Source organism: Microbacterium ginsengisoli (genome assembly GCF_000956535.1).
In the GTDB taxonomy this organism is placed as follows: Bacteria; Actinomycetota; Actinomycetes; order Actinomycetales; family Microbacteriaceae; genus Microbacterium; species Microbacterium ginsengisoli.
The window spans coordinates 1-115,343 of record NZ_JYIY01000074.1; the positions used below are offsets into that span (position 1 = coordinate 1).

Consider the following 115,343-nt stretch of genomic DNA (forward strand, 5'->3'; position numbering starts at 1 on the left):
CCCGGACCCCGCCCCGCTCGAACCCGACCCAGACCCGCCGCTCGGTGCCGTCTGCGGCGGTTGCGCCGCGACCTGCTGCGCGAGCAGGTACTGCTGCTCGAGTGCGGCCGACGTGTTCTTCAGCGAGGCGAGCTGGGCGATGAGCGTCGCCTGGCGTGCGAGGGTGCGGCTGACGGATGCCGCATCCGCCGCCGCCGCGGCCTGCGCGGCCCGCGCGGTGGCCGTCGCCGCATCGGCCGCCTGCGCGCGAGCTGCCTGCGCGGCATCCGCCTGCGTGCGCAGCGTCGATGCAAGGCCGGCCGTGCGGGTCGCCTCGCCGAGCACGACCTGCCAGGTCGCGCCGAGGCGATCGAGCAGAGAGAGTCGGGAGAGCAGGTCGGTCGGGTCGGCGCTCGTGAGTAGCCGCGCGAGCACCGGGCCGTCGGTCTGCGTGCGGTAGAGGGTGGCTGCGAGTGTCGCGGCCGCAGTGGTGGCGCGGCGGGCCGCGGCATCTGCTGTCGCGCTCTGCGCCGCCAGGTCGTCGGCGCGCGCGGTCGCAGTCGCGAGCTCGGCGGCGGCCGCGTCGGCGGCTGCCGTGGCGGTCATCGCCGCGGTCGAGGTCGCCGCCGCCTCCTCCTGCGCGCTCGCGAGGATCTGCTGGATCGTGGCGATCTCGGCCTGCGTCGCGGCCACCGATGACTTGGCCGCCTGCACCTGCGCCCACGTGGGATCGTTCTCCGCGCCGTCGGCCGCGGTCGGTGCGGAGATCCCCACCACGAGCCCGAGCACCGCGGCCACCGCGACCGCGCCGGCGCGGTGAGCGATGTGCCCGATCGATCCCAGCATGTGACCGACGCTAACCGGCTCGACGGGACCCCGCCACCTCGTGCGCCTCACCGCACCCAGCGGTACTCCGACTCGGGACGACCCGGGCTGCCATACCGGGCGGCGCGCTCGATGCGCCCTTCCCCGGCCAGGTGCTCGAGGTAGCGGCGCGCCGACACCCGCGACATCCCGAGCAGTTCGCCGGCCTCGGCGGCCGAGAGCGGCCCGTGTTCGCGCACCGCATCGATGACCCGCCGCAGCGAGGTCTCGGCGAGCCCCTTCGGAAGGGATGCCGCGACCCGCGGCCGCGACGCGCCGAGCACGCCGTCGATCTCGCTCTGGGTGGCCGCACCCGTCGCCGACGCGACCCGCTCGCGATAGTCGCGGAACGGCTCAACCCGTTCGCGGAACGCCGCGAAGGTGAACGGCTTCACCAGGTACTGCACCGCACCGAGAGCGACCATCTGCCGCACGACCTCGGCGTCGCGCACGCTCGTGACCGCAACGACGTCCACGTCGACGCCGGCGGCGCGAGCCTGGCGCAGGACGTCCACGCCCGTGCCGTCGGGCATGGTGACGTCCAGCAGGACCAGGTCGATGCCGCCCGGCGGCGGCTGCTCCACCAGCGCTCGGTGGGCCGCGCGCGCTGACGTGCACTCGGCGACGACCTCGAAACCGGGCAGTCGTTCGACGTACGACCGGTGCAGCTCGAGGGTGAGCGCCTCGTCGTCGACGATCATCACGCGGATCACGCGGCGCCTCCGCCCGGCAGCGTCACGGTGAACCGGCTCGGCGTCGTGCCGATCTCGACCGTGCCGCCCGCGTCGCGCACGAGCGCGCCGACAAGCGCCAGGCCGACCCCGCGTCCGCCCGCGCTCGCGGCCTTCGTCGAGAACCCGCGCTGGAAGATGCGCTCGCGCAGCTCCGCCGGCACCCCGGCCCCGCTGTCGGCGACCTCGATGATGAGCCCCGTACCCGATACGTCGGGGCTCAGCCGCGTCGACACCCATCGGGGTGTGAGGCCCGCAGCCGCGGCATCCAGCGCATTGTCGACGAGGTTGCCGACCAGCGACACCATCTCCATCGGCGGCAGGAGGCCGCCGGGAGCCTCCGCATCGATGTGGGTCTCCCAGCGGATGCCCCGCTCCGCCGCCTGGGACGCCTTGCCCAGCAGCAGCGCTCCCACCGCCGGGTCGCCGGACGTGCCTGCGGCGACGTCGACGAGCGCCTGCGACTGCCGCGACGCCTCGGTCAGGAGCGCGATCGCCTCGTCGATGCGGCCGAGCTCCACCAGGGAGGCGGCGGTGTGCATGCGGTTGCCGTGCTCGTGGGTCTGCGCACGCAGGGCCTCGCCGAGCGTGCGCATCGACTCGTACGAGGAGAGGGTCTCGCGCACGCCCCGGGCCGACAGGTCGCCGGTCACGCGTCGAGTCACCCGGCGCACGACGAGCGCGACGGCGAAGCCGGCGGCGACGGCCACGATCGCGGCGATCGCGACGACGGGGAGCCGCTCGAGGAAGAGTGCGCCGATGCTGCCGGTCGTGACCCCGACCGACACCCACCCCACCAGCCGTCCGTCGTCGTACACGGGGGTGATGGTGCGCAGCGACGGGCCGAGCGTGCCGGTGTACTCCTCGGTGAAGGTCGCCGGCGGCTGCGGGATCGTGCCGATGTAGGTCTCGCCGATCACCGACACGTCGCGATGGGTGACGCGGGTGCCGTCGGGCTCCATGATCGTGATGAAGTCGATGCGGGCATCCGTCATGACCCGTGCGGCGACCGGCTGCAGCACCGCCGTCGCGGCCGTGCGGGTGTCGTCGGCGAGCGCGTTCTGCACCGCGGGCGTGTCGGCCAGCGCGAGTGCCAGGGTGCGGGTGACGCGCTCCGACTCGGCGGTCACCGACTGCTGCGTCGTCCACAGCAGCACCGCCGCGAGAGCGGCGGTGACCACGACGACCGCGATCACGAGCGCGACGAACACCACGGATGCCGCGCTGCGCGCTCGTCGTCGAATCGCCACGGTCCGATCCTCCCCGATCAGCGCCGAGTGGGGGCGCGTTCACTACGACCATAAGTTCCGGTTGCCGCGCCCCCCGCCGACGCTGGGCACACCCCGCGCGGCTCGCGTGGGGGAGACGACGACGTTTCGACCCTGGAGGCCCTCATGGCTCGCATTCCCCGCACCACCGGCATCGCCCTCCCCGCTCCGCCTCCGCGGCTGCGGCGCCTCGACAAGCACACCTGGCTCTACGTAGCGGTCATCGCCGCCGTCGTGCTGGGCGCGATCCTCGGGCTCGCCGCCCCCGGGTTCGCCCGGGCGCTCGAGCCGATCGGCACCGGCTTCGTGAGCCTCATCAAGATGATGATCGCGCCGATCATCTTCTGCACGATCGTGGTCGGGGTCGGCTCGATCGCGAAGGCCGCGACGGTCGGCAAGATCGGCGGTCTCGCCCTCGTCTACTTCCTCGCGATGTCGACGTTCGCACTCGCGATCGGCCTCGTCGTCGGCAACCTCATCCACCCGGGCGAGGGCCTGAACATCAAGGGCGCGACCTATACGGCGCCGAGCACCGAGGGCACGAGCACGCAGGACTTCATCCTCGGCATCATCCCGACCACCTTCTTCTCGGCGTTCACCGGCGGCAGCGTCCTGCAGGTTCTCTTCCTCGCGCTGCTCGTGGGCTTCGCGCTGCAGGGCATGGGGGAGCGGGGCAAGCCCATCATGGACTTCGTCAAGAACCTGCAGGCGCTCGTGTTCCGGGTGCTGGGAATGATCCTGTGGCTCGCCCCGGTGGGCGCGTTCGGTGCCATCGCGGCGGTGGTCGGCAAGACCGGCGTGCAGGCGATCCTGAGCCTCGGCGTGGTGCTCGTCGCGTTCTACGTCACGTGCTTCCTGTTCATCGCGGTCGTGCTCGGCTCCCTGCTCGCCGTCGTCGCCCGCGTCAACGTGTTCTCGCTGATCCGCTACCTCGGCAGCGAGTACCTGTTGATCGTCGGCACCTCCTCGAGCGAGTCGGCGCTGCCGCGGCTGATCGCCAAGATGGAGCACCTCGGCGTCTCGAAGCCGGTCGTCGGCATCACGGTGCCGACCGGGTACTCGTTCAATCTGGACGGCACGGCGATCTACCTCACGATGGCGTCGCTGTTCATCGCGACGGGCATGGGCACGCCGATGTCGATCGGTGAGCAGATCAGCCTGCTGGTGTTCATGATCATCGCGTCCAAGGGTGCGGCGGGCGTCACCGGCGCCGGTCTCGCAACCCTCGCGGGCGGACTTCAGGCGTTCCGCCCGGACCTCGTCGGCGGCGTCGGCGTCATCGTCGGCATCGACCGGTTCATGTCCGAGGGGCGGGCGGTCACGAACTTCACCGGCAACGCCGTCGCGACGGTGCTCATCGGCACCTGGACCAAGCAGATCGACGCCGACCGGATGCGCCGAGTGCTGCGCGGCGAGCTGCCGTTCTCGGGCGGCGTCGGCGACGACCACGGCACGGCAGGTGCCACCCCGGTGGCCGAGCCTGCGCCCGAGCGCATCCCCGCGGGCGTGCGCTGAACGGCAGCGGGGGTGCGGGTGTCCGTATCCGCACCCCCGCTCAGACGGGCCGGACTGGTAAGATCGGCGCGGATGCCTCTGCGGCACCCTCACAACTGAACACCTGCTCGCACACGCGAGCACAGGAGCAGGCCGGCAGGAAGCTGGTCCCCTGTGGTGGGTTCCTCGATCCGGATGCTGCGGCCCCGGCGGCGGGTGATCTTCTACTGGTGGCCAGCGCAGGCGTCAGGCATCACACTGCCCGCGCTCATAACTGCCTGTTCCTGCTCCTTCGCATGCCCTCGCCGGCGACACGCGCCCGCGAGGATAAACAAAGAAGGAGAGACCTCTTGGAAGGTCCTGAAATCACCGCGACCGAAGCCGTCCTCGACAACGGCCGCTTCGGCACCCGCACCATCCGCTTCGAGACCGGACGCCTCGCCCAGCAGGCGCAGGGTTCGGTCGCCGCCTACCTCGACGAGGAGACGATGCTGCTGTCGGCCACCAGTGCCAGCAAGCAGCCGCGTGAAGGCTTCGACTTCTTCCCGCTGACCGTCGACGTCGAGGAGCGCTCGTACGCCGCCGGCAAGATCCCCGGCTCGTTCTTCCGCCGCGAGGGCCGTCCCTCGACCGAGGCGATCCTCGTCTGCCGTCTCATCGACCGCCCGCTGCGCCCGTCGTTCGTCGACGGCCTGCGCAACGAGGTGCAGATCGTCATCACCGTGCTCTCGATCGCCCCGGGTGAGTTCTACGACGCCCTCGCGATCAACGCCGCGTCGGCCTCCACCCAGATCTCCGGCCTGCCGTTCTCGGGCCCGATCGCCGGTGTCCGCCTCGCGCTCATCCCGGGTCACGGCGAGCACGCCGACCAGTGGGTCGCGTTCCCGACCGCCAAGCTCCTCGAAGACGCCGTCTTCGACCTCGTCGTCGCCGGCCGTGTGCTTCCCGACGGCGACGTCGCGATCATGATGGTCGAGGCCGAGGCCACCGAGCACAGCTGGAACCTCATCAAGGCCGGCGCCACCAAGCCCAGCGAGGAGATCGTCGCGCAGGGTCTCGAGGCCGCCAAGCCCTTCATCACCGAGCTCGTCGCGGCCCAGACCGCCCTGGCGAACACGGCCGCGAAGGAGATCCAGCCCTACCCGGTGTTCCTGCCCTACTCGCCCGAGGTCTACGACTTCGTCGCGGCCCGCTCCTACGACGAGCTCAAGGGCGTCTACCAGATCGCCGACAAGATCGAGCGTCAGAACGCCGACGACGCGATCAAGGACCGTGTGAAGGCGGATGTCGCCGCCGCCGTCGAGGCGGGCGAGCTCCCGGTCGCGGCCCTCGCCGAGGTGGGTGCCGCCTACAAGTCGGTCACGAAGAAGATCGTGCGCGGCCGCATCCTCTCCGAGGGTGTGCGCATCGACGGTCGCGGCCTCGCCGACATCCGTCCGCTGGACGCCGAGGTCGAGGTCATCCCGCGTGTGCACGGCTCCGCGATCTTCCAGCGCGGTGAGACCCAGATCCTGGGTGTCACGACGCTCAACATGCTCAAGATGGAGCAGCAGATCGACTCGCTGTCGCCCACGACGAGCAAGCGCTACATGCACCACTACAACTTCCCGCCCTACTCGACCGGTGAGACCGGCCGAGTGGGCAGCCCGAAGCGTCGCGAGATCGGGCACGGCTTCCTCGCCGAGCGCGCGCTCGTGCCGGTGCTGCCGACCCGCGAGGAGTTCCCGTACGCGATCCGTCAGGTCTCCGAGGCCCTCGGATCGAACGGCTCGACGTCGATGGGCTCGGTGTGCGCCTCGACCCTGTCGCTGCTGAACGCCGGTGTGCCGCTGCGCGCTCCGGTCGCGGGCATCGCGATGGGTCTCGTCTCCGACGAGGTCGACGGTCACACCCGCTACGCGGCGCTGACCGACATCCTGGGCGCGGAGGACGCGCTCGGCGACATGGACTTCAAGGTCGCGGGCACGAGCGAGTTCGTCACGGCGATCCAGCTCGACACGAAGCTCGACGGCATCCCGTCGGAGGTCCTCGCGGGCGCCCTCACCCAGGCGAAGGACGCGCGTCTGCGCATCCTCGAGGTGCTGACGGCTGCGATCGACGGTCCGGATGAGATGGCGCCGACCGCTCCGCGCGTGATCAGCGTGCAGATCCCGGTCGACAAGATCGGCGAGCTCATCGGCCCCAAGGGCAAGACGATCAATGCGATCCAGGACGAGACCGGCGCCGACATCTCCATCGAGGAGGACGGCACCGTCTACATCGGTGCTGTCGACGGCGCGTCGGCCGAGGCCGCGCGTGCGCAGGTCAACGCGATCGCCAACCCTCACAACCCGGAGGTCGGCGAGCAGTTCCTGGGCACGGTCGTGAAGATCGCGACCTTCGGTGCGTTCATCTCGCTCCTTCCCGGCAAGGACGGCCTGCTGCACGTCAGCGAGGTGCGCAAGCTCGCCGGTGGGAAGCGTGTCGAGAACGTCGAGGACGTCCTCTCGGTCGGTCAGAAGCTGCTCGTGCGCATCACGAAGGTGGATGACCGCGGCAAGCTGTCGCTCGAGCCGGTGCTCGACGACCAGGCCGCGGCGGATGCCGAAGAGGCTCCCGCCGAGGACTGATCACCGTCCCTGACGACTGCCCGCCCGGATTCTCCGGGCGGGCAGTCGCCGTTTCAGGCCGGAAGAGGCGTGATCAAAGCGTTATGGCGCGTTCACTCCTCGGACGCGTGGGAGCGCCTCGGGTACTCCGGTGTGCCCTAGCCTCGAATCACGCGCGGGGGGCGACCGCGTCGCCGGCGCGAGAAGGGGGCTGCGCATGGCCTGGGACGACCGACTCCTCGGTCGCTCGCGTGCGCCCGAGACGCCGCACCCGTCGGCGCCGATCCCCGTGCAGGGTCCGGCCGTGGGGGCCGGGCTTCGTATTCCGCTCGGGGAATCAGGGTTCTCCGTCTTCCCGCTGATCCTCGGCGGCGGCGACTTCGGGTGGACAACCGACCTGCCGACCGCTCACCAGGCGCTCGATCGCTACGTCGAGCTCGGCGGAAATGCGGTGCACACCTCCGACAGCTACGGCGCCGGACGCAGCGAGCACATCGTCGGCAGCTGGATCGAGTCCCGGGGCCTGCGCGAGAGCGTGGTCGTGACCGCGAGAGTGGGCGCGCACGAAGACCACCCGGGTCTCGGGCCGGTGGCACTCGTGCGGGGCGTCGAGGCGACGCTCACCCGTCTGCGCATCGATGTGATCGACGTGCTCTACCTCGATGCGACGCGCGATTCGACTCCGCTCGAAGAGGTGCTCGCCACGGTCGACTGGCTCGTCGGCGCGGGCAAGGTGCGCGCGGTGGGGGCGTACGGCCTGCGGCCCGAGGCTCTCGTCGAGGCGCGTATCTACGCGTCCGCGGGCTATCCGCGTCTCACGGTGGCCGACGTGCCGTACAACCTGGTGAGGCGCAGCGAGTTCGAAGGCGACATGAGGCTCGTCGTCGGTGCGCAGCAGATCGCGCTGACCCCGTCTCATCCCCTCGAGCACGGCTTCCTCTCGGGTGCGCAGAGGCAGCGCCAGCGCATCGTGCTGAGCGTGCGCGCCGCGCAGCTCGCCTCCAACCTCAACCGGCGCGGCACCCGTGTGCTGCGGGCGATGGACGGCATCGGCGCTGAGCTCGGCGTGTCGAACGCGGCGATCGCGATCGCCTGGCTGCTCGCGCAGAGCTCGGTCGTGGCACCCATCGTGAACGCGCAGGATGCCGATCAGGTGAGTGATCTCGTGCAGGGTGTCGGGGTGCGCCTGACGCGCGCGCACCTCGCCGAACTCGCCCGCGCCCTCGACTGAAAGCTCGATTAGGGTGGAAGGCGGCCTTGCGGCCCCCGGATCCCGATGAAGAGAGCTGAGACGTGACGCACTACCTCTACCTCGTGCGGCACGGTGAGCATCAGGATGCTCAGCACGGTCTCGAAGACGGCCCGCTCTCGCCCCGCGGCCGCCGGCAGGCAGAGCTCATCGCCGACCGCCTCTCGGGGGTTCCGTTCGATGCGGTGTGGCATTCGCCGCTGCTACGCGCGGCTGAGACGGCGCGGGTGATCGCCGAACGACTGCCGTCGATCGACCCGCAACCGTCATCGCTGCTGTTCGATTGCATTCCGAGCGGTCCGAGTCCCGAGATGCCGCCGATCTTCGAGCCCTTCTTCGGCGGGGTGAGCGAGGAGGAGATCGATGCGGGGCGCGCGCAGATGGGCGACGCGACCGCGATGTTCCTGAGTCGCAAGCCGCAGGCCTCTCACGAGCTGATCATCACGCACAACGTCGTGATCGCCTGGTTCGTGCGGGAGGTCATGGAGGCGCCCGAGTGGCGATGGATGACCCTCAACCAGGCCAACTGCGGCCTCACCGTGCTCGCTCAGCGCACGGGCCGTCCATGGGTGCTCGTGTCGCACAACGACCTCGCTCACCTGCCGTTCGAACTGCGCACGGGGCTGCCCGAGGTGCCCCTGGTCTGAGGGGATGCCGCGGCATCCACTCGCCACTCAGAGCCGCTTGCCGTACCAGCGCGTCGCGTTCGGATTGTTGTTGTAGGGCGGGATCGTGACGAACCCGCTCGAGGCGTACAGACCTGCCGCCGCTGTCAGAGAGTGGTGGGTGTCGAGGACGAGCTCGGCGGCGCCGAGCCGCCGCGCCTCGTCCTCGAGGGCGTCGAGCAGCAGGCGTCCCCAGCCGCGTCCGCGGCCGGTCGGCGAGACGAAGACGTTCTTCACCTCGTACCGGATGCCGGCCTCACCATCGGCGATGCGGCGCACCCCGCCGCATCCGACCGCGACGCCGTCCTCGTCGATCGCGAGGAACACGCCCGCGGGCGCCACGAACGCCGCAGGATCGGGGAAGGTCGTGGTGTAGCCGCCGCCGGGGAAGCTGTCGGTGCGCATCGAGAAGTACTCCTCGAGCAGGGCGTGCACATCGGGATCGGCGGGGGAGACGACGCGGGCGCTGGCCATGCGCTCGAGCGTACCGGCCGCCCGTAGGCTGATCCCATGACCACACGCGTCGCCATCGTCGGCGGGACCGGAAAGCTCGGTCGCGTCATCCTCGAGGTCGTCGAGTCCGAGCCTGACTTCGCCGTGCACGCGGTGCTCTCCTCACGCGACGACATCGCCGCGATCGACGGCGCCGACCTGGTGGTGGATGCCTCGACCCCCGCCGTCTCGATCGACGTCGTCCGCGCCGCGATCGAACGCGGCATCAACGTGCTCGTCGGCACGAGCGGCTGGTCGGCCGAGCGCATCGCCGCGGTGCGGCCGCTCGTCGACGCACAGGGCACCGGCGCCGTGTTCATCCCCAACTTCTCGCTCGGCTCCGTCGTCGGCTCGGCGCTCGCCGCCGTCGCGGCGCCCTTCTTCGCGTCCATCGAGATCGTCGAGGCCCACCGCGACACCAAGGTCGACTCGCCGAGCGGCACCGCCGTGCGCACGGCCGAGATGGTCGCGGCGGCCCGCTCCGAGGTGGGGCCGGTGCAGGCGCCGCACGTCGACCAGCGGGCGCGCGGTCAGCGGGTCGCGGGCGTTCCGGTGCACTCGCTGCGGCGCCCGGGTGTCGTGGCACGCCAGGAAGTCGTGCTGTCCGGCCCGGGGGAGACGCTCACGATCGTGCACGACACGGCCGACCCGGCCGCGGCCTACGCGCCCGGCATCCGCCTGGCCCTCGGCGCCGCGCGCGACGCCCGCGGCGTCGTGGTCGGGCTCGACAGCTTCGTCGACCTCGGCATCCGTCTGCCCGGCGCCACGCCGACGACGTCAGGCCCCGGTATCGCCGACGGCGTGCCCGGTCAGGTCGCGCGGGCGACAGACGTATGACGACCCGCATCGGCGTCGCGATCATGAGCGCCGCACTGCTTCTCTACATCGTTCTGGTCGGGCAGCGGGCAGTGCTGTTCATCGCGACCGGCGAGCCCATCGCGATCGCTCTCGGCGTCGCCCTCATCTTCTTCCCGCTCCTCGCGGTCTGGGCGCTCGGGCGGGAGCTGTGGTTCGGGCATCGCGCCGCGGTGCTTGGACGCACCCTCGAATCCGACGCGGATCTCCCCGAGGAAGAGCTCACGACGCTGCCGAGCGGACGGGTCGTGCGAGCAGAGGCGGACGCCGCCTTCCCGCGCTATCGCGAGGAGGTCGAGGCGGCCCCCGAGGACTGGCGGGCGTGGTACCGCCTCGGGCTCGCGTACGACGGCTCCGGCGACCGGCGCCGGGCGCGCGCCGCGATCCGTCGGGCGATCGCCCTCGAGCGGCGGGGACGCCGCGGCATCCCCTCGACCTGACCGGGATCGCGTCGGGGGCGGTTTCCGGCCGGCGGCGTCAGGCGGCCGGTACCGCGGCGGCGACCGCGTCGTCGACGGTCGGGTGAGTGAACGTGAACCCGGCGTCGAGGAGGGTCTGCGGGCGCACGTCGGCATCGCTCGTGAGCAGCGCATCGGTCGCGTCGGCGCCGAGCACGAGGCGCATCGCCCATGCCGGCGCCCGTAGCAGGAACGGCCGGTTCATGCGCCGGGCCAGCGCGAAGCCCAGATCGTTCGCGGTCGCCCGTGTCGGGCCCGTGAGGTTCACGGGGCCCGAGATCTCGCCGTCGATCACCGCACGGATCGCCCGCACCTCGTCCTCGAGCGAGATCCACGGCCACGACTGCGTGCCGCGGCCGATCGGGCCGCCGAGGCCGAACCGGGTCAGCAGGATCAGGGGCTTCAGCACGCCGTCGCGATGCACGACGGGAGCCGTGCGCAGCAGCGCGACCCGGGTGACGGATGCCGCAGCCTCCGCGGCCGCCTCCCAGTCGACGCAGAGCCGGGCGAGGAACGTGTCGCCGGCGGCCGAGCTCTCGGTGAGCACCTGTCCCGGCTCCGAGCCGTAGTAGCCGACGGCCGATGCGGAGACGAACGCGGGCGCGCCGGCTCCCAGACGCAGGAGGGCGGCCGCCAGGGTCTCGGTGGGTTCCAGGCGCGACCGCCGCAGCTGCTGCTTGTACGACGCCGACCACGGGAACCTGCCGACGCTCGCGCCCCCGAGGGAGACCACGGCGCGCGCCCCGGCCAGCACGGACTCATCGAGCCCGCCCGTCTCTGGCGCCCACGACACCTCGTCGGGTGCAGTCGCCTCGCGCCTGACGAGTCGTGTCACCGGCACGCCGTCCGCACGCAGCGCATCGGCGAGAGCCGATCCGATGAGCCCGGACGCGCCGGCGAGCACGACCCGTTCGGAGGTGTCAGGCAAGCGTGGCCTCGAGGGTGATCTCGATGCCCGAGAGGGCCTGGGACACGGGGCATCCGGCCTTCGCCTCGCCCGCGAGACGGTCGAAGTCCTCGGCGCTGATGCCCGGCACGACCGCGTGCACGTTGAGGTGGCTGCCGGTGATGCCGGTGCCCGGGATGAAGGTCACGGATGCCGTCGCCTCGATGCTCTCCGGCGGGGTGCCGTTCTGCGTGAGGGCGTGGGAGAACGCCATGCTGAAGCACGAGGAGTGTGCCGCGGCGATGAGCTCTTCGGGAGTCGTCACCGACGACGATCCCTCAGACCGCGCCTTCCAGTTGACCGCGAACGGTCCCTGGTTGGAGCTCTCGAACGCGACCTCGCCGGACCCCTCCGCGAGGGAGCCCTTCCACGACGTGCTGGCTTCGCTGGTGACGCTCATGCGGTGCTCCTTCGATCGGATGGCGCGCCGAGATCCGACGCCGTCGCCAGCCTAAGCGGGGCGGGCGACGGGCACGAGGGGCTTGACGTCGATCAGACCGCCGCGGTCGAGCGGCGACCGATGAGGCCCGCGCGCTGCAGCAGCAGATAGAGCTCGCATCCGAGGCACAGGCCGAAGACCGCGTTCAGGAATGCGGCGACGAAGGCGGCCGCCGCGGCGATCGGCAGCGCCCACGGCACACCGATCAGGTGCAGCACGATGCCGACGACGCTGACGAACAGTCCGACGCCCTGCGCGAAGCGCGGCGGACGCGGGTCCTCGAGCTCGGTGGGGGGCTTCAGCCGCGGGCGTACGACGGACCGGAACAGCGCGCCCCACGGGGCGGTGCGCGGCGAGGCGACGCTCCACAGGAACAGCAGCGCGATCACGACCAGCAGCAGGAATGCCGGGTCGGTCACGCGCTGCGCGAGGGTGGTGCCGGTCTGGGTGGCGGTGCCGATCAGCGCCAGGTACACGTCGATGATCAGCAGCACCGTCGTGATGGATGCCGCGAACCGCGGTCCGCGCGGATCGATCCCGGCGGGGGAGTTAGACACGGGTGTTCTCCTTCTGAAGGCGGGTGAGCTCCAGCTCGACGGCGGTGCGGGGGGCTGCGCCGGTGAAGCGCGTGCGCACGCGTCCGGAGCCGTCGAGGATGAGGGTTGTGGGGGTCTGCAGCACGCTGAAGCGCTTCGCGATGTCGGGACGGTGCGTCAGGTCGATGTCAACATGGCGCACGCCCGGGTGGGCGCCGGCGATCTCGCCGAGGGCCCGGTGCACGCCCGGGCAGCGCGCGCAGAACTCCGTGGAGAACTGCACGAGGGTGGCCTGCTCGCCGAGCTCGTCGAACCCGAGTCGCTGCGGGTTGACCACATCCCCGGACTCGATGCGCGTGGATCGGCCGAGGCTCCGCTTCGACAGCACGCCGAACACGCTCGCCACGGCCACCAGGCCGACGAGCACGAGGGCGACGATGATCGGATCCATCTGAGAAACGGTACCCGCGACGACCGAGGGTGGGGGCCGATCGACGGAGTGTGACAGCTCGGCGTAACAATCCGCGGCGCTAGTCTGTCGGCTGTGACCGATGCCGATGCGCGCCCCGAGATCCAGTTCCGCAGCGACGTGACCGTCGAGCTCGTGCGTGCGAGCGCGTCGGACGCCGATGTCCTCTTCGCCGCGCGCGTGTCGACGCAGGGCGAGCAGACGCTGGAGTCTGCGGCATCCGGGGAGGAGGCCTCGCCCCGTGATCGTGGCCTCATCAACTACCTGATGCGCGACCGTCACGGCTCGCCGTTCGAGCACAACTCGCTCACCTTCTACGTGCAGGCGCCCATCTTCGTGTTCCGCGAGTTCATGCGCCACCGCATCGCGAGCTACAACGAGGAGTCTGGCCGCTACCGCGAGCTGCGTCCGGTGTTCTACGTGCCCGGCCCCGAGCGCAACCTGCTGCAGGTCGGCAAGCCCGGCGCGTACGAGTTCCTCCCCGGCAGCGACGAGCAGGTCGCGCTGGTGGCCGAGACGACCCGGGCCGCCTCGATCGCCGCCTTCGAGGCCTATCAGCGCATGCTCGAGGCGGGCGTCGCTCGTGAGGTCGCGCGCATCGTGCTGCCGCTGAACATCTACTCGTCGATGTACGTGACGGTCAACGCCCGCTCGCTGATGAACTTCCTCTCGCTGCGCACCAAGGTCGAGGGCACTCGGTTCCCGTCGTTCCCGCAGCGTGAGATCGAGATGTGCGCGGAGCAGATGGAGGCGTACTGGCGCGAGCTCATGCCCCTCACGCACGCCGCGTTCACCGCGAACGGGCGCGTCGCCCCCTGACGGATGCCGCGGCCGGCCGCCCGCTCGTGACGCGCGGGCGCACCACGTAGGCTGGCGCCATGGCGCGCACGGCTCTCATCACCGGCGCGAGCGCGGGCCTCGGGGCCGAGTACGCTCGCCAGCTCGCACAGCGCGGGGCGTCCCTCGTGCTCGTCGCCCGCAGTCATGATGCGCTCGAGCAGCTCGCCAGCCAGCTGCGCGGCAGCTACGGTGTCGAGGTCGAGACGCTGGCCGTCGATCTTCTCAAGCGTCGCGAGCGCGCGAAGGTGGAGGCGCGTCTGCGCGATCGCGCTCGTCCGATCGAGCTGCTCATCAACAACGCCGGGTTCGGTCTGCCGCTCGCGTTCGAGCGCAACGACGTCGAGCTCGAGGTCTCCCACCTGAAGCTCCACGTGGAGGTGCCGCTGCGACTGACCCATGCGGCCCTCGGTGCGATGCTCGAGCGCGGCCGCGGGCGCATCGTCAACGTCGCCTCGGTCGCCGGCTTCCTCCCGCGCTCGACCTACGGCGCCTGCAAGGGCTGGCTCATTTCGTTCAGCCGCTGGGCGAACGTGCAGTACACGCCTCGGGGCGTGACGGTCACCGCCGTCTGCCCGGGCTTCACGCACACGAGCTTCCACGAGCGCATGGGGCTCGCGCCCGGGAACGAAGGAGTGCCCTCGGGTCTCTGGCTCGATGCGTCACTCGTCGTCTCGGAATCGCTGCGGGATGTCGCCCGTGGCAAGTCCGTCTCGATCCCGTCGCTGCGGTACAAGATCCTGGTGCGCCTGACCGCGCTCCTCCCCGATGCGGTCGCCGCCCGCATCGGCCAGCGGGGGCGCTGATTCCCGCAATCCAGGGCCGTGTGAACCGATAGCCTTGTGACCATGACGCACACGGGCAATCCCTTCGGACAGGTGCTCGTCGCGCTCGTCACCCCGATGACGGCCGACGGCGAGGTCGACTGGCCCGCCGTCGAGAAGCACATCGACGACGTGATCACCGCGGGAGCCGACGGCATCGTCGTCACCGGCACGACGGGGGAGACCTCGACCCTCACCGACCCCGAGAAGCTCAAGCTCGTCGAGGTCGGCAAGGATGTCGCATCCGGTCGGGCGAAGATCATCACCGGGGGCGGCTCGAACGAGACCGCCCACGCGATCGAGCTCTACAAGGCCAGCGAGAAGGCCGGCGCCGACGGCATCATGATCGTCACTCCGTACTACAACAAGCCCACGCAGGCCGGCATCCTCACGCACTTCCGGCTGGTCGCCGACGCGACCGACCTGCCGGTGATCCTCTACGACATCCCCGGTCGCACCGGCGTGCCGATCAAGTACGAGACGATCCTGCGTCTCGCGAAGCACCCGAACATCCTCGCGATCAAAGACGCCAAGGGCGACTTCAGCGAGGTGAGCCGCGTGCTCAACCAGACCGATCTGCTCTACTTCTCCGGTGACGACGCGAACGTGCTACCGCACCTCGCGATCGGCGCGACCGGACTCATCGGCGTCACCGCGAACATCACGGCCACCCCGTACCGCACGATCGTCGACGCGGTGAACCGCGGCGACCTCGCGGCGGCGACCGCCGAGCACCAGCGGCTCGAGCCGCTCGTGCGTGCCGTCATGACGCATGTGCCCGGCACGGTGAGCGCGAAGTACATCCTCCACGGCCTCGGCCGCATCGGCAGCCCCCGCGTGCGCCTGCCGCTCGTCGGCCCCGAGGAATGGGAGGCCGCGATCATCGAGGACGAGCTCGCCCTCGTGACCGGCGTGCCCGGCGCCGATTTCTCCAACTTCCGCCCCGACCGCAACGCGGCCGCGGGCGGTGCGCTGCCGAAGGTCCACGGCACGACCCGCTGACACCGTCCGCCGCGAGTGCGGACACAAACGCCGCGCGAGCGGCCATACCGAGACGCCGCCCCCGCGGCGAGATGACGGATGCGCGCGAGGCGCGGCATCCCGGAAAGGCTCTGCATGCCCACCCAGGTCTACGATCCGCCCGCCCTCGACACCGGCACCCTGCGCGTCACGCCCCTCGGCGGACTCGGCGAGGTCGGCCGCAACATGACCGTGTTCGAGTACGACGGGCGTCTGCTCGTGGTCGACTGCGGCGTGCTCTTCCCCGAGGAGCACCAGCCCGGCGTCGACCTGATCCTCCCCGACCTCGGTCCGCTGCGGGACCGGCTGGCCGACATCGAGGCGGTCGTGCTGACCCACGGCCACGAGGACCACATCGGCGCCGTCCCCTACCTGCTGCGGCTGCGCCAGGACATCCCGATCATCGGCTCGCAGCTGACGCTCGCCCTCACCGAGGCGAAGCTCAAGGAACACCGCATCAAGCCGTATTCGCTGACCGTCGCCGAGGGGCAGCGCGAGAAGGTCGGTCCGTTCGACCTCGAGTTCGTCGCCGTCAACCACTCCATCCCCGACGCGCTCGCCGTCGCGATACGCACACCTGCGGGCCTCGTGCTCGCCACCGGCGACTTCAAGATGGACCAGCTGCCGCTCGACGGCCGCCTCACCGACCTGCGGGCGTTCGCTCGGCTCGGCGAGGAGGGCGTCGACCTCTTCCTCGTGGATTCCACGAACGCGGATGTCCCGGGCTTCACGCCGCTCGAGCGCTCGATCGGCCCCGTGCTCGACCAGGTCATCGCCAAGGCCCCGCGCCGCGTGATCGTCGCGAGCTTCTCGTCGCACGTGCACCGCGTGCAGCAGGTGCTCGACGCCGCTGCCGCTCACGGCCGTCGGCTCGCCTTCCTGGGACGCAGCATGGTGCGCAACATGACGATCGCCGAGGACCTGGGCTACCTGACGGTGCCCGACGGCGTGCTCATCGACTACAAGAAGGCGCAGAACCTTCCCGACGACCAGGTCGTCTTCATGTCGACCGGATCGCAGGGCGAGCCCATGGCGGTGCTCAGCCGCATGGCGAACCTCGACCACGCCATCGAACCCGGACCGGGCGACACTGTGATCCTCGCGTCGAGCCTCATCCCCGGCAACGAGAACGCCGTCTACCGGGTGATCGACGGACTCACCAAGCTCGGCGCGAACGTCGTGCACAAGGCCAACGCCAAGGTGCACGTGTCGGGTCATGCCGCCGCGGGCGAGCTGCTCTACTGCTACAACATCCTCAAGCCCCGCAACGTGCTGCCGGTGCACGGCGAGTACCGCCACCTCATGGCCAACGCGAAGCTCGCGCAGGAGACCGGCGTCGAGCCGGAGCGCACGATCCTCGCCGAGAACGGCACGGTCATCGACCTGAAGGACGGCCGAGCGCGCATCGTCGGCCAGCTTGACGTGGGCTTCGTCTACGTCGACGGCTCGAGCGTGGGCGAGATCACCGACGCCGACCTGAAGGACCGCCGCATCCTCGGCGAGGAGGGGTTCATCTCCGTCATCGTCGTGGTGGATGCCGCTACCGGCCGCATCGTCTCCGGGCCCGACATCCACGCGCGCGGTGTCGCCGAGGACGACTCGGTCTTCGACACGGTGAAGCCGAAGATCGCGGCTGCTCTCACCGAGGCTGTGCAGTCGGGCGTGCGCGACACGCACGCACTGTCGCAGGTCGTGCGGCGCACGATCGGTCGCTGGGTCAACCAGTCGCTGCGTCGTCGCCCGATGATCGTGCCGCTGGTCATCGAGGCCTGAGCGGATCGGGCGCGGGCATCGGCGGGACTACGATCTGAGGCATGCCCGAGTCGTTCGCGATCCGGCCGGCGACGAGGTCGGACGGAGCGTTTCTCGCCGACATGGTCGTGGAAGCGGCCAATTGGCGACCGGGTTCGGCGCGCCCTCGGCACGAGGTGCTCGGCTCGCCCGAGCACAGCCGCTATCTCGCCGGCTGGATGCGCCCCGGCGACGCGGGATTCGTCGCGACCTCGCCCACCGGTGAGCCGATCGGTGCGGCCTGGTATCGCATGTTCCCGCGCTCGGACCCCGGCTTCGGATATCTCGCCACCGGTGTGCCCGAGCTGATCATCGGGGTGCGTCCGATCTGGCGGGCGCACGGTGTGGGCCGCGCATTGCTCCAGCGTCTCGCCGCCCATGCCGCGTCCGCCGGCTATCAGCGTCTGAGCCTCAGCGTCGAGCGCGGCAACTTCGCCGCCACGTTGTACCGCTCCGAGGGCTTCGCGGTGACTCAGCCCACGAGCGGCCGCGACATCATGGTGAAGCGGCTGCGGTGAGGCATCCGCTCGTCGTCACGCCGCCTTCAGCAGCGCGGTGACGCCGAGGCCGCCGGCCGCGCAGACCGAGATGAGTGCGGTGCCGCCGCCCCGCTCGTGCAGGATCTTCGCGGTGCCGGCGAGGATGCGCCCGCCGGTCGCCGCGAACGGATGCCCCGTGGCGAGGCTCCCACCCTTGATGTTGAGCTTCGCGCGGTCGATGGGCCCGAGCGGGGCGTCGAGTCCGAGCCGGGTGCGGCAGTAGTCGGCGTCCTCCCACGCCGCGAGCGTGCACAGCACCTGTCCGGCGAAGGCCTCGTGGATCTCGTACACGTCGATGTCCTGCAGGGTGAGCCCGTTGCGCGCGAGCAGGCGCGGCACCGCGTAGGCGGGTGCCATCAGCAGGCCTTCCGGGCCGGGGCCGGCGAAGTCGACGGCGGCCGTCTCCGCGTCGATGACGTACGCGAGGGGGTGAAGGCCCCGTTCGGCACCCCACGACTCCGTGCCGAGCAGCACCGCCGACGCGCCGTCGGTGAGGGGCGTCGAATTGCCGGCCGTGAGCGTGCCGCGTCCGCTCGTGCGATCGAAGACCGGGGAGAGCGCGCCGAGCCGCTCGAGGGAGATGTCGGTGCGCAGGTTGTTGTCGCGGGTGAGCCCGCGGTACGGCACGACGAGATCGTCGAAGAACCCCGCCTCCCACGCGGCGGCGGCGTTGCGGTGTGACGCGTAGGCGAGCTCGTCCTGTGCGGCGCGGGTGATGCCCCACTCCTTCACCATGAGCTCGGTGTGCTCGCCCATGCTCAGGCCCGTGCGCGGCTCGCCGTTGCTGGGCACGTGGGGGCGCAGCATCCGCGGGCGGAAGCCGGCGAACAGCTTCGCCCGAGCACCGAACGAGCGCGCCCGGTTGGCGCGCAGAAGCAGATGACGCAGCCCCTCGTCGAGCGCGAGGGGGGCATCGGATGTCGTGTCGACCCCGCCGGCGATCGCCGAGTCGATCTGCCCGAGCGCGATCTTGTTCGCGACGGTCACCGCCGCCTGCAGCCCGGTGCCGCACGCCATCTGCACGTCGAACGCGGCGCTGGCGGGGGAGAGGGTCGTGCTGAGCGCCGACTCGCGGGTCAGGTTGTAGTCGCGCGAGTGCTTGAGCACGGCTCCGGCCGCGATCTCGCCGATGCGCTCGCCGTGCAGGTCGAACGCGTCGGCGACGGCCTGCAGCGTGGTCGTGAGCATGTCCTGATTGGATGCGTCGGCGTAGGCCGTGTTCGAGCGTGCGAACGGGATGCGTCGGCCGCCGTAGACGGCGACGGGGCGGGGTGGGGTCATGGGGGATCCTCCGTGCCCGCGTCGGCGCGGGCCTTCCGGCATCCTCCCACCGCACGCGGGGGTGCGGGTCGTGGCGGCGTGTGGCCGCGGCATCCGCGTCGCTACCGGCCAGTGTCGGCCCGGACGCCTACCGTGGAGGCATGCCCAGGAGCAGCAGCGCCACCTCGAGCGGCCGCGCGCCCGCGAAGAGCGGTGCGTCGCGCGCTCGCAAGCCCGAACCGACCCCGCGCGGCTACGTCGGCGAGCCTGACAGGCCGGCCCTCGCGGTGCGCGCCTGGATGGGGCTCGCGCACGGCGTCGGCGGGCTGTTCCGCGCGTTCGGGCCCGAGACGCTCGAGAAGGAGCAGCGCCGCGACGGTCTCCCGTTCCTCCTGGTCGTCCTCGCGGTCGCGGGCGCCGTGGTCGAGTGGTTCCTCATCGGCACGGATGTCTCCGCCTCCGTCTCCGCCTACAGCGTCGGCGGGCTGGTCGGACGGCTCGCGTTCCTCATGCCGGTGCTGCTCGTGCTCCTCGCCGGGTGGCTGTTCCGTCATCCGGCCTCGGTGCACGACAACGGTCGCATCGGCATCGGCTTCCTGCTGTTCGTCGTCGCGATCGCGGGCTTCTGCCACGTGGCCGGCGGACGGCCTGCTCCCTCCCAGGGTCTTCCGGCGCTGAGCGGCGCCGGAGGCCTCTTCGGCTGGATGGTGGCCGAGCCGCTCGCCTACCTCCTTTCCCCGATCGGCGCGTACCTCGCCCTGGGGCTCCTCGCCGCGCTCAGCGTGCTGATCCTCACCAAGACCCCGCCGAACCGCATCGGCCGCAGGCTCGGCGACCTGTACGCGTGGATGTTCGGCACCGAGCGCGTGTCCGAGCCCGACGCCTCCGCCGAGGCGGCCGATGAGACGCTGCCGGCGTGGCGTCGCAACCGCGGGCGTCGCGAGAAGGATGCCTCGACCTCCCCGTCGCAGGACCTCACCGAGCTGCTCTTCACGACCGATGACGCCCAGGGCGGGTTCGACCAGGCCGTCGCACCGGTGCCCACCGATGCGATCACCGAGGTCGTCGATCCCTCGATCATCCGCGCGGCGCGCACGCAGGCGGCTCGCAACGCGGCGACCTCCCTCGTCGACGACGGCGACACCGGCCCGCAGGAGGCACTGCCCGATGTGGTCGGCTTCGGATCGGATGCCGCGGGCCTCCCGCCCGCCGCCCCCTACCGGCTGCCGGCCGTGACGACCCTGGCGCCCGGCGCGCCCGGCAAGGCGCGTTCGGCGGCGAACGACGAGGTCGTCCGGGCGATCACCGGGGTGCTCGACCAGTTCCAGGTCGATGCGCGGGTCACCGGCTTCTCCCGCGGACCGACAGTCACGCAGTACGAGATCGAGCTCGGCCCCGGTGTGAAGGTCGAGCGCATCACGGCGCTCACCAACAACATCGCCTACGCGGTGGCCTCCAACGAGGTGCGCATCCTCGCCCCGATTCCCGGCAAGAGCGCCATCGGCGTCGAGATCCCCAACACCGACCGCGAGATCGTCACCCTCGGCGACGTGCTGCGTTCCTCGACCGCGCAGCAGCAGACCCATCCCATGACGATCGGCGTCGGCAAGGACGTCAGCGGCTCCTACGTCGTCGCCAACCTCGCGAAGATGCCCCACCTGCTGGTCGCGGGCTCCACCGGTTCCGGCAAGTCGAGCTTCGTGAACTCGATGATCACGAGCCTGCTGATGCGCGCCAAGCCCGCCGACGTGCGCATGGTGCTCATCGACCCGAAGCGCGTCGAGCTGACCTCGTACGCCGGCGTGCCGCACCTCATCACCCCCATCATCACGAACCCGAAGAAGGCGGCCGAAGCGCTGCAGTGGGTCGTGAAGGAGATGGACATGCGGTACGACGACCTCGCGTCGTTCGGGTTCCGCCACATCGACGACTTCAACCGCGCCGTCGTCGCCGGTCAGGTCGAGTTGCCGGCCGGCTCCGAGCGCGTGCTCAAGCCCTACCCCTACCTGCTGGTCGTCGTCGACGAGCTCGCCGACCTCATGATGGTCGCCCCGCGCGACGTCGAGGACTCGATCGTTCGAATCACGCAGCTCGCCCGGGCCAGCGGCATCCATCTCGTGCTCGCCACCCAGCGTCCGAGCGTCGACGTCGTCACGGGTCTCATCAAGGCCAACGTGCCCTCGCGGCTCGCGTTCGCGGTCACGAGCGTCACCGACTCGCGCGTCATCCTCGACCAGCCGGGCGCCGACCGTCTCATCGGACAGGGCGACGGGCTGTTCCTGCCGATGGGGGCGTCCAAGCCGCTGCGCGTGCAGGGCGCGTGGGTCAGCGAGGCGGAGATCGAGAAGGTCGTCGCCCACGTCACCGGACAGGCCCGCCCCGACTACCGTGCCGACGTGCAGGCCGCCGCGGAGAGGAAGGAGATCGACGCCGACATCGGCGACGACCTCGAGCTGCTCCTCGCCGCCGCCGAGCTGATCGTCAGCTCCCAGTTCGGCTCGACCTCGATGCTGCAGCGCAAGCTGCGGGTCGGGTTCGCGAAGGCCGGACGCCTCATGGACCTCCTCGAGTCCCGCGAGATCGTCGGGCCCTCGGAGGGCTCGAAGGCCCGTGACGTGCTGGTCACCCCCGAGCAGCTGCCCGAGGTGCTCGCGCGTCTGCGCGGCGACGACGTGCCGGCCGCGGCATCCGCTCCCGCTGGGGTCGATGAGCGTTACGCCGACGATCCGGTCGAGCGGCAGTTCGACGGCTACGATGTCCTCGACTCCGACGGAGACGAGGATGCCTGGAGCCTGACCGGCCGCGACTGACCATGACGACGATTCCGCGACAGCTGCCCAACGCGATCACCATCGCGCGCATCCTCTGCGCGCCGGTCTTCCTGTGGCTGCTGCTTTCCGACGGCGGCACCGACGGAGGCCTGCGGTGGGCCGCCGCTCTGCTGTTCGTCGTCGCGATCGCGACCGACGGCATCGACGGGTACCTCGCCCGCAAGTACGAGGTCGTGACCGACCTCGGCAAGATCCTCGATCCGATCGCCGACAAGGTGATCACCGGCTGCGCGTTCGTCGGCCTCTCGATCCTCGGCGAGCTGCCCTGGTGGGTGACGATCGTCGTCCTCGTGCGCGAGATCGGCATCACCGTCTACCGCTTCATCGTCATCAGCGACCACGTGCTCGCCGCAGCGTGGATGGGCAAGCTCAAGACCGTCGCCCAGGCCGTCGCGATCACGCTCGCCATCGCGCCGCTGTGGACGGTGCTCGGCGGCTGGGTCTCATGGTTCGTCGTGGCGACCATGTGGATCGCCGTCATCCTCACGATCGCGAGTGGCATCGACTACCTCGTGACCGAGATCCGCGGCGCCCGCGCGGCGCGGCGGTCGGCCACGTGACCGACATCGACGCGCACGACGGCAGCGCCGACGCGGAGGAGACGCTCGTGCGCTCCCGACCGGCGGCGCCCGCCTCCGACGCGGCCCGCCTCATCGCCCGGCTCGACGACCTCGGCTGGCGCATCGGTGTCGCGGAATCGCTCACGGGCGGCGCAGTGACCGCCCAGCTCGTCGCGGTGCCCGGGGCATCCGCTCACGTGCAGGGCGGAATCGTCGCCTACGCGACCGAGCTGAAGGCCACGCTGCTCGGCGTCGATGCCGAGGTGCTCGCGCTCCACGGCGCCGTGCAGCCCAAGGTCGCCCGCCAGATGGCGGAAGGGGTGCGCGGCGCGCTCGCCCTCCCAGGAGTCGAGGTGCAGGTCGGCATCGCGACGACCGGCATCGCGGGGCCGACCTCGCCCGACGGGCAGCCGGTGGGAACCGTGCACATCGCCGTGTCCACCCCCCTCGGCACGCGCGTCGAATCGCTGCAGCTCGACGGCGACCGCGACGGCATCCGTGCAGAGACGGTGCGCCGCGTCATCCGGCTCGCTCTCGACGCCCTCTGAGGGGTCACCGCGGCGCGGGGAATAGGGCCTGTTTCCGGTCGGTTACATTCGGTGATTCTGGCCCGATGCCCAGCGGCGCGGGTTAGATTGACTGCAACCGGTGAGGTAGCGTGGTCCCCCCGGACCGCGACCCGAGATGAGTGAGGAGGGGACCCGAATGATCCTGGTACGTCATGAGATCGGCGAAGTCCTGCGGGACCTGCGCCAGCAGAAGGGCCGTACCCTCCGTCAGGTGGCCAGCCGCGCGAGCATCGCGCTCGGCTACCTCAGCGAGGTGGAGCGCGGGCAGAAGGAGGCGTCGAGCGAGATCCTCGCCGCGGTCGCCGATGCGCTCGATGTGTCGATCGCGATGATCATGCGCGAAGTCGCCGACCGACTCCTGGTGCTCGAGGGCCTGCAGGTCTTCCCCGATGTCGTCCCCGACGAGCTGGTGGCCTCGGTCGAGCCCGAGCTCTCGCTGCGCTGAGGTGCGACGCAGCGAATTCGAACGCGCGGTGTCCGACGAGTTCGGAGCGCGCGGTCCCGCGATCGTCGCGGACCTGGTGCTCTCCGAGCTCGGCGGGCGCACCCCCGTCGAGGCGCTCGATGCCGGCCTGGCGACGCGCGACGTCTGGCTCGCCCTGTGCGAGGCGACGGATGTCCCGCTCTCGCGCCGCCACGGCGCTGGACGCCTCGAGCCGAAGCGTCACTGACCCGTCCGTCGCTCCGATGAATGACGGTGTGTCGTTCGGCGTGTCGTCGAAGATCCGTTCGATGTCGGCGTAGTCTCCTTCACATCCGGTGACGTTCTCGTCGCCCTCACGGAATGCCGCAACGCCCCCGACCGATGTCGGAGGTGCGGCCTAGCGTGAGGGACGTCGAACGACACCAGACGCCTTGCCGGGAACACCCTCACCGTGGGGGCGGCCCGGCAGCCTACAGGCAGCGGAACGCGAGCAGAAGGAGCACGTCATGCCATCACCCGTCGAGCGCGAGAAGGCCCTCGAGTCGGCCCTCGCCCAGATCGACCGCCAGTTCGGAAAGGGCTCGGTCATGCGGCTGGGCAGCGACGAGCGCGCGCCGGTCGAAGTCATCCCCACCGGTTCCATCGCCCTCGACGTCGCCCTCGGCGTCGGTGGTCTTCCTCGCGGCCGCATCATCGAGATCTACGGTCCGGAGTCGTCGGGTAAGACCACGCTGACCCTCCACGCGATCGCCAACGTGCAGCGCGCGGGCGGCATCGCCGCATTCATCGACGCCGAGCACGCGCTCGACCCCGACTACGCCGCGAAGCTCGGCGTCGACATCGACCAGCTGCTCGTCTCGCAGCCCGACACCGGTGAGCAGGCGCTCGAGATCGCGGACATGCTCGTGCGTTCGGGCGCAATCGACCTGGTCGTCATCGACTCGGTCGCCGCCCTCGTCCCCAAGGCCGAGATCGAAGGCGAGATGGGCGACTCGCACGTGGGCCTGCAGGCGCGCTTGATGTCGCAGGCGCTCCGGAAGCTCACCGGTGGCCTGAACCAGACCAAGACCACCGCGATCTTCATCAATCAGCTGCGCGAGAAGATCGGCGTCTTCTTCGGCTCGCCCGAGACCACCGCCGGCGGGAAGGCGCTCAAGTTCTACGCGTCGGTACGCCTCGACATCCGCCGCATCGAGACGCTGAAGGACGGTACCGACGCGGTCGGTAACCGCACTCGCGTCAAGGTCGCCAAGAACAAGATGGCGCCGCCCTTCAAGCAGGCGGAGTTCGACATCCTGTTCGGCACGGGCATCTCGCGCGAAGGAAGCCTCATCGACTTCGGTGTCGAGCACGGCATCGTCAAGAAGTCGGGTGCCTGGTACACCTACGACGGCGAGCAGCTCGGTCAGGGCAAGGAGAACGCCCGGTCGTTCCTGCTCAAGAACGAGGACATCGCGGCTGACATCGAGCAGAAGATCAAGGCCAAGCTCGGCGTGGGCGTCCCGAAGGACGCCGATGCCGCCGTCGAAGACGAGCTCGCGAAGCGTCGTCCGGCCTGATCATGACGGTACCTCCCGGGGGCGAGCCCGACGGGCTCGCCCCCGTCATCCCCCTCTTCGGGCGCTCCGCGTCGGCCGGCCTGCCGCGTCCGATGTTGGCGTCCTCCTCGACGGATGCCTCTCCCGACGCGCCTGCCGAACCCGACACGCGGTGGCACACCACCTGGACGGCACCGGCCGCCCGGGGGCTGCACGCGCTGGGAGCCGTCGACGACTCGACGCGCGCGCCGGATCGCGGGCGCAGCCCGTCGTCGGGTCGCGCGATCGCGGGCCCCGGTGACGGCGAGACACCGTCACCGGCGATCGACGCTGCGGCGGCGGAGCAGACCCTGCTGAAGCGCCTGCGGGGGCGGAGTCTGTCGGTGCGTGAGGCCCACGGTGTGCTGCGGGCCGAAGGACTTGATCAGATGCAGATCGACGAGATCATCGACGCCTGCGTCGATCGCGGTTACCTCGATGACGCGGCCCTCGCCGAGCAGCTCGTGCACAAGGGGCTTCAGAAGCGGCAGGGGAGGGGCGCCGTACGTCAGGCGCTCGTGCAGCGCGGTCTCGACCGCGAGGTGATCGACGTCACGATCGACCAGCTGCCCGATGACGAGGAGGAGCGCGCGCTCGAGTTCGCGCTCGGCAAGGCCCGCACCCTGCGCTCACTCCCTCCCGAGGTGGGGCTGCGCCGTCTCGTCGGACAGCTGCAGCGCCGCGGCTTCAACGGGGCGACGTCGATGCGGGTCGCGCGGCAGGCGCTGGGCGAGCGACCCCGTACCTCCGGGGTGCGATTCACCGACTGACTCCGTCGCGTGCTGGTCAGGCCGTCTGTCGTGGAGCCGACCGTAGAATGACAGGCATCATGACCTCCCCTCGCAGTACCCCGACTCTCATCGCGCCGTCGTCGGCAGCCCTCGACGTCGACGGGCACGCGCGCACGTACGAGGTGCGCACATTCGGCTGCCAGATGAACGTGCACGACTCCGAGCGGCTTTCCGGCTCTCTCGAGAGCGCCGGGTACGTGCGCGCGGCCGACGGCGAGGATGCCGACGTCGTCGTGATCAACACCTGTGCCGTTCGCGACAACGCCGCCGGCAAGCTGTACGGCACTCTCGGCCACCTGAAGTCCCGCAAGGACGCCCGCGCCGGCATGCAGATCGCCGTCGGGGGATGTCTCGCCCAGATGGACAAGCAGGTCGTCCTCGACAAGGCGCCGTGGGTCGACGTCGTCTTCGGCACGCACAACATGGGCTCCCTTCCGACCCTTCTCGAGCGCGCACGCCACAACGGCGATGCCGAGCTCGAGATTCTCGAATCGCTCGAAGTGTTCCCGTCTACCCTCCCGACCAAGCGCGACAGCGCCCACAGCGGCTGGGTGTCGATCTCCGTGGGCTGCAACAACACCTGCACGTTCTGCATCGTGCCGAGCCTGCGCGGCAAGGAGCGCGACCGGCGACCCGGAGACATCCTCAGCGAGATCAAGCTGCTGGTCGATGACGGCGCCATCGAGGTGACGCTCCTCGGTCAGAACGTCAACAGCTACGGCGTCGAGTTCGGCGACCGCGAGGCGTTCGGCAAGCTCCTGCGTGCCGCCGGCGAGATCGACGGTCTCGAGCGCATCCGCTTCACGAGCCCCCACCCCGCCGCGTTCACCGACGATGTCATCGACGCGATGGCCGAGACCGGTTCTGTCATGCCGCAGCTGCACATGCCGCTGCAGTCCGGCTCCGACCGCATCCTGAAGGCCATGCGCCGCTCGTACCGCAGCGAGCGATTCCTCGGCATCCTCGACAGGGTGCGCGCCCGCATCCCCCACGCGGCGATCACGACCGACATCATCGTCGGCTTCCCGGGCGAGACCGACGAGGACTTCGAGGACACCCTGCGCGTCGTCGAGCAGGCCCGCTTCGCGAGCGCGTTCACCTTCCAGTACTCGATCCGCGAGGGCACGCCGGCGGCCACTATGCCCGACCAGGTGCCGAAGGCGGTCGTGCAGGAGCGCTACGAGCGCCTCGTCGCGCTGCAGGACCGCATCTCCCTCGAGGAGAACCAACGCCAAGTGGGACGCACCGTCAACGTGCTCGTCTCCACCGGTGAGGGCAAGAAGGATGCCGCGACCCTGCGTCTGACCGGGCGCGCCGAAGACAACAGGCTCGTGCACTTCGCGGTGCCCGCCGGTTCGCCCGAACCGCGCCCGGGCGACGTCGTGACCGTCGAGATCACGCAGGCGGCGCCGTTCTACCTCCTCGCCGACGGCGAGCAGGGCGCCCTGCGCATCCGTCGCACCCGTGCCGGTGACGCCTGGGATCGCGGGCAGGCGGAGGCGTGCGGCATCCCGTCTCCGCATGGCGAGTCCGCACCGGGCGCGCCCGTGCGGCTGGGGCTGCCCACGCTCCGCGTCGGGGTGTGAGCGGCCGCGTCATCGCGGTCGTCGGCGCCACCGGCACCGGCAAGAGCGATCTGTCGCTGCGGCTCGCCGACCACCTCGCCGCGACCGGCGGTGCCGCCGAGATCGTGAACGCCGACGCGATGCAGCTCTACCGCGGCATGGACATCGGCACCGCCAAGCTCACGGTCGCCGAGCGCCGCGGCATCCCGCATCACCTGCTCGACGTGCTCAGCGTGCGAGACGACGCCGCGGTCGCCTGGTACCAGACCGAGGCTCGGCGTCTCATCGATGAGATCCACGCGCGCGACGCCGATGCGATCCTCGTCGGCGGCTCGGGACTCTACGTCTCCGGCGTGATCTACGACTTCCGCTTCCCCCCGCGCGACGAGGCCGTGCGCGAGCGCCTCGAGGCGGAGCTCTCGGAGGACGGACCCGGCGTGCTGTTCGCGCGTCTGCGCGATCTCGACCCGGCCACGGCGCAGCGCATCGACCCGGCCAACGGGCGGCGCATCGTGCGCGCGCTCGAAGTGCTGGCGCAGGGCGAGGCGACGCACGGTGCAGCGCTTCCCGATGCCCCGGTGCTGTGGCGCGCGGACACCCTGCTCATGGCCCCTGGGGTCGCGCGTGACGAGCTCGTCGTCCGCCTCGACGCCCGCGTCGAGCGGATGTGGCGCGACGGCATCGTCGCCGAGGCCGAGCGGCTGCGCGCCGACGGACTCGACGAGGGCGTCACCGCGCGCCGCGCGATCGGCTACGCACAGGCGCTCGATCAGCTCGACGGCGTGCTCACCCAGGCTGAGGCGATCGCCCAGGCCCAGGCGCTCACCCGCCGTTATGCGCGGCGGCAGGTGTCCTGGTTCCGCCGCTACGACGGTCTTGCGTGGGTCGAGCCGGATGCCGCAGCATCCGACGCCCTCGACGCGGCCCTCGCACGGCGCCCGTAGACTCGACCCATGCCCGCATTGCCGTTCACCAAAGGCCAGGGGACCGGCAACGACTTCGTGATCATCGCCGACCCCGACGGCGTCGTCGACCTCTCCGACGCCCAGGTCGCGGCTCTCACCGACCGCCGCTTCGGCATCGGCGCCGACGGAACGCTGCGTGTCGTGCGCTCCGCGGCGATCGCCGAGGGCGCCGAGGCGGCGGCGTCGGGCGCGGAATGGTTCATGGACTACCGCAACGCCGACGGCTCGGCGGCCGAGATGTGCGGCAACGGCATCCGCGTCTTCGCCCGCTACCTCGAGCAGGCGGGACTCGCGACATTCGGCGAGCAGCGCATCGGCACGCGCGCCGGCGTCAAGACCGTGCGCCGCGACGGCGACGGCTTCGAGGTCGACCTGGGCGTGTTCGTCGTCGACGAGACCGACGTTCTGGTGCAGGCCAAGGGTCTGCCGGTGGCGCGACCCGGTCTCGGCATCGACGTGGGCAACCCGCACGTGGTCGTCGCACTTCCTTCGCATGACGAGCTCGACGGCCTCGAGCTGGCGTACGTTCCCCAGCTGACGCCCGCACCGGCGGCGGGCGCGAACGTCGAGTTCGTCGTTCCGGGAGAGCCTCTCGTGGTCGACGGGGTCGGCTCCATCCGCATGCGGGTGTTCGAGCGCGGTGTCGGCGAGACGCTCAGCTGCGGCACCGGCGTCGCCGCCGCGGCCCTCGCGGTGCGCCATTGGGCGGGCCCCGCCGCCCCCGACCGCTGGCGCGTCGCCGTGCCGGGCGGCGAACTCGGCGTGCGGGTCGTCGACGGTCACGTGCTGCTCTCCGGCCCAGCCGTGCTCACCTACACGGGCGAGGTCGCCCTCGCCTGAACGGCGGGTGCTCCGGGCCGACGTCGCGCTCGCCTGACCGGCGGGTGCGCGTTCGACGGACGTTGCTCGCGGCGGCCTATCGCCTCGAGCGCGACCGCGGGGAATCGGCCGACAAACGCCCGATCAGTCGACCGGGTAGGGCAGCTCGATCGCCTCGGTCGGCGGGGTGCCGTGTCGGCGCACCTTGAGGACGCGGTACCCCCGCGCGGTCGCCGCGCGGTGCACGCTGTAGCCCACGGGGAAGGTCGCCGAGATCCACCGCTGCAGGGAGTCCGACCCGAGATTGCGGGCGACGACGAACCAGCCGTCGGAGCGCTCGTCGAGCCGCGGGATCCAGCGCTCGAGCATGTCGTGCAGCTCGTTCTTGCCGACGCGGATGGGCGGGTTCGACCGGATCGTGCGGAACACCACGTCGTCGGGAACATCGTCGGGCGTCACCGCGTTGACGTTCTCGAGGCCCAGGCGCTCCGCGGTGGCGCGGACGAGTCCGAGGGCCCGCTGGTTGACATCGACCGCCCAGATGGTGGCGCGCGGCGACTCGATCGCCAGCGACAGTGAGATCGGACCCCACCCGCAGCCGAGGTCGAGGAAATGACCTCCGGGAGGCGGCGGGGGCGTGTTCGCCAGCAGCACGGACGTTCCGGCGTCGAGGCGATCGGGACTGAACACGCCGTTCGCGGTCGTCACCTGCACGTCGCGTCCCCCGAGCGTCACGGTGATCAGCCGCTGCTGTTCGGGACTGGCCGGAGACGCACTGAAGTAGTGGTCGCTCGGCATGGTGCGAGCGTAGCGGAGAGCGCGTCTGGGCGGGAGGCTAGAGTGAGCGGATGCCGCGGCCACGGGGCATCCTCGAAAGGAATTGATGACGGACGACATCGACACCGCGCGCGCGAGTCGACAGGATGACGCCGTGGAGCGGGTGCTCGCTCGGGCGGAGGCGCGGGCGGGAGTGCGTCGCTTCGACGAGCTCGGGTCCGCGCAGGCTCTGCAGGACGCGTCGACCGCGTACGGCGGCGAGACCGACGGCGAGCAGTGGGACCGTGAGGAGCGTGCCGCGCTGCGGCGCGTACCCGGGCTCTCGACCGAGCTCGAGGACGTCACCGAGGTCGAGTACCGGCAGCTGCGACTCGAGAACGTCGTGCTCGTCGGCGTGCATCCGCAGGGTGAGCAGGAGGACGCCGAGAACTCGCTGCGCGAGCTCGCCGCGCTCGCCGAGACCGCGGGTGCCGCGGTGCTCGACGGCGTGCTGCAGCGTCGGCCGCACCCCGACCCCGCGACCTACGTCGGTCGCGGCAAGGCCGAGGAGCTGCGCGACATCGTCGCCGCGGTCGGCGCCGACACCGTGATCGCCGACACCGAGCTCGCACCGAGCCAGCGGCGTGCACTCGAAGACGTCGTGAAGGTGAAGGTCATCGACCGCACCACCGTCATCCTCGACATCTTCAGCCAGCACGCGAAGTCTCGTGAGGGCAAGGCCCAGGTCGAGCTCGCCCAGCTCGAGTACCTCCTCCCGCGCCTGCGCGGGTGGGGTGACTCGATGAGCCGTCAGGCCGGTGGCCAGGTGGGCGCCGGCGGCGCCGGCATGGGTTCGCGCGGACCGGGTGAGACGAAGATCGAGCTCGATCGCCGCCGCATCCGCACCCGCATGGCGATGCTGCGCCGGCAGATCCGCGACTTCGCGCCGGCCCGCGATGCGAAGCGCGCCGAGCGCAAGCGCAACACGATCCCGTCCGTCGCGATCGCCGGCTACACGAACGCGGGGAAGTCGAGCCTGCTGAACCGGCTCACGAGCGCGGGTGTGCTCGTGGAGAACGCGCTGTTCGCGACGCTCGATGCGACAGTGCGGCGGGCCGAGGCATCCGATGGACGCGTCTACACGCTCACCGACACCGTCGGGTTCGTGCGCAACCTGCCGCATCAGCTCGTGGAGGCGTTCCGCTCGACGCTGGAGGAGGTCGGCGACGCCGATGTGATCGTGCACGTCGTCGACGGCTCCCACCCCGACCCGGCAGCGCAGCTGGCGACAGTGCGCGACGTGATCGGCGAAGTCGGCGCGCGCGCCACGCAGGAGCTCGTCGTCTTCAACAAGGCCGACCTCGTCGATGCCGACGCGCGCCTCGTGCTGCGCGGACTCGTGCCGGGCGCGTACTTCGTGTCGTCGCGCACGGGTGAGGGCATCGCCGAGCTGCGCGCCGCTGTCGAGGCCGCGCTGCCGCTGCCGGCGGTGGAGATCACGGCGCTCGTGCCGTACGGTCGCGGGGACCTCGTCTCCGCGGTGCACGACACCGGGCTCATCGTGAGCCAGTCGCACGAGGAGACCGGCACTCTGCTGCACGCTCACGTCTCCGAGCGTCTCGCCGCTGAGCTCGCCCCGTTCGCGCGCTGAGCGTTCAGGTCCGTCAGTCGTGAGCGGCGACCCTTCGGCGCTCAGTCGAGCGCGAGCGGCGGCACCCCCGGTGGAGTGAATCCGAACACGGCGCCGAGGAAGGCGAGCTCGGTCTCGGCGGCGTCGATGATCGTCTCCCGGCGACGGAAGCCATGCCCCTCGCCCTCGTAGAGACGGTAGGCGTGCGGGATGCCGCGCGCCGCCAGCGCGTCGCGGATGGCCTCCGACTGGGCGGGTGGCACCACGGCATCGTCGGCGCCCTGCAGCAGCAGCACGGGCGCCGCGAACCGGTCCGTGTGTGACAGCGGGGAGCGCTCGAGATAGACGGCCTCGGCCTCCGGCAGGGGACCGATGAGGCCGTCGAGGTAGCGCGACTCGAAGTCGTGCGTGTCGGCGGCGAGGGCGCGCGCATCGGCCACGCCGTAGCGCGAGATGCCCGCCGCGAACACGTCGCTGCCGGCGAGGGCGGCGAGCACGGTCCATCCGCCGGCGGAGCCGCCGGCGATCGCGATGCGGGCGGCGTCGGCGTCGCCTTCCGCGACGAGACCGGCCACCGCGGCGAGGACGTCGTCGACGTCGACGATGCCCCACTGACCGTCGAGGCGCTCGCGGTACGCGCGTCCGTAGCCGGAGGACCCGCCGTAGTTGACGTCGAGCACGCCGATGCCGCGGCTCGTGAGGTAGGCGATCGATCCCGACAAGCCCCCCGCGACGTGGGAGGTGGGTCCGCCGTGCACGGTGACCACATACGGCGCGCGCTCGCCGGCGGGCGCCACGATTCCGGGAGCGGTCGGCGGGTAGACGAACGCGTGCACCGGCCCGTGCGGACCGGGGTAGGTGACCGCACGCGGGGTCGGCAGCCAGGCGTCGGGCAGCGGCGCGGCGCCGCCGACCACGGCCTCCGCGGCGCCGGTCTCGACGTCGACGAGCCACAGTCCGCTCGACACGGCCGAGCCCGCGCCCGTGAGCAGCACGCGCGAGCCCGCGGCATCCTCGATGAGCAGGTGGCTCGAGACCGGCAGCGGGATGCCGCGACTCGTCCCGTCCGCCTCGATGACGTCGAGCTCGTCCCGGCCGTTGGTGCGGAGGGCGGCGATGCGGCCGCCACCGAGCGGCGCGAACCAGCGACTGCCGAGCACCCACAGCGCGCCGCCGGTGTCGGCGTCGGCGGGCGCGACCTCCGTCACCATGCCGCCGCGCACCCGACGGAGGTTCCAGCGCCCGGTCTCGTCGTCGGAGTAGAGCAGCGCGCCGTCCGGCTCCCACGTCGGCTGCACCGGCGCGCTCGCGCCGCCGGCGACGACGGATGCCTCGTCCGGCCGCCCGAGCGGAGCGCGCCGGAGTTCGCTGCGCTCCCACGGCATGTGCGGGTGGTTCCAGCCGATCCAGGCGATCTCACCCCCGTCGGGGGAGAGCGCGGGCTGGGCGACGAAGTCGGTGCCGGATGCGACGACCTGCAGCGCGGTCGGGTCGTCGGAGGCAGATCCGTCGAGCGGGATGCGCACGGCGTCGTGGGTCGTGCCGCGCGCGTCCTGGGTCTCGCGCACCGCGAGCAGCACACCGCCCGTGACGGTGAGTCCACCGAAGCGCTGTCCGAGCCCGCCCGGCGTAAGGGGCTGCGGTTCCTCACCCGGGGTGAGCGAGTAGACCCGCTGGTCGCCCTTCTCGACGAACACCAGCCCGCCGTCGCCGCGAGGAGCCCACGCGCCGCCGCCGTACTCGTGCACCGCCGAGCGTGCGCTCCACGGTGCCGGAAGAATCTCCGCCACCTCTCCGCCCGCGGATCGCCGGCGCACGGTGCCGCGGCCGCCCTCCTCGGGCACCGACGCGCCCCACCAGATCTCCGATCCGACCAGGCGCGCGCCGTCGAAGCGGGGCGAGGAACCGGCGATGTCGGAGGCGGACAGCGGCGACGGCCAGGAGCCGTGGGGGAGAGTCTGCGGCATCCCTCCACGCTAGCCGCGGGCCGCGGCATCCGCCCGCTCGGCGCGGAGCGGGAGGCGCGTGCGCGGTGCTCGCGTGACTCCGGGCGTCACACACGGCTGCGCACATCGCTCGGTGCTTTATGCTCTGATCCCACCCGTATGCGCATTCTGCGCACCTCTTCCACCGTGTGAAATGACCTCTTCCGTCGACTCCGTGCCCGCGCCTGCGCCGTTCTCGTTCGAGCTGTACCCTCCTCGCACGGCGGCGTCAGAGGCGGCTCTGCACGAGACGATCGCGCGCCTCGCCGAGGTCGGGCCGCGGTTCATCTCGGTGACGTACGGTGCCGGCGGATCCACCGGCGGACGCTCGCTCGAGGTGCTGCGTCACATTCGCGCCACGACCGATGTCGAGCCGCTGGCGCACCTCACGTGCGTGGGCAACACCTATGCGGGCGCCAACCGTCTCATCCGCGAGTTCCTCGACGCCGGCATCCGCAGCTTCCTCGCGCTGCGCGGAGACCCGCCCGCGGGCACCTCCGAGGACGACGTGTACCTGGGTGACCTGGAGAGCGCCGCCCAGCTCGTGCAGCTCATCGACCGCGTCCAGGCCGAGCGCGCCCCCTACCAGGAGTCCGGGATCCCCGGCATGCCCGGCGCCGCCCGCGTCGATCCGCGCCCGCGGGTCGACATCGCCGTCGCGGCCTTTCCGAACGGCCACCCGCGGTCGCGGCATCCGCGCGAGCACATCGACGCGCTGCTGGCGAAGCAGGCCGCCGGTGCGACCCTCGCCATCACCCAGCTGTTCTTCCACGCCGACGACTACGTCTGGTTCGTCGACCGTGCCCGTACGGCGGGAGTCACCATCCCGATCCTGCCGGGGATCATGCCGATCACCGGCCCGGCACGGCTGCGCCGTGTGCTGCAGCTGACCGGCGAGGAGATCCCCGCCGACCTTGCGATCGCGCTCGAGGTCGAGCCGACCGCCGAGGGCCAGCGGGAGATCGGCATCGCGCACGCCGCGCGTCTCGCCGAGGAGGTGCTGGCCGGTGGAGCGCCCGGTGTGCACCTCTACGCGTTCAACAACCACGACACCGTGCTCTCGGTCCTCCGTGAAGCAGGTATTCTCACCGCGGGCGCCTCCGGCCCCGCCTCCACCCCAGTGAAGGAGTCACGTCGATGACTGCACCCGCCCTGCCCGAGGGAACCATCCTCGGCTACCCCCGCATCGGCCGCCGCCGTGAGCTCAAGCGCGCCGTCGAGTCGCACTGGGCGGGCGCGCTCTCCGAGGCCGACCTCGAGGCCACGACGGCCGACCTCCGCCGCGCCACCCGTGAGCGTCTCGCCGAGCTCGGCCTCGGCCGCACGGACTCCTCGATCCCCGAGTCGTTCTCGTACTACGACCAGGTGCTCGACGTCACCGCGACCGTCGGCGCCCTGCCCGCCCGCTTCACGCGTCTGCGCGACAGCGACGGCAGTGTGCCGCTGTCGGCCTACTTCACGGCCGCCCGCGGCGAGGGCGATGACGCGCCGCTGGAGATGACCAAGTGGTTCGACACGAACTACCACTACCTGGTTCCCGAGATCGGTCCCGAGACCCGCTTCGCGCTCACGAGCGACCGCTTCGCCCGCCAGGTCGCCGAGGCCCGCGCCGACGGCTTCGTCACGCGCCCCGTCGTCGTCGGCCCCGTCACGTTCCTCGCGCTGGCGAAGGCGACGGATGCCGCGCCCGCCGGCTTCGCTCCGACGAGCCGCCTCGATGACCTCCTGCCCGTCTACGTCGAGCTGCTCGCGTCGCTGAAGGCGGCCGGAGCCGAGTGGGTACAGCTCGACGAGCCGGCCCTCGTCAGCGAGAGCGTCGACGTCGACCCCGCCGCTCTCGCGGCGCTCGCGGAGCGCGCCTATGCCGTGCTCGGCGGTGCCGGCGACCGCCCGTCGATCCTCGTGACCGCCGGCTACGCGCAGCTCTCGCCCGAGGCGTGGCAGGTTCTGGCCGCCGCCCCCGTCGAGGCGCTCGCGATCGACCTCGGCCGCGGTGCGCTTCCGGCGGCGGTCCCCGGGCTCGAGTCCAAGACCCTCGTGGGCGGCGTCATCGACGGCCGCAACATCTGGCGTGGCGACCTCGAGGCCGCCTGGCAGAAGCTCGAGGCGCTGAAGGGGCTGGGCGCGGCATCCGTCGTCGCCGGCACCACCACCTCGCTGCAGCACGTGCCGCACGACGTCGCCGACGAGCCCGCGCTCGATGAGCGTCTCGTCTCGTGGCTCGCGTTCGCCGACCAGAAGGTCGGCCAGATCGCGGTGCTCGCGCGTGGCCTGGCCGAGGGTCGTGACGCGATCGCCGACGACCTCGCCGCCGCGACGGCGGCGCTGGAGGACCGTCGGTCGGCACCGGGCGTGCGTGTCGACGCGGTGCGTGCCCGCACCGGCGCCCTGACCGACGCCGACTTCTCGCGCGGCGACTACGCGGAGCGTGCCGCGGCGCAGGATGCCGCGCTGCACCTTCCGGCGCTCCCGACGACGACGATCGGGTCGTTCCCGCAGACCGGTGACATCCGTCGTGCCCGCGCCCGCCACGCGAAGGGCGAGCTCACCACGGCCGAGTACGACGGGTTCCTCCGCGACGAGATCGCCGCGGTCATCACGCTGCAGGAGGATCTCGGTCTCGACGTCCTCGTGCACGGCGAGCCCGAGCGCAACGACATGGTGCAGTACTTCGCCGAGAACCTCGACGGCTTCGCGGTGACGCAGAACGGCTGGGTGCAGTCCTACGGCTCGCGTGCGACGCGTCCGTCGATCCTCTGGGGCGACGTGTCGCGTCCGGCGCCGATCACGGTGGCGTGGGCCGAGTACGCCCAGTCGCTCACCGCGAAGCCCGTCAAGGGCATGCTGACCGGCCCGGTGACGATCCTGGCGTGGTCGTTCGTGCGCGACGACCAGCCGCTAGGCGAGACCGCGAACCAGGTCGCCCTGGCGCTGCGCGACGAGATCGGCGACCTCGAGCAGGCCGGCATCGCGATCATCCAGGTCGACGAGCCGGCGCTGCGCGAGCTGCTTCCGCTGAAGAAGGCCGACCAGCCCGCCTACCTCGACTGGTCGGTGGGATCGTTCCGCCTGGCGACCGCGGGAGCCGAGACAGCCACCCAGGTGCACACGCACCTGTGCTACTCGGAGTTCGCCGTCGTGATCGACGCGATCGCCGCCCTCGACGCCGACGTCACCTCGATCGAGGCGGCGCGCAGCCGTGGCGACGTGATCGACGACATCTCTGCGTCGGGCTTCAGCCACGGCATCGGCCCGGGTGTCTACGACATCCACTCGCCCCGCATCCCGAGCGTCGAAGAGGTCACCGAGCTCCTCGAGCGCGCGGTCAAGGCGATCCCGACCCGCCAGATCTGGGTCAACCCGGACTGCGGTCTGAAGACCCGTGGCTACGCCGAGACGAAGGCCTCGTTGCGCAACCTCGTCGCCGCGACCGTCGCGGTGCGCGAAGAGGTGGGCGCCCCGCAGGGCTGAGCGCCTCGCGAACGACAGAGGGCGGCGACCGGATGCTTCCGGTCGCCGCCCTCTCGTCGTCTCGGTGTCGTCAGACCGCGCGCATGAGCGCGACGACCTTGCCGAGCACGACCGCCTCGTCGCCGAGGATCGGCTCGAACGCGGAGTTGCGCGGCAGCAGCCAGGTGTGGCCGTCCCGCTGGCGGAAGGCCTTGACGGTGGCCTCGCCGTCGAGCATCGCGGCGACGATGTCGCCGTTCTCGGCGGTGGACTGCGAGCGCACGACCACCCAGTCGCCGTCGCAGATGGCGGCGTCGATCATCGACTCGCCCTGCACCTTGAGCATGAACAGGTCGCCCTTGCCGACGAGCTGGCGGGGGAGGGGGAAGATCTCCTCGACCTGCTGCTCGGCCGTGATCGGGATGCCGGCGGCGATGCGCCCGACGAGGGGCACCATGGCGGCGTCGCCGACCGAGGGGGCCGTGTCGGCGGGGTTCTCGGCCGCGGTACCGGGGAGGTCGATGAGCACTTCCATCGCACGGGTCTTGCCCGCGTCGCGACGCAGGTAGCCGCTCAGCTCGAGCTGGTTCAGCTGGTGCGTGACGCTCGAGAGCGACTTGAGTCCCACGGCGTCGCCGATCTCGCGCATGCTCGGCGGGTATCCGTGGCGCGCGATGGAGCGCTGGATGACCTCGAGGATCGCCAGCTGCTTGTCGCTGAGGCTCTTGCGCCGACGCGTCTGCGGCTTCTCCCGACCGGGCATCGCACGCTCCTTCCCTGGGCCGCCTCGTCGTTCTCGTTCGAATGTCGGAGGTCGGTGATGTGCTTCAGATGTCGAAAACCTATCCGGCTCTCGGCGCCCTTCGCGGGAGCGGGCACGCGTGTCGCGTTCGAAAGTCCTCGAAGGCGAGAGCCGGTTGACACTCGACAATATCGAAGATAGATTCGGAAAAGAAGTTCGCAAGACCGGCCCCCGGCCGGGTCCGGTCTTGCGACACTTCACCACTCTGAGGAGGCAGACATGACGACGATCCCGCTCACGCTCGCACCGCGCACCCGACTGCGGATGACGCGTCGTGGCCGCCGCGTGCTCGTGTTCCTCGCCGCACTGCCTTTCCTCATCGGGGTCTCGGCGGGCATCGTGTCGGGCGGGGCGGCTCTCGCGTCACGCGACGCCGGTGCTCCGGCGGGCACCTACCAGACCGTCACGGTCGAGGCCGGTGACTCGCTGTGGTCGATCGCGGAGCGCGTCGCGCCGCAGGCAGATCCGCGCGACGTGGTCGACGCGTTCGTGCGGCTCAACGCACTCGGAAACGGCACGGTGGTGGCCGGCGAGCAGCTGTCGATCCCCGCCGAGTACGCTCCGGCTCGCTGATCTCGACCGTCGGGTCGGCGCGTATCTCGCCTCTACGATGGAACGGTGACCCGTCTCGAAGACCTTCCGATACGCGACGACCTGCGCGGGCTCGTCCCTTACGGCGCCCCGCAGGTCGCGCTCCCCGTCGCTCTGAACGTCAACGAGAACACGCATCCGGTTCCGGATGAGGTCGCCAGCGACATCCTCGATTCCATCGCCCGCGCGCTGCGCGACGTCAACCGCTATCCCGACCGCGAGTTCACCGCGCTGCGCGAGGGCTTTGCGGACTATCTCGGCAACGGGCTGCTCCCCGAGCAGATCTGGGCCGCGAACGGGTCGAACGAGGTGCTCCAGCACGTCCTGCAAGCCTTCGGCGGCCCGGGACGTCGGGCGTTCGGCTTCACGCCGACGTACTCGATGTACCCGCTTCTCACGCGCGCGACCGGCGCCGAGTGGGTCGCCGGCGAGCGGGCCAGCGACTACACGCTGTCTCCGCAATCCGCGGCCGACCAGGTGGCCGCCGCTGACCCCGACGTCGTCTTCCTGTGCGCTCCCAACAATCCGACCGGCACGCCGCTGCCGATCGATGTGATCACCGCCGTCTACGAGGCGAGCCGCGGCATCGTCATCGTCGACGAGGCCTACATCGAATTCGCCCCGCGCGACGCGGTCTCGGCGATCTCGCTCCTCGGGGGCCGGGAGCGCCTGGTCGTCTCCCGCACCATGAGCAAGGCGTTCGCCTTCGCCGGTGCGCGCGTGGGCTACCTCGCCGCCGACCCGGCGATCATCGACGCGCTGCGCCTCGTGCGCCTGCCGTACCACCTGAGTGCGCTCACACAGGCCGCCGCATCGGCGGCGCTGCGTCACGCGGACGTCATGCTCGGGATGGTCGACGAGATCGTCGCGCAGCGCGACCGCATCTCGGCGACAGTCGAGGCGCTGGGCTTCCGCGCCCACCCGTCGTGGACCAACTTCGTGCTGTTCGGCGACGTCGACGACCCGCGGGCGACCTGGCAGGCGCTGTACGACCGGGGCGTGCTGATCCGCGACGTCGGCATTCCGCACCACCTGCGGGTGACGGCGGGCACCGCGCAGGAGACGACGGCGTTCCTCGATGCCCTGGCCTCGCTAGAATCGGGCGCATGAGCGCCGCACCCGCAGCATCCCGTACGGCGTCGATCACCCGCAGCACCAGCGAGTCGTCGGTCGAGCTCACCCTCGACCTCGACGGCACCGGGCGCAGCAGCATCGACACGAGCGTCCCGTTCTTCGACCACCTGCTGACGGCGTTCGCGAAGCACTCGCTCACCGATCTCACCGTGCGCTCGAGCGGCGACACGCACATCGATGCGCACCACACGGTGGAGGACGTCGCAATCGTGCTCGGTCAGGCGATCCGCCAGGCGCTCGGCGACAAGGCCGGCATCTCGCGCTACGGCGACGCGCTCGTGCCGCTCGATGAGGCCCTCGCGCAGGCTGTGGTCGACATCAGCGGCCGTCCGTACCTCGTGCACACCGGCGAGCCGGAGGGGTACGAGCACCACCTGATCGGCGGCCACTTCACCGGTTCGCTCGTGCGCCACACGTTCGAGGCGATCGCGTTCAACGCGGGCCTCACCGTGCACGTGCGCGTGCTCTCGGGTCGCGACCCGCACCACATCGCGGAGGCCGAGTACAAGGCGTTCGCGCGAGCGTTCCGTCAGGCGAAGGCGCTCGACCCGCTCGTCGAGGGCATCCCCAGCACCAAGGGCGCTCTGTGACGCGCACGCCGCTCGTCGCGGTGCTCGACTACGGGTCGGGCAACGTGCACTCCGCGGTGAAGGCGCTCGCGGCTGCCGGCGCCGACGCGCGCCTCACCGCCGATCGCGCGCTCGTGCTCGAGGCCGACGGTCTGGTGGTGCCCGGGGTCGGCGCGTTCCGAGCCGTCATGGAGGCGCTCCGCGCCAGCGGGGGAGACGACCTCATCGACCGGCGCCTCGCCGGAGGACGTCCCGTGCTCGGAATCTGCGTCGGCATGCAGGTGCTGTTCGGCCGCGGGGTCGAACGCGGCGACGACACCCCGGGTCTGGGGGAGTGGCCGGGCGTGGTGACCGAATTGGATGCCCCGGTGCTCCCGCACATGGGATGGAACACCGTCGAGCCCGGCGAGGGGTCGACGCTGTTCGCCGGCGTCGAGGACGAGCGGTTCTACTTCGTGCACTCCTTCGCGGCGCAGCAGTGGTCGCTCGAGGTGCAGCCGCCCTTCCCCACGCCGTCGCTGACCTGGGCGACCCACGGGTCCCGGTTCCTGGCAGCCGTGGAGAACGGCGCGCTGTCGGCGACCCAGTTCCACCCGGAGAAGTCGGGGGCCGCCGGCATCCGACTGCTGTCCAATTGGATCGGCTCGCTCTCCGCGGGATAACCTCTCCCGGGCGCGCGTCGGCGCGCCGAGGCATCCGCCTGTTCGCTTCACCCGAGGACCCATGAACGACTTCGCTTCCACGCCCGAACTGATCCTCCTTCCCGCGGTCGATGTGGCCGACGGCAAGGCCGTGCGCCTCACCCAGGGGGAGGCCGGCAGCGAGACGAGCTACGGCGACCCCGTCGAGGCCGCCCTCGAGTGGGCCCGCCAGGGTGCGCAGTGGATCCACCTCGTCGACCTCGACGCGGCGTTCGGTCGGGGCAGCAACGCGGCCCTGCTTCGCAAGGTCATCACGCACGTGAAGGGTGTGAACGTCGAGGTCTCCGGCGGCATCCGCGACGACGCCTCGCTCGAGGCGGCTCTCGAGTCGGGCGCGGCGCGCATCAACCTCGGCACCGCGGCCCTGGAGAACCCGGAGTGGGCGGCGGATGTCATCGGCCGCTACGGTGACGCGGTCGCCGTCGGCCTCGACGTGCGCGGAACGACCCTCGCCGCCCGCGGCTGGACGCGCGACGGCGGCGACCTGTGGGCCGTGCTCGACCGGCTGGAGGAGGCCGGCTGCACGCGGTACGTCGTCACCGACGTCACCAAGGACGGCACGCTGCGCGGCCCGAACCTCGACCTGCTGCGCACCGTCGCCGACCGCACGCCGAAGCCGGTCATCGCGTCCGGCGGCATCTCGAGTCTCGACGACATCGCGGCGCTGCGCGAGCTCGTGCCGCACGGTGTCGAGGGCGCGATCGTCGGCAAGGCGCTCTATTCGGGGGCGTTCACCCTGCGCGAGGCGCTGGATGTCGCCGGAGCCTGAGTCGCGGCATCCCGGTCACGGCGGGGCCTGCGGCCACGACCACGGCTCGGCGCACGATCCTCACCTGACCGATTCGGCGGGCACTCCGTGGGCGGGTCGCAGCTTCGAGCCGAACCCGCACGCGGGCGACGACGGCTCGGCCGACCCCGCTCTGCGGGCGGCGCTGGAGGCCTTCCATGCCGGCGAGGGCGATCAGGTCGCCGTCGCGACCGCGTACCGCACGGCGCGCCTGCTGATCCCGCTCATCGCCGAGAAGGGAGACGAGGGTGTGGGCCCGACCGGCCTCGTCGTCGACAAGACGCAGGAGCTGTCGATCGTCACGGTGGCTGCGCCCGACGGGCGACGCGTGCTGCCGGTGTTCACATCGGTGGCGACCATGCGCGCCTGGGATGCCGCGGCTCGCCCGGTGCCCGCCGACGGCGTGCGCACGGCGCTCGCGGCCGCGAACGACGACACCGACCTGATCGTGATCGACCCGGGCTCGAACACAGAGTTCGTGCTGCGGCGCCCCGCCGTGTGGGCGATCGCCAAGGGTGAGGAATGGGAGCCGTCCTTCGCCTCGCCGGCGGTGTTCCTGGGCCTTCAGCGCAGCATCGCGCACGAGCTCGCGGTGCTCGATCTGCAGGTGGCTCCCGGGGATCCGCGCGCGCGGGGTCTGGGCTCCGAACTCGTCGTGCACCTGAATCTCGCGGCGGGCCTCGATCAGCAGGAGCTCGACGCCGTGCTCGCGCGACTCGCCCGCCGGTGGGCCGCCGATGATGCGGTGGCGGCCCTGGTCGACTCGCTGTCGGTCAAGCTGCACCGCGCGCGCTGAGCTGCGTCGCGCCGCCGCTCTGCCATCGCGACCGGACGAGTGCGCGCCGGGTCGGGGTCAGGTGACCGGGCCGGTCCACTTCTCGCCGGGTCCCTTGCCGATCGGGTCGGGAACGACGGATGCCTCGCGAAAGGCGAGCTGCAGGGAGCGCAGGCCGTCGCGGAGTGACCGGGCGTGCATGTCGCTGACCTCGGGGGCGGCGGCGGTGATGAGGCCGGCCAGGGCGTTGATGAGCTTGCGGGCCTCGTCGAGGTCGGTCTGCGACTCCGGGTCGTCGGCGAGGCCGACCTTGACGGCGGCCGCGCTCATGAGGTGCACGGCGGTCGTGGTGATGATCTCGACCGCGGCCACGTCGGCGATGTCGCGCACGGCGCTCGACGCGGCGCGCTCCTGCTCCTCCCAGCGAGCGTGGCGCTCGTCGTCGGTGAAGGCGTTGTCGTCGGGGCTCGTGTGCACGTCGTTCTCTCTGCTAGACTGTGCGGGCATCCGAGCGTCTGCTTCGGATCGAAAGTGGATCACATCCCACCCGCGCTTGCCGCTCAAGGCTACCGGGTCGAACGCACAGCTCCGGTTCTCCGGTGGCGGCCTTGTGGCGCGTGCTGGCGCGAACGTCGTGACGTCGCGTGGGTGGAGTGTGCGAATCTTCCGCCCGCTTCGCACCCGCGTCGCGGTGGCACCCGCTACGTAAGAGGAGTTCCGCATCAGCGATCCCCGCACCAATGAGCGCATCCGCGTCCCCGAGGTCCGCCTCGTGGGTCCGAACGGCGAGCAGGTAGGCGTCGTCCGTATCGAGGTTGCGCAGCGTCTGGCCCAGGAGGCAGACCTCGACCTGGTCGAGGTGGCCCCCAACTCGAAGCCGCCCGTCGTCAAGATCATGGACTACGGCAAGTTCAAGTACGAGGCCGCGCAGAAGGCCAAGGAGGCCCGGCGCAATCAGGCGAACACGGTCTTGAAGGAGGTGCGGTTCCGCCTCAAGATCGAGGCTCACGACTACACCACCAAGCTCAAGCGCGCCGAGGGATTCCTCAAGTCGGGTGACAAGGTCAAGGCGATGATCCTGTTCCGCGGTCGCGAGCAGTCGCGTCCCGAACTGGGTGTGCGCCTGCTTCGCAAGTTCGCCGAGGATGTCTCCGAGTTCGGCACCGTCGAATCGAACCCCACGATCGACGGTCGCAACATGGTCATGGTGATCGCGCCTCACAAGAACAAGTCCGAGGCGAAGGCGGAGCAGAACGCCCAGCGTGCCGCGAACAAGGAGGCCGCCCGTTCGGCCGCCCGCGGCGACACCCCCACTGACGAGCAGCCCGCTCCGGTTCCGGCCGAGTAGGGCGCCACGATTCCCGTCCGCGGGACACAACACAGAAGGAAACCGACATGCCGAAGCAGAAGACCCACTCGGGTGCCAAGAAGCGCTTCAAGATCACCGGCACCGGCAAGCTCATGAAGCAGCAGGCCAACCTGCGCCACAACTTCGAGGGCAAGCCCACCAAGCGCACCCGCCGTCTGTCGCAGGAGCAGGTGCTCGCCCCGGGCGACGCCAAGGTCGCGAAGAAGCTCCTCGGCCGCTGAGCGCGCCGACCCACGTGAGGAAGACAAGAAATGGCTAGAGTCAAGCGGGCCGTCAACGCCCAGAAGAAGCGTCGTACCATCCTCGATCGCGCCTCGGGTTACCGTGGCCAGCGGTCGCGCCTCTACCGCAAGGCGAAGGAGCAGGTCACCCACTCGCTCGTCTACGCGTACCGCGACCGTCGCAAGCGCAAGGGCGACTTCCGCCGTCTGTGGATCCAGCGCATCAACGCCGCTGCCCGTCAGAACGGCATCACCTACAACCGCTTCATCCAGGGCCTCGGCCTCGCGGGTGTGCAGGTCGACCGCCGCATCCTGGCCGACCTCGCGGTGAACGAGCCCGCGACGTTCGCGTCGCTGGTCGCGACGGCGAGGGCCGCCCTTCCGGCCGACGTGAACGCGCCCAAGGTCTCGGCTTAAGCGTCACACGCTGCACGGGGCGTCCTCCTTCGGGAGGGCGCCCCGTTCGTCGTTCCCGGGCGAGCCACCCCACCGCTCTAGACTGGCCGCGTGCTCGAGAATCCCCGATCGCCGCGCGCCCGAGCGGTCGCGAAGCTCGCCAAACGGGCGGCGCGCGACGAGACCGGCCTGTACCTCCTCGAGGGTCCGCAGGCCGTGCGCGAGGCGCTCGCCTTCCGTGCCGACGGCCTGGTCGAGCTCTATGCGACGCCCGCCGCCTGGGATCGCCACGCCGACCTCCGCGAGGCGGCATCGCGCGCGGGGCTCCGCGTCGAGCTCGCGTCCGACGCGGTGATCGAGGCGATGGCTGACACCGTCACTCCTCAGGGCATCATCGCTGTCGCCCGCCAGGACGAGGCATCCATCGACGACGTTCTCGCCCGTGCACCGCGACTGCTCGCGATCTGTGAAGAGATCCGCGATCCGGGCAATCTCGGCACGATCATCCGCGCGGCCGACGCCGTCGGCGCCGATGCGGTGGTTCTGACCGGGCGCACGGTGGATCCCTACAACCCGAAGGTCGTGCGGTCGACGACCGGGTCTCTGTTCCACGTGCCGGTGGCGCGCGTCGAGTCACTGGAAGACGTGATCGATGCGGCACGTGCGGCGGGACTGCGCGTCGTCGCCGCCGACGTCAAGGGCGACGATCTGCTCGACGCGCGGCGAGCCGGGGAACTCGACGGCCCGACCGCCTGGGTGTTCGGAAACGAGGCGCACGGGCTGCCCGATGAGGCTCTCGAGTGGGTGGATGCCGCGCTGCGCCTGCCGATCTACGGGCAGGCCGAGTCGTTGAACCTCGCGACCGCGGCGAGCGTCTGCCTCTACGAATCGGCGTTCGCCCAGCGCGGCTGACCGGCCGGATGCCGCGTCACGGAACCCGGCCGAGGCAGGTTCCGCGGAGGTTACATCCCCCTGGGAGAATCCGCCACGGGTCGCGATCGTCCACATCCCGTTCATAGGGTGGACATCATGTCTTCCCAGGATTCCCCCGGCCCGGCGACATCGAACATCAGCGTGCGACGCGGCGATCCGCTGGTCGTCGTCGAGCGCGTGCAGAAGCACTACGGCGATTTCCACGCCCTCAAGGACATCGACCTGACGGTCAACCGAGGCGAGGTGGTCGTGGTGATCGGCCCCTCCGGATCGGGGAAGTCGACGCTTTGCCGCACGATCAACCGGCTCGAGACCATCACCTCGGGAACGATCGCGATCGACGGCGTGGCGCTTCCGAGCGAGGGGAGGGCGCTGGCGGCGCTCCGTGCCGACGTCGGCATGGTGTTCCAGTCGTTCAACCTGTTCTCCCATCTCACGATCCTCGAGAACGTCACCCTCGGACCGATCAAGGTCAAGAAGCAGAAGAAGGCGGAGGCGGAGGCATCCGCTCGTCGACTTCTCGACCGCGTCGGCGTCGGGGCGCAGGCCGACAAGCTGCCGGCGCAGCTCTCCGGCGGACAGCAGCAGCGTGTCGCCATCGCCCGGGCGCTCGCGATGACCCCGAAGGTGATGCTCTTCGACGAGCCCACGAGCGCCCTCGACCCCGAGATGATCACCGAGGTGCTCGACGTGATGACCTCGCTCGCGCACGAAGGGATGACCATGATCGTCGTCACCCACGAGATGGGCTTCGCGCGCAAGGCCGCCGACCGGGTCGTGTTCATGGCCGACGGCCAGATCGTCGAGCAGGCGACTCCGGACGCGTTCTTCACGAACCCCGCCAGCGACCGAGCGAAGGACTTCCTCTCCAAGCTCATCACCCACTGACGCCCCCAGACCCGCGCGCCCGTCCCCGGCGCCGGACGAAGAAGAAGAGATACGAAACAGGAGAGATTCACATGCGCATCAGACGAATGATGGGAGCGGCTGCGGGACTCGCGGTCGCGGCGCTCGCGCTCACCGCGTGCAACAGCGGCACCCCGGGTGCCTCGGGAAGCGCGGATGCCTCGGCCGCGCCGCTGTTCGAGGTCGCGAGCAATGTCGAGATCGCCGGCAGCCCGACCTTCGAGAAGATCAAGGCCGCCGGCGTCGTCAAGATCGGAGTCAAGGAGGACCAGCCGGGTCTCGGCTACCTCGACCCGACCACGGGTGAGAGGTCGGGCTTCGACATCGACATCGCCCGGTGGATCGCGGCGTCGCTCGGCTACGACGAGAGCAAGATCGAGTACACCGCGATCGCCTCCGCGAACCGTGAGCAGGCCATCGAGAACGGGCAGATCGACTACTACGTCGGCACGTACTCGATCACCGACAAGCGCAAGACGCAGATCGGCTTCGCGGGCCCGTACTTCGTGACCGGGCAGGGGCTGCTCGTGCGCAAGTCCGACGACTCGATCACGGGCGTCGACTCGCTTGCGGGGAAGACGGTGTGCTCGGCGACGGGGTCCACGTCGATCCAGCGCATCAAGGACGAGCACCCCGAGGCGAAGACCGTCGAGTTCAGCGGCTACTCCGAGTGCGTGCAGAACCTCATCAGCGGCCAGGCCGATGCGGTCACGACCGATGAGGCGATCCTCATCGGCTATGCCGCGGCCGACCCCGACAACCTGAAGGTCGTCGGGGAGCCGTTCTCGACCGAGCGCTACGGTGTCGGGCTCGCGAAGGACGACACCGCGTTCGCAGCATTCATCAACACGATGTTCACCGACGGAGGGCCGACCTGGACCGCGATCTTCGAGAAGAACCTCGGCGCGTCCGGCGTGCAGGCCACCCAGCCTGCCGTCGATCCCGTCTCGTGATCATCGCCGGGGTGGCCGCGCAGCGGCCGCCCCGGCTCCCTCCGAAAGGACGACGACGGTGAACATCCTCACCGACTACCCCGATCTGTGGGGTGAGGCACTGCGCGGCACTCTGGTGCTGTTCTTCGGCGGCGGCGCGATCGCGCTCCTCCTCGGGCTCATCGTCGGTGCCATGCGCGTCTCCCCGGTGCCGATCGCGCGCGCGGTCGGCGCGGTGTACGTCAACTGGATCCGCAACACCCCGCTCACACTCGTGATGTTCTTCTTCGCGTTCTGTGTCCCGCTCCTCGTGCCCGGCCGCGCCGACTTCGTGCTGCTCGCGACGACCGCCCTCGGGATCTATACGGCCACCTACGTCGCCGAGACCGTGCGCTCGGGCATCAACACCGTGCCGGTCGGGCAAGCCGAGGCCGCGCGCGCCCTCGGGATGGGTTTCGGGCAGGTGATGGGCTACGTCGTGCTGCCGCAGGCGACCCGATCGGTCATCCCGCCGATGATGAGCGTGCTCATCGCCCTGCTGAAGAACACGACCGTGGCGAGCGGCTTCTCGGTCGTCAACCTCGGCAACATCCGCGCGAACATGAGCGAACTGGGGGAGAACCAGCTCGTCACGATCCTCTGGGTAATGGTCGTGTTCGTGGTGCTCGTGCTGCTGCTGGCGTGGCTGCAGCGCGTGCTCGAACGTCGCTGGAAGGTGGCCCGATGAGTTCCGTCCTCTACGACGTGCCCGGCCCTCGGGCGCGACTGCGCAACCGGATCCTCGGCGTCGTCACCGTGCTCGTCGCCGCCGCGGGCGTCGCCTGGACGATCTGGCGTCTCGCCGAGACCGGTCAGTTCTCCGCCCGGAAGTGGGAGCTGTTCACCTACAGCCGGGTGTGGGAGCAGTTCGGACAGGCCACCATCGCGACGCTGTCGGCGTTCGCCGCGGCCGCGCTCGGCTCGGTCGTGCTCGGCTTCGTGCTCGCGATCGGGCGTCTCTCCGACCACGCGTGGGTGCGCATCCCGGTCACCGCGGTCGTCGAGGTGCTGCGCGCCATCCCGGTGCTCGTCTTCATGCTGCTGCTCTACTACGGGCTCCCCGTGCTCGGGCTGCGGCTGCCGAGCTACGGAGCGGTGGTGATCGCGTTGATCGCCTACAACGGCTCCGTGCTCTCCGAGGTGATCCGCGCGGGTGTCGAGGCGCTGCCGCGCGGTCAGAAGGAGGCGGGATACGCCATCGGGCTGCGCAAGGCTGGGGTGCTTCGCCTGATCCTGCTGCCCCAGGCGCTGCGCGCGATGCTGCCGGTGATCATCGCGCAGCTGGTCGTCACGCTCAAGGACACCGCGCTCGGCTTCATCATCACCTACCCCGAGCTGCTCTACTACGCGCGTCTGCTGGGCTCGAATCCGCAGTTCGGCTCGCCGCTGATCCCCTCGGCGCTGATCGCCGGGGCGATCTACGTCGCCCTGTGCCTGGCGCTCTCCTACGTCGCGTACGTCGTCGAGCGCCGCACCCGCCGGTCGCCGCGAGCGACGGGCACGGATGCCGCGGCCCCCGCGACGACCACGGAGCCCCTCGCCGCCCCGCCCGCGCCCTGAGACAGCCGGGGCGCTCGGTAGACTCGATTCCCGTGTCCGACGCACCCGAGAACGAGATCACGCCCGAGGCGGTGACGGCTGCGGCCGAGGCCGCGGTCGCGGCGATCGCCGCGGCATCCGATTCCGCCGAACTGAAGGCGGCGCGACAGGCGCACGTCGCGGAGGGCTCGCCGCTGGCGCGCCTGAACGCGCGCATGCGCGACGTGCCCGCGGACCGCAAGGCGGAGTTCGGCAAGCTCGTCGGCCAGGCCCGCGGGCAGGTCACGCAGGCGCTCGCCGCCCGCGAGACCGCGCTCGCCGAAGCGGAGCTCGCCGCCAAGCTCGAAGGCGAGCGCGTCGACATCACCGCCGTGCCGCAGCGCACGCGCGTGGGGGCGCGGCATCCGCTGACCCTCCTGCAGGAGCAGATCGGCGACATCTTCGTCGGCATGGGGTGGGAGATCGCGGAGGGTCCCGAGCTCGAGCACGAGTGGTTCAACTTCGACGCGCTGAACGTCGACCCCGACCACCCGGCGCGCCAGATGCAGGACACCTTCTACGTCGACCCGGTGGAGCGCCACCTGGTGCTGCGCACCCAGACGAGCCCGGTGCAGATGCGCACCATGCTCTCGCGTGATGTGCCCATCTACGTCATCTCGCCCGGCCGCGTGTACCGCACCGATGAGTTCGACGCCACGCACCTGCCGGTCTTCACGCAGTTCGAGGGGCTCGTGGTCGACAAGGGCATCACGATGGCGCACCTGAAGGGCACCCTCGACCACGTCGCCAAGCAGCTGTTCGGCGCCGAGGCGAAGACGCGCTTCCGCGCGAACTTCTTCCCGTTCACCGAGCCGAGCGCGGAGCTCGACCTGTGGCATCCGACGTTCAAGGGCGGCGCCCGCTGGATCGAGTGGGGCGGCTGCGGCATGGTCAACCCCAACGTGCTGCGCGCGGCGGGTCTCGACCCCGAGGTGTACTCGGGCTTCGCGTTCGGCATGGGGGTCGAGCGCACCCTCATGTTCCGCAGCGACGTGCAGGACATGCGCGACATGGCCGAGGGCGATGTGCGCTTCAGCGAGCAGTTCGGGATGGTGGTGTGATGCGCATTCCGCTGTCGTGGCTGCGTGAATATGTGGACGTCCCTGCGGACGCGACCCCGGAGGACGTGCTCGCCTCGTTCGTGAGCGTCGGCTTCGAAGAGGAGGACGTGCACTCCTTCGACGTGACCGGTCCGGTCGTCGTCGGCCAGGTGGTCTCGTTCGAGCCCGAGCCGCAGTCCAACGGCAAGACGATCCGCTGGTGCCAGGTCGACGTCGGCGAGGCGAACGGCGGCGTGCGCGGCATCGTGTGCGGCGCCGGCAACTTCTTCGCGGGCGACAAGGTCGTGGTGACGCTGCCCGGCGCCGTCCTGCCGGGACCCTTCCCGATCGCGGCCCGCAAGACCTACGGCCACGTCTCCGACGGCATGATCGCCTCGGCGCGCGAGCTCGGCCTCGGCGAGGACCACTCCGGCATCCTGCGGCTCACCGAGCTCGGCCTCGACCCCGAGGTCGGCACCGATGCGATCGCCCTGCTCGGTCTCGACGACGTCGCCGTGGAGATCAACGTGACCCCCGACCGCGGGTATGCGCTGTCGCTGCGCGGCGCCGCACGCGAGTACTCGCACGCGACCGGCGCGGCCTTCCGCGATCCCGCGGGTGGGGGCCGGTGGGTCGACCCGGGTGCGGGCGTCGAGATCGCGATCGAGGATGACGCACCCATCCGCGGGCGCGTCGGTGCGTCGCAGTTCGCGGCACGCGTCGTGCGCGGCGTCGATCCGTCGCGGCCGACGCCCCCGTGGATGGTGGCCCGGCTTGCGCTGGCCGGCATCCGCTCGATCTCGGTGCTCGTCGACATCACCAACTACGTCATGCTCGAGCTCGGCAACCCCGTGCACGGCTACGACCTCGACAAGCTCTCCGGCGGCATCACCGTGCGCCGGGCGGCGCCGGGCGAGACGCTCGAGACCCTCGACGGCAAGGTGCGCGACCTGCATGTCGAAGACCTGCTGATCACGGATGCCTCGGGCCCCATCGGTCTCGCGGGCGTCATGGGCGGCGCGAGCACCGAGATGAGCGAGACGACCCGCAACGTGCTGGTCGAGGCGGCGACGTTCGACCCGGTCACGATCGCCCGCAGCGCGCGTCGCCACAAGCTGCCGAGCGAGGCGTCTCGGCGCTTCGAGCGCGGCGTCGACCCGAATGTCGCGTCGGTCGCCGCCGAGCGCGTCGTCGAGCTGCTCGAGAAGCTCGCCGGCGGCACGCGCGCGGTCGAGGGCGGCCTCGCGAGAGTCGAGTCCGCACACCAGCGCGACGGCATCCTGCTGCCGGACGGATTCATCTCCGCGCTCATCGGGGTCGACTACACCGACGACCAGATCACGGGCGCGCTCGAGAAGATCGGCGCCACCCTGCTCGACCAGGGCGACGACAGGCTGGTCATCGCTCCGACGTGGCGCCCCGACCTCACCGACAAGTGGACGCTCGCCGAGGAGGTCGCCCGCATCGAGGGCTACGACCGCATCCCCGCGGTGCTCCCTGTCGCGCCGACCGGTCGCGGCTGGACCGTTGCGCAGGCAGCCCGCCGTCGCGTGTCGAACGCGCTCGCCGCCGCCGGCTTCGTCGAGACGCCGTCGTTCCCGTTCACCACGGTCGACGCGAACACACTGCACGGCTCCGCCGACGGCGAGGCGGTGCCGAGCGTGCTGCTCGCCAACCCGCTCGACGGACTCGCACCGGCGCTGCGGCGCAGCCTCGTGCCGGGACTGCTCGCCGTCGCGCACCGCAACGAGGCGCGCGGCCTCGGCGACCTGTCGCTGTTCGAGACCGGCGCGGTGTTCCTCCCCGAGCCGGGCGTCGTCTACGGCACGGCCGACGTGCCGCCCGCCGCCGCACGTCCCGACGCCGCGACGCTCGCGGCGCTCGACGCGGGCATCCCACCGCAGCGTCGCCACCTCGCCGTGCTCGTCACCGGTCACGTCGCGCCCAAGCAGCCGGGCCGGTCGGCCGAGGCCGCCGGACTCCCCGAGGTGCTCGACGCGGTACGGGTCGCGGCATCCGCTGCCGGCGTCACGATCGACGTCGCCCAGGCGCAGCGCGCGGCGCTGCACCCGGGGCGTGCCGGCGTGCTGTCGGTCGACGGCGTGGAGATCGGCTACGTCGGCGAGCTGCTGCCGCAGGTGTCGGCCGACGCCGACCTGCCCGGCCGCGTCACGGTCGCCGAGCTCGATCTCGACGCCCTCGTCGCCGCCGCCGGAACCCGCACCGTCGCCCCGTCGCTCTCGGGCTACCCGGCGGCGACGCAGGATGTCTCGCTCATCGTCGACGCCGACCTCGCCGCCGCCGACCTCGCCGCGGCGCTCGTGGCCGGTGCGGGCGACCTGCTCGAGTCGCTGCGTCTCGTCGACGACTACCGCGGGCACGGTCTCCCCGAGGGCACCAAGAGCCTCACCTTCGCGCTGCGCTTCCGCGCGCCCGACCGCACGCTCACCGCGGCCGAGGCGACGGAGGCGAAGCTCGCGGGCGTGGCCGTGGCCACCGAGCGGTTCGGCGCGACCCTGCGGGAGTGACGTGCACGCCGTGCATAGCGCGCGGGCGTAGCGTGGCGGCATGACCGAGACGCGCAGCATCCCGACCCCCGACGGCCCCGCGATCGACGTGTACCTGGCGCGGCCCGACGGGCCCGTGCGCGGAGCGGTCATCGTGATCCACGAGATCTGGGGGCTCGTCGACCACATCCGCGACGTCGCCGACCGGTTCGCCGCCCTCGGCTACCTCGCCGCCGCCCCCGACATCCTCAGCCGTGGCGGCATCGAGCCCTCGATCGGCGCCGAGCTGTTCGCGATCATGAACAGCGACGACGAGGAGGCGCGGGTCGCCGCCCAGCCCCGCATGCGCGACGCGATCACCGAGGCCCGGGCTCCCGAGTACGCCGGGTGGGCGGTCGGGGCCCTCACCGGCGTCGTCGACCTCGTCGCCACGGAACCCGGCGTCGACGGACGCATCGGGGTCATCGGCTTCTGCTTCGGCGGCACCTTCGCGTTCCTCCTCGCCGCCGCCGACCCGCGCGTGCGCGCGGCGCTGCCGTTCTACGGCTCCGCGCCGGGCGCCGAGCAGCTCGGGCGCATCACGGCGCCGGTGCTCGCGCTCTACGGACAGCACGATCCGTCGCTCATCGAGGCGCTCCCGGCAGTCGAGCAGACGGCTCGCGAGGCGGGTGTCGCCCTCGAGACGGTCGTCTACCCGGATGCCGCGCACGCGTTCTTCAACGACGAGGGCCGCCGCTACCACGCAGCCTCGGCGGCCGACGCCTGGGCGCGGGTGCAGGCCTTCCTCGACGCCCACCTCGACGCCGGGTGACGGCCCGGATTTGCGGGAGGATGCGGCATCCCGATACCCTCGCGGCATGCCGTCGGCGTCCCTCCACCTCGCAGTGCTCCCCGTGAGCCTCGGTGGCGCGCGCCGACGCCGCGGCGGCCGCCGACTCTAGGCGACCCCTGCGTCCCCCGTTTCCGGGAGCCGTCGCGGGTGTCGCCGCGTTCGGCCCTCGCCGCGCGTGCTCTGTGCATGAGCGGCATCCCTCCCAGAAACTAAGGTGGAATCCATGACGCTCTCGGTCGCCGTCTCCGGCGCTTCCGGTTATGCGGGCGGTGAACTGCTGCGCATCCTCGCAGCCCATCCCGATGTCGAGATCACGACCGTCACCGCGCACGCGAACGCCGGCCAGCCGCTCATCGCGCACCAGCCGCACCTGCGCTCCCTCGCGCACCTCACCCTCGAGGACACCACGCCCGAGGTCCTCGCCGGCCATGACGTCGTCTTCCTCGCGCTGCCGCACGGGCAGTCCGGTCAGTACACCGACGCGCTGAAGGACTCCGCGCTCGTCATCGACGCGGGTGCCGATCACCGGCTCACCGATCCGGCCGCGTGGGCCCGGTTCTACGGCGGCGACTTCCACGAGCCGTGGGCCTACGGCGTGCCGGAGCTCGCCGTGGCGGGCGGGAAGCAGCGCGCGAACCTCGTGGGCGCGACCCGCATCGCCGCCCCCGGCTGCAACGCGTCGACCGTCAGCCTCAGCCTCGCGCCCGGCGTCGCGGCGGGCGTCATCGACGCCACCGACCTCGTCAGCGTGCTCGCGGTCGGACCATCGGGCGCGGGTAAGAGCCTCAAGACCAACCTCCTGGCCAGCGAGATCCTCGGCACCGCGAACCCGTATGCCGTCGGCGGCACGCATCGGCACATCCCCGAGATCCAGCAGGCGCTGCGCGGCGCCGGCGCCGACGAGGTGCGCATCTCCTTCACGCCGGTGCTCGTGCCGATGGCCCGCGGCATCCTCGCGACCTCGACGGCCCCCATCCGGGCGGGCGTGACGGATGCGCAGCTGCGCGACGCGTGGGAGAGCGCCTACGCGGGGGAGACCTTCGTGCAGCTGCTGCCCGAGGGGGTGCTGCCGCGCACCGCCGACGTGCTCGGGGCGAACACGGCGCTGCTGTCCCTCGCGATCGACCGCGACGCAAACCGCGTGGTCGTCACCGCCGCGGTCGACAACCTCGTCAAGGGCACCGCCGGTGCCGCCATCCAGTCCATGAACATCGCGCTCGGCCTCCCCGAGGACCGCGCCCTCACCGTGAACGGAGTCGCCCCGTGAGCGTCACCGCCGCCCAGGGATTCGCCGCCGCCGGCGTCGCCGTCGGACTGAAGTCGACCGGCAAGCCCGACGTCGCGCTGGTCGTCAACCGCGGCCCACGCAAGGTGGGCGCCGCCGTGTTCACGAGCAACCGGGCCAAGGCGAACCCGATCATCTGGTCGCAGCAGGTCGTCGCGGACGGCGTCATCGAGGCGGTCGTGCTGAACTCCGGCGGGGCGAACTGCTTCACCGGTTCGTTCGGCTTCCAGACGACCCATCAGACCGCCGAGAAGGCCGCCGAGCTCCTCGGGGTGAGCGCCGGCGACGTCGTCGTGTGCTCCACGGGCCTCATCGGCACGGGCGACGAGGTCTTCCGGGCCAAGGTGCTCGCGGGCGTCGAGCAGGGCGTGGCGGCGCTGTCGGACGACGGGGGAGAGGCGGCATCCCTCGCGATCATGACCACCGACTCCCGGCCCAAGCGCTCGGTGCGCACCCACGACGGGTGGACCATCGGCGGTATGGCGAAGGGCGCCGGGATGCTGGCGCCCGGCCTCGCGACGATGCTGGTCGTCATCACGACCGACGCCGAGCTCACGAGCGCCGAGGCGGATGCGGCCCTGCGCCGCGCGACCGGCACGAGCTTCGACCGGCTCGACTCCGACGGGTGCATGTCGACGAACGACCAGGTCACCCTGCTCGCGAACGGGGCCACCGGCATCCATCCCGATCTCGACGTGTTCGCCGCCGTGCTCGCCGACCTCTGCCAGGACCTCGCCCGGCAGCTGCAGGGCGACGCCGAGGGCGCGAGCCACGACATCACGATCCGCGTGGTCAGCGCCGAGAGCGAGACCGACGCGGTCGAGGTCGGGCGCTCCGTCGCGCGCAACAACCTGTTCAAGGCCGCGATCTTCGGCAACGACCCGAACTGGGGGCGTGTGCTCGCCGCCATCGGCACCACCGCGGCCGCGTTCGACCCGTACGACGTCGACGTGTGGATGAACGGCGTGCGCGTGTGCAGCCAGGGCGGACCCGACCGTCCCCGCGAGGAGGTCGACCTCGCCCCGCGCGCCACCGACCTGCTCATCGACCTGAAGGTCGGCACCGCCGAGGCGACGATCCTCACCAACGACCTCACCCACGACTACGTCCACGAGAACAGCGCGTACGCCTCATGACCGATCCCGCCCTCCAAGACACCGACCCGACCGAGGCCTCCGCGAAGGCGGCGACCCTCATCGAGTCGCTGCCCTGGCTGCGTCGCTTCCGCGACCAGATCGTCGTCGTCAAGTACGGCGGCAACGCGATGGTCTCCGAGGAGCTGCAGGACGCCTTCGCCGCCGACATGGCCTACCTCCGCTACGTCGGGGTCAAGCCGGTCGTCGTGCACGGCGGCGGTCCCCAGATCTCCGACATGCTCGACCGGCTCGCGATCCCGACCGAGTTCAAGGGCGGCTACCGGGTGACCTCCACCGAGGCGATCTCGGTGGTGCGCATGGTGCTCACCGGTCAGGTGAACCCGCAGCTGGTCGCCAAGATCAACGCCCACGGCCCGGTCGCCGCGGGTCTGTCGGGCGAGGACGCGGGCCTGTTCGGCGGGCGCCGTCGCGGCGTGCTCGTCGACGGGGTCGAGCACGACCTCGGCCGGGTGGGCGACATCGTCGAGGTCGACCCGCAGCCGGTGCTCGACCACGTGACGGCGGGCCGCATCCCGGTCGTCTCCTCGATCGCCCCGGACCTCGACCACCCCGGGCAGTCGCTGAACGTGAACGCGGATGCCGCGGCCGCCGCACTCGCGGTGGCCCTCGGGGCATCCAAGCTGGTCATCCTCACGGATGTGCCGGGGCTCTACGCCGACTGGCCGAACCGGGAGTCGCTCGTCTCGAGCCTCACGGCCGAGGAGCTGCGCACCATGCTGCCGTCGCTCGAGTCGGGGATGATCCCGAAGATGCGGGCGTGCCTCGACGCGATCGAGGGCGGCGTGGAGACCGCGGCGATCATCGACGGACGGGTGCCGCACTCGGTGCTCGTCGAGATCTTCACTCAGAAGGGCATCGGAACGGAAGTGGTGGCGAAATGAGCGACGCAGACGCGCAGACCGAGATCTGGCAGGAGGCCGCCGGGCGTGACCTGGTGCGCAACTCCGGCGACCGCCTGGCCCTGCTGACCCGTGGCGAGGGCGCCTACGTCTGGGATGCCGCGGGCACCCGCCTGCTCGACTTCCTCGCCGGCATCGCTGTGGACGCGCTCGGGCACGCCCACCCGGTGTTCGTCGACGCGGTGACCCGGCAGGCGCAGACCCTCGCCCACGTGTCGAACTACTTCGCCACGCCGCCGCAGCTCGAGCTCGCGGCACTGCTGAAGCGGCTCGCCGGTACCGGCCCCGCCGGCCGCGTGTACTTCGGCAACTCGGGGGCGGAGGCCAACGAGGCCGCGTTCAAACTGGCCCGCCTCCACGGCGGCAGCGCGCGGCCGCGCATCCTCGCGCTCGAGAGTGCGTTCCACGGCCGCACGATGGGCACGCTGGCGCTCACCGGAAAGCCGGGAATGCGCGCGCCGTTCGAGCCGATGGTGCCGGGCGTGGAGTTCCTGCCGTCGACGATCGAGGCCCTCGAGGCCGCCGTCGACGACACGGTGGCCGCCCTGTTCGTCGAGCCGATCAAGGGCGAGGCGGGCGTCGTGCCGCTGCCCGAGGGGTACCTCGCCGCGGCACGGGAGATCACGGCACGCCATGGCGCGCTGCTCATCATCGACGAGATCCAGACCGGCGCCGGTCGCACCGGTGCCTGGTTCGGCTTCCAGCACGAGGGCATCGTGCCCGATGCGATCACTGTCGCCAAGGGCATCGGCGGCGGCTTCCCGATCGGCGCGCTGATCACGTTCCCGACGGCGAGCGAGCTGTTCTACCCCGGCACCCACGGGTCGACGTTCGGCGGCAACGCGCTGGCGACCGCCGTCTCGGTCGCGGTGCTCCACGAGATCGAGCGCGCCGGCCTCGTCGAGGCCGCGACCGTGCGGGGCGCCCAGGTGCGCGACGCCATCGACGGCATCGGATCCCCGCTCGTCACCGGCACGCGCGGCCAGGGGCTGCTCATCGGCGTCGCCCTCACCGACCCGGTCGCGAACGAGGTCACCGCCGCCGCGCAGCGGCACGGCCTCATCGTGAACGCGGCCAACGACAGCACGGTGCGGCTGGCGCCGCCCCTCATCATCGGCGATGTCGAGATCGACGAGTTCCGCGAGCGGTTCGCCGCCGCGCTCGCCGAGGTCGCGGCATCCGTCGTTCTCTCCCCGGAGGTGTCCGCATGACCCGCCATCTGCTCCGCGACGACGACCTGACAGCGGTCGAGCAGGCCGAGATCCTCGATCTCGCCGTCGAGCTCAAGCGCGACCGGTGGGCGCAGAAGCCGCTCGCCGGTCCTCAGACGGTCGCCGTGATCTTCGACAAGTCGTCGACGCGCACCCGCGTGTCGTTCGCGGTGGGCATCGCCGACCTCGGCGGCTCGCCGCTCATCATCTCGACCGCCAACAGCCAGCTCGGCGGCAAGGAGACCCCCGCCGACACCGCCCGGGTGCTCGAGCGCCAGGTCGCGGCCATCGTGTGGCGCACCTACGCCCAGGCCGGGCTCGAGGAGATGGCCCGCGGCACCCGCGTGCCCGTGGTCAACGCGCTCTCCGACGACTTCCACCCGTGTCAGCTTCTCGCCGACCTCCTCACCATCAAGGAGCACAAGGGCGAGCTCGCCGGGCTCACCCTCGCGTTCTTCGGCGACGGGCGCAGCAACATGGCCCACTCGTACGTGCTGGCAGGGGTCACCGCCGGAATGCACGTGCGCGTCGCCTCGCCCGACACCTACGCGCCCCGCGACGACGTGATCGACGACGCCGACCAGCGCGCGAAGGAGACCGGCGGCTCGGTGACGCTCTACACCGACCCGCTCGAGGCCGCCGCCGGCGCCGACGTGGTCGTCACCGACACCTGGGTGTCGATGGGCAAGGAGGAGGAGAAGCTCGCGCGCCTGCGCGACCTCGGCGCGTACAAGGTGACGAACGAGACGATGGCGCTCGCCGCGTCCGACGCGATCTTCATCCACTGCCTGCCCGCCGACCGCGGCTACGAGGTCGACGCCGAGGTCATCGACGGCCCGCAGAGCGTCGTCTGGGATGAGGCGGAGAACCGCCTGCACGCCCAGAAAGCCCTGCTGGTGTGGCTGCTGCGCCAGCAGTGAGCCGCGGCATCCGCTCGTCCATCCCGCACGAAAGGGTCGAACCTGTGACCGCTGAGTCCGCGCACGGAACCAATGAGGGTGCTCTCTGGGGCGCCCGCTTCGCCGGCGGGCCGTCGCCCGAGCTGCAGGCACTGAGCCGCTCGACGCACTTCGACTGGGTGCTCGCTCCGTACGACATCGCCGGCTCGCACGCGCACGCCACCGCGCTGACCGCGGCGGGCTACCTGAGCGCCGACGAGGCGGCGCGCATGCACGCGGGCCTCGACCGGCTTCTCGCGGCCGTGACGTCGGGGGAGCTCGTCGCGCAGCCCTCGGACGAGGACGTGCACGGTGCGCTCGAGCAGGCGCTGATCGCCGAGGTCGGCGCCGAGCTCGGCGGCAAGCTCCGCGCCGGCCGCAGCCGCAACGATCAGATCGCAACCCTGGTGCGCCTCTACCTGCTCGATCACGCCGCGGTCATCGCGCGTGAGGTGCGTGCGCTCATCGACGCGCTCGTCGCGCAGGCCGAGGCGCACGAGACGGCGATCCTCCCCGGTCGCACGCACCTGCAGCACGCGCAACCCGTGCTGCTCGCGCACCACCTGCAGGCGCACGGCTGGGCGCTGACGCGCGACCTCGAGCGGCTGCGCGACTGGGCGGTGCGCGCCCGTCTGTCGCCGTACGGCGGCGGTGCGCTCGCCGGTTCCACGCTCGGTCTCGACCCCGCGCTCGTCGCGCGCGAGCTCGGGCTCGCCGAGCCTGCCCAGAACTCCATCGACGGCACCGCCTCGCGGGACGTGGTCGCCGAGTTCGCGTTCATCGCCGCGCTCATCGGCATCGACCTGTCGCGGTTCGCCGAGGAGATCATCCTCTGGAACACCCGCGAGTTCTCCTTCGTGACCCTCGACGACGCGTACTCGACGGGGTCGAGCATCATGCCGCAGAAGAAGAACCCCGACATCGCCGAGCTCGCGCGCGGCAAGGCGGGCCGCCTCATCGGCAACGTGTCGGGGCTCCTCGCCACCCTCAAGGCGCTGCCGCTCGCCTACAACCGCGACCTGCAGGAGGACAAGGAGCCGGTGTTCGACTCGGTCGCCACCCTCGAGGTCGTGCTGCCGGCGTTCACCGGCATGGTCGCCACCCTGCGCTTCGACACGGCGCGCATGGCCGAGCTCGCGCCGCAGGGGTTCTCGCTCGCCACCGACGTCGCCGACTGGCTCGTACGCGCGGGTGTGCCCTTCCGTGACGCGCACGAGATCTCGGGTGCGCTCGTGCGGGCGTGCGAGTCCGCAGGGATCGGACTCGAGGATGCCTCCGACGCCCTGCTCACGAAGGTATCGCCGCGCCTCACCCCGGCCGTGCGCGACGTGCTCACGATCGAGGGTTCGGTCTCCTCGCGCGACGGGATCGGGGGGACTGCCCCGGTGCGGGTGGCCGAGCAGCGCACGGCGCTCATCGCGTCGGCGCAGGCTGCGGCTGCCGCGCTCATCGGCTGATCCCGCTCGGCGGCTGGCGGGGTTCACGTCTCCTCCGCGCTGCTTTCCGCCGTCGTTCACCTCGCGTTCCTCTCGCCGACGCCCGCTGTCGGCACGATCACGGGACGTGTCCAGCTGCATCTGGCGCAGCTCATAGGAGGGTGCCAGGTGGTCGCGCAGGTGCACTACGTCAGATTCCCGAGCACGCAGGATCGCGTGGCTCAGGAGTGGTTGCGCGCCACGCAGCTGATCATCGAGAGCGGCGCCTCGGCCGTCGTGACGTCGTCGACCGAGCGGGGCCGGGCGGGTTCGGTGGTCGGGTGGCGGCTCGTCAGCGACAACCATCGCGAGATCGCCCGGGGGAGCAGGCTCCACCCGAGTGAGCGGGCGGCCGGGTTCGATGCCGCGACGCTCGCGCGGCGCGCGGCGGAGCTCGTCGTGCACGCCGCCCGGCAGCACCAGACCCGCACGAGCCGGTGGTTCGCCACCCTCGACGAGGAGATCGTGCTGGTCGGTTCGCGGGCGTACGAGAACCGCGTGACGGCACGCAATGCGGGCGCCCTCGCAGTACGCTCGCTCGCGGCGATCGGCGCGCTCGGGCCCGACGCGGACTCGGTGTCCGCTGCGGGAGAGCCCGCGACGTGAGCGTCGAGCTCGTCGCGGGGCGCTTCCGTGTCGTGCGCATCGTCGGCGCGGGAGGTACGGCGACGGTCTACGAGGCCGTGGACGAACGCACGCAACAGGTCGTCGCGCTGAAGGTGCTCCACCCGCATTTCGCAGACGACGAGCGCACCTGGGATGCGTTCTTCGAAGAGGTGCGGGCGTCGTCGGCGATCGATCACCCGGCGATGGTGGAGGTCGTCGACTGGGGCGTGCACCAGGGTGGGGGCGCGCCGTCCGCGTGGATCGCGATGGAGTTCGTGCCGGGGAGCACCCTCGGGCAGCACGTGCGCCGCTGGGGACCCCTCGCTCGGTCGGACGCGCTGATCGTCGCCGACGCGCTGCTGCGCGTGATCGAGGCGTCCCACGACGCGGGGATCGTGCACCGGGACATCAGCCCCAGCAACGTGATGGTCGAGATGCAGTTCGGTGCGGCGGGCGTGCGTCCCGGTTCGGTGCGTCTGCTCGACTTCGGGCTCGCCGACCTCTCCGGGCGTTCGACGCACGGCGCCGATCCGCTGCTGAGCGCCGCGGGCGGCGGCGTCGTCGCGAACGTGCCGTACGCGTCGCCCGAGCATCTGACCGGAAGGTCGGTCGTCGAGGCGAGCGATGTCTATCAAGTGGCGGCGGTGCTGTGGTTCGCGCTGACGGGTGCGCCGCCGTTCACCGGCGACAGCGAGGCGGTGTCCCTCGCGCACCGCACGTCGCCCGCCCCGCGCCTGCGCGACGTGCTCGCAGGCATCGACCCGGCGCTCGATCGGGCGATCGCGCGCGCGCTCGCGAAAGATCCCGCCTCCCGCCCGTCGGCGCGAGACATGCGCGCCGCGCTGCTGCGTGCAGGCGCGGCGGAGACGCCCGGCGACCCGTCGCCCGCGCGCACCGCGAACGGGTGGCAGGAGGCCGTCGGAACGACGGCCCTCCTGCCTGCCGCCGTCGCCGTGTCGCAGCGATCGCGCGCGGGTGCGGTGCGGTGGCGGCGGCCGGGCGGCGTCGCCGTCATCGTGGTGGGTGTGCTCGTGGCCGGGGCGGTGATCGTCGGCCTGTCTGCCGCGGCGACACCGACGACCTGGGACGCGGGCCCCGCGCCGACGGCCTCCTCCGCGGAGCCGACCACGTCGGCAGCGCCCTCGCCGGCGGCACCGACCATCGTGGTGCCCGAGCTCGTGGGGCTCTCCCGGGCCGATGCCGAGGCCGCGCTCGTGCGTGCGGGGCTGCGTGTGGGGCGGGTCGAATCGGTGGATGCCGCGGCATCCGCCGACACCGTCGTCACCGCGTCGGCGACCCGGGGCGTTCGGCTCGCGGCCGGCTCCGCCGTCGATCTCGCGGTGGCGTCGGGGAGGAACGCCGTGCCCGACGTGACCGGTCTCGACGCGGACACAGCGGGCGCGCGCCTGACGGCGGCGGGGTTCCCGAGCGCCGTCGTCGGCGGGGTCCCGGGACAGCCCGTCATCTCGTACTCACCCACGGGCAGCGTGCCCCTCGGCACCGCCGTCGCCCTCACGCTCGCATCGGCGCCATCGCCGACGCCGACGCCCCCCGGGTCGGCGACGCCGTCGATGACCCCGACCCCGTCGCCGACGCCGACCGGCACACCCACCCCCACGCCGTGACCCGCGCCCGCGCAACTCGCCGCACCTCAGCCCGATACATCTCCTCAATGCCCCGTACACGTCGGGTTCACCGGAACGGCTGACACTTCCTGTGTCCCGATTGGCTCGCTTCATGGCGGAGAACGGAATCAGCTCATGAGCGAAGCTCTCACCGAGGTGCTGCCTGACGCAGGCGGCCCGCAGCCGCGATCACTGCGATCGCGGCCGGTGCGCGCAGACCGCGTCTTCCGGCTGGTGTCCTACTCCGCCGGCGGCACGACGGTCGCCATCATGCTCGCCGTCGGGCTGTTCCTGTCGCTCCGCGCGAGCGATGCCCTCGGGGTCGCGGGATTCTCCTTCCTCACGACCCAGGAGTGGACCCCGGAGACGCAGACGTTCGGCATCGCCGCCGTGCTGTTCGGCACGATCACGATCGCGACCATCGCGATGTGCATCTCGGTGCCGCTGGCGCTCGGCACGGCGCTGCTCATCAGCGAGATCGTGCCCGCGCGGGCCAAGCGCTTCCTCATCACCCTCGTCGACCTGATGGCGGCGGTTCCGAGCGTGGTGTTCGGCCTGTGGGGCGTGTTCTTCCTGCAGTCGAACGTCATCCCGGTCGCCCAGTGGATCTCGACCTACTTCGGCTGGATCCCGTTCTTCGCCGTGACCGACCAGTCCGGACAGGGAATCACGGATGCCGGCGCCTTCACCTCGTCCGCGTTCATCGCCGGAATCGTGGTCGCACTCATGGTGGTGCCCACGCAGACCTCGATCATGCGCGAGTCGTTCTCGCAGGCGCCGCTCGGCGAGCGTGAGGGAGCGCTCGCCCTCGGGTCGACCCGTTGGGGGATGATCCGCACCGTCGTGCTGCCGTTCGGACGCGGCGGCATCATCGGCGGCACCATGCTCGGCCTCGGCCGGGCGCTGGGGGAGACGATCGCGGTGGTCATGATCATCTCGCCGATCTTCTCCATCAACTGGCAGGTCTTGAAGTCGGGCACGAACTCGGTCTCGGCACTCATCGCGCTGCGCTACGGAGAGGCCAGCCAGTTCGGGCTCTCGGCCCTGATGGCCGCGGGCCTGGTGCTGTTCATCCTCACCCTCATCGTCAACTTCACGGCGTCGTTGATCGTCGCCCGCAGCAGGTCCGGGGCGGAGAGCGGCTGATGACCATCGTCGAATCCGAAGAACGCGGCCCGGCCGAGGACGGGCCTCGCGCCTCCGCGGCGCGCCGTACGCGCACACCCGCGCGTGGCGCGGTGACCACGGGAGCGAAGCGCGACCTCCACGGCGTCCCGCTCGATGACACCTTCAACGTGCTCGGGGCCGCGGCGGCCGGGCTCGCGGTGGCGACGCTGCTGTTCGGCTGGCTGACGCCGATGACGGGCTACGTCGGCTGGATCGTGGTCGCGTTCCTCGCCTTCCTCCTGATCTACGCGGTGCTCGCGTCGCTGCGCGCCGACCGCCTCGCCGTCGCCGACCGCATCATGACGACCCTGTTCTACTCCGCCGGCGTGCTCTTGCTCGGCGCGCTGGTCTTCGTGCTCGGGTACACGATCATCCGTGGGCTCCCAGCGCTCATCAACCCGAACTTCTTCGTGCAGACGATGACGCTCGCCGGTCCCCTCGATCCGCTGAGCGTCGGCGGTGTCGCCCATGCGATCGTGGGAACGCTCATCCAGATCAGCATGGCGCTCGTCATCACGATCCCGCTCGGGATCGCGACCGCGGTCTTCCTCAACGAGATCGGCGGTCCGTTCGCGCGGTTCGTGCGCACGATCTCCGATGCCATGACCGCGCTGCCCTCGATCGTCGCCGGGCTCTTCGTGTACGCCGCGGTCGTCACGCTGATCACCCATCAGCGCTCGGGGTTCGCCGCCACGCTGGCGATCAGCGTGATGATGCTGCCGATCATCATCCGGGCGTCCGATGTGCAGCTGCGTCTCGTGCCCCACAACCTCCGCGAGGCGTCGTACGCCCTCGGCACGAACCGGTGGCGCACCGTCTGGCACGTGGTGCTGCCCACCTCGCGATCGGGACTCGTGACGGCGGTCATCCTCGGCACCGCACGCGGAATCGGGGAGACCTCGCCCGTGCTGCTCACCTCCGGGGTGACCGCGGAGATGAACCTCAACCCCTTCCAGGGGCCGATGATCTCGCTTCCGCTGCAGGTCTTCGACTTCGTCAAGTCGCCCGAGCCGAACATGATCTCGCGCGGGTTCGGTGCCGCGGCCGTGCTCGTGCTCCTCGTGCTCACCCTCTTCATCGTCGCCCGCCTGATCGGCGGCACCGGCGCCGGCCAGCTCTCCGATCGACAGCGCCGGGCGGCGGCGGCGGCCTCCGCACGCGACCTCGAGCGCATCAGCGACGCGCGAGTCGCGCTCGCGATCGACGAGAGCGCCCCGTCGACGACCCGAAAGCCCAAGGGCAAGCCGCCCGCCGACCTGCGCTGGCGGATGGCTCAGCGTGACGCCGACCGCCGATCGGGTGCGATCCCGCCGCAACCCGGCAGCACCCCACCGCCCGCCCCACCGACGTCGGAAGAGAACCCCTCGTGAACGCCCGGACCCGCATCGCCGCCGCCCTCGCCGCCGTCATCCTCCTGACGACGATCGCGACCCCCGCGCAGGCGGACTCGTACGCACCGATCTCTGGTTCCGGCTCCACGTGGTCGCAGAATGCGCTCGACCAGTGGCGTAAGAACGTCGCCAGCAACTACGGCATGACGGTCAACTACTCGGGGACGGGCTCCAGCGCCGGCCGCACCGACTTCATCAACCAGACCGTGGATTTCGCGATCAGTGAGATCCCGTTCCAGTCCAAGCCCGAGGACGGATCGGCGCCCGAGGTGCCGCCGGTGTCGTACGCCTACATGCCCATCGTCGCGGGTGGCACGTCGCTCATGTACAACCTGAAGATCGGTGGCAAGCGCGTCACGAACCTTCGTCTGTCGGGCGAGGTGATCGCCAAGATCTTCACCGGCCAGATCACGAAGTGGAACGACCCCGCCGTGCAGGCCGACAACCCCGGTCTCGCGATGCCCGACCGCACCATCACCCCCGTCTATCGCTCGGACGGCTCCGGCACGAGCGCCCAGTTCACGCTGTGGATGTCGTCGCAGTTCCCCTCCATCTGGACGTATGGCATGCGGTCGCAGTTCCCGGCGGTCAACCCGACCTTCAAGGGCCAGAACGGATCGCTCGGCGTCGCCGGATACGTCAGCCAGGACTACGGCGAGGGGGCCATCACGTATGTGGAGTACTCCTACGCGATGAAGTCCGGCTTCCCGGTGGCGAAGGTGCTCAACAAGGCGGGGTACTTCGTCGAGCCGACCTATCAGTCGGTGGCGGTCGCGCTCCTGGCGGCGACGATCAACCCCGACCTCACGCAGAACCTGACGGGCGTCTACAACAACGCGGATGCCCGCACGTACCCGATGTCCAGCTACTCCTACATGATCGTGCCGACGCAGACCACCAAGGTGTTCACCACCGACAAGGGGAAGACGCTGAGCACCTTCGCCAACTACATGATCTGCGAGGGCCAGCAGCAGGCCGCGGCGCTCGGATATTCACCCCTGCCGATGAACCTGGTGCAGGCGGCATCCGCCGTGATCGCGAAGATCCCCGGAACCGTCGGCGCGGTCGACCTGAACAAGTGCAACAACCCGACCTTCAAAGCCGGAGATTCGCCGTCGAGCAACCAGCTCGCATCCACCGCTCCGCAGCCTGCCGCGTGCGACAAGCAGGGCCCCACCCAGTGCACGAGCGGCACGGGTGGAGCCCAGCAGGCCACCGCCGGAACCGGGTCCGGTGCCGTGAACAACAGCGGCGGGACGGCGACGTCGGGCACCGCCGGCGGAACGACCGGTGCGACGGGCGGCACGACCTCCGGGGGAACATCGAGCACCCCCGTGTACGACGCCAACGGCAACCTCGTCTCGGGGGCGGCTGCGGGCGGTTCCGGGCAGAGCGCCGTTTCCTCGCCGTTCACGCTGGCCTCCGACGGCTGGGGAGCCGAGCAATACCTGATGCTCGCGGCCGGCGTGCTGCTGCTGGCGGCGGTCATCCTGCCGCCCACCCTCATCCGTCGCCGGCGACATCACCCGGGAACCAGGCGCTGACGCCCCGACGCGGCGCCTCCCTGAGGCGGCCTCGTTTGCCCCCCGACGATCGGTTCGAGTGTCGTCGTTACCGGCCGGTTCATCGGCCATACACACCCCACTTCTAGCGTGAAGCCGTTCGGGCGAACGCTCGCCCCTGCCTGGAGGAAAGTCGTGTCCACCGCCCCGCGTCTGCACCGTCAGCGCTGGTTCGCATCTGTCGCCTCCGGGCTCATCTGCGGACTGGTCGCGTTCGGCGCCACGACGGCGATCGGCGTCGCCTCCGCGCCGCCCGCGCACGCCGCGACCGACACTTCGTCGGCGGTCACGATCACCGCCGCGCAGCAGGATCCGGACGTCGCCGACGCGCCCATGCCCGACCTCGCGGTCACGGTGTCGCAGACCCAGAACCTCACGTCGCAGGGGATCCGGCTGACGTGGACGGGCGGCAAGAAGTCGATCGCACCGTCGGCGGGCGGCAACGGCGGCGAGAACTTCCTCCAGGTCTTCATGTGCTGGGGGGATGACCCCACCGACGCGTCGCGTCCCGACCGCACCACCTGCGAGTACGGGGGCACCGGGGCGGTGGGCGCGACCCGCGATGCCTTCCGCAACACGGCTCTCGCCGACATCCCGACCGAGGATCAGGCCTACTCGGCGCCCAACTCCGTGCCCTTCCTCCCGCCGTACACGGCGATCCCGTTCGTCTCGCGCAAGGGCGATCGGGTCGACGGCATCAAGACCGACGCGACGACCGGCAAGAAGACGATCGACACGAGTGTCGATGTGAACAACAACCAGTTCATCACCTCGTATTCGACCAATGAGATCCCGTGGGCCGGATCCGGCAACGACGGATCGGGCTCGGTGAGTTTCGAGGTGCAGACGGCGGTGCAGTCGGATGCCCTCGGCTGCGGGTCGCCCGTCACGACCGGCACCACCACGACGGGCGCGAGCTGCTGGCTCGTCGTGCTGCCCCGGGGGACGGGCGACAACGGCTCGGTGAACATCACCCAGTCCGGTCTGTTCATCGACTCGTGGCGGCACGCCCTCGCGGTGAAGCTCGGATTCACCCCCGTGGGAACGCGGTGCCCGTCTGGCCAGGTGGAGAAGCAGCTGCAGGGCAGTGAGCTCGCCGCCCTCGCGGTGAGCTCCTGGCAGCCGGTGGTGTGCAACCAGGCCGGCGGATCGGTGTACTCGCTCATCACCGAGGCCGAATCGGATGCCGCGTCCCAGGCGTCGACCGCCACGGACGCGCCGCTCGCACTGACGAGCTACCCGGTGTCGACCGACTCGGGCGCGGCGGATCCTCTGCAGTACGCGCCGATCGCACTGTCGGGCATCTCGATCTCGATCGCGATCGATCGATTCCCCAACCCCAACGACAAGACCGTCTCGCAGGCCTATCTCGACGCTGCGCGCACCGCGTTCACGAGCATCAACATCACCCCCCGCCTCCTCGCGAAGCTGCTCACGTACTCGTACCGCTCGGCGATACCGACGGGTGCCGACACGAGTTACCTCAAGGGCACGGCGGTGTACAACCTGACCCAGGATCCCGACTTCCTCGCCGTGAACGACAAGGAGTGGGCGGCACAGGTGCTCTCGGGGCCGGCGATCGCCGACATCATCGTCCCGCAGGGTCGCTCCGACGCGGCGCGTGCCGTGTGGGCCTACATCGCGGCGGACAAGGATGCGAGCGCCTTCCTCGCGGGCAAGCCCGACCCGTGGGGGATGATCGTCAATCCGTACTTCTCGACGGATGCCTCGCTGAACCCGAACCAGGTGGCGTTCTCGACCGCCCGCGAAGACTTCCCCAAGGCCGACCCGGTGACGGTCACACCGGCCAACCAGGGTCCGATCAACCTCATCACGTGGCGTCCGTTCGCCAACGACCTCGCCAGCGTGGCCTACCTCACGCTGCGCGGAGACGGCCAGCTTCTGGGCACCTGGGATCCGTACTCGATCCCGCCGAAGTACGGCAAGGGCGCACGCATGCTCCCCGGCGTCCAACGCCTCATCGGGCTGACGAGCACCTCCGCCGCCGCCAGATACCAGGTGGTCACCGCGTCCCTGCGAAACGCCGCCGGATCGTTCGTCGCCCCGACGTCGGCGGGGATGCTCGCTGCCGCCGACGCGATGACGAGCGTCAACTCGACGGGGCGCACCAAGCTCTACGACCCGGCATCGACCACCGCCGCCTCCGCGCCGGCCGCCTACCCGCTCACGCTTCCGGTGTACGCCGCGAACAACCCGGTCACGACCAGTGCCGACTTGCGGAAGGCCTACGCGGCGTTCATCCGGTACGCGGTCAGCTCCCCGGCGCAGACCCCGGGCACCCAGGTCGGGGCGTTGCCCGACGGGTATGCCGCTCTGCCTCAGAGCTGGGTATCGCAGGCCACCGATGCGGCGACCGCCATCGAGAACGGCACTGCGCCGACCACGCCGACCACGCCGACCACGCCGCCGGCGCCGACCTACGTGGGCTCCCAACCCAACGTGTACAACAACGCCCCCGCGCCGGTCGTCGGGTCGTCTTCGTCGACGTCGACCACGCCGGACACCTCAGCGCCGACACCGGCCGCGTCGGGAACCCCGTCCGGGGCACTCGCCGCGGCGACCACCCCCGCCGACCCGGCCGTCGGCGGCATCGCCGCCGCGGTCCCGGCGAGCCTCGCGGGCGCCCTCGGCTGCGCGATCGCCTTCCCCGTCCTCGGTCGATTCCGTCGACGCCTCTAGACCCGCGACCCCGCTCGCGCCACAGCATCCCCCCTCCGCAGTAATCGCATGACCAGCACGTGAAGCAACTGAACACCGCAACGTCCATAAACACCCGAAAGGTACTGAGGTGAAACTCAAGAAGATCGCCGCGTTCGGCGCGGCATTCGGAGTCGCGATCGCCGGCTTCGGCGCGGCGACCGCGGCCCACGCCGACCCCGTGTCCGACGGATACTCCATCGTCGGATCCGACACCTTGCAGGACGCCGTCGCGGCCCTCGCGAACGGCACCACGATCACCGGCTCGTCGGTGAAGGTCAGCGGCGCGGGCAAGGCGCTCGCGTCCTGGGACGCCTTCACGCTCGGCGTCACCGGCGGTGTGGGAAGCATCCAGACCAAGCCCTTCGGCCCGGTCTTCGACCGTCCGAACGGGTCCGGTGCGGGACGCAACGCCCTCATCGCGTCCAACGGCGGCACGGCGTTCATGTCGGGCAGCACCCAGACCCCGGCGTTCGGCTACGGCACCGGTTCGGTCAACGTGCAGAACCAGATCGACCTCGCCCGCTCGTCCTCGGTGAGCGGCACGGCCGGAACGAACCTGACCTACGTTCCGTTCGGTCAGGACGCCATCGGCTACATGTTCAAGGTGGGTACGGCATCCGGCAGCGGTAACGCCGCGGCCGCGACGTCGGCGATCCAGGCGCTCACCAAGGCCCAGCTCACCGCGATCTACTCGGCCAACAACAGCTCCGACGCGAGCGCCGTGCTCAGCGGCAGCGGATACACCCTGACCCCGGTCGGTCTCCAGTCGAGCTCGGGCACGTGGAGCACGTTCCTCAGCAAGATCGGCGTCAGCACCCTCGGCTCGGCCGTGGACACCCGCAGCAACACCGCGCCGGAGAACGACGGCCGCGTGCTGACTCCGGGTACCAACGAGGTTCAGATCATCCCGCTGTCGATCGCGAACTACGTCGGCCAGGTCAACGGCGCTGCGCGCATCAACACCATGGCCGGCGCCACGGTCGGCTCGATCGACGGCGTCGCGCCGTACACCGGCACGGCACCGTCGCTCGTCCCCAACACCGCCTACTACAACAGCTCCGACTGGGGCCGCACCGTCTACATCGTGGTGCCGACCGCCAAGATCTCGTCGGGCAACGCGCTCTACGACCAGGGTCTGTACGACCTGACCAACCTGTCGTCGTCCACCAGCCTCACCTACTGGGGTGGCTCGGGTGCTCCCACGACGAGCAAGGCCGTGAAGCTGAAGTTCGGCTTCAGCGCTCCCACCGGTACCGCGGTCACGCGTAACGGCTGATCCCCACCCACTCGATCGATCACTGAATCAGAGGAATCACTCACATGAACAGCAAGCTCGCGAAGCGGGGCCTCATCGGTCTCGGTGCCGCGGTGCTCTCCGCGACGCTCGTGGCTGTGCCGGCTTTCGCCGCCAACGCCGCAGTCGTCCCCACGGTGGGTTCGGCCCACCCGCTGTATCTCATCTCCGACGAGGACGGCTCGGGCTTCCCGGCCGGCACGGTGAAGGGGTGGAACGACAGCGTCCTCGCCGACCCGCAGCCCTCCGACCCCAACTACCAGAACTCCTTCGCGGTGCCCTCCGGCACCGTGTCGGTGAAGACGTTCATCTCGCCCCGCGGTCAGGAGTCGAGCGTCTCGTCCTGGAACGCCTACGGTGCGCTCGGGCTCACCCCCGGCGGCATCCTGCTCCCGAACCTGAAGCCCAGCGGCAACACGAACGCGGGCCTCGGCTCGCCTTCGGGCAGCGGTGCGGTGGCGAATGCCGGTGGTGACTACTCGCTCGGCATCGCGTTCCTGAACAACGCCAACCAGGTCATCGAGGCGGACTACACCTTCATCACGGTGACGGCCAACGCCAACGCGAACCTCGCGACGTGGACCTTCGACGTTCCGGTTCCGGCCACGCCGAAGCCGAACTTCGCCGGCTTCGCTGCGACGTCGGGTGCCTCCGCCGTCGTCGGTGCGACCGCGGTGCAGTTCAGCGCGACCGCCGCCAACGCGAACAAGACGGTGGATGTCTGGCTGGAGGGCGCGTCGAGCAAGGCCGCGACCCTGACGCTCGACGCCTCGGGCAACGCGATCTACACCTCGATCACCGGTCTGACCGCGGGCACGCGACTGGCGCTGACCGACTCGGGCTCGGCTCCGGCCGTCGTCGACGCGTGGATCACCGCGGCCGCTGTCGCGGCCCCGACGACCGCGCCGAACTCGACCACCGACCCGTCGACCCAGGTCACGGTCGCCAACCCGGCATCGGGCGCCACCACGATCTCCGTCCCGGCGGGCGCGGGCAACGCGAACAAGACGTACAACGTCTACGCGTGGTCGAACCCGACGTCGCTCGGCCAGGTCACGACCGACGGCAGCGGCAACGCCACGGTGGATGTCTCGTCCCTCGCGCCCGGTGTCCAGCACACCGTCGCGCTGACCGACCCGAACACCGGTGCGTACGTCGCGTGGGGTACGTTCACCCTCACGAGCCCCACGGCGGGCTCGAGCACGGTGACCGCCGATGTCACCAACTCCGGCAAGTTCGCGCTCGAGGGCGTGGCCTCCTCGATCAACCTGACCCCCGCCGCGGCGGTCGCCCGTGGTGCCACCACCACGGCCGTCCCGCTGGGCGCGATCAAGGTGACCGATGACCGCAACGCGCTGCTCGGCTGGACCCTGAAGGCGGATGCGTCCGACTTCACCAGCGGCTCGAACACGATCGCCAAGAGCGCGCTCGGCATCGCCCCGAACATCGTGAGCGGCGTCACCGACGGCATCACGCTCGGCGCGGCCCAGGTCGCGGGCTCCGCGTCCTACCCGGTCGCGACGCTGGCGCAGGCGGCGGCGGGCTACGGCACCCTCGCCGTGGGCACCTCGCTCAACGCGGACCTGACGTTCAAGGCGCCCAACAACGCCGTGTCGGGAACGTACACCTCGACCCTCACCCTGACGCTCGCCTCGAAGTAATCCTTCGACGAGCCGACGGCTGCGGCCGAAGGTAACCACACCGTGTGGGGGAGACCTCGGGTCTTCCCCACACGGTGCGTCCGCGACATCCGTCGCCCCGTCTGTACAGAAAGCAGTTCGACCTCATGCGTGCCCTTCCTCTTCGACACCTGCGCGTCGCCGCGGCCGTCATCGTGCTGAGCGCCACCGTGGGCCTCGCCGCCTGCACCGGTCCCGCGACGTCCGCGACGTCCTCGTCGTCGGCCGCACCGTCGGCCCACCTGGTCCACCTCGTCGACGTCGACGGCAAGCCGCTTCCCGGCACGACCGGGCGGGGATGGGGCGACGATGTGTTCGCGTCGCCGGTCGAGTCGGACACGACGTTCTCGCACCCGTTCTCGGTGCCCTCCGGCGCCGCGTCGGCCGCGACCTTCATCTCGCCTCGAGGGGGCGAATGGACCACGTCCCGCTGGGACGCCTCGGGATGGCTCGGCATCGCCACCGACGGGGTGCTACTTCCCAACGTCAAGATCAGCGGGTTGACCACTGCCGGCAGCGGCGACCCTTCGGGCACCGAGGCCGTCGCCCGCCGGGGCGGGGACTACTCGCTCGGCATCGCCTTCCTCGATGCCGGCGGCCGGGTGATCGAGGCCGACTTCGCCTCCGTGACCCTCGCGCCCGCCGACAACCCGTCGGACGCCACCTGGACGTGGGTCGCGCCCGCGTCCTAGTCGCCTCGCGAACACGTCTCGTTCACCCGCGCGCCACGTCGGCGCTGCCGCTCCGTCATGACTTCAGCGAAAGATTTGCCCGTGTCCACTGCCCTGTCCCGATTCGGCTCGCGCGCCGGCCGCGCGCTGGCGATCGCGCTCGTCTTCCTTGTCGCGCTCACCGGTGCGGCCACCCTCGCGCCGGCCGCCGCCCACGCTGATGAGGTCGGCATCTCGACGGTCCCGGCGGGCGCCGACGGGAAGGCGGACGGTCGCACGCGCTTCTCGTACGAGCTGAACCCCGGGCAACAGGTCAAGGACACCTTCCTCGTCTCGAACACCGGAACGACCGAGCAGACGTTCACGGTCGTCGGCACCGATGCGTTCAACGACGCCCAGGGTGACTACGCACTGCTGCCGACCTCGCAGCAGCCCACCGGCGTCGGCACATGGGTGCATTTCGCCGATGGTTCGGGCCGTATCTCCTTCCCGCTCGCCCCGGGCGCGAGTCGGGCGGTGCCGTTCACCCTCGAGATCCCGGCGGATGCGACCCCCGGAGATCACGTCGGCGGTCTTCTCGCCTCGGTCGTCACCCCCGGTGCCGAGGTCAGCCTCGATCGGCGTGTGGCGACACGTCTGTACGCGCGCGTGGCCGGACAGCTGCAGCCGATGCTCACGGTCGCCAGCATCAGCGCCGATTGGGGCGGCGACTGGTGGAATCCGTTCGACGGCTCCGTGACGCTGCACTACGTCGTCAAGAACACCGGAAACATCGCGCTCGCCGCGAACACGACGGCGGCGGTGCACACCTGGCTCGGTGTCCCTGTCGGAACGACTGTGTCGTCGCCGCTCGCCGAACTCCTGCCCGGCTCTGCGGCGGCGGTGGATGTCCCGTTGACCGGCATCGCGCAGTGGGGGTTCGTCAACCCGGGCGTGACGGTGAGTCCGTTCGTGCAGACGCAGGACGCCGCGCTCGGGCTTCCGGCCCCCGTCATCTCGCGCGACACGTTCGTGTTCACCCCGCCGTGGGTGTTCCTGATCCTCGTCGGTCTCGGTGTCGGCGTGTTCTTCCTGGTCCGGTGGTGGCGTCGGCGTCAGGAGGCGCGTGCGCAGGCCTGGCTGGAGTACATGGAGGAGCAGAATCAGGCGGCGCGCGAGGACGAGTTGGTCGCCCCTGCCGCCGGGACCGCCTCGTGACGCCCGCCGGACGTCGTCGCGGAGGCGTGCTGGTCTGTGTCGCCCTGGGGGCGCTCTGGGTGATCTCAGGGGTGACCGCGGCGCACGCCGACGACTCCTCGGGCGGCGGGGGGAACGTCTCGGTGACCGTGGACGACGGCAGCACGCCGAGTCCGTCGCCGACATCTTCCTCGACTCCCGCATCCGACGGGTCGGGCTCGGGTTCGGGATCTGTCGGTCAGGGCGGATCGGGCTCCTCCGGGGGAGGCGTCACCGCACCCGGCGGAACATCGGACGGCGGGACGACGGTCTCCGGCGGATCGACGACGGTGTCCGGCGGGACCTCGGTCGGGGGCATCCTCTACATGAGCGGCCTCGAGTCCCAGGGCGTGCCGGCCGTCAATCCGGCCGACGGCTCCGTGATCCTCTGGTTCAGCCTGCGCAACATCTCGCAGTCGACGATCGACGCCGACGTCCACTTCTGGATGACCAACCCACTCGGATGGCAGCTGGATGCCGCCGACGTGCGGGTGAGCGCACTCAAGCCGGGGGCGATCCAGGTCGTGACGACTGAACTCCACGGTGTCGGCCAGTGGGGGTTCGTCAACGCCCACGCGACGCTCACGCCGCCGGCATCCATCGACGGAATCGCCGTGGCTCCCGTCACCCGCGACGCGGTCGCCTACGTGTTCCCCTGGCTGGGCACGACCGGGGCGTTCGCCGTGCTCGGCTCGTTCGCGGCCTGGTACGTCGTGCGCCGCATCTATGCGACCCCGGCGGCGGTGAGCGTGGCATGACGACGACCGACACCCCGCCGGCGACCCCGCGCGCGGCGCCGGCGCCGCGGCGCGGGACCCCGCCCCCTCGGCCGCCCCGCCGCTACGTGCCGCGGCCAGTACGGCCGCGGGCTCCGCTCACACCGTGGCAGGCCTTCGTCCGCGGCGTGCTGGCCCTCGTGGCGACGCTGCTGCTGATGTTCATCCTCGATCTCCTCGTCTTCGGGCCGATCCAGCACCTCGCCGCGCAGCAGCAGCTGCGCGATTCGTTCCGGTCGCAGCTGTCGGCGGGAACGGCGCCGGTCAGCGAAGGCGACTACAACAACGTGCTGCTCGCCGACGGCGCGCCCGTGGCGATCCTCTCGATTCCGCGCCTGGGGGTGTCGGAAGTGATCGTGGAGGGAACCTCGAGCGCAGATCTGCGGCTCGGCCCCGGCCACCGGCGCGACACGGTGCTCCCCGGCCAGGCGGGGGTCAGCGTGATCATGGGACGCGCTGCGGGCTTCGGTGGACCCTTCTCCGGACTTCAGGCGCTTCAGCCCGGCGACCAGTTCGAGGTGCGCACAGGCCAGGGGCTCAGCACCTTCGTGGTCATCGGCCTCCGATACGCCGGAGACCCGACCCCACCGGCGCCGGTGGCGGGGGAGAGCCGGGTGATCCTCATGACCGCGCGCGGCCTTCCGTTCGTGCCCGTGGGTGTCGCCTACGTCGATGCGAGGCTGGTCGGCGACGCTCAGACGGCGGGAACGCGGCAGACGACCTCGCTCACCCTCCCGCCGTCCGACACGGCGATGGCGACCGACACGTCCACCGTCTGGGCCCTCGTGTTCGCGCTGCAGTTCCTCGTCGCGGCCGAGATCGCGGCGGTGTGGTCGTTCCGGCGGGTCGGTCCGCGCAAGACGTGGATCGTGCTCGTCCCGATCCTCGTGCTCGCCAATCTCTTCGTGGCGGACCAGCTCGTCCGCCTCCTTCCGAACCTTCTGTGACCCGGAGCCGTGATGAGTGACACCCCAGAGATCCCGCTGCAGGCCGCGGCCGCCCGTCCGGCGGATGCCGGCCCGGGCCCCGAGGAGACAACGGTCGGCGGACCGTCGACCGTTGACGTCACGCGCGTCGTCGAGGTCGATGAGACGGTGACCGAGGTGGTCAGCGCCGCCGAGATCGACGATCTGGAGGCCGCGGCGGCCGAGCCGTCGCTGGTTCCCCCCGGCGAGGTCACTCGTCGGCGCGATCAGCGACGAGCGCCGTTCCTCGGCCGCGCGTCCGGTGGCCCGCTCGGCCCTCCGCAGCGTTTCGTCGGTGGCGCGGCGGCGAAGGCGCGCGCCTCGGCGGTCTCGTTCCTCGGCGGGGCCTCGGCCACGCGCGAGCGCCTGGCGCAGGCCGAGGCGCTAACCGCCGCGCTCGTGCCGCCGTCGCGGCTCGAGGCGCGTTCGATCTCGGCGTGGTTCGGCGATCACCTCGTGCTCCAGGACGTCTCGCTCCAGATGCCCGCCGGGCAGATCACGGCGCTCATCGGCCCCTCCGGGTGTGGGAAGTCGACCTTCCTGCGCATCCTGAACCGGATGCACGAGCTGGTGCCGTCCGCGGCGCTCGCCGGTGAGGTCCTGCTCGATGCCGACGACATCTACGACGCGGGCCACCGCCTGGTCGATGCCCGCAAGAAGATCGGCATGGTGTTCCAGAAGCCGAATCCGTTCCCGGCGATGTCGATCTACGACAACGTCGTGGCGGGCCTGAAGCTGGCGGGCGTGGGGGCGACTCGGTCCGAGAAGGACATCCTCGTCGAGAGCTGCCTGACCAAGGCGGGTCTGTGGAATGAGCTGAAGGACCGCCTGCGTTCGCCGGGCGGGGGGCTCTCCGGCGGGCAGCAGCAGCGTCTGTGCATCGCGCGATCCCTCGCCGTGAAGCCGCGCATCCTGCTGATGGATGAGCCGTGCTCGGCGTTGGACCCGACCTCCACCCGCGTGATCGAGGAGACCATGCTCGAGCTCGCGCAGGAGGTGACCATCGTCATCGTGACGCACAACATGCAGCAGGCGCAGCGGGTGTCCCAGCAGTGCGCGTTCTTCCTCGCATCCCAGGGGCAGCCCGGACACATCGTGGAGCACGGCGACACCGAGGCGATGTTCGGTGACCCGATCGACCCGCGCACGCACGACTACGTCAACGGGCGCTTCGGATGATCGCGGCGGCGTGAGCGCCGTCAGAACAGCGCGAGCCTGACGGCCGCGGCGACCACCGCGGCCCAGACGAGACTCGAGAGGGTGCCGACGATGAAGCGCTCGCGGGTCTCCGATCCCGACAGTTCCGAGAAGCGGCCGACCCCCTTCACGGCGACGACCGCGGCGATCGCCTCGGGATACCCGGCGATGATCGCAGCCGCCGTGGCGATGCGCTCGAGGTAGCCGATCGTGGCGCCGCCGCGCAGCAGAACGACCTCTTCGGATGCCCCGGCCCCCGCGTCGTCCGTGACGACGATGCCCCCGTCCGGGGTCTCCCGCACGCGGCCCGAGGCGGCGATCGCCAGGACGCGCCTGGTGACGGGGTCCCCGCCCACCACGGCGGCGGCGATCCCGACGAGCGCGAGCGGTACGCCGATCGGTGCGGGCGCTTCGACGTGGGCGACGACGGCGACGACGAGGGCGGCGACGACAGCGGCACCCGCGGTCATGAGCAGCGCCGTCGACAGGCGGCGCATGGCGGCCACGGTGAGCACGAGGGCCGCGCCCAGCAGCACGGTCACGACGACGCCCGCCAGCACGGCGGCGATCCAGCCTCCGGTGATCTCGACCATGGCCTCAGTGTGGCACGGAGCCCCGACGGGGCATCCGCGATCGAGGCACGTCTCCTGCGACACCGCGCCATCGAGCCGAGGGCGGCCCGCGGCATCCGATAGCCTGAAAAGCGTGTCAACGCCCGAACTGAGCGCACTCGCGCCCGCCAACGATCCGGCGTTCCCGAACGTCTGGGACGAGATCGTGTGGCGGGGCCTCGTGCATGTGTCCACGGATCAGGATGCGCTGCGCGCGCTTCTCGGCGGAGACCCCATCACGTATTACTGCGGCTTCGACCCGACCGCACCGAGCCTTCACCTGGGCAACCTCGTGCAGCTGCTGCTGCTGCGCCGGCTTCAGCTCGCGGGGCACAAGCCGCTCGGCCTGGTCGGCGGGTCCACCGGTCTCATCGGTGACCCGCGCCCGACGGCCGAGCGAACGCTCAACACGAAGGAGACCGTGGGGGAGTGGGTCGCGAAGCTGCGCGCCCAGGTCGAGCAGTTCCTGAGCTTCGAGGGCGCCAATGCGGCGCGGCTCGTGAACAACCTCGACTGGACGGCACCGCTGTCGGCGATCGACTTCCTGCGTGACATCGGCAAGCACTACCGCGTGGGCACGATGCTCAAGAAGGATGCCGTCAGCGCCCGCCTCAACTCCGAAGCCGGCATCAGCTACACCGAGTTCAGCTACCAGATCCTGCAGGGCCTCGACTACCTCGAGCTCTTCCGCAGCTACGACTGCGTGCTGCAGACCGGCGGCAGCGATCAGTGGGGCAACCTCACGAGCGGCACCGACCTCATCCACCGGGTGGAGGGCGTGTCGGCGCACGCGATCGGCACACCGCTGATCACGAACAGCGACGGCACGAAGTTCGGCAAGAGCGAGGGCAACGCGATCTGGCTGGATGCCGCGATGTGCAGCCCGTACCGCATGTACCAGTTCTGGCTCAACACGCTCGACGCCGATGTGATCGACAGGTTGAAGATCTTCACGTTCCTGACCAAGGCGGAGATCGACGACTACGCGCGGCAGGTCGCCGACGAGCCGTTCCGGCGGGCGGCGCAGCGTCGCCTCGCGGCCGAGGTCACGACGACGGTGCACGGCCTGGAGGCAGCTCGCGCGGTGATCGCGGCCTCCGACGCTCTGTTCGGGTCCGGTGATCTCCGCGCGCTCGATGCCGCGGTGCTGCGCACCGCGATCGACGAGCTCCCGAGCGCGCAGGTCGTGGCGGGATCGAGTGTCGCGCAGGCGCTCGTCGACACGGGCCTCACGGCGTCACTGTCCGAGTCGCGTCGTGCGATCGCGCAGGGCGGCGTGAGCATCGACGGCGAGAAGGTCGACGACGATTCGGCGGTCGTGCCACTCGGCCTTCCCGGCGGGGTGTCGGTGCTGCGGCGCGGCAAGAAGACGCTCGCCGGGCTCCTCCCCGGCTGACCACACGGGGGAGCGATGCCGTTCACACCGAGCCATGCTGTCGTCGCCCTCCCGTTCGCGCGCACAGTGCTGCCGGCATCCGCTGTCGCGGTCGGGGCGATGACCCCCGACCTCCCCCTGTTCACCCGTCAGCTTCCGATTCCCTACGTGGTCACGCACGACCCGCGGGCGATCCTGGTGACGACGGCGATGGCCGCCGTGCTGTGGCTCGTGTGGCGCGTGGTGCTCCGTCCCGCGGTGCGTCCGCTCGCGCCGACCTGGCTCGCACGCCGCCTTCCCGAAGCCTGGGATGCCTCGCCCCGCCGTCAGTTCGAGACTCTCGCCGCCCGCACAGTGCGTGCACGCGTCACCGTCATCGCGTGGTGGGTGCTGGCGCTCGCCATTGGGGTGGCGACACATCTGGTGTGGGATGCGTTCAGCCACGAAGGACGATGGGGGAGCGCGATCATCCCGGTGCTCGCGCAGATGTGGGGACCCCTCGATGGATACCGCTGGGTGCAGTACACATCGAGCGCGTTCGGGCTTCTGGTTCTCGCCGTCTGGGCGACCATGACCCTCGCACGGTCGCCCCGGATGCCGGCGCCGCGGGCGAACCGATACCTGCGGCTCGCGTGGTGGGCGAGTCTCCCGGCGATCCTCGTGCTCGCGTGGGTGTGCGGTCTCGTGATCGGTGGCGGCTTCACGCACGAGTACACGCCGCAGCATCTCGCCTACCGGGTGCTCCCACCCGCAGCGGCGCTGTGGGGTGCCGTCACCGTGGCGCTGTGCGTGCGTGTCCAGTGGCGCACGCCCCGATCCGCTGCGGAGCGAGCGCCTGCGTGATCCGCGGATTTCCGCGGGAGGATGCCGCGACACGCCCGGGATGCGGCGGTGATTTGCCCGACCCCGGGGGCCCACGTAAAGTATTACTTGTTCGCCCCAAAGGAGCGCGGTGAGGCTGAGAAAGCCTCCCCTCCTCAAGCGGAGACAAACCCCATCAGACAGACTCCTTGAGAGTCTGAGACGTCATGTCTACGATGGGGTTCCTACTCGTCGAGTAGTCGGATCCCAGATCGCCAAGCGCGACACGCCGGATTTGACAAGCGAAACGAGACGGATAAGATAGAGAAGTTGCCCTGCAGAGAAGGCCGAGAGGCTGGAAGGCAGGAGCATCCGATCCTTGAGAACTCAACAGCGTGCACTTGTCAAATGCCAAATAACCTCGTGATCAGCTTCGGCTGATCTGAGATTCCTTTGGATCAAAGACCGGCACTTTGGTGCCGGCAACGGATAGTCAGCAATGACATCCCTTTGGTCAGATCAAACTCGCTGCGCCGGGCCTATTCCGCTCGGAACAGCAAAAATTCTTTACGGAGAGTTTGATCCTGGCTCAGGATGAACGCTGGCGGCGTGCTTAACACATGCAAGTCGAACGGTGAAAGAGAGCTTGCTCTCTGGATCAGTGGCGAACGGGTGAGTAACACGTGAGCAATCTGCCCCTGACTCTGGGATAACAGCTGGAAACAGCTGCTAATACCGGATACGAGCTGCGAAGGCATCTTCAGCAGCTGGAAAGAATTTCGGTCAGGGATGAGCTCGCGGCCTATCAGCTTGTTGGTGAGGTAATGGCTCACCAAGGCGTCGACGGGTAGCCGGCCTGAGAGGGTGACCGGCCACACTGGGACTGAGACACGGCCCAGACTCCTACGGGAGGCAGCAGTGGGGAATATTGCACAATGGGCGAAAGCCTGATGCAGCAACGCCGCGTGAGGGACGACGGCCTTCGGGTTGTAAACCTCTTTTAGCAAGGAAGAAGCGAAAGTGACGGTACTTGCAGAAAAAGCGCCGGCTAACTACGTGCCAGCAGCCGCGGTAATACGTAGGGCGCAAGCGTTATCCGGAATTATTGGGCGTAAAGAGCTCGTAGGCGGTTTGTCGCGTCTGCTGTGAAAACCCGAGGCTCAACCTCGGGCCTGCAGTGGGTACGGGCAGACTAGAGTGCGGTAGGGGAGATTGGAACTCCTGGTGTAGCGGTGGAATGCGCAGATATCAGGAAGAACACCGATGGCGAAGGCAGATCTCTGGGCCGTAACTGACGCTGAGGAGCGAAAGGGTGGGGAGCAAACAGGCTTAGATACCCTGGTAGTCCACCCCGTAAACGTTGGGAACTAGTTGTGGGGTCCATTCCACGGATTCCGTGACGCAGCTAACGCATTAAGTTCCCCGCCTGGGGAGTACGGCCGCAAGGCTAAAACTCAAAGGAATTGACGGGGACCCGCACAAGCGGCGGAGCATGCGGATTAATTCGATGCAACGCGAAGAACCTTACCAAGGCTTGACATATAGAGGAAACGTCTGGAAACAGTCGCCCCGCAAGGTCTCTATACAGGTGGTGCATGGTTGTCGTCAGCTCGTGTCGTGAGATGTTGGGTTAAGTCCCGCAACGAGCGCAACCCTCGTTCTATGTTGCCAGCACGTAATGGTGGGAACTCATGGGATACTGCCGGGGTCAACTCGGAGGAAGGTGGGGATGACGTCAAATCATCATGCCCCTTATGTCTTGGGCTTCACGCATGCTACAATGGCCGGTACAAAGGGCTGCAATACCGTAAGGTGGAGCGAATCCCAAAAAGCCGGTCCCAGTTCGGATTGAGGTCTGCAACTCGACCTCATGAAGTCGGAGTCGCTAGTAATCGCAGATCAGCAACGCTGCGGTGAATACGTTCCCGGGTCTTGTACACACCGCCCGTCAAGTCATGAAAGTCGGTAACACCTGAAGCCGGTGGCCCAACCCTTGTGGAGGGAGCCGTCGAAGGTGGGATCGGTAATTAGGACTAAGTCGTAACAAGGTAGCCGTACCGGAAGGTGCGGCTGGATCACCTCCTTTCTAAGGAGCATCTGAAGTCTTCGGACTTCCAGAGCCAGACTCGAGACGAATGTTCTCGACTGGTCAGCTCATGGGTGGAACATTTGACGAGGTGCCGGCGCGAAACGCCGAACTCAGTACGCTGCTTGCAGCTGGAAAGGTTCGTCGCGGAGCGACCGGCACATGCACGCTGTTGGGTCCTGAGGGACCGGGTGTGGCTTTCGAGCCCAACCTGACCTCAGGACCTTTTCTGGCTGCCGTAACGGCAAGCGGGGAAGGTACCGCCCGTACTTTGAGAACTACACAGTGGACGCGAGCATCTTAGAGACGATGCGTAAGCATCGTTTCACAAACGAATGATCGATAGATCAGCTCATGTGATTTCAAGTCTTTAAGAGCAAACGGTGGATGCCTTGGCATCTGGAGCCGAAGAAGGACGTAGCAATCTGCGATAAGCCTCGGGGAGTGGATAAGCACACTTTGATCCGAGGATCTCCGAATGGGGAAACCCCGCTGGGCGGCGTGCCGACCCAGTGACTCCCGCCTGAATATATAGGGCGGGTAGAGGGAACGTGGGGAAGTGAAACATCTCAGTACCCACAGGAAGAGAAAACAACCGTGATTCCGTTAGTAGTGGCGAGCGAAACCGGAAGAGGCTAAACCGAGCGTGTGTGATAGCCGGCAGGCGTTGCACGTTCGGGGTTGCGGGACTTTTCATGCAGTTCTGCCGAATTGCGAGCGTGACAAGAAGGTATAGACGAATGGCATTGAAAGGCCAGTCATAGAGGGTGCCAACCCCGTAGTCGAAATGCCTCACTTGGCGCGAGAAGTATCCCAAGTAGCACGGGGCCCGAGAAATCCCGTGTGAATCTGTCAGGACCACCTGATAAGCCTAAATACTCCCAGATGACCGATAGCGGACAAGTACCGTGAGGGAAAGGTGAAAAGTACCCCGGGAGGGGAGTGAAATAGTACCTGAAACCGTTTGCTTACAAACCGTTGGAGCAGCCCTAGCAGCTGTGACAGCGTGCCTTTTGAAGAATGAGCCTGCGAGTTAGCGATACGTGGCGAGGTTAACCCGTGAGGGGTAGCCGTAGCGAAAGCGAGTCTGAATAGGGCGATTCAGTCGCGTGTCCTAGACCCGAAGCGAAGTGATCTATCCATGGCCAGGCTGAAGCGACGGTAAGACGTCGTGGAGGGCCGAACCCACTTAGGTTGAAAACTGAGGGGATGAGCTGTGGATAGGGGTGAAAGGCCAATCAAACTTCGTGATAGCTGGTTCTCTCCGAAATGCATTTAGGTGCAGCGTTGCGTGTTTCTTGCCGGAGGTAGAGCTACTGGATGGCCGATGGGCCCCACCAGGTTACTGACGTCAGCCAAACTCCGAATGCCGGTAAGTGAGAGCGCAGCAGTGAGACTGTGGGGGATAAGCTTCATAGTCGAGAGGGAAACAACCCAGACCACCAACTAAGGTCCCAAAGCGCGTGCTAAGTGGGAAAGGATGTGGAGTTGCTCAGACAACCAGGAGGTTGGCTTAGAAGCAGCCACCCTTGAAAGAGTGCGTAATAGCTCACTGGTCAAGTGATTCCGCGCCGACAATGTAACGGGGCTCAAGCACGCCACCGAAGTTGTGGCATTGACATTAGTGGTAGGCCTTCGTGGTCCAGCCGTGTTGATGGGTAGGAGAGCGTCGTGTCGCGAGTGAAGCGGCGGGGTAACCCAGCCGTGGACGCGACACGAGTGAGAATGCAGGCATGAGTAGCGAAAGACGTGTGAGAAACACGTCCTCCGAAAGACCAAGGGTTCCAGGGTCAAGCTAATCTTCCCTGGGTAAGTCGGGACCTAAGGCGAGGCCGACAGGCGTAGTCGATGGACAACGGGTTGATATTCCCGTACCGGCGAAGAACCGCCCCAATCAATCCAGTGGTGCTAAATGCCCGAATCCTCATACTCAATCCTTCGGGAGGCGGTGTGAGGGCTAGCGCATGACCCCATGCTGGTGCGGTTAGCGTATTAACAGGTGTGACGCAGGAAGGTAGCCCAAGCCAGGCGATGGTAGTCCTGGTGCAAGTGCGTAGGCTGAGTGATAGGCAAATCCGTCACTCGTTCGGCTGAGACACGATGCGGATAAAAAGTGGGTGATCCTATGCTGCCGAGAAAAGCATCGACGCGAGGTTCAAGCCGCCCGTACCCCAAACCGACTCAGGTGGTCAGGTAGAGAATACCAAGGAGATCGAGAGAATCGTGGTTAAGGAACTCGGCAAAATGCCCCCGTAACTTCGGGAGAAGGGGGGCCTTCGACGTATTAGGACTTGCTCCGAAAGCGTTTGGAGGCCGCAGAGACTAGTGGGTAGCGACTGTTTACTAAAAACACAGGTCCGTGCCAAGTCGCAAGACGATGTATACGGACTGACGCCTGCCCGGTGCTGGAAGGTTAAGAGGAAGGGTTAGCGTAAGCGAAGCTCAGAATTTAAGCCCCAGTAAACGGCGGTGGTAACTATAACCATCCTAAGGTAGCGAAATTCCTTGTCGGGTAAGTTCCGACCTGCACGAATGGCGTAACGACTTCCCAACTGTCTCAACCGCGAACTCGGCGAAATTGCATTACGAGTAAAGATGCTCGTTACGCGCAGCAGGACGGAAAGACCCCGTGACCTTTACTACAGCTTGGTATTGGTGTTCGGTGTGGCTTGTGTAGGATAGGTGGGAGACTTTGAAGCTTGGACGCCAGTTCAGGTGGAGTCATTGTTGAAATACCACTCTGGTCACTCTGGATATCTAACTTAGAACCGTAATCCGGTTCAGGGACAGTGCCTGGTGGGTAGTTTAACTGGGGCGGTTGCCTCCCAAAAAGTAACGGAGGCGCCCAAAGGTTCCCTCAATCTGGTTGGCAATCAGATGTCGAGTGTAAGTGCACAAGGGAGCTTGACTGTGAGACTGACAGGTCGAGCAGGGACGAAAGTCGGGACTAGTGATCCGGCAGTGGCTTGTGGAAGCGCTGTCGCTCAACGGATAAAAGGTACCTCGGGGATAACAGGCTGATCTTGCCCAAGAGTCCATATCGACGGCATGGTTTGGCACCTCGATGTCGGCTCGTCGCATCCTGGGGCTGGAGTAGGTCCCAAGGGTTGGGCTGTTCGCCCATTAAAGCGGTACGCGAGCTGGGTTTAGAACGTCGTGAGACAGTTCGGTCCCTATCCGCTGCGCGCGTAGGAAGTTTGAGAGGATCTGACCCTAGTACGAGAGGACCGGGTTGGACGAACCTCTGGTGTGTCAGTTGTTCCGCCAGGAGCACCGCTGATTAGCTACGTTCGGGATGGATAACCGCTGAAAGCATCTAAGCGGGAAGCCGGCCTCAAGATGAGACTTCCATGCCTTCGGGCGAGAGGCTCCCAGCCAGACTACTGGGTTGATAGGCCGGATGTGGAAGCGCGGTAACGCGTGAAGCTGACCGGTACTAATAAGCCGATGACTTGATAACACCTCGTTTGTAGGTGCTTGCGTCCACTGAGTGGTTCTCGATGTACGGTCGAGAACCGCATGACAATGACTTTTGTTGTGCAGACTGAAACATCAATAGTGTTTCGGCGGCCATAGCGAGAGGGAAACGCCCGGTCCCATTCCGAACCCGGAAGCTAAGCCTCTCAGCGCCGATGGTACTGCAGGGGCGACCCTGTGGGAGAGTAGGACACCGCCGGACTTCTTTCGAGAAATGGCCACCCAGTGCTGGGTGGCCATTTCTGTTTGCCGGGACACTCTGAAGGAGGGCCGATGGCCGACGAGACACGTGGCGAGCGTTCTGGCTCAGATGATGAGCAGCGCCGCGCGAGCGATCGACGTCAGAACGGACCCCGTCGTGGTTCCGGAGATCGTACGGGCCGCCCTTCAGGTGGCGCGTATCGATCAGGCGCGTCGGGGACGGGTCGTTCAGACGACAATCGTGCGCGCCCGGCTCGCTCAGACGACGCCTTCAGCGGCCGCCCGCGTCGTGACGGGCAAGAACGCTCTCCCGGCGGGTCGTCGGGACGGCCCCGCTCGTATGACGGTGACCGCCCGCGTCGTGACGGCGCAGATCGTCCGCGCCGTGATGGCGGCGATCGTCCATATCGCTCCGGCGGTCGGCCGAGCAACGATGATCGTTCCCCCCGGGGAGACAGGCCGTACCGTTCGGGAGATCGGGCGGCGGATCAGGGCGGCTTCCGCCCGGCCGGGGGCACCTCATCCCCTCGCGGTTCCGGTGGAGAACGCGATTCTCGTGCGTACAACGGCGGTGAGCGTCGGAATGGGTTCGGCGGTTCGCGGCCTCCGCGCTCCCAGGACGGACAGGGTGGCTATCGCGGTGCATCCGCACGGGGTGGCGACAGCGGCCGCGTGGGCGGCGCGCCTTCGGGCGGCGGGTACCGCGGCGCGTCGGGTCGTGGGGCGGATCGCGGCGGCTACCGAGGCGGGCCCGATCGTGGCGGAGATCGTGGTGAGTACCGCGGCTCGCACGATCGTGCGTCGGATCGCGGCGGTTACCGTCCGTTTGAACGCAACGCCGAGGGTGGCGGGTATCGCGGCGAGGATCGTGGCGGAGTACGCGGCTCGACGGATCGTGGAGCGGATCGCCGCGAATATCGCGGTGCGGACCGGGGTGCTGATCGGGGTGCGGAGCGCGGAGGCTACCGGGGGGATGGGGCATCCGATCGTCGTTCCTCGCGCCCGCCGCAGGACGCCCGCGCTGACCGCCCTGTCGAGCCGTTCGTTCCCGAGGACGTCACCGGACGTGACCTCGACGGCCGCGCCCGCAACGAGCTGAAGACCCTCAGCAAGGAGAACGCTGAGGAGGTCGCCCGCCATCTCGTAATGGCGAGCCGCCTGATCGACGAGGACCCCGTACGAGCGGACGCGCACGCTCAGGCCGCCGTGCGGCGCGCCGGGCGTATCGCGATCGTGCGGCAGACCGCCGGCATCACCGCGTACGCGCGTGGCGAGTTCGCGCTCGCCCTGCGCGAGCTGCGGACCTATCGCCGTATCTCCGGTCGTGACGACTCGATCGCCCTGATCGTCGACAGCGAGCGGGGTATCGGTCGGCCTGACCGTGCGCTCGAGGAGGGTCGGGCGGTCGATGTCTCGACTCTCGATGCCGAGCAGCGCGTCGAACTGGCGATCGCCCTCTCCGGTGCCCGCCTCGACCTCGGACAAGCCGATCGGGCACTGACCGAGCTGGACATTCCCGAGCTCGACCCTGACCGTGCGTTCTCGTACAGCCCCGCGCTGTTCGCGGCGCGGGCCGGAGTGCTCGAGGAGCTCGGCCGTGAGGCCGAGGCATCCGAGTGGTACCGCCGTGCCGAGATCGCGGCGGACGCGATCGACCAGGCCAATGGGTTCGGCGAGGACGAGGAGCTCATCGTCATCTCGGACGACGATGACGAGGACGAGGACGCCCACGACACCGTCGAGAGCGTCGAAGACTGGGCGCACGTGGAGGATCGTGACGCCGACGAGCACGAGACTCTCGACGAGAGCGAGGACGAGGCGTGCGACGAGCTGCGTGCGCCGGCCGAATCCGAGATCGATGAGGCGGCCGACGAGCTCGTCGGCGATGAGGCGGATGACGCTCTGCGCGCGCCTGCCCAGCCCGTGGACGACGTCGCAGCGGATGCGGACGACGAGAAGGTCGCCGACTTGACTGACGACGAGGACGCGCGATGATCTTCGGGCGGAAGGCCGCGGCATCCGCCCCCCTCGACGGGGTGGATGCGGTGCTCGCCGACCTCGACGGTGTGGTGTACGCCGGGCCGCGGGCGATTCCGCACGCCGTCGAGAGCCTCAACGCGGCCGCGGCCTCGGGCCGCCGCCTCGGCTTCATCACCAACAATGCGTCGCGCACCGACGCCACCGTCGCCGCCCACCTGCGCGAGCTGGGCCTGGCCGGCGTGCAGCCGACCGACATCGTCACGAGCCCGCAGGCCGCCATGCGGCTGCTCACCGCGCGCGTACCCGCGGGGTCGCGCATCCTCGTGATCGGTGGCGACGGGCTCGTGACCGAGGTGGAGAAGGCCGGATTCACCGTCACGCGCAGCGCCGACGACGCGCCCGCCGCCGTCGTGCAGGGCTTCGCACCCGAGGTCGGCTGGAAGGATCTCGCCGAAGCCGCGTACGCCCTCGCGACGCCGGAGGAGGAGGGCGGGATCCCCTGGATCGCGACCAACACCGACTGGACGATCCCTCAGGGCCGCGGCATCGCCCCGGGAAACGGCACGCTGGTCTCGGCCGTGCACACGGCCGTCGGCCGGCTCGCCGTCGTCGCCGGCAAGCCGGAGGCGCCCATCTTCCACGAGGCCGTCGCACGGTTCGGGGCGCAGCATCCGCTCTTCATCGGCGACCGACTCGACACCGACATCGCGGGCGCTCAGGCCGCCGACATCGCGTCGGCGCTGGTGCTCACCGGGATCGACCGGCCCAAGCATGTGCTCGCCGCGCCCGAGACCTCGCGTCCGACGTTCATCCTGCGCGACCTCCGCGACCTGACGGCGCCCTACCCCGAGACGATCACCTCCGGGGACGTGACGACTGTCGGGAAAGCGAAGGTCGCGATCGACGGTGTCGATCTGCGCGTGGTCTCCGCGGGCGACGAGCCGATCGACCTGCTGCGGGCCGGAGCGGCCGCGATCTGGGGGAGCGGGCGCGCGATCTTCGGCTTCCGTGTGCCGGAGGAGCTGTACGCCGATCCGTTCCGCGTCAGCTGAGGCAGCGACGCCGGTCGTTCGCGCCACGGGCGCGGGAGCCCGCCGGTGCGCTGTGCGGACACGTATTCTGGGATCATGTCGACCGCCGCGCCCGAGTCCTCCGACGCCCGCCCCGACCTGGTCGGCGAGCTCGAGGTGATCGAGCAGCAGCCGCTCGCCGCGCGCGCCGCCGGCTACCAGCACGTGCTCGACGACCTCACCCGCCGGCTCGACGCCGCGCCCGGGGCCTGATGGCCGGGCGCCTCGACGCCGAACTCGCCCGCCGCGGACTCGCCCGATCCCGCACGCACGCGGCGACGCTCATCGCCGACGGGCTCGTCACCGTCGACGGCACGCCGGTGGTGAAAGCCTCGACGACGGTGAGCGATGACGCGCACCTCGAGGTGGCGGCATCCGATCACTACGTCAGTCGGGGCGCGCACAAGCTCATTGCGGCGCTCGACGCCTTCGCGATCGACGTCACCGGGCGCCTCGCGCTCGACATGGGCGCCTCGACCGGCGGGTTCACGCAGGTGCTGCGCGAGCGCGGCGCGCGGCGCGTGCTCGCCGTCGACGTCGGTCACGGCCAGCTCGCGGCCGAGGTCGCGCGCGACCCCGGGGTGACGGCGGTCGAGGGCTTCAACGTGCGATTCATGACCCGCGCCGCGCTCGCCGGGGCGACAGGCGAGGATGCCGCGCCCGACGTCGTCGTCGGCGATCTGTCGTTCATCTCGCTCGCCCTCGTGCTTCCTGCGGTCGCGGAGGTGGCGGCATCCGATGCCCGCATCGTGCTGCTCGTGAAGCCGCAGTTCGAGGTCGGCCGCACCGCCGTCACGGGGGGACTCGTGACGGATCCCGCGCTGAGGGAGGACGCCGTCAACGGCGTGCTCTGGGCCGCCTGGGATCTGGGCCTCGGCACCGCCGGCGTCGTCTCCTCCCCGATCGCGGGCACGCACGGGAATCGCGAATATCTCGTGCACCTGCGGCCGGGCGGCGGGACGCTTCCGACAGAATGGAGCGAGGCGGTCCACAGCATGACGGGAGGGCGATGAGCGAGGAACGCTACATCCTGGTGGTGGCCCACGCCCGCCGTGCGGCGACGGTCGACGCGGCGGAACGCGTCATCCGCGCCCTGGTCGACGCGGGAGCATCGCCCGTGCTCGCCCGCGACGATCGAGAAGAGCTCGGCGAGGTGCTGCCTGCGGCCGCGAACCTTCCGCGTCTCGGCATCGAGGTGCCGGTCGACGGGGTCGAGATCGCGGTGGTGCTCGGCGGCGACGGCACGATCCTGCGCGCGGCGGAGCTCGTGCGCGGCGCCGCGGTGCCGATCCTCGGCATCAACCTCGGTCACGTCGGGTTCCTCGCCGAGAGCGAGCGCGACGACCTGGATGAAGCCGTCGCGCGCGTCATCTCGCGGGAGTACCGCGTCGAGGAGCGCCTGACGGTGTCGGTGAGGGTGAAGAACAGCCGCGGCGAGGTCGTCTACGAGACCTGGGCGCTCAACGAGGCGACCGTCGAGAAGGCGAGCCGCGAGCGCATGCTCGAGGTCGTCATCGAGATCGACGGGCGCCCGCTGTCGAGCTTCGGATGCGACGGGGTCGTCGTCTCCACCCCGACCGGGTCGACCGCCTACAACTTCTCGGCCGGCGGGCCTGTCATCTGGCCGTCCGTCGAGGCGCTCGCCGTCGTCCCGCTGTCGGCGCACGCCCTCTTCGCGAAGCCGCTCGTCGTGGGACCGGAGGCGGCCGTCGCCGTCGAGGTGCTCGCGCGCACCGACGGCGTCGGCATCTTGTGGGCCGACGGTCGTCGCTCGCATGAGCTGCCCCCGGGTGCGCGCGTCGTCGTGCGCCGCTCTCCCGAGCCGGTGCGCCTCGCACGCCTGCACGCGCCGGCCTTCACCGACCGCCTGGTGCGCAAGTTCCATCTGCCGGTGGCCGGTTGGCGCGGGCCCGACGAGCTGTCGACCGGCACCCACCCGATCATCGGCGGGGCCCGGGACGAGGGCGACGACGCGTGATCGAGCAGTTGCACCTGCAGGGCCTCGGCGTCATCGACGACGCCGTGCTGCCCATCGGTCCCGGCTTCACCGCGATCACGGGAGAGACCGGCGCCGGCAAGACCATGGTGGTCACCGGCCTCGGACTCGTGCTCGGTGCCCGCGCCGACTCGGGCGCGGTGCGCGCCGGGGCATCCGCGGCGAGCGTCGACGGCGTCTGGATCGTCCCGATGACGGGGGCTGTCGCCGAGCGCGTCGCCGACGCCGGCGGCGACCTCGACGACCTCGGCGACGGCCGCGCCGAACTGCTGCTCGGTCGCTCGCTCAGCGCCGAGGGGCGAAGTCGTGCCTACGTCGGCGGGCGCAGCGCCCCGGTCGGGGTGCTGTCCGAGCTCGCGGAGCACCTCGTCGTCGTGCACGGGCAGTCCGACCAGCTGCGTCTGCGTTCGGCCGCCGCCCAGCGCGACGCCCTCGACCGGTTCGGCGGAGCGACGATCTCCGCGGCTCTCGAGGGCTACCGCGCCGCCTACGCGCGCGTGCGCGAACTCGACCGGGTGCTGGCCGAGCTGGAGGGCGACGGCGAAGCCCGCTCCCGCGAGGCTGCGACGCTACGCGCCGACCTCGCCGCGATCGAGGCCGTCGATCCCCAGCCGGGGGAGGACGTCGACGTCGCCGCGCGAGCAGAACGTCTCGCGCACGCGGAAGACCTGCGTGCCGCCGCGACTCAGGCGCACGACGCGCTCTCCCGTGACGACGACCTTCCCGACGTGATCGGCCTCCTCGGCGAGGCGCGGCACGCCCTCGAGCGCGCCGCCGACAATGACGCCGCGCTCGCAGAGATCGCCGGACAGGTCACCGAGCTCGGATACCGGGCGACGGATGCCGCGGCCGCCCTCGCCGCCTACCTCGCCGACCTCGACGAGTCGGGTCCGCAGGAGCTCGCCGCGCTCGAGGAGCGGCGGGCCGCGCTCGGCGCGCTCGTGCGCGCCCACGGCTCCCTCGACGCCGCCCTGGAGCTCGCCCGCACCGGCGCCCTGCGCCTCCTCGACCTCGACGACGATCCCGACCGGGTCGATGCCCTGCGCGCCGAACGCGTGGCCGCCGCCGAAGACCTGGATGCCGCGGCCGCCGCACTCACGCAGGCGCGGGAGCACGCGGCATCCGCACTGGCGAGCGCCGTCACCGACGAGCTGCACGCACTCGCCCTGCCCGACGCGACCGTCACCATCGCGATCACCGAGACGGCCGAGTCATCGTCGGGTCGCGACGAGGTGGCGATCCTGCTCGCACCGCACCCGGGCGCGCAGCCGCGACCGGTCGCCCGCAGTGCGTCGGGCGGCGAACTCAGTCGCGTGATGCTCGCGATCGAGGTCGTCATCGCCTCCACCGACCCGGTGCCGACCTTCGTATTCGACGAGATCGACGCGGGCATCGGAGGCGCCGCGGCGATCGAGGTCGGTCGCCGGCTGCACCGGCTCGCCGAGACATCCCAGGTGATCGTCGTCACCCATCTCGCGCAGGTGGCCGCCTTCGCCGGCAACCATCTCACCGTCGTCAAGGCCAGCGACGGGTCGGTGACGTCCTCGAGCGTGCGCCGGCTCGACGGCGCCGAGCGCGAGGCCGAGATGGCCCGGCTGCTGTCGGGGCTCTCCGACTCGGCGTCGGCGCTGAGCCACGCCCGCGAGTTGCTGGACCTCGCCCCCCCGACCCGCTGATAGGATGAAAGCCCGTGATGCATACGACTGAGTCAGCCCCCCACGGAACCCCTAACGGCACCACCAAGCACATCTTCGTCACCGGTGGTGTCGTTTCGTCGTTGGGGAAGGGGTTGACCGCCGCCAGCCTCGGAAACCTGCTGACCGCGCGGGGACTCCGAGTCGTCATGCAGAAGCTCGACCCGTATCTGAACGTCGATCCGGGCACGATGAACCCGTTCCAGCACGGCGAGGTCTTCGTGACCGACGACGGCGCCGAGACCGACCTCGACATCGGCCACTACGAGCGCTTCCTCGACATCGAGCTCAGCCAGGCCGCGAACGTCACCACCGGCCAGATCTACTCGCAGGTCATCGCCCGCGAGCGCCGCGGCGAGTACCTCGGCGACACCGTGCAGGTCATCCCGCATATCACCGACGAGATCAAGCGCCGCATGCGCCTGCAGGCGAGCGAGGACCCGCGGCCCGACGTCATCATCACCGAGATCGGAGGCACGGTCGGCGACATCGAGTCGCAGCCGTTCATCGAGTCGGCGCGTCAGATCCGTCACGAGCTCGGCCGCGCCAACGTGTTCTTCGTGCACGTGTCGCTCGTGCCGTTCATGGGTGCGTCGGGCGAGCAGAAGACGAAGCCGACGCAGCACTCGGTCGCGGCGCTCCGTTCGATCGGCATCCAGCCCGATGCGCTCGTGCTGCGGAGCGACCGCCCCGTCACCGAGTCGAACAAGCGCAAGATCGCGCTCATGTGCGACGTCGACGAGGGTGCGGTCGTCAACGCCGTCGACGTGCCGAGCATCTACGACATCCCGACCATGCTGCACGACCAGGGACTCGACGACTACATCGTCAGCGCGCTGCGCCTCGACACCGCGGCCGACGTCGACTGGAACCGGTGGAGCAAGGTGCTGCAGGCCGTGCACAACCCGAAGCACGAGGTCACGATCGGGCTCGTCGGCAAGTACATCGACCTGCCCGACGCCTACCTGTCGGTGACCGAGGCCCTCAAGGCCGGCGGCTTCGCCCACGAGACGCACGTCAACGTGGTGTGGATCCCGTCCGACCTGTGCGAGACCCCGGAGGGCGCGGAGAAGGCGCTCGCCGCCGTCGACGGCATCGTGGTGCCGGGCGGCTTCGGCATCCGCGGCATCGAAGGCAAGCTCGGCGCGCTGCGCTTCGCCCGGGAGCAGGGCATCCCCGCGCTCGGCCTGTGCCTCGGCCTGCAGTGCATGGTCGTCGAGTACGCCCGCAACAAGGCCGGCCTGCCGGGCGCTTCGTCGAGCGAGTTCGACCCCGACACCGAGTTCCCCGTCATCGCGACGATGGCCGAGCAGGTCGACATCATCGACCACGGCGACCTCGGCGGCACGATGCGTCTGGGCCTCTACCCGGCGCAGCTGCGCGAGGGATCGCTCGCGGCGGAGCTCTACGGCGCACAGCGCGTGTCCGAGCGACACCGTCACCGCTACGAGGTCAACAACGCCTACCGCGACCAGCTCTCCGAGGCGGGCCTCGTGTTCTCGGGCCTCTCGCCCGACCGCAACCTCGTCGAGTACGTCGAGCTGCCGCGCGACGTGCACCCGTTCTACATCGCCACCCAGGCGCACCCCGAGTTGCGCTCGCGGCCGACCACGCCGCATCCGCTCTTCCGCGGCCTCGTGGGCGCGTCGCTCGACCGTCGTCGTGCGAGCGAGCTCTTCGATGTCGAACACGACTGACCCGCGCGGCCTCGCCGACGAGCCCGTCGACGTCGAGGTCGTCGCCTCCGAACTCGTCTTCGCCGGCAAGGTGTGGGACGTGCGCAGCGACACCGTGCGCTACGGCGATGGCGAGATCGTGCGGCAGTACGTCGATCACACCGGCGCCGTCGCGATCGTCGCGGTCGACGATGAGGGACGGATGCTGCTGATCCAGCAGTACCGGCACCCGATCCGTCGGCGCGACTGGGAGATCCCCGCGGGCCTGCTCGACATCGCGGGGGAGGACCCCGCGACCGCCGCGCGGCGCGAGCTCGCCGAGGAGGCCGACCTCGAGGCATCCCGCTGGGAACCGCTCGTCAGCATCTACACGACGCCCGGCGGCAACGACGAGATCGTGCACGTCTTCCTCGCCCGCGGACTGTCGGCGACCACGACGGCGTTCGCGCGCGAGGAGGAGGAGCGCGACATCCGCGTGGAGTGGATCGCGATCGGCGACGTCGTCGACGCGGTGCTCGAGGGGCGCATCCGCAACGGCATCCTGACCGCCGGCGCGCTCGCCGCCGCCGAGCGCCTGCGCCGCGAGGCGTGACCGGAGCGGCGCGACCGTGACCCCCGAGCGCGCCCTCGACCGGTACCTGCGCCATCTCACGATCGAACGCGGGCTGTCGCCGCACAGCCTCGCCGCGTACCGCCGCGACCTCACGCGCTACCTGGCGTGGCTCGAGACGCGCGACGTGACGGATGTCGCGGCGCTCACGGCGAACGATGTCGACGGGTTCCTCGCCGAGGTCGCCTCGGGCGAGCCGCGGCCCGCGGCATCCAGTCTCGCGCGCCTGCAGTCGTCGGTGCGGGGACTGCACCGCTTCGCGCTGCGCGAGGGATGGGCCGAGGTCGACCCGACGACGCGGCTCGTCGCGCCGAAGCTGCCGAAGCGCCTGCCGAAGGCGCTCACGATCGACCAGGTCGACCGGCTCCTCGACGGCGCCGGCCCCGCCCCGGGCGCGCAGCATGACGCGAGCGCGGTGCAGCTGCGCGACCGCGCGCTGCTCGAGCTGCTGTACGCCACCGGAGCGCGCGTGTCGGAGGCGGTCTCCCTCGATGTCGACGACGTCATCGACACCGAGATCGTGCGCGTGCGCGGCAAGGGGTCGAAGGAGCGCATCGTGCCGCTCGGATCGTACGCGCGCGAGGCGCTCGGGGCCTACCTCACGCGGGTGCGACCCGCACTCGCCCGCCGTGGGCGGGCGAGTGCGCGCCTCTTCCTCGGGGTGCGCGGCGCTCCGCTGTCACGGCAGAGCGCGTGGCTCGTGATCCAGGATGCCGCGGAGCGCGCCGGCCTCGACGCCCACGTGTCCCCGCACACGCTGCGGCACTCCTTCGCGACCCACCTGCTGCAGGGCGGGGCGGACGTGCGAGTCGTGCAGGAGCTGCTCGGACACGCCTCCGTCGCCACCACCCAGATCTACACGCACGTGAGCGTCGACACGCTGCGGGAGGTCTACGCGTCTTCGCATCCGCGCGCGCGGTAGCCGCGGCATCCGCTCTGCTCGTCGCTAGAATCGACCGAACGATCCGCAAGAAGGAGCACGGTGGCCAGCAGAGCAGCAGGGGGCAAGGCATCTCCGACGACAGCGGAGGACACCCCGATCGGGCCGACCGGACGCCCCTACCGCGGCTTCCCGACGCCCGCGCCGCTCGCGTCGCACGGGCCGGCCCGCATCATCTCGCTGTGCAATCAGAAGGGCGGCGTCGGCAAGACGACGACCGCGATCAACCTGGCCGCCTCGCTCGCCTCCTACGGGCGCAAGGTGCTCGCCGTCGACTTCGACCCGCAGGGCGCGCTGTCGGCCGGCCTCGGCATCACCACGCACGACGTGCCCACCGTCTACGACCTGCTGCTGGACACCAAGCGCGACCCGCATGAGGTCGTCGTGCACACCGGCGTCGAGGGTCTCGACGTGCTGCCGGCGAACATCGACCTGTCGGCGGCGGAGGTGCACCTGGTCAACGAGGTCGCCCGCGAGACGATCCTCTCGCGGGTGCTGCGCAAGCTCGCCCCCGAGTACGACGTCATCCTCATCGACTGCCAGCCCTCGCTCGGTCTGCTGACCGTCAACGCGCTCACCGCGAGCCATGGCGTGGTCATTCCGCTGGAGTGCGAGTTCTTCGCGCTGCGCGGCGTCGCCCTGCTCATCGAGACGATCGACAAGGTGCGCGACCGTCTGAACCCGACGATCCGCCTCGACGGTGTCGTCGCCACGATGTACGACCCGCGCACGCTGCACTCGCGCGAGGTGCTCGAGCGGGTCGTCGATGCGTTCGGCGATGATGTGCTCGAGACGGTCATCGGCCGCACGGTGAAGTTCCCCGACGCGACCGTCGCCGGCCAGCCCATCACCGAGTTCGCCCCCGAGCACGCGGCCGCGCAGGCCTACCGGCGTCTTGCGCGGGAGCTGGTGTCCCGTGGCGCCGTCGCCTGACGAGGCGGCAGCACCCGACGTCGTCGACCCCCTCGCGCCCGCCGACGCCGACGCCGCGGCGGACCCCGCGCACGACTCCGCGAGCGCGGATATCGCCCCGTCCGCCGACGCCCCTGCCGGCGACGCGGAGAGCGCGTCGGAGAACGCGGATGCCGCGGCATCCGGTTTTCGCGTGTCCCTCGGCGTCTTCGACGGCCCGTTCGATCTGCTGCTCACCCTGATCTCCCGGCGGGAGCTCGACATCACCGAGGTGTCGCTGAGCGCGGTCACCGACGAGTTCATCGCGTACCTGCGCGAGCTCGACCCTGACGAGGAGATGGAGCAGGCGTCGGAATTCCTCGTCGTGGCCGCGACGCTGCTCGACATGAAGGTCGCCGGCCTCCTGCCGCAGGGCGAGCTGATCGACGCGGAATCGGTCGCGCTGCTCGAGGCGCGCGACCTGCTGTTCGCGCGCCTGCTGCAGTACCGCGCCTTCAAGGAGGTCTCCGCGTGGTTCGCGCGCTCGCTCGAGCGCGAGGACCGGCGCCACACGCGGGCCGCGCGCCTCGACGAGAAGTTCCGCCGCACGGTGCCGGAGCTCGTCTGGACGCTCACGCCCGACGACTTCGCGGCGCTCGCCATGCTCGCGTTCGCTCCCCGCGCGATCCCCGAGGTCGGGCTCGACCACCTGCACGCGCCGCTCGTGAGCATCCGCGAGCAGGCCGCGATCGTGGTGACGCTGCTGCGCTCGGCGGGCACGCTGTCGTTCCGCGAGCTCGTCGCCGGCGTCGCGCAGCCCGGTATCGTGGTCGCGCGCTTCCTGTCGATCCTCGAGCTCTACCGCCATGCGGCGCTGTCGTTCGAACAGCTGGAGCCCCTGGGGGAGCTGACGCTCCGATGGAGCGCCGACCGGTGGAGCGACGAGACGCTGGCGAGTTTGGGAGCCGACTATGACCGTTGACGAGACATCCGACGACGTCGCCGCCCCCGCGGCCGACGGCCTCGTGTCGGCCGACCCGGTGCGCTGGCCGCAGGATGTCGGCTCGGTGGCCCGGCGTCTCGAGGCGATCCTGCTGATGATCGACGAGCCCCACAGCCTGGTGAGCCTCGCGGCGGCGGTGAACGCGCCGGTCGCGGCCGCGCGCGCCGCCCTGCAGGCGCTCGTCGCCGACTACGACGGCGAGTCCGACGGCCCGCGTCGCGGGTTCGAGCTGCGGGAGGTCGGCGGCGGCTGGCGCCTCTACGTGCGCGAGGACTACGACCCGCTCGTGGCCGAGTTCCTCGGCGGGCAGGCGCCGTCGCGCCTGTCGCAGGCCGCGCTCGAGACCCTTGCGGTCATCGCCTACAAGCAGCCGGTGACCCGCGGCCAGGTCGCGCAGATCCGCGCAGTGAACGTCGACTCCGTCGTGCGCACGCTCGTCTCCCGCGGACTCATCACCGAGGTCGGACAGGACGCCGAGACCGGCGCGATCCTGTACGGCACCTCCGACGCGCTGCTCGAGCACCTCGGCATCAACTCGCTCGACGACCTCCCGCACATTTCACCCCTGCTTGACGACGGTTCGCGCGGCTTCGACGAGGCGTTCCGGTGAGCGGCGCCGATGAGCAGACGGATGCCGCGGGCGTGCGTCTGCAGAAGGTGCTCGCCCACGCGGGCGTCGCGTCGCGCCGTGTCTGCGAAGAGCTGATCGCGAGCGGCCGCGTGCGCGTGAACGGGGTCGTCGTCACGGAGCTCGGCAGCCGCATCGACCCGGAGGTCGACCTGGTCGACGTCGACGGCACCGCGGTGCAGCTCGACCAGTCGAAGCGGTACGTGGTGCTGAACAAGCCGGTCGGCGTCGTCTCGACGATGCGCGACGAGAAGGGCCGCCCCGACCTGCGCCGCTACACCGCCGACTGGGACGAGCGCCTCTACAACGTCGGCCGGCTCGACCAGGACACGAGCGGCCTGCTCGTGCTCACGAACGACGGCGGCCTCGCACACGTCCTTGCGCACCCCTCGTTCGGGGTCACGAAGGTCTACATCGCGAAGGTCGTGGGCACCGTCAGTCCGCAGACGATCGCGCGGCTCACCCGCGGCGTGCAGCTGGAGGACGGCGAGATCGTCGCCGACAAGGCCCGCCTGCTCGACGCGTCCCGTGGCGGGCACGGTGCCTCGTCCCTGGTGGAGCTCACCCTTCACTCAGGGCGCAACCGCATCGTGCGGCGCATGATGGCCGAGGTGGGGCATCCGGTCATCGAACTCGTGCGCCGCCAGTTCGGACCGCTCCACCTGGGAAGCCTCCCGGTGGGTCGGGCCCGCGAGTTGACTACAGTGGAGAGGGGCGCGCTGCTCACCCTCGCGCGCCAGGGCGCCGATCCCGCGCCCGAAGATTCTCCGGAGCTCCGATGACCGATCCCGCCGCCGTGTCCGCGCGCCCGCGCGTCGCCGTACGCACTCAGGGTCCGGTGCGCGTCGTCGGCGCCGGCCTGCTCGGTGCGAGCATCGGCCACGCCCTGCGGGCGCTGGGGGTCGAGGTCATCCTCGACGACACCTCGCGCGCGCAGCTGCAGCTCGCCGTCGACTACGGTGCGGGGCGCTCTGCCACCGCCGACGACCGCCCGTCGCTCGTCGTCGTGGCGGTGCCGCCGGATGTCACCGCGGATGTGATCGAGCGTGAGCTGGTCGCGCACCCGCAGGCGGTCGTGACGGATGTCGCGAGCGTCAAGCTCGAGCCGCTCGTCGAGCTGCGCCGCCGCGGGGTCGACCTCGCGCGCTACATCGGCTCCCACCCGCTCGCCGGGCGCGAGCGCGGGGGAGCGATCGCGGCCCGCGCCGACATCTTCATCGGACGCCCGTGGGTCGTCTGCCGCGACGCGGAGACCAGCGCCGCCGACCTCGCCGTCGTCGAAGGGCTCGCTCTCGACCTCGGGGCGACGCCCGTCGAGATGGGTCCGGAGGAGCACGACCGCTCGGTCGCGCTCGTCTCCCATGTGCCGCAGCTGGTCGCGAGCCTGCTCGCCGCGCGCTTCACCGATGCCAGTGCCGCATCGCTGTCCCTCGCCGGGCAGGGGGTGCGCGACACCACGCGGATCGCGGCATCCGCCCCCGAGCTGTGGGTGCAGATCCTCGGGGCGAACGCGGCGCCGGTCGTCGAGGTGCTCGACGCGCTCGCCGCCGACCTCGCCGACGTCGCCGAGGCGCTGCGCGCGCCCGAGGCGCCCGGGGCGCGGCGCGAGGTCGCCGAGACGATCCGCCGCGGCAACGAGGGCGTCGAGCGTCTGCCCGGCAAGCACGGTCAGAACCGCCGTTTCGAGAGCTTCGTCGTCATGGTCGACGACACCCCGGGTCAGCTGGGCCGCCTGTTCGGCGAGCTCGGCGAGCTCGGCGTCAACGTCGAGGACCTGCGCCTCGAGCATTCCCCCGGAGCCCAGTTCGGCCTCGCCGAGATCAGCGTCGTGCCGGGTGCCGTGCACCCCGCGGTCGACGGTCTCGAGGCCCGCGGCTGGAAGATTGCGAGCCTCCCCTCATGACCGAATCGCTCACCCGTCCCGGCCTCGTGCGGGTCGTGGCCGTCGACGGCCCGGCCGGCAGCGGCAAGTCGAGCGTGTCGCGCGCCGTCGCGTCGCGCCTCGGTTACGGCTACCTCGACACCGGCGCCGTCTACCGGGCGCTGGCCTGGCACGCCCTGGCCCACGCCGTCGACACGTCCGACGCATCGGCCGTCGTCGACGCCTCGGGCGATTTCGACCTGTGGATCTCACTCGATCCCGCCGAGGCCCGTGTGTCGGTCGCCGGCACCGATGTGACCGAGGCGATCCGCACGTCGCGGGTCACCGAGGCGGTCAGCGGCGTCGCCCGCGTGCCGGCCGTGCGCCGCGGGCTCACCGGCCTCTTCCGCGCGCTCGTCGCGGGCGCGGGACGCCCGGGAGTCGTCGTCGAGGGGCGCGACATCACCACGATCGTGTTCCCCGACGCCGAGGCGCGGGTGCTGCTGACGGCCGACCCGGCCGTGCGGGCCGCCCGGCGCACGGCGGAGACCGAGGGGGCGGATGTCGCGGTGGTCGCGGCATCCATCGAGCGACGGGATGCCGCCGACTCGGCCGTCGTCGAGTTCATGGACGCGGCGGACGGGGTGCGGGTCGTGGACTCGACCCACCTCGACTTCGAGGGCACCGTCGACGCGGTGCTCGCGGTGATCGCCGAGGAGACCGGCGCGGCACAGGAGGTGCACGATGTCGTCTGACGACGAGTACGAAGGCGGGCCGGACGGCCTCGCCGAGAAGCTGGCGGGCATCGACGATGCACTCGCCGACCAGCGCGCGGCGACGCTGCGCGCATCGCTCGAGGAGTACGACCTCGATGACGACGACACCGAGCTGCTCGGTGCCGTCTTCACCGACGAGCACGGCAACGAGTACCTGCCGGCGCTGCCGGTCGTGGCGATCGTGGGGCGCCCGAACGTCGGCAAGTCGGCGCTCGTGAACCGCATCCTGGGGCGCCGTGAGGCGGTCGTCGAGGATGTGCCGGGCGTGACCCGTGACCGCGTGACGTACAAGGCCGAGTGGATGGAGCGTCGCTTCTCCCTCGTCGACACCGGCGGGTGGGAGCCCGACGCGCGCGGCATCGACCGTTCCGTCGCGCAGCAGGCCGAGATCGCGATCGAGCTGGCCGACGTCGTGCTGTTCGTGGTCGACGCGATCGTCGGGGCGACCTCGACCGACGAGCAGGTCGTGAAGCTGCTGCGCCGCAGCGGCAAGCCGGTGCTGCTCGTCGCGAACAAGATCGATGACGCCCGGCAGGAGCCCGAGGCCGCGGCCCTGTGGAACCTCGGGCTCGGCGAGCCCCGCCCGGTGTCGGCCATCCACGGCCGTGGCGTCGCGGACCTCCTCGACGAGCTGGTGAAGGTGCTGCCGGATGTCTCGGCCGTCGCCTCGCACGAGATCGGCGGCCCGCGCCGCGTGGCGATCCTCGGGCGGCCGAACGTCGGCAAGTCGTCGCTGCTGAACAAGGCGGCCGGCGCCGAGCGCGTGGTCGTGAACGACCTCGCCGGCACCACTCGCGACCCGGTCGATGAGATCGTGGAGCTCGGCGGCAAGCTGTGGCGCTTCGTCGACACCGCCGGCATCCGCCGTCGCGTGCACCTGCAGCAGGGCGCCGACTTCTACGCGTCGCTGCGCACCGCGTCGGCGCTGGAGAAGGCGGAGGTCGCCGTCGTCGTGCTCGACGTCTCGGAGCCCATCAGCGAGCAGGACGTGCGCATCATCGACATGGTGCTCGAGTCGGGCCGCGCGCTCGTGCTCGCCTACAATAAGTGGGACGTGCTCACCACGATCGAGTACGAGAACATCGACCGTCGGCGCTATCTCGAGCGGGAGATCGAACAGGACCTCGCGCACGTCGCCTGGGCGCCGCGCGTGAACATCTCGGCGCGCACCGGGCGCCACCTCGACAAGCTCGTGCCCGCGCTCGAGACGGCGCTGGAGTCGTGGGATCAGCGCATCCCGACCGGGAAGTTCAACGCCTTCCTGTCGGAGCTCGTCGCCGAGCACCCGCACCCCGTACGCGGCGGCAAGCAGCCGCGGATCCTGTTCGGCACCCAGGCGTCGACGCGCCCGCCGACATTCGTGCTGTTCACGACCGGATTCCTCGACCCGGGCTACCGCCGGTTCATCCAGCGCCGCCTGCGCGAGCTGTACGGCTTCGAGGGCACGCCCGTCGTCGTGAACATGCGGGTGCGCGAGCGTCGCAAGAGGTAGCACCGGGGCCGCGGATGCCGCGGGTGTGCGAGGCTGAGGGGATGACCCTCGAACAGCCCGCCGCCGGTGAGCCGCGGCGGCCGCTCGGGCCGCGCGATCCGGGCGACGCCTGGGTCGTCGCGCCGACGGGGGAGCGGTACTGGGGCGCGTTCGGCGCCGCGGGGCTCCTCGCGCTCGACCCCGGACGCGGGGTGCTGCTGCAGCATCGCGTGTCGTGGAGCCACTTCGGCGGCACGTGGGCGCTGCCGGGCGGTGCGCGCCATCAGGGCGAGTCCGCCGTCGACGGCGCGATGCGCGAGGCGGCCGAGGAGGCCGGTGTCCCCGCGGGCGCGGTGCGCCCCCGGCTCGTGAGCGTGCTCGACCTCGACATCTGGACGTACACGACCGTCGTCGCCGACGTCACCAACCCTTTCGACCCGGTGATCAGCGACCCCGAGAGCGTCGAGCTGGCCTGGGTGCCGGTGGCGGATGTCACCGACCTCCCGCTGCACCCGGGGTTCGCCTCGTCGTGGGTGCGCCTGCGTGAGCTGCTGACCGTGCGTCCGGTGATCGTGGTCGACGCGGCGAATGTCGTCGGCAGTGTGCCCGACGGCTGGTGGCGCGACCGCGCCGGTGCCGCCGCCCGTCTGATCGACGGGCTCGGTGCGCTCGCGGCGCGCGGGATCGCGGGGGATGTGCTGCGGCTGCCCGAGTCGCGCTGGTACCCCGAGATCGTCGTGGTGCTGGAGGGGCAGGCGGGGGCTGCGGCATCCGTCGACGTTCCGGACGGGGTGCGCATCGTCGTCGCTCCGGCTGCGGACGATGACGAGATCGTCGCCCAGGCCGCCGCGCATGCTGAGGGCGGTCACGCGGTGACGGTCGTCACGAGCGACCGGGAACTGTCGGCGCGCAGCGTGTCGGCCGGTGCGAGCGTGCACGGCGCCGGCTGGCTGCGCGACCTGCTCGACGCGCGCTGAGTCAGTCGCGCCCGCGCAGCTTGTCGATGTCGCGGCGCTCGCGCTTCGTGGGGCGTCCGGCGCCGCGGTCTCGGAAGCCGAACGTTCCTGCGAACTCGCGGGACGGCGGCGGCGGGGTGCGATCGTCGTAGGCGGTGGCGGCCTCGGGTGCACCCACGCGCTTCGAGATCGTGCGACGCACGATGAGCACACGGTCGAAGCCGGCGACCCGCACGCGCACCTCATCGCCCGCGCGCACGACGACCGACGCCTTCGCATGATCGCCGCGCACCCGTACATGCCCGGCACGGCATGCCGTCGTCGCGGCCGAGCGGGTCTTGTAGACCCGCACCGCCCACAGCCAGGAGTCGATGCGCACCGATGGGGCCGCGGCATCCGTCATCGTTCGGCCCTCGTCGTGGACGAGAAGATCACGCCGGCGGCGATGAGCCCCTGCCCGAGGCAGTAGGTGACCATGACGAGCGGGCTCGTGACGGGCGGCATCGCGTCGGGCAGGAAGAGGCGCAGCGCGAGGATCGTGTCGCTCGAGAGGAAGAACGCGGCGCCGACAGCGACGAGCGGATGCGCGCGGGTCGCGCTGACGGCGGTGCCGCCGAGCACGACGCCGTAGATCGCGACGGCGGCGGTGAGGGCGCCGAGATGGGGGAGGAGGATCGCGAGCAGCACGACGTACCAGACGGCGTAGACCGCGGCCCAGGCGGGCACGCGGCGCACCGCGAGGTGCCGCCAGAACAGCCAGATGTAGAGCAGGTGGGCGAGTCCGAAGCAGGCGAGCATGACGGGCAGCTCGGGCGCGAACGGGAAGAACGTGGCCGCGCCGTCGCCGAGCAGTGAGAGGGCGAGCGCGGTGAACAGCAGAGAGAATCGGATGCCGCGTGCCCCGCTGCGTGCAGCCCACAGCACCGCGAGCGCGAGGAGCGGCATGAGCAGGAGCTTCGTCGGCGTCGCGAGCGCGTCGGCGTCGATCGCGAGCGCGCTGATGTGCACGAGCGAGACGACGCCGTAGAGCGCGAAACCCCACCACCACGACCGCGTGAGGATCACGGTGGGCTGAGCGGCGTCGGTCATGCTCTCACGGTAGCGGCCGGCGGGGTCCGGTGGTCGTGCTGGCGCGGGGGCTGACGTCGTCGCGGACCGGTCAGGCGAGGTCGCGGGCGACGACGACCACCGAGGGAGTGGCGCGGCCGGTCTCGGTGAATCCGGCCGCGAGGAACGTCGACAGCACGCCCTTGAAGAGCTCGTTCGCGCGCTTTTCGACCACGGTCGTGTCGGTAGGGTAGCCCTCGAGCAGGCGGGCTCCGTGGTCGCGGGCGTGCGCGATCGCCGCGTCGAGAAGCCGCGCGTTCAGGCCGAGCCCGCGGTGCTCGCGGCGCACCACGAAACAGCTCACCGCCCACACGGTCGGGTCATCCCACGCCGGATCGGCCACCGGCTGCAGGTTCTTCGTGCGGCCGATGCGCACTTGACGTGTGCGCGGGCCGACCCGCACCCACCCGGCCGCCTCGCCGTCGACATAGGCGATGAGAGCGGGCGCGGGGGACGCGGCATCCGGTTCTGGTAGCTCGTCGCGCAGGCGCTCGCGACGCTCGTCGGGCGAGGTGCGCTGCCAATCGGTGTTCGGCATCGTCCACCAGCCGCACTGACACGAGCGCCCGTCGCCGCCGCCCGAGAGCGCGTGCTGGGCGTCATCGAACCGCGACGCGTCGGCGGGGAGGATCTCGATCGACGGCATGCTGCGACGCTATCGGGTGCCGGAGACATCCGCCCGAGCGGTTCGCGGCACGGCATCGGTGCGGCTAAGATAGGGGAGTTGCCCGCTCGCGGGCAGCGGACCGGGATGTGGCGCAGCTTGGTAGCGCACTTGACTGGGGGTCAGGTGAGTTAGAGCGGCGGGACTGTCCGAAAGCTAAACAACGGGATGTGGCGCAGCTTGGTAGCGCACTTGACTGGGGGTCAAGGGGTCGCAGGTTCAAATCCTGTCATCCCGACAAAAAGCCCTGGTGAGAAGCAATTTTCACCAGGGCTTCGTCGTTTCTGAGGGTGGTCACTGGCTGGTCCACTTCCCTCATTTGCCTGTGCTGCTCGTTCGCGCATTGGTCCACTTCCATTCAGTGACTTCGGCTGTGGAGTGCACCAAAAGGTGCCCGAGAGGTGCACCAAATCGCGGGCGCGACGGTGCTCCGGCCCCCTTCTGGGAGGGTCGGAGCGTGGTTCCATTCGTGGTCACAGACGGGGTCCGTCGCGGCGGCTCGCATCCTTCCTCGTGGGGGTCTTGGAGAGGAACTGGTTGGCCTGCCTGGCAGCTTCGGCGAGGTGGCGGTGGTCGGGGTGCAGATACCCCTTGGTCGTCTCGATCGACTGATGCCCGAGGATCTCTTGGAGGACATGCAGGGCGATGCCGGCGTCGGCCATCCAGGTCGCTCCGGTGTGCCGGAGCCCATGCCGGGTGAGGCCGGTGAGGTTGAGGCCCGCGACGAGGTCATCCCAGCGGGTGGCGTCTCTGACGGTGGCGGTGGTGAGGACGCCTCCGCGTGGCCCGCGTAAGAGCGGGTCGTCGTCTTTCTTGTCGGTGGTGAGGCGTTCGAGGACGGGTTCGAGTGCGTCGAGCATCGGCACCGGGCGATCGCGCCGGCCTTTGGTCTGTTTGATGACGAGGCCGCCTTTGCCGGGATAGTGCTGGCGTCTGATCCACACGATGTGGTTCTCCCAGTCCACATCCCCGACCCGCAGCCCTGCGACCTCTGAACCCCTGGCGGCCAGGAGCGCGGCGAGCATGACGTGATCGGAATACGACTGATGCACCTCCCCGCACTCAGTCGCGAGCTTCCGCAGCGTCGCCAAATCCGGAAGCGCGTACTGTCGTAGCGCGCCGGTGGTCTGGGTGACGTGTTTGCCGAGGTTACGGCGTGCGCGGTGCTTGGCGGGGTTGATGGAGATGATGTCGTCGCGCACCGCTTCATCAAGCACCCGGACGAGTGGGGCGATGGAGTTCTTGATCGTCGAGGCCGAGTGCTCGGCCTCCCACGTGTCGATGGTGCGGTCGATCATCCCCGCGGTGATCTTCGCAACCCGAACGTGCCCGAGCGCTGGCAACACCCGCAGTCGCAGTCCGGTGTCGTAGAGCTCGGCGGTGGAGGTCGGGTCCAGGCCTCGCTGCCACCGATCCCCGATGGAAGTGGCGTAGTCGGTGAGGGTGATGGTGGTGTCCGCACCGGTTTCGGTCGCTGCCCGCATCTGATCGTAGAACTCCTCGACCTCCTCGTGGCTGCGGACGTGGGCGACGCGGCCGACGCGCTTATGCGTGGAAGGGTCGGTCCATCGCACGCGGGCACGGAATCCGTCGGTGCGGCGTTCGACATCGGTGGTGAGCTTCACCCCGACTGGCGGCATCCGCCTGTTGCGAGGGTCAGCCATGATCGTTCTCCTGCTCGGTGACCCAGGCGCGCACTGTGGCTGGGGTGTAGCGAGAGACGCCGCCGACGCGCAGGAACGGCGGCCCGATCTTTTCCCGTCGCCAGCGCGAGAGGGTGGCTTGGGAGACGTTCAAGAACTCCGCGACATCCCGCGCACACCACAACGTCTCGACCGGACCCGCACCGTGGTCAACGACGGTCGGGGCGTTCATCGTCGAGACTCGCGTAGAAGGCGTCTTCGGCCGCCTGCCGTTGGGCAAGATCGGCTTCAACGAAGGCATCGAAGTCTTCGGCCCGATCGGCGATCACGATGTCATCTACCGTCGGTGCAGGGGCTTCGCCGGGCCAGGTGGTCTGCCGGGTGGGGCGGTCGCGATCCAGTCGGGTGCTGCTCGCGGCGACCCAGTCGCGGAGTCGCTGCCGGGTGTCGGCGAAGTCGCGATGCCACCCGTTGGGTGCGGATCCGTTCTGATCGGGGTCGTAGGCGCACAGCCAGTGCAGGTGCAGCGCGGACAGTTCCCACAACAGCTCGGGGTGTCGGTACCAGAACGGCGGCACCACACTCGCGGGCAGGCCGTATGTGCGTCGGAGCCAGTTCACCCACCGGTCGAGTTCGAGCCACTCGGCCCCGGCCTCATCTGCGGTGAGTAGGTTCCAGTTCACCGGATGCGGTGGCCCCGGCAGTGAGTCCGGATCAGACAACGCCGGCCGCTTCCCCGTCTCCTCCGCGTCGTGGAGTGCGGGTTCGGGCTCGGGTTCGTCGAACTCCGGGGCGTCCTCAGCAACGATGGTGCTCATGGCTTTCCCTCCTCACAGTCCAGGTACGGGAGGTGCCTGCGTGCTGGGCCGGTCCGGTGCCTGGAACTCTGGGGCCGGCCTTGTCGGTGCCTCCCGTGCAGGGCCGTCCTGGTCGAGGGAAGGCGTGTTGCGAGGCGTGCGGTCGACGTCGTAGCGGGTGCGGGCGAGATCGTGGCCGATCTTCTTCGCGACGAACTGCTCGGTCTGTACCTGCTCACCGTCACGAGTGGCCTCGTACTCACGCACGTACCCCTCGGCGATGAAGTTGTCGCCCTTCCTGAACCGCTCGTGCGCCCGCGCCGCGGTGGCCCGGAACATCACCAGGTCGTGGAACGTGGACTCCAACTGCGTGAAGCTGCCATCGAGGTTCCGGTCGAAGTGTTCCTGCCCGAACCGGGCATAGAACCTCGCCTGCCCCTTGTCGTTGAAACCGAGCTGCGGGGTCGAGGCGATGAACCCCGAAATCGACTGCTGGGTATGAATATCCATTGCACTGCTCCTTCACGATCACCAGACCCCGCTGCGGGGTCATCCGTGAAAGTCAGGTGCACTACAACGACACAGCAACCCTCACGAGTCGGCGGGGCGTTGCAAGAGGGCTTCGAGTTCGGTGCGGTCGGTCTTCAACTGCCCGGCATCGCTACGGTTTGGCCAGGCGCGCAGGTCGGTGACGATCGGTGGTGCGGCGCGCAGTAGAGTGACGCCGGTGCCGAACGGCAGGGTTCTGATCCGGTCGGGTGGCAGGATCGGCACCCGCCGCACCGAGCGCTGGTTTGACCTGGTGCCGTGGTCGCCGAGAGTCACCGAATCGGTGTACTCGTCGCGTTCGCCGATCAGGGTGGAGAGGTCTTGGAGGTCTTTCGAGTTCGACGCCCCGCCGAGAATGATCTTCACGATCGAGGCATCCCAGATCGCCCCAGCCTGATTCTCCGACCACTTATCCCGCGCCTGCGCAAGCGACTGCAACACCGGCATCGTCGTGATCCCCGTACCGCCTCCCTCCGCCATGAGCGTCGGCAGAGACGGCAAGGGGGCCAGGTTGCCGATCTCGTCCAGTGCGAGCAGCAGGGGTGGGTCGAGGCGTGCGCCGGGTGAGCGCGCGGCGATGCGACGGGCGGTTTCGACGAGGTCTTCCACGAACGCCGCCACCAACGCAGCCGACGCCCCTGCGCCCGCGCCGGTGGCAAGGAGGTAGAGCGTTCCACGGTTCCGGATGAACGCCTCCGGATCGAACGACTCACCCTCGGCGGGTGAGACGGCATCAAGCACCCTCGGATCGGCAAGCGCCCCCAGCGCGAGGGCGACGCCCTGCCAGATGGAGTCACGGGTACGAGGGTCGGAGTCGATCATCGCCCCCAACGAATCCGCCCACCCCGCAGCCGCATTCGGATGATTCGTCAGGATCGCGGCCGCATCCGCAGCCGCCGACGGATCAAGCGTCCAACGGAACAGCTCGGCAGGCTGCCGATGATCCAACGCTGCCGCGTGGAGCAGAGCTTGGAGTGCTGTTCTGGTTTTGCCTTCCCAGAACCCACCGGATTCGACCCCACCAGCGGAGAGCCCGGTGGCGGAGGCGAGACCGGTCGCGCGGATCATCGCCGTCAGCGGGTCTTCACACCCCCGAACCGGCGACCACCGCAACCCCGCAGGGAGTCCTTCGGCGAGATGCTGCGGATCGAACACCGCAACCGGACGACCGTCACGTCGGCGGGCACGCAACGTCGCAGTGAGGTTGTCCGGCCGCGTGCTCGTGGTGACCACCGCGCCGGGCGCGTCCAAGACGGCGTTGATCACGACGTGCAGGCCTTTGCCGGAGCGGGGCGGCCCAATGAGCAGGATGGAGTCTTCAACTGACGCCCACACCTGTTTGCCGCGTGAGGTTCCGAGTAGATAACCCACATCCTCCGGTGACGGGGCATCCAGTGACGGGCGCAACGAGGCTGCCCGCCGCAGCAGCGCCTTCGGTGAGGCTGCCTGGGTGACTTCGTGCGTGGTGGCGACCCCGGCCAGGTGGCGCGGGTCGGTCTCGACCTTGTGGCTGTGGCGGCGCCATTTCATCCAGCACCACCCCAACCCGACCGTCACCAACGCGAGGAGCAAGGTTGTGACGATCCAATAGACGACCGGGTTCAGCCCCTCGGCTCCGAGCGCTGTACCGGGGTCGCCGGGGCTGAACAGCACACCCAGCCCACCGGCCGGCCCCGAGGTGGGTTGAGCCGTGCCGGTGAGGAACGCGGCGACCGACCCGGCACCGCGGAGGACGAGGCCGAGGGCGAAGACACTGATGAGGGCGATGAGGGCGGCGTTGGTGAGTTCGTCACCCATCGAGCCGGACTGCCGCTCGTTCACGACAACGCCTCGATATGGGTGGTGCCCGAGATCCGACCCAGCAGCAGCACATCGCGCCGCCCACCGTGTGCGGGTGGGAGCTGGTTGAGATCCAGCAACGCACGGGCTCGCCCGTTGGTGGCGTCGGTGTGGGAGACGATGATCGCCACGGCCACGTCCTCACCGGCAAGGAACCCGTCAGCGGTGACCTCGACCAGCGCCGGCCCCTTCTTCTTTCGGGCAGGCCGTGCGGGTTCTTGGGCTGGTTCGGGCTCGGCAGGACGGGTGCGGGTGCGGGGTTGGATGAGGTCGGTGAATACCGATCCGTCGACTTCTCGGACTTCGATCCGAACCCCGATGCTGCGGTTCTCGGTGACCGCATCGAGCAGGTCGGCGAAGGTGCCGCGCGTCCACTCACCCCTGGCTGGTGGCGGGTACTCGGCGCCGTCGACGGTCACGTCGAGCACACCGGTTTCGGTGACTGCGACGCGGACGTGCGGGAGGACAGCCTGTATGTCTTCGGCGATCGTCTTTGCTGCGGGGCGGGCTCTCATGCGCGCTAGGTGCGCCGCGACGCCGATGGGAAACTGGTGACATGGGTTCACGGGCGGATGACCGGCGGCGCTTCGCCGAGGAGTCCATGCCGCGTATCGCCGCTACTGCCGAGGACGAGGGATTCAGCCAGCAGGCGTCTTCTGGTGAGCGCAGGTGGGAATGGGTGAAGCCGACATCACCGACCGTGCGGGCGGCGGTTCTGTTGTCGGAGATGACGCCGAGGAACGTCCGTGATGGCGTGGATGTTCAGGCTTACGGGGCGATCTATCTCGATCAGGTGGAGCAGCGGCTGCATGAGGACGGGCAACGGCACCCGGACGCGGCGACGCTGATGGCTCCGCTGCGGGCTTGGGGATCAACCTTCACCCGTGATGGCGCCTACCGGTTCCGGCGGAGCGCCGATCCGGAGTCCAGGGTGGAGGAGCTGGCCGGGGATCTGAGATCGTTCGCAGCTTTCGCCACCGCGATCCGTGACGTGACGGATCTGAGCGAGGCTCGCTTGGCGCGCTCACGCATCCGCAGGCACGTCACCGCGGGCTTGGCACCCGGCTACGCGGCCCCTCAGGTCGCCTCGCTCATCGCCGAGATGAACACCAACACCGAAACCGGCGTCGAACCGTAGGCGTCATGGACCGGGAAGTTCCCGCGAGAACCGTCAATATTCACGCGAACTTCTAGACGTTCTGCTTGAGCCGCAAGCTTGTGTCGAAGAGCGAATATTCAGCAGGGTGCAGTTGGTGTTGAGTGACGAAAGACCGGTCTTTGATCCGCCACAGCCCCTGCCCGACACCTAATCCGGGTAGGAGTTTCTGCTCGGTGCCAGTGAGCCCGAGTGCGGATGCGGTGGCTCCGAGCTGGTCGGATTCTTGCCGGTAGACGATCCGGGTTTCCGCGTTCGCGAGCAGGGAGTTGGCGAGGGATCGCATGGCGGAGCCTTGGTCGCCGACGTTGTCCAGGTCGGTCAACTTGTGAAAGATCAGCATGTTCGCGATCCCGTAATGCCTCGCGAGACGCCAATGCGCATCCATCCGCTTCAAGAGTGCGGGGTGGCTCATGAGGCGCCATGCTTCGTCGTAGATCACCCACCGCTGCCCACCGTTCGGGTCGAGCAAGGCGGATTCCATCCACGCGCTGGAGCACGTCATCAGCACCGAGATCAGGGTGCTGTTTTCGGTGACGCGGGAGAGGTCAAGGGAGATCATCGGCAGTGACGGATCAAACCTGACGGTGGATGGTCCGTCGAAGAGTCCGGCGAGGTCGCCGGCCACGAGGCGCCGCAGTGCGTGCCCGACCAGTCGGCCGTCTTCGGCGAGGCGTCTGTCGGTGTCGTCGGTGGGGTTCAGGACGTGGTCGACGACCATCGGCAGGATCGGCACATCGTTCTCCCGCACCGCAGCCGTCAACGCCAGATCGATCGCAGTGTGCTCCAACGGCGTCAGCCCACGCGCGAGCACCGTCTCCGCGAGAGCGCCGATGAGATCCCGGCGGCGCGATGCGACGGTCGCGGCCCATTGCTCATCCGACAGCCCTGATGGTCGGTGCCCTTCATCGAGGGGATTGAGGCGGGTGTTGAGGCCGTGGCCAAGGACAATCGCCCGCCCACCGACCGCCTCAGCGACGGCCGTGTGCTCGCCCTTCGGATCACCGGGAACGTAGACTCGCCGCCCGAACGGAAGCGATCGCGTGTAGAGCGACTTCGCCAGGCTCGATTTCCCGCTACCGACTATGCCGGCGAGGACGACGTTCGGGGCGGTGATGACCCCGCGTGCGTAGAGCACCCAGGGGTCGTAAACGAAGCTCCCGCCGGAGTAGAGGTCCTGGCCGACGAAGACACCGTCAGAGCCGAGCCCGCCTTCGGCGACAAACGGATACGCCCCGGCGAGGGTCGCGGACGTGTCTTGGTGGCGGGGCAACTTGAACCTGCCCGGCGTCCGCAAGGTTGCGGCCCCTGGTTCTCCGGCAGCGGGCAGGTAGGTGGTCGCGCGACGTTCCGCGCGCTCGGCTTCTGCTTTCGCGACCGCGACCGCCTTCTCCGTCTTGCGTTGTTCGGCGGTGATCCGCGCGGCGGCCTGCCTGCGCTGTTTGCGGAGCTTGCGGCGTTCGGATGCGGGTGCGACGAGGACGGAGGTGTGCAGGCGCTCGGGCTCAGAGTTCATCGTCCGAGCCCCCGCCCCGCATGCTGCGCCGGGCGAGGCGTAGCCGCGAACCAGTCCTTACCCGCAACCGCGGGTGTCTTCCGGGTAGTGGCGGAGGCGACGGTATCCGTGCTGGGGGCGGCTCTGCCGGCTCCTTCACCCAGGCCGACCGCAGCAACCGCCGGTGCGGGCGCGGGCTCGGCGAGAGCGAAATCGGCCGGAGCATCGTAAGCGCGGAGTAGGGAGACGTGGCTGAGGAATGGATTGTAGGTCAACGTGTAGTTGCCCTCGGTGGTGGTGCGGTCGAGGTTCCCGACCGGTGGGGTGTCGTAGACGTACCCGTTGGTAAGGGCAGCATCGGTGGTCTCTTCCCCGTAATCCCACTGACTCAGGTGCTCGATCCCGGCGGTCGTGCCGTCACGCTGAATGAGATCGAGTACCCGGTCAGCTTCCTCACCATCGAAGAACACAACGCTGACCCACCGCCGCGCGGTTTCGGGGTCGGGGCGCCAGGCGATCCGGCCCGCTGCGTTCATGGCCGCATCGAGCCGGTCATGTGCGGCATCGATCAGGGTCGCGGCCTGATGCAGCTCATCCGCCGCAGCCAGCGCATCCTTCGCACCAATCGCGGCGTCACCTTGGTCGTCGAACGCGCGGGGTTGGCCGGTGACATGAGCGGCGGCGAGCTGGTCGAGTACCTGCCGCAGCGACCGGACACCTGCGAGGAGATCCCCGAGCACCGGATACATCTGCGCCGGCTGGTCAATACGGATTGTCGCGTGCGCAAGACCCCGCAGCGCTTCGGATGCTTCGGCAGCATCGGTTCTCGGATCGGTGAAAGTGGGCATGAGAGTCCTCCCTGACGATGGATGTCGCCAGCCAGGTGCGTCAGCTATTCCATGCGTGTCAGACGCTCCGGATACCCTTGAAGCATGAGTTTTTCCGCTTCCGTGCTTCGGGTGATGATCGCTTCCCCGTCAGACATTCCCGATGCTCGCGATGCAGTAGAAGCCGCGATCAATGACTGGAACAACGCCAACGCTGCAACCAAGCAGGTAGCGCTACTGCCGTGGAGATGGGAGACCTCGTCCGTTCCTGTCCTCGGAGGTCATCCGCAGTCACTGATCAACTCGCAAGGCGTTGACCAATGCGACATCGTCTTCGCTCTGTTTGGCAGCCGGCTTGGCTCCCCAACGCCCGACGCGGTATCCGGCACCGTTGAAGAGATCGAACGCGCCGTGGATAGCGGAAAGCCTGTTCACCTCTATTTCTCAACTGCACCGCTTCCTCACGACGTGGACACCCAGCAGCTCGACGGTCTCCGGGAATTTCGTGCTGCAATCAGCGAGCGAGGTTTGCTTGGCGAGTTCGCCAACACTGGCCAGCTCGGCCACGAGGTCTGGAAGGCCATCGAGTACGACATCGCTTCGTTAGAACTGTCAGCCCCGCAACTCCCTGCAACTAAATCTGGTGTGCGGTTCGCGGCTCAGCCTCAGCAAGAACGAGAACTGACGTCATACGACAGCAAGGGAAAGCCTCGCTACTCCACTCGGCACTGGATCGACATCACCAACACGGGTGACCAAGACGCCACTGATGTGCGATTCGAGGTCGTCGGAGAAAACTCCAGCATGATCCTGACTAGCGGCGATGAACCCACCGTCATCCATGCCGGCCAGACTCGCCGCCTGCATGTGCTTCATCACATGGGTGGCGGCGATCCCGACATCATTCGCATCCGCTGGAGCGAGGACGACGAACAGAAGGAACGCGAGTTCCACGTCGGCTGACGACTACACCTTCCGGCACAGCGGCAATGCCGCCGCCGTGAACGCCGCCGCCTGCTGCCCGACCAGCAACCGGGTCTCGCACGAGGCTTGGATCGCGGCCTGTTCGATCGCGGCGACCGCGGCATCGAGCTCGTTCACGGTGGGTGCGGTGATGGTGATGAGGCCGGTGTAGCGGAGGATGCCGTGCCCGGCAGTCAGGTCTGCCTCCTGCTGCAACACGTCCTGGTACTCCGCCGTCTGGGAGGCGTCTTCGATCTGCCCGATCCGTTGCCGTTGCGCCGCATCACTGATGTGCTCGACCTTCTTCTTCCTGATATCCCGTGCCGCCTGGTCCGATCGCATCGGGGTGCAGATCAGGGAGAACGAGCGCTGTATCCCGGTGGAGAGCAGGACGGGTGAGAGGAATCCGGGGAACACCATCGACCGCGGCCACTCACTGATCCACAGGGTGGCGTGGTGGGCGGAGTCGGTACGAATCCGCGACCACGACTCGTTCACCGCCAACGGCCCCGCCGTAGCAAGCGATTGTCCGATCTGGCCTTGACGCTCCAAGGTCGCGGCGATCGCCGGGTCGTAAGCGCTACGGAGGATGACAGCGATCTGCCCCGCGGTCAGCCACCCGCCGGGATTGAGGTCGGCGGAACGCAGCGCCGCTACCAGGGTTGCCATCTCCTGTCGCAACACGGCGGCGGCTCCGCGGATGCCGCCGCCGGCGGTGCGGATCTGCCGGGCTGCTGCTCGCATGTCCAGTGCGAGCGAGAGCGTGGTCGCGTGCCGTTCCCCGGCAGGCCCCGCCCGGTCGATCAGCTCCGCGTAAGTGGTGGATGCCCAGGAGTCGTCGTGGGTGCCATGCGAGGCCCACCACTCTGCCAACCCCGTACCCGAATCTGGAAGGGTGCGTTCAAGGACTTGGAGGGTCGCGACCCGTCCGGATCGGCAGACAGTGGCGAGCACACGGCCCCAGGAGGTAACGCGGCGTTCCTGCTCTCCCGGATCGAGGAGCACGAACGCGGGATGCGTCACCTCCA

At 69.9% G+C, this 115,343-nt stretch carries 108 protein-coding genes, 1 tRNA gene and 3 rRNA genes (1 of these 112 running past the window's edge); 86 read left to right on the forward strand and 26 right to left on the reverse strand.

The genetic code is table 11. The features are described from left to right. The 3 genes from RR49_RS08125 to RR49_RS08135 form a co-directional block, all read right to left on the reverse strand. On the reverse strand, positions 1–825 hold an 825-nt coding region (locus RR49_RS08125; protein ID WP_045247585.1), incomplete at its 3' end, for a hypothetical protein. A 47-nt stretch (positions 826–872) separates the two neighbouring features. Then, a complete protein-coding gene (locus tag RR49_RS08130) occupies positions 873–1,556 on the reverse strand; it encodes a response regulator (RefSeq protein ID WP_045247586.1) in 684 nt (227 codons plus the stop codon). Next, positions 1,553–2,824, reverse strand: coding sequence for a sensor histidine kinase (locus RR49_RS08135; protein ID WP_048809032.1), 1,272 nt, complete (start codon positions 2,822–2,824; stop codon positions 1,553–1,555). The genes RR49_RS08130 and RR49_RS08135 overlap by 4 nt, the downstream gene beginning before the upstream one ends. 144 nt (positions 2,825–2,968) lie before the next feature. Between RR49_RS08135 and RR49_RS08140 the strand changes: the two genes are divergently transcribed. From RR49_RS08140 to RR49_RS08155, 4 genes are all read left to right on the forward strand, one after another. Beyond that, positions 2,969–4,357, forward strand: coding sequence for a cation:dicarboxylate symporter family transporter (locus RR49_RS08140; RefSeq protein WP_048809033.1), 1,389 nt, complete (start codon positions 2,969–2,971; stop codon positions 4,355–4,357). A 329-nt stretch (positions 4,358–4,686) separates the two neighbouring features. Then, positions 4,687–6,945, forward strand: a complete 2,259-nt coding sequence (locus RR49_RS08145; RefSeq protein ID WP_045247587.1) for a polyribonucleotide nucleotidyltransferase — start codon at positions 4,687–4,689, stop codon at positions 6,943–6,945. Positions 6,946–7,141: 196 nt separating this feature from the next. After that, positions 7,142–8,155, forward strand: a complete 1,014-nt coding sequence (locus tag RR49_RS08150) for an aldo/keto reductase (RefSeq protein ID WP_045247588.1) — start codon at positions 7,142–7,144, stop codon at positions 8,153–8,155. 62 nt (positions 8,156–8,217) lie between these two features. Then, complete coding sequence (locus RR49_RS08155; RefSeq protein ID WP_045247589.1) at positions 8,218–8,820, forward strand: histidine phosphatase family protein; 603 nt, start codon at positions 8,218–8,220, stop codon at positions 8,818–8,820. Positions 8,821–8,847: 27 nt separating this feature from the next. On the opposite strand, the gene RR49_RS08160 is transcribed toward RR49_RS08155, so the two are convergent. Continuing rightward, positions 8,848–9,312 (reverse strand): GNAT family N-acetyltransferase, encoded by a 465-nt coding sequence (locus RR49_RS08160; RefSeq protein ID WP_045247590.1) that lies wholly within the window; start codon positions 9,310–9,312, stop codon positions 8,848–8,850. A 36-nt stretch (positions 9,313–9,348) separates the two neighbouring features. Between RR49_RS08160 and dapB the strand changes: the two genes are divergently transcribed. Then, on the forward strand, positions 9,349–10,167 hold the full coding sequence (gene dapB, locus RR49_RS08165) for a 4-hydroxy-tetrahydrodipicolinate reductase (RefSeq protein ID WP_045247591.1): 819 nt from the start codon (positions 9,349–9,351) through the stop codon (positions 10,165–10,167). After that, positions 10,164–10,625 carry a hypothetical protein gene (locus RR49_RS08170; protein WP_045247592.1) on the forward strand — a complete coding sequence of 154 codons (462 nt, stop codon included), beginning with the start codon at positions 10,164–10,166 and terminating at the stop codon, positions 10,623–10,625. The genes dapB and RR49_RS08170 overlap by 4 nt, the downstream gene beginning before the upstream one ends. Before the next feature lie 37 nt (positions 10,626–10,662). Here RR49_RS08170 and RR49_RS08175 read toward each other — a convergent pair whose 3' ends face one another. From RR49_RS08175 to RR49_RS08190, 4 genes are all read right to left on the reverse strand, one after another. Continuing rightward, positions 10,663–11,571: a TIGR01777 family oxidoreductase gene (locus tag RR49_RS08175; protein WP_045247593.1), complete on the reverse strand. Its 909-nt coding sequence runs from the start codon at positions 11,569–11,571 to the stop codon at positions 10,663–10,665. Beyond that, complete coding sequence (locus tag RR49_RS08180; RefSeq protein WP_045247594.1) at positions 11,564–11,989, reverse strand: OsmC family peroxiredoxin; 426 nt, start codon at positions 11,987–11,989, stop codon at positions 11,564–11,566. Before RR49_RS08180 ends, RR49_RS08175 begins: the two co-directional genes overlap by 8 nt. Before the next feature lie 92 nt (positions 11,990–12,081). Then, positions 12,082–12,585, reverse strand: coding sequence for a DUF4395 domain-containing protein (locus RR49_RS08185; RefSeq protein WP_045247595.1), 504 nt, complete (start codon positions 12,583–12,585; stop codon positions 12,082–12,084). Continuing rightward, the gene (locus RR49_RS08190; protein ID WP_045247596.1) at positions 12,578–13,015 is read right to left on the reverse strand and encodes a TlpA family protein disulfide reductase; all 438 of its coding nucleotides are present in this window, start codon (positions 13,013–13,015) and stop codon (positions 12,578–12,580) included. Before RR49_RS08190 ends, RR49_RS08185 begins: the two co-directional genes overlap by 8 nt. A 93-nt stretch (positions 13,016–13,108) precedes the next feature. Here RR49_RS08190 and thyX point away from each other — a divergent pair, with 93 nt between their 5' ends. The 5 genes from thyX to RR49_RS08215 all read left to right on the forward strand — a co-directional run bounded on the left by thyX (position 13,109) and on the right by RR49_RS08215 (position 18,023). Further along, the gene (gene thyX, locus RR49_RS08195) at positions 13,109–13,852 is read left to right on the forward strand and encodes an FAD-dependent thymidylate synthase (protein WP_045247597.1); all 744 of its coding nucleotides are present in this window, start codon (positions 13,109–13,111) and stop codon (positions 13,850–13,852) included. A gap of 59 nt (positions 13,853–13,911) precedes the next feature. Beyond that, positions 13,912–14,676, forward strand: coding sequence for an SDR family NAD(P)-dependent oxidoreductase (locus tag RR49_RS08200; RefSeq protein ID WP_045247598.1), 765 nt, complete (start codon positions 13,912–13,914; stop codon positions 14,674–14,676). A gap of 42 nt (positions 14,677–14,718) precedes the next feature. Then, on the forward strand, positions 14,719–15,696 hold the full coding sequence (dapA, locus tag RR49_RS08205) for a 4-hydroxy-tetrahydrodipicolinate synthase (RefSeq protein ID WP_045247710.1): 978 nt from the start codon (positions 14,719–14,721) through the stop codon (positions 15,694–15,696). Positions 15,697–15,810: 114 nt separating this feature from the next. Continuing rightward, positions 15,811–17,487, forward strand: coding sequence for a ribonuclease J (locus RR49_RS08210; RefSeq protein WP_045247599.1), 1,677 nt, complete (start codon positions 15,811–15,813; stop codon positions 17,485–17,487). A 41-nt stretch (positions 17,488–17,528) separates the two neighbouring features. Beyond that, a complete protein-coding gene (locus RR49_RS08215; protein ID WP_045247600.1) occupies positions 17,529–18,023 on the forward strand; it encodes a GNAT family N-acetyltransferase in 495 nt (164 codons plus the stop codon). A 15-nt stretch (positions 18,024–18,038) separates the two neighbouring features. Here RR49_RS08215 and RR49_RS08220 read toward each other — a convergent pair whose 3' ends face one another. After that, positions 18,039–19,325, reverse strand: a complete 1,287-nt coding sequence (locus RR49_RS08220; protein ID WP_045247601.1) for an acetyl-CoA C-acetyltransferase — start codon at positions 19,323–19,325, stop codon at positions 18,039–18,041. A 140-nt stretch (positions 19,326–19,465) separates the two neighbouring features. Here RR49_RS08220 and RR49_RS08225 point away from each other — a divergent pair, with 140 nt between their 5' ends. The 10 genes from RR49_RS08225 (at position 19,466) to dapF (ending at position 29,426) form a co-directional block, all read left to right on the forward strand. Next, positions 19,466–22,114 (forward strand): FtsK/SpoIIIE family DNA translocase, encoded by a 2,649-nt coding sequence (locus tag RR49_RS08225; RefSeq protein WP_045247602.1) that lies wholly within the window; start codon positions 19,466–19,468, stop codon positions 22,112–22,114. Positions 22,115–22,116: 2 nt separating this feature from the next. Next, positions 22,117–22,695, forward strand: a complete 579-nt coding sequence (gene pgsA / locus RR49_RS08230; RefSeq protein WP_045247603.1) for a CDP-diacylglycerol--glycerol-3-phosphate 3-phosphatidyltransferase — start codon at positions 22,117–22,119, stop codon at positions 22,693–22,695. Beyond that, positions 22,692–23,243: a CinA family protein gene (locus RR49_RS08235; RefSeq protein WP_048809035.1), complete on the forward strand. Its 552-nt coding sequence runs from the start codon at positions 22,692–22,694 to the stop codon at positions 23,241–23,243. The genes pgsA and RR49_RS08235 overlap by 4 nt, the downstream gene beginning before the upstream one ends. A gap of 157 nt (positions 23,244–23,400) precedes the next feature. Continuing rightward, positions 23,401–23,709 carry a helix-turn-helix domain-containing protein gene (locus RR49_RS08240; protein ID WP_045247604.1) on the forward strand — a complete coding sequence of 103 codons (309 nt, stop codon included), beginning with the start codon at positions 23,401–23,403 and terminating at the stop codon, positions 23,707–23,709. A gap of 1 nt (position 23,710) precedes the next feature. Next, complete coding sequence (locus tag RR49_RS08245) at positions 23,711–23,935, forward strand: DUF3046 domain-containing protein (protein WP_045247605.1); 225 nt, start codon at positions 23,711–23,713, stop codon at positions 23,933–23,935. Positions 23,936–24,194: 259 nt separating this feature from the next. Continuing rightward, positions 24,195–25,247 (forward strand): recombinase RecA, encoded by a 1,053-nt coding sequence (recA, locus tag RR49_RS08250; protein ID WP_045247606.1) that lies wholly within the window; start codon positions 24,195–24,197, stop codon positions 25,245–25,247. A gap of 2 nt (positions 25,248–25,249) precedes the next feature. Next, positions 25,250–26,035 (forward strand): regulatory protein RecX, encoded by a 786-nt coding sequence (locus RR49_RS08255; RefSeq protein WP_045247607.1) that lies wholly within the window; start codon positions 25,250–25,252, stop codon positions 26,033–26,035. 59 nt (positions 26,036–26,094) lie between these two features. Next, positions 26,095–27,642, forward strand: a complete 1,548-nt coding sequence (gene miaB, locus RR49_RS08260; protein WP_045247608.1) for a tRNA (N6-isopentenyl adenosine(37)-C2)-methylthiotransferase MiaB — start codon at positions 26,095–26,097, stop codon at positions 27,640–27,642. Next, positions 27,639–28,565 carry a tRNA (adenosine(37)-N6)-dimethylallyltransferase MiaA gene (gene miaA / locus RR49_RS08265; protein ID WP_045247609.1) on the forward strand — a complete coding sequence of 309 codons (927 nt, stop codon included), beginning with the start codon at positions 27,639–27,641 and terminating at the stop codon, positions 28,563–28,565. The genes miaB and miaA overlap by 4 nt, the downstream gene beginning before the upstream one ends. A 9-nt stretch (positions 28,566–28,574) precedes the next feature. Then, positions 28,575–29,426: a diaminopimelate epimerase gene (gene dapF, locus RR49_RS08270; protein WP_045247610.1), complete on the forward strand. Its 852-nt coding sequence runs from the start codon at positions 28,575–28,577 to the stop codon at positions 29,424–29,426. 123 nt (positions 29,427–29,549) lie between these two features. On the opposite strand, the gene RR49_RS08275 is transcribed toward dapF, so the two are convergent. Continuing rightward, entirely contained in the window at positions 29,550–30,203 is a 654-nt protein-coding gene (locus tag RR49_RS08275) for a class I SAM-dependent methyltransferase (protein ID WP_045247611.1), read from the reverse strand. A gap of 85 nt (positions 30,204–30,288) precedes the next feature. On the opposite strand from RR49_RS08275, the gene hflX reads away from it, so the two are divergent. Further along, positions 30,289–31,812 carry a GTPase HflX gene (gene hflX / locus RR49_RS08280; RefSeq protein WP_045247612.1) on the forward strand — a complete coding sequence of 508 codons (1,524 nt, stop codon included), beginning with the start codon at positions 30,289–30,291 and terminating at the stop codon, positions 31,810–31,812. Positions 31,813–31,853: 41 nt separating this feature from the next. Here hflX and RR49_RS08285 read toward each other — a convergent pair whose 3' ends face one another. Further along, positions 31,854–33,758: a S9 family peptidase gene (locus RR49_RS08285; RefSeq protein ID WP_045247613.1), complete on the reverse strand. Its 1,905-nt coding sequence runs from the start codon at positions 33,756–33,758 to the stop codon at positions 31,854–31,856. A 172-nt stretch (positions 33,759–33,930) separates the two neighbouring features. Here RR49_RS08285 and RR49_RS08290 point away from each other — a divergent pair, with 172 nt between their 5' ends. Continuing rightward, positions 33,931–34,917 carry a methylenetetrahydrofolate reductase gene (locus RR49_RS08290; protein WP_045247614.1) on the forward strand — a complete coding sequence of 329 codons (987 nt, stop codon included), beginning with the start codon at positions 33,931–33,933 and terminating at the stop codon, positions 34,915–34,917. Beyond that, positions 34,914–37,247, forward strand: coding sequence for a 5-methyltetrahydropteroyltriglutamate--homocysteine S-methyltransferase (gene metE, locus RR49_RS08295; protein ID WP_045247615.1), 2,334 nt, complete (start codon positions 34,914–34,916; stop codon positions 37,245–37,247). The genes RR49_RS08290 and metE overlap by 4 nt, the downstream gene beginning before the upstream one ends. A gap of 70 nt (positions 37,248–37,317) precedes the next feature. On the opposite strand, the gene lexA is transcribed toward metE, so the two are convergent. Next, complete coding sequence (gene lexA, locus RR49_RS08300) at positions 37,318–37,989, reverse strand: transcriptional repressor LexA (RefSeq protein ID WP_045247616.1); 672 nt, start codon at positions 37,987–37,989, stop codon at positions 37,318–37,320. A 258-nt stretch (positions 37,990–38,247) separates the two neighbouring features. On the opposite strand from lexA, the gene RR49_RS08305 reads away from it, so the two are divergent. From RR49_RS08305 to RR49_RS08330, 6 genes are all read left to right on the forward strand, one after another. Beyond that, the gene (locus RR49_RS08305) at positions 38,248–38,601 is read left to right on the forward strand and encodes a LysM peptidoglycan-binding domain-containing protein (RefSeq protein ID WP_045247617.1); all 354 of its coding nucleotides are present in this window, start codon (positions 38,248–38,250) and stop codon (positions 38,599–38,601) included. Positions 38,602–38,646: 45 nt separating this feature from the next. Beyond that, entirely contained in the window at positions 38,647–39,729 is a 1,083-nt protein-coding gene (locus RR49_RS08310) for a histidinol-phosphate transaminase (RefSeq protein WP_045247618.1), read from the forward strand. Further along, the gene (hisB, locus tag RR49_RS08315; RefSeq protein WP_045247619.1) at positions 39,726–40,343 is read left to right on the forward strand and encodes an imidazoleglycerol-phosphate dehydratase HisB; all 618 of its coding nucleotides are present in this window, start codon (positions 39,726–39,728) and stop codon (positions 40,341–40,343) included. Before RR49_RS08310 ends, hisB begins: the two co-directional genes overlap by 4 nt. Beyond that, positions 40,340–40,984 (forward strand): imidazole glycerol phosphate synthase subunit HisH, encoded by a 645-nt coding sequence (gene hisH, locus RR49_RS08320; RefSeq protein ID WP_045247620.1) that lies wholly within the window; start codon positions 40,340–40,342, stop codon positions 40,982–40,984. Before hisB ends, hisH begins: the two co-directional genes overlap by 4 nt. 61 nt (positions 40,985–41,045) lie before the next feature. Then, positions 41,046–41,792, forward strand: a complete 747-nt coding sequence (gene priA, locus RR49_RS08325) for a bifunctional 1-(5-phosphoribosyl)-5-((5-phosphoribosylamino)methylideneamino)imidazole-4-carboxamide isomerase/phosphoribosylanthranilate isomerase PriA (RefSeq protein ID WP_045247621.1) — start codon at positions 41,046–41,048, stop codon at positions 41,790–41,792. Beyond that, on the forward strand, positions 41,776–42,606 hold the full coding sequence (locus tag RR49_RS08330; RefSeq protein ID WP_045247622.1) for an SseB family protein: 831 nt from the start codon (positions 41,776–41,778) through the stop codon (positions 42,604–42,606). Before priA ends, RR49_RS08330 begins: the two co-directional genes overlap by 17 nt. 57 nt (positions 42,607–42,663) lie before the next feature. Here the strand turns inward: RR49_RS08330 and RR49_RS08335 are convergent, their stop codons facing one another. Then, positions 42,664–43,092: a DUF1844 domain-containing protein gene (locus tag RR49_RS08335; protein WP_045247623.1), complete on the reverse strand. Its 429-nt coding sequence runs from the start codon at positions 43,090–43,092 to the stop codon at positions 42,664–42,666. 214 nt (positions 43,093–43,306) lie between these two features. On the opposite strand from RR49_RS08335, the gene infC reads away from it, so the two are divergent. The 30 genes from infC to RR49_RS08485 all read left to right on the forward strand — a co-directional run bounded on the left by infC (position 43,307) and on the right by RR49_RS08485 (position 77,154). Next, on the forward strand, positions 43,307–43,933 hold the full coding sequence (gene infC / locus RR49_RS08340; RefSeq protein WP_082483203.1) for a translation initiation factor IF-3: 627 nt from the start codon (positions 43,307–43,309) through the stop codon (positions 43,931–43,933). Positions 43,934–43,980: 47 nt separating this feature from the next. Then, positions 43,981–44,175: a 50S ribosomal protein L35 gene (gene rpmI / locus RR49_RS08345; protein ID WP_045247624.1), complete on the forward strand. Its 195-nt coding sequence runs from the start codon at positions 43,981–43,983 to the stop codon at positions 44,173–44,175. Between the two features lie 30 nt (positions 44,176–44,205). Then, positions 44,206–44,592, forward strand: a complete 387-nt coding sequence (gene rplT, locus RR49_RS08350) for a 50S ribosomal protein L20 (protein ID WP_045247625.1) — start codon at positions 44,206–44,208, stop codon at positions 44,590–44,592. A gap of 90 nt (positions 44,593–44,682) precedes the next feature. Beyond that, the gene (locus RR49_RS08355; RefSeq protein WP_045247626.1) at positions 44,683–45,483 is read left to right on the forward strand and encodes a TrmH family RNA methyltransferase; all 801 of its coding nucleotides are present in this window, start codon (positions 44,683–44,685) and stop codon (positions 45,481–45,483) included. Positions 45,484–45,600: 117 nt separating this feature from the next. Beyond that, on the forward strand, positions 45,601–46,392 hold the full coding sequence (locus RR49_RS08360; protein WP_045247627.1) for an amino acid ABC transporter ATP-binding protein: 792 nt from the start codon (positions 45,601–45,603) through the stop codon (positions 46,390–46,392). 71 nt (positions 46,393–46,463) lie between these two features. Continuing rightward, complete coding sequence (locus tag RR49_RS08365; RefSeq protein WP_045247628.1) at positions 46,464–47,363, forward strand: glutamate ABC transporter substrate-binding protein; 900 nt, start codon at positions 46,464–46,466, stop codon at positions 47,361–47,363. 58 nt (positions 47,364–47,421) lie between these two features. Next, complete coding sequence (locus RR49_RS08370; RefSeq protein WP_045247629.1) at positions 47,422–48,069, forward strand: amino acid ABC transporter permease; 648 nt, start codon at positions 47,422–47,424, stop codon at positions 48,067–48,069. Next, the gene (locus RR49_RS08375) at positions 48,066–48,941 is read left to right on the forward strand and encodes an amino acid ABC transporter permease (RefSeq protein WP_045247630.1); all 876 of its coding nucleotides are present in this window, start codon (positions 48,066–48,068) and stop codon (positions 48,939–48,941) included. Before RR49_RS08370 ends, RR49_RS08375 begins: the two co-directional genes overlap by 4 nt. Before the next feature lie 32 nt (positions 48,942–48,973). After that, positions 48,974–50,020: a phenylalanine--tRNA ligase subunit alpha gene (gene pheS, locus RR49_RS08380; RefSeq protein WP_045247631.1), complete on the forward strand. Its 1,047-nt coding sequence runs from the start codon at positions 48,974–48,976 to the stop codon at positions 50,018–50,020. Continuing rightward, positions 50,020–52,527 carry a phenylalanine--tRNA ligase subunit beta gene (gene pheT, locus RR49_RS08385; RefSeq protein WP_045247632.1) on the forward strand — a complete coding sequence of 836 codons (2,508 nt, stop codon included), beginning with the start codon at positions 50,020–50,022 and terminating at the stop codon, positions 52,525–52,527. The genes pheS and pheT overlap by 1 nt, the downstream gene beginning before the upstream one ends. Before the next feature lie 40 nt (positions 52,528–52,567). Beyond that, positions 52,568–53,317, forward strand: coding sequence for a dienelactone hydrolase family protein (locus RR49_RS08390; protein WP_045247633.1), 750 nt, complete (start codon positions 52,568–52,570; stop codon positions 53,315–53,317). 244 nt (positions 53,318–53,561) lie between these two features. Next, on the forward strand, positions 53,562–54,605 hold the full coding sequence (argC, locus tag RR49_RS08395) for an N-acetyl-gamma-glutamyl-phosphate reductase (protein WP_045247634.1): 1,044 nt from the start codon (positions 53,562–53,564) through the stop codon (positions 54,603–54,605). Further along, positions 54,602–55,759, forward strand: a complete 1,158-nt coding sequence (gene argJ, locus RR49_RS08400; protein WP_045247635.1) for a bifunctional glutamate N-acetyltransferase/amino-acid acetyltransferase ArgJ — start codon at positions 54,602–54,604, stop codon at positions 55,757–55,759. Before argC ends, argJ begins: the two co-directional genes overlap by 4 nt. Next, positions 55,756–56,661: an acetylglutamate kinase gene (gene argB / locus RR49_RS08405; protein WP_045247636.1), complete on the forward strand. Its 906-nt coding sequence runs from the start codon at positions 55,756–55,758 to the stop codon at positions 56,659–56,661. The genes argJ and argB overlap by 4 nt, the downstream gene beginning before the upstream one ends. After that, a complete protein-coding gene (locus tag RR49_RS08410) occupies positions 56,658–57,890 on the forward strand; it encodes an acetylornithine transaminase (RefSeq protein WP_045247637.1) in 1,233 nt (410 codons plus the stop codon). Before argB ends, RR49_RS08410 begins: the two co-directional genes overlap by 4 nt. Further along, positions 57,887–58,810 carry an ornithine carbamoyltransferase gene (gene argF, locus RR49_RS08415; protein WP_045247638.1) on the forward strand — a complete coding sequence of 308 codons (924 nt, stop codon included), beginning with the start codon at positions 57,887–57,889 and terminating at the stop codon, positions 58,808–58,810. The genes RR49_RS08410 and argF overlap by 4 nt, the downstream gene beginning before the upstream one ends. 44 nt (positions 58,811–58,854) lie before the next feature. Continuing rightward, positions 58,855–60,285 (forward strand): argininosuccinate lyase, encoded by a 1,431-nt coding sequence (gene argH, locus RR49_RS08420; protein WP_045247639.1) that lies wholly within the window; start codon positions 58,855–58,857, stop codon positions 60,283–60,285. A gap of 147 nt (positions 60,286–60,432) precedes the next feature. Then, entirely contained in the window at positions 60,433–60,909 is a 477-nt protein-coding gene (locus tag RR49_RS15860) for a hypothetical protein (protein WP_045247640.1), read from the forward strand. Continuing rightward, entirely contained in the window at positions 60,906–62,534 is a 1,629-nt protein-coding gene (locus RR49_RS08430; RefSeq protein ID WP_045247641.1) for a serine/threonine protein kinase, read from the forward strand. Before RR49_RS15860 ends, RR49_RS08430 begins: the two co-directional genes overlap by 4 nt. Positions 62,535–62,669: 135 nt before the next feature. Next, positions 62,670–63,680 (forward strand): phosphate ABC transporter permease subunit PstC, encoded by a 1,011-nt coding sequence (gene pstC, locus RR49_RS08435; RefSeq protein WP_048809039.1) that lies wholly within the window; start codon positions 62,670–62,672, stop codon positions 63,678–63,680. After that, the gene (gene pstA / locus RR49_RS08440; protein WP_048809040.1) at positions 63,680–65,071 is read left to right on the forward strand and encodes a phosphate ABC transporter permease PstA; all 1,392 of its coding nucleotides are present in this window, start codon (positions 63,680–63,682) and stop codon (positions 65,069–65,071) included. Before pstC ends, pstA begins: the two co-directional genes overlap by 1 nt. Next, positions 65,068–66,636, forward strand: coding sequence for a phosphate ABC transporter substrate-binding protein PstS (gene pstS, locus RR49_RS08445; RefSeq protein ID WP_048809041.1), 1,569 nt, complete (start codon positions 65,068–65,070; stop codon positions 66,634–66,636). Before pstA ends, pstS begins: the two co-directional genes overlap by 4 nt. Before the next feature lie 153 nt (positions 66,637–66,789). Further along, entirely contained in the window at positions 66,790–69,354 is a 2,565-nt protein-coding gene (locus RR49_RS08450) for a hypothetical protein (protein WP_045247642.1), read from the forward strand. A 109-nt stretch (positions 69,355–69,463) separates the two neighbouring features. Beyond that, positions 69,464–70,651, forward strand: coding sequence for a hypothetical protein (locus tag RR49_RS08455; protein WP_045247643.1), 1,188 nt, complete (start codon positions 69,464–69,466; stop codon positions 70,649–70,651). A 44-nt stretch (positions 70,652–70,695) separates the two neighbouring features. Beyond that, on the forward strand, positions 70,696–72,330 hold the full coding sequence (locus RR49_RS08460; RefSeq protein ID WP_045247644.1) for a hypothetical protein: 1,635 nt from the start codon (positions 70,696–70,698) through the stop codon (positions 72,328–72,330). 125 nt (positions 72,331–72,455) lie between these two features. Then, entirely contained in the window at positions 72,456–73,040 is a 585-nt protein-coding gene (locus tag RR49_RS08465; protein ID WP_048809042.1) for a hypothetical protein, read from the forward strand. Positions 73,041–73,121: 81 nt separating this feature from the next. Further along, entirely contained in the window at positions 73,122–74,216 is a 1,095-nt protein-coding gene (locus RR49_RS08470; protein ID WP_157013182.1) for a hypothetical protein, read from the forward strand. After that, complete coding sequence (locus RR49_RS08475; RefSeq protein ID WP_045247647.1) at positions 74,213–74,992, forward strand: hypothetical protein; 780 nt, start codon at positions 74,213–74,215, stop codon at positions 74,990–74,992. Before RR49_RS08470 ends, RR49_RS08475 begins: the two co-directional genes overlap by 4 nt. Then, entirely contained in the window at positions 74,989–75,957 is a 969-nt protein-coding gene (locus RR49_RS08480; RefSeq protein ID WP_045247648.1) for a sortase domain-containing protein, read from the forward strand. The genes RR49_RS08475 and RR49_RS08480 overlap by 4 nt, the downstream gene beginning before the upstream one ends. Before the next feature lie 417 nt (positions 75,958–76,374). Further along, positions 76,375–77,154 (forward strand): phosphate ABC transporter ATP-binding protein, encoded by a 780-nt coding sequence (locus RR49_RS08485; protein ID WP_273206458.1) that lies wholly within the window; start codon positions 76,375–76,377, stop codon positions 77,152–77,154. Between the two features lie 20 nt (positions 77,155–77,174). Here the strand turns inward: RR49_RS08485 and RR49_RS08490 are convergent, their stop codons facing one another. After that, positions 77,175–77,765 carry a hypothetical protein gene (locus tag RR49_RS08490; protein ID WP_045247649.1) on the reverse strand — a complete coding sequence of 197 codons (591 nt, stop codon included), beginning with the start codon at positions 77,763–77,765 and terminating at the stop codon, positions 77,175–77,177. Positions 77,766–77,877: 112 nt separating this feature from the next. On the opposite strand from RR49_RS08490, the gene tyrS reads away from it, so the two are divergent. From tyrS to RR49_RS08600, 23 genes are all read left to right on the forward strand, one after another. Then, positions 77,878–79,179, forward strand: coding sequence for a tyrosine--tRNA ligase (tyrS, locus tag RR49_RS08495; RefSeq protein ID WP_048809044.1), 1,302 nt, complete (start codon positions 77,878–77,880; stop codon positions 79,177–79,179). A gap of 15 nt (positions 79,180–79,194) precedes the next feature. Further along, positions 79,195–80,001, forward strand: coding sequence for a DUF4184 family protein (locus RR49_RS08500; RefSeq protein WP_045247650.1), 807 nt, complete (start codon positions 79,195–79,197; stop codon positions 79,999–80,001). A gap of 524 nt (positions 80,002–80,525) precedes the next feature. Continuing rightward, positions 80,526–82,045, forward strand: a 16S ribosomal RNA gene (locus RR49_RS08505). A gap of 360 nt (positions 82,046–82,405) precedes the next feature. Beyond that, positions 82,406–85,505, forward strand: a 23S ribosomal RNA gene (locus tag RR49_RS08510). Between the two features lie 102 nt (positions 85,506–85,607). Further along, positions 85,608–85,724: ribosomal RNA gene (gene rrf / locus RR49_RS08515) — 5S ribosomal RNA — on the forward strand. The 16S, 23S and 5S rRNA genes sit together here, the layout of an rRNA operon. 87 nt (positions 85,725–85,811) lie before the next feature. Continuing rightward, positions 85,812–86,822, forward strand: a complete 1,011-nt coding sequence (locus RR49_RS15865) for a hypothetical protein (protein ID WP_169815895.1) — start codon at positions 85,812–85,814, stop codon at positions 86,820–86,822. Positions 86,823–86,869: 47 nt separating this feature from the next. Continuing rightward, complete coding sequence (locus RR49_RS08525) at positions 86,870–87,718, forward strand: tetratricopeptide repeat protein (RefSeq protein ID WP_045247652.1); 849 nt, start codon at positions 86,870–86,872, stop codon at positions 87,716–87,718. Further along, positions 87,715–88,755, forward strand: a complete 1,041-nt coding sequence (locus tag RR49_RS08530) for an HAD-IIA family hydrolase (RefSeq protein WP_045247653.1) — start codon at positions 87,715–87,717, stop codon at positions 88,753–88,755. Before RR49_RS08525 ends, RR49_RS08530 begins: the two co-directional genes overlap by 4 nt. A 75-nt stretch (positions 88,756–88,830) precedes the next feature. Next, positions 88,831–88,986 (forward strand): hypothetical protein, encoded by a 156-nt coding sequence (locus RR49_RS15870; RefSeq protein ID WP_169815896.1) that lies wholly within the window; start codon positions 88,831–88,833, stop codon positions 88,984–88,986. Then, positions 88,986–89,786 (forward strand): TlyA family RNA methyltransferase, encoded by an 801-nt coding sequence (locus tag RR49_RS08535; protein ID WP_045247654.1) that lies wholly within the window; start codon positions 88,986–88,988, stop codon positions 89,784–89,786. The genes RR49_RS15870 and RR49_RS08535 overlap by 1 nt, the downstream gene beginning before the upstream one ends. Then, positions 89,783–90,751 carry an NAD kinase gene (locus RR49_RS08540; protein ID WP_045247655.1) on the forward strand — a complete coding sequence of 323 codons (969 nt, stop codon included), beginning with the start codon at positions 89,783–89,785 and terminating at the stop codon, positions 90,749–90,751. Before RR49_RS08535 ends, RR49_RS08540 begins: the two co-directional genes overlap by 4 nt. Continuing rightward, positions 90,748–92,445 carry a DNA repair protein RecN gene (gene recN / locus RR49_RS08545; protein WP_045247656.1) on the forward strand — a complete coding sequence of 566 codons (1,698 nt, stop codon included), beginning with the start codon at positions 90,748–90,750 and terminating at the stop codon, positions 92,443–92,445. The genes RR49_RS08540 and recN overlap by 4 nt, the downstream gene beginning before the upstream one ends. Before the next feature lie 17 nt (positions 92,446–92,462). Next, positions 92,463–94,160, forward strand: a complete 1,698-nt coding sequence (locus RR49_RS08550) for a CTP synthase (RefSeq protein WP_045247657.1) — start codon at positions 92,463–92,465, stop codon at positions 94,158–94,160. Beyond that, on the forward strand, positions 94,144–94,731 hold the full coding sequence (locus tag RR49_RS08555; RefSeq protein ID WP_045247658.1) for an NUDIX domain-containing protein: 588 nt from the start codon (positions 94,144–94,146) through the stop codon (positions 94,729–94,731). Before RR49_RS08550 ends, RR49_RS08555 begins: the two co-directional genes overlap by 17 nt. Before the next feature lie 16 nt (positions 94,732–94,747). Beyond that, the gene (xerD, locus tag RR49_RS08560) at positions 94,748–95,671 is read left to right on the forward strand and encodes a site-specific tyrosine recombinase XerD (protein ID WP_045247659.1); all 924 of its coding nucleotides are present in this window, start codon (positions 94,748–94,750) and stop codon (positions 95,669–95,671) included. A 60-nt stretch (positions 95,672–95,731) separates the two neighbouring features. After that, positions 95,732–96,622 carry a ParA family protein gene (locus RR49_RS08565; protein ID WP_045247660.1) on the forward strand — a complete coding sequence of 297 codons (891 nt, stop codon included), beginning with the start codon at positions 95,732–95,734 and terminating at the stop codon, positions 96,620–96,622. Positions 96,623–96,713: 91 nt separating this feature from the next. After that, positions 96,714–97,562, forward strand: coding sequence for a segregation and condensation protein A (locus RR49_RS08570; protein WP_045247718.1), 849 nt, complete (start codon positions 96,714–96,716; stop codon positions 97,560–97,562). Then, positions 97,552–98,193: an SMC-Scp complex subunit ScpB gene (gene scpB, locus RR49_RS08575; protein WP_045247661.1), complete on the forward strand. Its 642-nt coding sequence runs from the start codon at positions 97,552–97,554 to the stop codon at positions 98,191–98,193. The genes RR49_RS08570 and scpB overlap by 11 nt, the downstream gene beginning before the upstream one ends. After that, positions 98,190–98,993: a pseudouridine synthase gene (locus RR49_RS08580; protein ID WP_045247662.1), complete on the forward strand. Its 804-nt coding sequence runs from the start codon at positions 98,190–98,192 to the stop codon at positions 98,991–98,993. Before scpB ends, RR49_RS08580 begins: the two co-directional genes overlap by 4 nt. After that, on the forward strand, positions 98,990–100,114 hold the full coding sequence (locus RR49_RS08585; RefSeq protein ID WP_045247663.1) for a prephenate dehydrogenase: 1,125 nt from the start codon (positions 98,990–98,992) through the stop codon (positions 100,112–100,114). The genes RR49_RS08580 and RR49_RS08585 overlap by 4 nt, the downstream gene beginning before the upstream one ends. Beyond that, entirely contained in the window at positions 100,111–100,827 is a 717-nt protein-coding gene (gene cmk, locus RR49_RS08590; RefSeq protein WP_045247664.1) for a (d)CMP kinase, read from the forward strand. The genes RR49_RS08585 and cmk overlap by 4 nt, the downstream gene beginning before the upstream one ends. Next, the gene (gene der, locus RR49_RS08595; protein WP_045247665.1) at positions 100,817–102,340 is read left to right on the forward strand and encodes a ribosome biogenesis GTPase Der; all 1,524 of its coding nucleotides are present in this window, start codon (positions 100,817–100,819) and stop codon (positions 102,338–102,340) included. Before cmk ends, der begins: the two co-directional genes overlap by 11 nt. A gap of 41 nt (positions 102,341–102,381) precedes the next feature. After that, positions 102,382–103,296, forward strand: a complete 915-nt coding sequence (locus RR49_RS08600; protein ID WP_045247666.1) for an NUDIX domain-containing protein — start codon at positions 102,382–102,384, stop codon at positions 103,294–103,296. 1 nt (position 103,297) lies between these two features. Here RR49_RS08600 and RR49_RS08605 read toward each other — a convergent pair whose 3' ends face one another. The 3 genes from RR49_RS08605 to RR49_RS08615 form a co-directional block, all read right to left on the reverse strand. Further along, positions 103,298–103,678, reverse strand: a complete 381-nt coding sequence (locus tag RR49_RS08605) for an RNA-binding S4 domain-containing protein (protein WP_045247667.1) — start codon at positions 103,676–103,678, stop codon at positions 103,298–103,300. Beyond that, positions 103,675–104,364: a lysoplasmalogenase family protein gene (locus tag RR49_RS08610; RefSeq protein WP_045247668.1), complete on the reverse strand. Its 690-nt coding sequence runs from the start codon at positions 104,362–104,364 to the stop codon at positions 103,675–103,677. Before RR49_RS08610 ends, RR49_RS08605 begins: the two co-directional genes overlap by 4 nt. Before the next feature lie 70 nt (positions 104,365–104,434). Continuing rightward, on the reverse strand, positions 104,435–105,028 hold the full coding sequence (locus RR49_RS08615) for a GNAT family N-acetyltransferase (protein ID WP_045247669.1): 594 nt from the start codon (positions 105,026–105,028) through the stop codon (positions 104,435–104,437). Between the two features lie 182 nt (positions 105,029–105,210). On the opposite strand from RR49_RS08615, the gene RR49_RS08620 reads away from it, so the two are divergent. Next, positions 105,211–105,284 (forward strand) — tRNA-Pro (locus tag RR49_RS08620). A gap of 235 nt (positions 105,285–105,519) precedes the next feature. Here RR49_RS08620 and RR49_RS08625 read toward each other — a convergent pair. The 6 genes from RR49_RS08625 to RR49_RS08650 form a co-directional block, all read right to left on the reverse strand. Continuing rightward, a complete protein-coding gene (locus tag RR49_RS08625) occupies positions 105,520–106,671 on the reverse strand; it encodes a tyrosine-type recombinase/integrase (RefSeq protein ID WP_329863511.1) in 1,152 nt (383 codons plus the stop codon). Positions 106,672–106,702: 31 nt separating this feature from the next. Next, on the reverse strand, positions 106,703–106,921 hold the full coding sequence (locus tag RR49_RS08630; RefSeq protein ID WP_045247671.1) for a helix-turn-helix domain-containing protein: 219 nt from the start codon (positions 106,919–106,921) through the stop codon (positions 106,703–106,705). Beyond that, complete coding sequence (locus tag RR49_RS08635) at positions 106,899–107,507, reverse strand: hypothetical protein (RefSeq protein WP_045247672.1); 609 nt, start codon at positions 107,505–107,507, stop codon at positions 106,899–106,901. The genes RR49_RS08630 and RR49_RS08635 overlap by 23 nt, the downstream gene beginning before the upstream one ends. A gap of 12 nt (positions 107,508–107,519) precedes the next feature. Continuing rightward, the gene (locus tag RR49_RS08640; RefSeq protein WP_045247673.1) at positions 107,520–107,996 is read right to left on the reverse strand and encodes a single-stranded DNA-binding protein; all 477 of its coding nucleotides are present in this window, start codon (positions 107,994–107,996) and stop codon (positions 107,520–107,522) included. An 81-nt stretch (positions 107,997–108,077) separates the two neighbouring features. Next, positions 108,078–109,832, reverse strand: coding sequence for a type IV secretory system conjugative DNA transfer family protein (locus RR49_RS08645; RefSeq protein WP_084603854.1), 1,755 nt, complete (start codon positions 109,830–109,832; stop codon positions 108,078–108,080). A gap of 20 nt (positions 109,833–109,852) precedes the next feature. Next, positions 109,853–110,389, reverse strand: coding sequence for a hypothetical protein (locus RR49_RS08650; protein ID WP_045247675.1), 537 nt, complete (start codon positions 110,387–110,389; stop codon positions 109,853–109,855). 41 nt (positions 110,390–110,430) lie between these two features. Here RR49_RS08650 and RR49_RS08655 point away from each other — a divergent pair, with 41 nt between their 5' ends. Next, a complete protein-coding gene (locus tag RR49_RS08655; RefSeq protein ID WP_045247676.1) occupies positions 110,431–111,012 on the forward strand; it encodes a hypothetical protein in 582 nt (193 codons plus the stop codon). Between the two features lie 52 nt (positions 111,013–111,064). On the opposite strand, the gene RR49_RS08660 is transcribed toward RR49_RS08655, so the two are convergent. Together RR49_RS08660 and RR49_RS08665 are read right to left on the reverse strand one after the other, a co-directional pair. Further along, a complete protein-coding gene (locus tag RR49_RS08660; protein WP_045247677.1) occupies positions 111,065–112,546 on the reverse strand; it encodes a putative type IV secretion/conjugal transfer ATPase in 1,482 nt (493 codons plus the stop codon). Then, a complete protein-coding gene (locus tag RR49_RS08665; protein WP_045247678.1) occupies positions 112,543–113,373 on the reverse strand; it encodes a hypothetical protein in 831 nt (276 codons plus the stop codon). The genes RR49_RS08660 and RR49_RS08665 overlap by 4 nt, the downstream gene beginning before the upstream one ends. Positions 113,374–113,457: 84 nt before the next feature. On the opposite strand from RR49_RS08665, the gene RR49_RS08670 reads away from it, so the two are divergent. Further along, on the forward strand, positions 113,458–114,315 hold the full coding sequence (locus RR49_RS08670; RefSeq protein ID WP_045247679.1) for a DUF4062 domain-containing protein: 858 nt from the start codon (positions 113,458–113,460) through the stop codon (positions 114,313–114,315). 3 nt (positions 114,316–114,318) lie between these two features. Here RR49_RS08670 and RR49_RS08675 read toward each other — a convergent pair whose 3' ends face one another. Beyond that, positions 114,319–115,343, reverse strand: the 3' portion of a protein-coding gene (locus RR49_RS08675; protein ID WP_045247680.1) for an SCO6880 family protein. 439 nt of this gene lie beyond the right edge of the window; the window shows 1,025 of its 1,464 coding nt (coding positions 440–1,464); the start codon falls outside the window, past its right edge — the gene reads right to left on this strand; it ends in the stop codon at positions 114,319–114,321.

Coding starts and splice junctions, on each gene's coding strand:
- hisB (WP_045247619.1), top strand. CDS start 39,726: ATGAGCGCCGCACCCGCAGCATCCCGTACGGCGTCGATCACCCGCAGC.
- RR49_RS08285 (WP_045247613.1), bottom strand. CDS start 33,758: ATGCCGCAGACTCTCCCCCACGGCTCCTGGCCGTCGCCGCTGTCCGCC.
- pheT (WP_045247632.1), top strand. CDS start 50,020: ATGCGCATTCCGCTGTCGTGGCTGCGTGAATATGTGGACGTCCCTGCG.
- RR49_RS08255 (WP_045247607.1), top strand. CDS start 25,250: ATGACGGTACCTCCCGGGGGCGAGCCCGACGGGCTCGCCCCCGTCATC.
- dapF (WP_045247610.1), top strand. CDS start 28,575: ATGCCCGCATTGCCGTTCACCAAAGGCCAGGGGACCGGCAACGACTTC.
- RR49_RS08275 (WP_045247611.1), bottom strand. CDS start 30,203: ATGCCGAGCGACCACTACTTCAGTGCGTCTCCGGCCAGTCCCGAACAG.
- RR49_RS08360 (WP_045247627.1), top strand. CDS start 45,601: ATGTCTTCCCAGGATTCCCCCGGCCCGGCGACATCGAACATCAGCGTG.
- RR49_RS08600 (WP_045247666.1), top strand. CDS start 102,382: ATGACCCTCGAACAGCCCGCCGCCGGTGAGCCGCGGCGGCCGCTCGGG.
- pgsA (WP_045247603.1), top strand. CDS start 22,117: ATGACGACGATTCCGCGACAGCTGCCCAACGCGATCACCATCGCGCGC.
- RR49_RS08335 (WP_045247623.1), bottom strand. CDS start 43,092: ATGCCCGCACAGTCTAGCAGAGAGAACGACGTGCACACGAGCCCCGAC.
- RR49_RS08615 (WP_045247669.1), bottom strand. CDS start 105,028: ATGCCGTCGATCGAGATCCTCCCCGCCGACGCGTCGCGGTTCGATGAC.
- RR49_RS08240 (WP_045247604.1), top strand. CDS start 23,401: ATGATCCTGGTACGTCATGAGATCGGCGAAGTCCTGCGGGACCTGCGC.
- RR49_RS08180 (WP_045247594.1), bottom strand. CDS start 11,989: ATGAGCGTCACCAGCGAAGCCAGCACGTCGTGGAAGGGCTCCCTCGCG.
- der (WP_045247665.1), top strand. CDS start 100,817: ATGTCGTCTGACGACGAGTACGAAGGCGGGCCGGACGGCCTCGCCGAG.
- RR49_RS08290 (WP_045247614.1), top strand. CDS start 33,931: ATGACCTCTTCCGTCGACTCCGTGCCCGCGCCTGCGCCGTTCTCGTTC.
- RR49_RS08330 (WP_045247622.1), top strand. CDS start 41,776: ATGTCGCCGGAGCCTGAGTCGCGGCATCCCGGTCACGGCGGGGCCTGC.
- RR49_RS08665 (WP_045247678.1), bottom strand. CDS start 113,373: ATGCCCACTTTCACCGATCCGAGAACCGATGCTGCCGAAGCATCCGAA.
- RR49_RS08585 (WP_045247663.1), top strand. CDS start 98,990: ATGACCGATCCCGCCGCCGTGTCCGCGCGCCCGCGCGTCGCCGTACGC.
- rpmI (WP_045247624.1), top strand. CDS start 43,981: ATGCCGAAGCAGAAGACCCACTCGGGTGCCAAGAAGCGCTTCAAGATC.
- RR49_RS08655 (WP_045247676.1), top strand. CDS start 110,431: ATGGGTTCACGGGCGGATGACCGGCGGCGCTTCGCCGAGGAGTCCATG.
- RR49_RS08660 (WP_045247677.1), bottom strand. CDS start 112,546: ATGAACTCTGAGCCCGAGCGCCTGCACACCTCCGTCCTCGTCGCACCC.
- RR49_RS08500 (WP_045247650.1), top strand. CDS start 79,195: ATGCCGTTCACACCGAGCCATGCTGTCGTCGCCCTCCCGTTCGCGCGC.
- RR49_RS08670 (WP_045247679.1), top strand. CDS start 113,458: ATGAGTTTTTCCGCTTCCGTGCTTCGGGTGATGATCGCTTCCCCGTCA.
- RR49_RS08540 (WP_045247655.1), top strand. CDS start 89,783: ATGAGCGAGGAACGCTACATCCTGGTGGTGGCCCACGCCCGCCGTGCG.
- RR49_RS08375 (WP_045247630.1), top strand. CDS start 48,066: ATGAGTTCCGTCCTCTACGACGTGCCCGGCCCTCGGGCGCGACTGCGC.
- RR49_RS08645 (WP_084603854.1), bottom strand. CDS start 109,832: ATGGGTGACGAACTCACCAACGCCGCCCTCATCGCCCTCATCAGTGTC.
- rplT (WP_045247625.1), top strand. CDS start 44,206: ATGGCTAGAGTCAAGCGGGCCGTCAACGCCCAGAAGAAGCGTCGTACC.
- RR49_RS08220 (WP_045247601.1), bottom strand. CDS start 19,325: ATGACCCCACCCCGCCCCGTCGCCGTCTACGGCGGCCGACGCATCCCG.
- RR49_RS08170 (WP_045247592.1), top strand. CDS start 10,164: ATGACGACCCGCATCGGCGTCGCGATCATGAGCGCCGCACTGCTTCTC.
- argF (WP_045247638.1), top strand. CDS start 57,887: ATGACCCGCCATCTGCTCCGCGACGACGACCTGACAGCGGTCGAGCAG.
- RR49_RS08650 (WP_045247675.1), bottom strand. CDS start 110,389: ATGAGAGCCCGCCCCGCAGCAAAGACGATCGCCGAAGACATACAGGCT.
- RR49_RS08480 (WP_045247648.1), top strand. CDS start 74,989: ATGACGACGACCGACACCCCGCCGGCGACCCCGCGCGCGGCGCCGGCG.
- priA (WP_045247621.1), top strand. CDS start 41,046: ATGAACGACTTCGCTTCCACGCCCGAACTGATCCTCCTTCCCGCGGTC.
- metE (WP_045247615.1), top strand. CDS start 34,914: ATGACTGCACCCGCCCTGCCCGAGGGAACCATCCTCGGCTACCCCCGC.
- RR49_RS08640 (WP_045247673.1), bottom strand. CDS start 107,996: ATGGATATTCATACCCAGCAGTCGATTTCGGGGTTCATCGCCTCGACC.
- RR49_RS08225 (WP_045247602.1), top strand. CDS start 19,466: ATGCCCAGGAGCAGCAGCGCCACCTCGAGCGGCCGCGCGCCCGCGAAG.
- RR49_RS08555 (WP_045247658.1), top strand. CDS start 94,144: ATGTCGAACACGACTGACCCGCGCGGCCTCGCCGACGAGCCCGTCGAC.
- miaB (WP_045247608.1), top strand. CDS start 26,095: ATGACCTCCCCTCGCAGTACCCCGACTCTCATCGCGCCGTCGTCGGCA.
- cmk (WP_045247664.1), top strand. CDS start 100,111: ATGACCGAATCGCTCACCCGTCCCGGCCTCGTGCGGGTCGTGGCCGTC.
- recA (WP_045247606.1), top strand. CDS start 24,195: ATGCCATCACCCGTCGAGCGCGAGAAGGCCCTCGAGTCGGCCCTCGCC.
- dapB (WP_045247591.1), top strand. CDS start 9,349: ATGACCACACGCGTCGCCATCGTCGGCGGGACCGGAAAGCTCGGTCGC.
- dapA (WP_045247710.1), top strand. CDS start 14,719: ATGACGCACACGGGCAATCCCTTCGGACAGGTGCTCGTCGCGCTCGTC.
- RR49_RS08530 (WP_045247653.1), top strand. CDS start 87,715: ATGATCTTCGGGCGGAAGGCCGCGGCATCCGCCCCCCTCGACGGGGTG.
- RR49_RS08550 (WP_045247657.1), top strand. CDS start 92,463: ATGCATACGACTGAGTCAGCCCCCCACGGAACCCCTAACGGCACCACC.
- RR49_RS08610 (WP_045247668.1), bottom strand. CDS start 104,364: ATGACCGACGCCGCTCAGCCCACCGTGATCCTCACGCGGTCGTGGTGG.
- pstA (WP_048809040.1), top strand. CDS start 63,680: ATGACCATCGTCGAATCCGAAGAACGCGGCCCGGCCGAGGACGGGCCT.
- RR49_RS08635 (WP_045247672.1), bottom strand. CDS start 107,507: ATGAGCACCATCGTTGCTGAGGACGCCCCGGAGTTCGACGAACCCGAG.
- argC (WP_045247634.1), top strand. CDS start 53,562: ATGACGCTCTCGGTCGCCGTCTCCGGCGCTTCCGGTTATGCGGGCGGT.
- scpB (WP_045247661.1), top strand. CDS start 97,552: ATGACCGTTGACGAGACATCCGACGACGTCGCCGCCCCCGCGGCCGAC.
- lexA (WP_045247616.1), bottom strand. CDS start 37,989: ATGCCCGGTCGGGAGAAGCCGCAGACGCGTCGGCGCAAGAGCCTCAGC.
- hflX (WP_045247612.1), top strand. CDS start 30,289: ATGACGGACGACATCGACACCGCGCGCGCGAGTCGACAGGATGACGCC.
- RR49_RS08525 (WP_045247652.1), top strand. CDS start 86,870: ATGGCGAGCCGCCTGATCGACGAGGACCCCGTACGAGCGGACGCGCAC.
- RR49_RS08215 (WP_045247600.1), top strand. CDS start 17,529: ATGCCCGAGTCGTTCGCGATCCGGCCGGCGACGAGGTCGGACGGAGCG.
- RR49_RS08460 (WP_045247644.1), top strand. CDS start 70,696: ATGAACAGCAAGCTCGCGAAGCGGGGCCTCATCGGTCTCGGTGCCGCG.
- RR49_RS15870 (WP_169815896.1), top strand. CDS start 88,831: ATGTCGACCGCCGCGCCCGAGTCCTCCGACGCCCGCCCCGACCTGGTC.
- RR49_RS08150 (WP_045247588.1), top strand. CDS start 7,142: ATGGCCTGGGACGACCGACTCCTCGGTCGCTCGCGTGCGCCCGAGACG.
- RR49_RS08535 (WP_045247654.1), top strand. CDS start 88,986: ATGGCCGGGCGCCTCGACGCCGAACTCGCCCGCCGCGGACTCGCCCGA.
- argB (WP_045247636.1), top strand. CDS start 55,756: ATGACCGATCCCGCCCTCCAAGACACCGACCCGACCGAGGCCTCCGCG.
- RR49_RS08630 (WP_045247671.1), bottom strand. CDS start 106,921: ATGAACGCCCCGACCGTCGTTGACCACGGTGCGGGTCCGGTCGAGACG.
- RR49_RS08410 (WP_045247637.1), top strand. CDS start 56,658: ATGAGCGACGCAGACGCGCAGACCGAGATCTGGCAGGAGGCCGCCGGG.
- RR49_RS08140 (WP_048809033.1), top strand. CDS start 2,969: ATGGCTCGCATTCCCCGCACCACCGGCATCGCCCTCCCCGCTCCGCCT.
- RR49_RS08160 (WP_045247590.1), bottom strand. CDS start 9,312: ATGGCCAGCGCCCGCGTCGTCTCCCCCGCCGATCCCGATGTGCACGCC.
- RR49_RS08365 (WP_045247628.1), top strand. CDS start 46,464: ATGCGCATCAGACGAATGATGGGAGCGGCTGCGGGACTCGCGGTCGCG.
- RR49_RS08305 (WP_045247617.1), top strand. CDS start 38,248: ATGACGACGATCCCGCTCACGCTCGCACCGCGCACCCGACTGCGGATG.
- RR49_RS08465 (WP_048809042.1), top strand. CDS start 72,456: ATGCGTGCCCTTCCTCTTCGACACCTGCGCGTCGCCGCGGCCGTCATC.
- RR49_RS08210 (WP_045247599.1), top strand. CDS start 15,811: ATGCCCACCCAGGTCTACGATCCGCCCGCCCTCGACACCGGCACCCTG.
- RR49_RS08390 (WP_045247633.1), top strand. CDS start 52,568: ATGACCGAGACGCGCAGCATCCCGACCCCCGACGGCCCCGCGATCGAC.
- RR49_RS08605 (WP_045247667.1), bottom strand. CDS start 103,678: ATGACGGATGCCGCGGCCCCATCGGTGCGCATCGACTCCTGGCTGTGG.
- RR49_RS08190 (WP_045247596.1), bottom strand. CDS start 13,015: ATGGATCCGATCATCGTCGCCCTCGTGCTCGTCGGCCTGGTGGCCGTG.
- RR49_RS08200 (WP_045247598.1), top strand. CDS start 13,912: ATGGCGCGCACGGCTCTCATCACCGGCGCGAGCGCGGGCCTCGGGGCC.
- RR49_RS08490 (WP_045247649.1), bottom strand. CDS start 77,765: ATGGTCGAGATCACCGGAGGCTGGATCGCCGCCGTGCTGGCGGGCGTC.
- pstC (WP_048809039.1), top strand. CDS start 62,670: ATGAGCGAAGCTCTCACCGAGGTGCTGCCTGACGCAGGCGGCCCGCAG.